Source organism: Phytohabitans rumicis (genome assembly GCF_011764445.1).
GTDB classification, from domain to species: domain Bacteria; phylum Actinomycetota; class Actinomycetes; order Mycobacteriales; family Micromonosporaceae; genus Phytohabitans; species Phytohabitans rumicis.
This window is the reverse complement of record NZ_BLPG01000001.1, coordinates 7,222,786-7,338,128: the sequence shown is the minus strand read 5'-3', so window position 1 is coordinate 7,338,128 and position 115,343 is coordinate 7,222,786. Positions and strand designations below refer to the sequence as shown.

At 67.1% G+C, this 115,343-nt stretch carries 104 protein-coding genes, 1 tRNA gene and 5 pseudogenes (2 of these 110 only partly in view); 44 read left to right on the top strand and 66 right to left on the bottom strand.

Going from position 1 to position 115,343, the window contains the following annotated elements:
• From Prum_RS33510 to Prum_RS33500, 3 genes are all read right to left on the bottom strand, one after another.
• Positions 1-328, bottom strand: partial view of a MerR family transcriptional regulator gene (locus Prum_RS33510; protein WP_173080081.1) — the 5' portion only. Its footprint begins 542 nt before the window's first position; only the first 328 of its 870 coding nucleotides appear in the window; the start codon lies at positions 326-328; its stop codon lies beyond the left edge, outside the window.
• On the bottom strand, positions 325-672 hold the full coding sequence (locus tag Prum_RS33505) for a hypothetical protein (protein ID WP_173080080.1): 348 nt from the start codon (positions 670-672) through the stop codon (positions 325-327). Before Prum_RS33505 ends, Prum_RS33510 begins: the two co-directional genes overlap by 4 nt.
• A gap of 212 nt (positions 673-884) precedes the next feature.
• Entirely contained in the window at positions 885-1,970 is a 1,086-nt protein-coding gene (locus Prum_RS33500) for a threonine aldolase family protein (protein WP_173080079.1), read from the bottom strand.
• A gap of 96 nt (positions 1,971-2,066) precedes the next feature.
• Here Prum_RS33500 and Prum_RS33495 point away from each other — a divergent pair, with 96 nt between their 5' ends.
• Both Prum_RS33495 and Prum_RS49880 read left to right on the top strand, forming a co-directional pair.
• On the top strand, positions 2,067-2,507 hold the full coding sequence (locus Prum_RS33495; RefSeq protein ID WP_173080078.1) for a MarR family winged helix-turn-helix transcriptional regulator: 441 nt from the start codon (positions 2,067-2,069) through the stop codon (positions 2,505-2,507).
• A gap of 273 nt (positions 2,508-2,780) precedes the next feature.
• On the top strand, positions 2,781-2,936 hold the full coding sequence (locus Prum_RS49880; RefSeq protein WP_218577445.1) for an isocitrate/isopropylmalate family dehydrogenase: 156 nt from the start codon (positions 2,781-2,783) through the stop codon (positions 2,934-2,936).
• Here Prum_RS49880 and mgrA read toward each other — a convergent pair.
• From mgrA to Prum_RS33460, 7 genes and pseudogenes are all read right to left on the bottom strand, one after another.
• On the bottom strand, positions 2,933-3,928 hold the full coding sequence (mgrA, locus tag Prum_RS33485; RefSeq protein WP_173080076.1) for an L-glyceraldehyde 3-phosphate reductase: 996 nt from the start codon (positions 3,926-3,928) through the stop codon (positions 2,933-2,935). The genes Prum_RS49880 and mgrA overlap by 4 nt on opposite strands.
• A 5-nt stretch (positions 3,929-3,933) precedes the next feature.
• A complete protein-coding gene (locus tag Prum_RS52285; protein ID WP_246278651.1) occupies positions 3,934-4,884 on the bottom strand; it encodes a beta-galactosidase in 951 nt (316 codons plus the stop codon).
• Positions 4,873-5,876: pseudogene (locus Prum_RS52280) on the bottom strand (beta-galactosidase); the annotation flags it as partial. The pseudogene Prum_RS52280 and the gene Prum_RS52285, both read right to left, overlap by 12 nt.
• A gap of 184 nt (positions 5,877-6,060) precedes the next feature.
• Complete coding sequence (locus tag Prum_RS33475) at positions 6,061-6,993, bottom strand: carbohydrate ABC transporter permease (protein WP_173080075.1); 933 nt, start codon at positions 6,991-6,993, stop codon at positions 6,061-6,063.
• The gene (locus Prum_RS33470; protein ID WP_173080074.1) at positions 6,990-7,922 is read right to left on the bottom strand and encodes a carbohydrate ABC transporter permease; all 933 of its coding nucleotides are present in this window, start codon (positions 7,920-7,922) and stop codon (positions 6,990-6,992) included. Before Prum_RS33470 ends, Prum_RS33475 begins: the two co-directional genes overlap by 4 nt.
• Before the next feature lie 73 nt (positions 7,923-7,995).
• Positions 7,996-9,384 carry an ABC transporter substrate-binding protein gene (locus Prum_RS33465; RefSeq protein WP_173080073.1) on the bottom strand — a complete coding sequence of 463 codons (1,389 nt, stop codon included), beginning with the start codon at positions 9,382-9,384 and terminating at the stop codon, positions 7,996-7,998.
• Positions 9,385-9,564: 180 nt separating this feature from the next.
• Complete coding sequence (locus Prum_RS33460; RefSeq protein ID WP_173080072.1) at positions 9,565-10,695, bottom strand: LacI family DNA-binding transcriptional regulator; 1,131 nt, start codon at positions 10,693-10,695, stop codon at positions 9,565-9,567.
• Between the two features lie 283 nt (positions 10,696-10,978).
• On the opposite strand from Prum_RS33460, the gene Prum_RS33455 reads away from it, so the two are divergent.
• Positions 10,979-11,194 carry a hypothetical protein gene (locus tag Prum_RS33455; protein ID WP_173080071.1) on the top strand — a complete coding sequence of 72 codons (216 nt, stop codon included), beginning with the start codon at positions 10,979-10,981 and terminating at the stop codon, positions 11,192-11,194.
• Positions 11,195-11,422: 228 nt separating this feature from the next.
• Here the strand turns inward: Prum_RS33455 and Prum_RS33445 are convergent, their stop codons facing one another.
• Positions 11,423-11,578: a hypothetical protein gene (locus Prum_RS33445; protein WP_218577444.1), complete on the bottom strand. Its 156-nt coding sequence runs from the start codon at positions 11,576-11,578 to the stop codon at positions 11,423-11,425.
• 188 nt (positions 11,579-11,766) lie between these two features.
• A complete protein-coding gene (locus Prum_RS33440; RefSeq protein WP_173080070.1) occupies positions 11,767-12,504 on the bottom strand; it encodes an SDR family NAD(P)-dependent oxidoreductase in 738 nt (245 codons plus the stop codon).
• Positions 12,505-12,572: 68 nt separating this feature from the next.
• Between Prum_RS33440 and Prum_RS33435 the strand changes: the two genes are divergently transcribed.
• Both Prum_RS33435 and Prum_RS55300 read left to right on the top strand, forming a co-directional pair.
• Positions 12,573-12,956 carry a ferredoxin reductase domain-containing protein gene (locus Prum_RS33435; protein WP_173072775.1) on the top strand — a complete coding sequence of 128 codons (384 nt, stop codon included), beginning with the start codon at positions 12,573-12,575 and terminating at the stop codon, positions 12,954-12,956.
• Positions 12,878-13,054: pseudogene (locus Prum_RS55300) on the top strand (fumarylacetoacetate hydrolase family protein); the annotation flags it as partial. The gene Prum_RS33435 and the pseudogene Prum_RS55300, both read left to right, overlap by 79 nt.
• An 82-nt stretch (positions 13,055-13,136) precedes the next feature.
• On the opposite strand, the gene Prum_RS33425 reads toward Prum_RS55300, so the two are convergent.
• Complete coding sequence (locus Prum_RS33425) at positions 13,137-13,646, bottom strand: winged helix-turn-helix transcriptional regulator (RefSeq protein WP_308785396.1); 510 nt, start codon at positions 13,644-13,646, stop codon at positions 13,137-13,139.
• 25 nt (positions 13,647-13,671) lie between these two features.
• On the opposite strand from Prum_RS33425, the gene Prum_RS33420 reads away from it, so the two are divergent.
• From Prum_RS33420 to Prum_RS33410, 3 genes are all read left to right on the top strand, one after another.
• Positions 13,672-14,310, top strand: a complete 639-nt coding sequence (locus Prum_RS33420; RefSeq protein ID WP_173080069.1) for an FMN-dependent NADH-azoreductase — start codon at positions 13,672-13,674, stop codon at positions 14,308-14,310.
• Between the two features lie 139 nt (positions 14,311-14,449).
• Positions 14,450-15,130, top strand: coding sequence for a DsbA family oxidoreductase (locus tag Prum_RS33415; protein ID WP_173080068.1), 681 nt, complete (start codon positions 14,450-14,452; stop codon positions 15,128-15,130).
• Positions 15,127-15,297: a hypothetical protein gene (locus tag Prum_RS33410; RefSeq protein WP_173080067.1), complete on the top strand. Its 171-nt coding sequence runs from the start codon at positions 15,127-15,129 to the stop codon at positions 15,295-15,297. Before Prum_RS33415 ends, Prum_RS33410 begins: the two co-directional genes overlap by 4 nt.
• A gap of 70 nt (positions 15,298-15,367) precedes the next feature.
• Here Prum_RS33410 and Prum_RS33405 read toward each other — a convergent pair whose 3' ends face one another.
• Both Prum_RS33405 and Prum_RS55295 read right to left on the bottom strand, forming a co-directional pair.
• Positions 15,368-15,853, bottom strand: coding sequence for an MBL fold metallo-hydrolase (locus Prum_RS33405; protein ID WP_173080066.1), 486 nt, complete (start codon positions 15,851-15,853; stop codon positions 15,368-15,370).
• A 148-nt stretch (positions 15,854-16,001) separates the two neighbouring features.
• Positions 16,002-16,148, bottom strand: a pseudogene (locus tag Prum_RS55295) (MBL fold metallo-hydrolase); the annotation flags it as partial.
• A 633-nt stretch (positions 16,149-16,781) separates the two neighbouring features.
• On the opposite strand from Prum_RS55295, the gene Prum_RS33400 reads away from it, so the two are divergent.
• Positions 16,782-19,361 carry a cellulose binding domain-containing protein gene (locus Prum_RS33400; RefSeq protein ID WP_173080065.1) on the top strand — a complete coding sequence of 860 codons (2,580 nt, stop codon included), beginning with the start codon at positions 16,782-16,784 and terminating at the stop codon, positions 19,359-19,361.
• A gap of 269 nt (positions 19,362-19,630) precedes the next feature.
• On the opposite strand, the gene Prum_RS33395 is transcribed toward Prum_RS33400, so the two are convergent.
• Positions 19,631-19,876 carry a substrate-binding domain-containing protein gene (locus tag Prum_RS33395; RefSeq protein WP_173080064.1) on the bottom strand — a complete coding sequence of 82 codons (246 nt, stop codon included), beginning with the start codon at positions 19,874-19,876 and terminating at the stop codon, positions 19,631-19,633.
• Between Prum_RS33395 and Prum_RS33390 the strand changes: the two genes are divergently transcribed.
• Positions 19,858-20,034 carry a hypothetical protein gene (locus tag Prum_RS33390; RefSeq protein ID WP_173072773.1) on the top strand — a complete coding sequence of 59 codons (177 nt, stop codon included), beginning with the start codon at positions 19,858-19,860 and terminating at the stop codon, positions 20,032-20,034. The two genes, Prum_RS33395 and Prum_RS33390, sit on opposite strands and share 19 nt — an antisense overlap.
• Positions 20,035-20,085: 51 nt before the next feature.
• On the opposite strand, the gene Prum_RS33385 is transcribed toward Prum_RS33390, so the two are convergent.
• The 5 genes from Prum_RS33385 to Prum_RS33365 form a co-directional block, all read right to left on the bottom strand.
• The gene (locus Prum_RS33385; protein ID WP_173080063.1) at positions 20,086-20,505 is read right to left on the bottom strand and encodes a nuclear transport factor 2 family protein; all 420 of its coding nucleotides are present in this window, start codon (positions 20,503-20,505) and stop codon (positions 20,086-20,088) included.
• Positions 20,506-20,508: 3 nt separating this feature from the next.
• Positions 20,509-21,315, bottom strand: a complete 807-nt coding sequence (locus Prum_RS33380) for an MBL fold metallo-hydrolase (RefSeq protein WP_173080062.1) — start codon at positions 21,313-21,315, stop codon at positions 20,509-20,511.
• Positions 21,316-21,416: 101 nt separating this feature from the next.
• Positions 21,417-21,899, bottom strand: coding sequence for a MarR family winged helix-turn-helix transcriptional regulator (locus Prum_RS33375; protein WP_173080061.1), 483 nt, complete (start codon positions 21,897-21,899; stop codon positions 21,417-21,419).
• Positions 21,900-22,251: 352 nt separating this feature from the next.
• The gene (locus tag Prum_RS33370) at positions 22,252-24,462 is read right to left on the bottom strand and encodes an RICIN domain-containing protein (RefSeq protein ID WP_218577442.1); all 2,211 of its coding nucleotides are present in this window, start codon (positions 24,460-24,462) and stop codon (positions 22,252-22,254) included.
• Between the two features lie 163 nt (positions 24,463-24,625).
• Complete coding sequence (locus Prum_RS33365) at positions 24,626-24,892, bottom strand: hypothetical protein (RefSeq protein WP_173072771.1); 267 nt, start codon at positions 24,890-24,892, stop codon at positions 24,626-24,628.
• Between Prum_RS33365 and Prum_RS33360 the strand changes: the two genes are divergently transcribed.
• On the top strand, positions 24,885-25,847 hold the full coding sequence (locus tag Prum_RS33360) for a LacI family DNA-binding transcriptional regulator (RefSeq protein ID WP_246278251.1): 963 nt from the start codon (positions 24,885-24,887) through the stop codon (positions 25,845-25,847). The two genes, Prum_RS33365 and Prum_RS33360, sit on opposite strands and share 8 nt — an antisense overlap.
• A 201-nt stretch (positions 25,848-26,048) precedes the next feature.
• On the opposite strand, the gene Prum_RS33355 is transcribed toward Prum_RS33360, so the two are convergent.
• The 3 genes from Prum_RS33355 to Prum_RS33345 are packed head-to-tail and all read right to left on the bottom strand — an operon-like array spanning position 26,049 to position 27,452.
• The gene (locus Prum_RS33355; RefSeq protein WP_178132673.1) at positions 26,049-26,576 is read right to left on the bottom strand and encodes a helix-turn-helix transcriptional regulator; all 528 of its coding nucleotides are present in this window, start codon (positions 26,574-26,576) and stop codon (positions 26,049-26,051) included.
• Positions 26,521-26,667, bottom strand: a complete 147-nt coding sequence (locus tag Prum_RS55290; RefSeq protein WP_371871294.1) for a LacI family DNA-binding transcriptional regulator — start codon at positions 26,665-26,667, stop codon at positions 26,521-26,523. The genes Prum_RS33355 and Prum_RS55290 overlap by 56 nt, the downstream gene beginning before the upstream one ends.
• Complete coding sequence (locus Prum_RS33345) at positions 26,664-27,452, bottom strand: ricin-type beta-trefoil lectin domain protein (protein ID WP_173080058.1); 789 nt, start codon at positions 27,450-27,452, stop codon at positions 26,664-26,666. Before Prum_RS33345 ends, Prum_RS55290 begins: the two co-directional genes overlap by 4 nt.
• A 105-nt stretch (positions 27,453-27,557) precedes the next feature.
• Here Prum_RS33345 and Prum_RS33340 point away from each other — a divergent pair, with 105 nt between their 5' ends.
• Positions 27,558-27,806 (top strand): hypothetical protein, encoded by a 249-nt coding sequence (locus Prum_RS33340; protein WP_173080057.1) that lies wholly within the window; start codon positions 27,558-27,560, stop codon positions 27,804-27,806.
• A 161-nt stretch (positions 27,807-27,967) separates the two neighbouring features.
• Here Prum_RS33340 and Prum_RS33335 read toward each other — a convergent pair whose 3' ends face one another.
• From Prum_RS33335 to Prum_RS52265, 11 genes are all read right to left on the bottom strand, one after another.
• On the bottom strand, positions 27,968-30,070 hold the full coding sequence (locus Prum_RS33335) for a beta-galactosidase (protein WP_173080056.1): 2,103 nt from the start codon (positions 30,068-30,070) through the stop codon (positions 27,968-27,970).
• A gap of 15 nt (positions 30,071-30,085) precedes the next feature.
• Positions 30,086-32,488 (bottom strand): fibronectin type III domain-containing protein, encoded by a 2,403-nt coding sequence (locus tag Prum_RS33330; RefSeq protein WP_173080055.1) that lies wholly within the window; start codon positions 32,486-32,488, stop codon positions 30,086-30,088.
• 16 nt (positions 32,489-32,504) lie between these two features.
• Positions 32,505-33,359: a carbohydrate ABC transporter permease gene (locus tag Prum_RS33325; protein WP_218577441.1), complete on the bottom strand. Its 855-nt coding sequence runs from the start codon at positions 33,357-33,359 to the stop codon at positions 32,505-32,507.
• The gene (locus Prum_RS33320) at positions 33,356-34,231 is read right to left on the bottom strand and encodes a carbohydrate ABC transporter permease (protein WP_246278250.1); all 876 of its coding nucleotides are present in this window, start codon (positions 34,229-34,231) and stop codon (positions 33,356-33,358) included. Before Prum_RS33320 ends, Prum_RS33325 begins: the two co-directional genes overlap by 4 nt.
• Positions 34,228-34,359 (bottom strand): hypothetical protein, encoded by a 132-nt coding sequence (locus tag Prum_RS53985; protein WP_281369068.1) that lies wholly within the window; start codon positions 34,357-34,359, stop codon positions 34,228-34,230. Before Prum_RS53985 ends, Prum_RS33320 begins: the two co-directional genes overlap by 4 nt.
• Positions 34,356-35,549, bottom strand: coding sequence for an ABC transporter substrate-binding protein (locus Prum_RS52275; RefSeq protein ID WP_246278249.1), 1,194 nt, complete (start codon positions 35,547-35,549; stop codon positions 34,356-34,358). The genes Prum_RS53985 and Prum_RS52275 overlap by 4 nt, the downstream gene beginning before the upstream one ends.
• Before the next feature lie 157 nt (positions 35,550-35,706).
• The gene (locus Prum_RS33310; protein ID WP_246278248.1) at positions 35,707-36,735 is read right to left on the bottom strand and encodes a LacI family DNA-binding transcriptional regulator; all 1,029 of its coding nucleotides are present in this window, start codon (positions 36,733-36,735) and stop codon (positions 35,707-35,709) included.
• Between the two features lie 322 nt (positions 36,736-37,057).
• Positions 37,058-37,594 carry a tyrosine-type recombinase/integrase gene (locus Prum_RS52270; protein ID WP_345540591.1) on the bottom strand — a complete coding sequence of 179 codons (537 nt, stop codon included), beginning with the start codon at positions 37,592-37,594 and terminating at the stop codon, positions 37,058-37,060.
• A gap of 489 nt (positions 37,595-38,083) precedes the next feature.
• Positions 38,084-38,578 carry a hypothetical protein gene (locus Prum_RS33300; protein ID WP_173080053.1) on the bottom strand — a complete coding sequence of 165 codons (495 nt, stop codon included), beginning with the start codon at positions 38,576-38,578 and terminating at the stop codon, positions 38,084-38,086.
• Positions 38,579-38,909: 331 nt separating this feature from the next.
• Positions 38,910-39,572 (bottom strand): sigma factor-like helix-turn-helix DNA-binding protein, encoded by a 663-nt coding sequence (locus Prum_RS33295; RefSeq protein ID WP_246278247.1) that lies wholly within the window; start codon positions 39,570-39,572, stop codon positions 38,910-38,912.
• A gap of 65 nt (positions 39,573-39,637) precedes the next feature.
• Complete coding sequence (locus tag Prum_RS52265) at positions 39,638-39,844, bottom strand: sigma factor (RefSeq protein ID WP_246278246.1); 207 nt, start codon at positions 39,842-39,844, stop codon at positions 39,638-39,640.
• Between the two features lie 140 nt (positions 39,845-39,984).
• Here Prum_RS52265 and Prum_RS33290 point away from each other — a divergent pair, with 140 nt between their 5' ends.
• Positions 39,985-41,232: a chymotrypsin family serine protease gene (locus tag Prum_RS33290; protein ID WP_173080052.1), complete on the top strand. Its 1,248-nt coding sequence runs from the start codon at positions 39,985-39,987 to the stop codon at positions 41,230-41,232.
• Between the two features lie 83 nt (positions 41,233-41,315).
• On the opposite strand, the gene Prum_RS33285 is transcribed toward Prum_RS33290, so the two are convergent.
• Positions 41,316-41,468, bottom strand: coding sequence for a hypothetical protein (locus Prum_RS33285; protein WP_173080051.1), 153 nt, complete (start codon positions 41,466-41,468; stop codon positions 41,316-41,318).
• 957 nt (positions 41,469-42,425) lie between these two features.
• On the opposite strand from Prum_RS33285, the gene Prum_RS33280 reads away from it, so the two are divergent.
• The gene (locus Prum_RS33280) at positions 42,426-42,677 is read left to right on the top strand and encodes a hypothetical protein (RefSeq protein WP_173080050.1); all 252 of its coding nucleotides are present in this window, start codon (positions 42,426-42,428) and stop codon (positions 42,675-42,677) included.
• A 344-nt stretch (positions 42,678-43,021) separates the two neighbouring features.
• Here the strand turns inward: Prum_RS33280 and Prum_RS33275 are convergent, their stop codons facing one another.
• The 6 genes and pseudogenes from Prum_RS33275 to Prum_RS33250 form a co-directional block, all read right to left on the bottom strand.
• Complete coding sequence (locus Prum_RS33275; protein ID WP_173084417.1) at positions 43,022-44,116, bottom strand: IS630 family transposase; 1,095 nt, start codon at positions 44,114-44,116, stop codon at positions 43,022-43,024.
• A 52-nt stretch (positions 44,117-44,168) separates the two neighbouring features.
• A complete protein-coding gene (locus Prum_RS33270; RefSeq protein WP_173080049.1) occupies positions 44,169-44,516 on the bottom strand; it encodes a hypothetical protein in 348 nt (115 codons plus the stop codon).
• Positions 44,517-44,826: 310 nt separating this feature from the next.
• A pseudogene (locus Prum_RS33265) lies at positions 44,827-45,528 on the bottom strand (APC family permease); the annotation flags it as partial.
• A gap of 51 nt (positions 45,529-45,579) precedes the next feature.
• On the bottom strand, positions 45,580-45,720 hold the full coding sequence (locus tag Prum_RS33260) for a hypothetical protein (protein WP_173080047.1): 141 nt from the start codon (positions 45,718-45,720) through the stop codon (positions 45,580-45,582).
• 415 nt (positions 45,721-46,135) lie between these two features.
• Positions 46,136-46,348 (bottom strand): hypothetical protein, encoded by a 213-nt coding sequence (locus Prum_RS33255; RefSeq protein ID WP_173080046.1) that lies wholly within the window; start codon positions 46,346-46,348, stop codon positions 46,136-46,138.
• On the bottom strand, positions 46,345-46,593 hold the full coding sequence (locus Prum_RS33250) for a Scr1 family TA system antitoxin-like transcriptional regulator (protein WP_281369067.1): 249 nt from the start codon (positions 46,591-46,593) through the stop codon (positions 46,345-46,347). The genes Prum_RS33255 and Prum_RS33250 overlap by 4 nt, the downstream gene beginning before the upstream one ends.
• On the opposite strand from Prum_RS33250, the gene Prum_RS33245 reads away from it, so the two are divergent.
• The 4 genes from Prum_RS33245 to Prum_RS33230 all read left to right on the top strand — a co-directional run bounded on the left by Prum_RS33245 (position 46,517) and on the right by Prum_RS33230 (position 51,673).
• Positions 46,517-47,494: a recombinase zinc beta ribbon domain-containing protein gene (locus Prum_RS33245; RefSeq protein WP_281369138.1), complete on the top strand. Its 978-nt coding sequence runs from the start codon at positions 46,517-46,519 to the stop codon at positions 47,492-47,494. The two genes, Prum_RS33250 and Prum_RS33245, sit on opposite strands and share 77 nt — an antisense overlap.
• Positions 47,495-47,933: 439 nt before the next feature.
• Positions 47,934-48,461, top strand: a complete 528-nt coding sequence (locus Prum_RS33240) for a hypothetical protein (protein ID WP_308785395.1) — start codon at positions 47,934-47,936, stop codon at positions 48,459-48,461.
• A gap of 444 nt (positions 48,462-48,905) precedes the next feature.
• Positions 48,906-50,288, top strand: a complete 1,383-nt coding sequence (locus Prum_RS33235) for an IS1380 family transposase (protein WP_173080043.1) — start codon at positions 48,906-48,908, stop codon at positions 50,286-50,288.
• Between the two features lie 680 nt (positions 50,289-50,968).
• Positions 50,969-51,673, top strand: coding sequence for a helix-turn-helix domain-containing protein (locus Prum_RS33230; protein WP_345541919.1), 705 nt, complete (start codon positions 50,969-50,971; stop codon positions 51,671-51,673).
• A 68-nt stretch (positions 51,674-51,741) separates the two neighbouring features.
• Here the strand turns inward: Prum_RS33230 and Prum_RS33225 are convergent, their stop codons facing one another.
• From Prum_RS33225 to Prum_RS33215, 3 genes are all read right to left on the bottom strand, one after another.
• Positions 51,742-52,050: a hypothetical protein gene (locus Prum_RS33225; protein ID WP_173080041.1), complete on the bottom strand. Its 309-nt coding sequence runs from the start codon at positions 52,048-52,050 to the stop codon at positions 51,742-51,744.
• A 128-nt stretch (positions 52,051-52,178) separates the two neighbouring features.
• Positions 52,179-52,252: transfer RNA gene (locus Prum_RS33220), tRNA-Lys, on the bottom strand.
• 960 nt (positions 52,253-53,212) lie between these two features.
• A complete protein-coding gene (locus Prum_RS33215; protein ID WP_173080040.1) occupies positions 53,213-53,587 on the bottom strand; it encodes a hypothetical protein in 375 nt (124 codons plus the stop codon).
• 1,679 nt (positions 53,588-55,266) lie between these two features.
• Between Prum_RS33215 and Prum_RS33210 the strand changes: the two genes are divergently transcribed.
• The 6 genes and pseudogenes from Prum_RS33210 (at position 55,267) to Prum_RS33185 (ending at position 59,616) form a co-directional block, all read left to right on the top strand.
• Positions 55,267-55,836, top strand: coding sequence for a hypothetical protein (locus tag Prum_RS33210; RefSeq protein WP_173080039.1), 570 nt, complete (start codon positions 55,267-55,269; stop codon positions 55,834-55,836).
• On the top strand, positions 55,757-56,131 hold the full coding sequence (locus tag Prum_RS33205; RefSeq protein ID WP_173080038.1) for a hypothetical protein: 375 nt from the start codon (positions 55,757-55,759) through the stop codon (positions 56,129-56,131). Before Prum_RS33210 ends, Prum_RS33205 begins: the two co-directional genes overlap by 80 nt.
• Before the next feature lie 1,192 nt (positions 56,132-57,323).
• The gene (locus Prum_RS33200) at positions 57,324-57,953 is read left to right on the top strand and encodes a DUF4365 domain-containing protein (protein WP_218577439.1); all 630 of its coding nucleotides are present in this window, start codon (positions 57,324-57,326) and stop codon (positions 57,951-57,953) included.
• Positions 57,954-58,326: 373 nt separating this feature from the next.
• Positions 58,327-58,926, top strand: a pseudogene (locus Prum_RS33195) (DUF4365 domain-containing protein); the annotation flags it as partial.
• 71 nt (positions 58,927-58,997) lie between these two features.
• Positions 58,998-59,324: a hypothetical protein gene (locus tag Prum_RS33190; protein WP_173080036.1), complete on the top strand. Its 327-nt coding sequence runs from the start codon at positions 58,998-59,000 to the stop codon at positions 59,322-59,324.
• A 58-nt stretch (positions 59,325-59,382) separates the two neighbouring features.
• Positions 59,383-59,616, top strand: a complete 234-nt coding sequence (locus Prum_RS33185) for a hypothetical protein (RefSeq protein WP_173080035.1) — start codon at positions 59,383-59,385, stop codon at positions 59,614-59,616.
• A 416-nt stretch (positions 59,617-60,032) separates the two neighbouring features.
• On the opposite strand, the gene Prum_RS33180 is transcribed toward Prum_RS33185, so the two are convergent.
• Positions 60,033-60,419 (bottom strand): hypothetical protein, encoded by a 387-nt coding sequence (locus Prum_RS33180; protein WP_173080034.1) that lies wholly within the window; start codon positions 60,417-60,419, stop codon positions 60,033-60,035.
• An 89-nt stretch (positions 60,420-60,508) separates the two neighbouring features.
• Entirely contained in the window at positions 60,509-61,531 is a 1,023-nt protein-coding gene (locus tag Prum_RS33175) for a Crp/Fnr family transcriptional regulator (RefSeq protein WP_173080033.1), read from the bottom strand.
• Positions 61,532-62,546: 1,015 nt separating this feature from the next.
• Between Prum_RS33175 and Prum_RS33170 the strand changes: the two genes are divergently transcribed.
• A complete protein-coding gene (locus Prum_RS33170; RefSeq protein ID WP_173080032.1) occupies positions 62,547-64,256 on the top strand; it encodes a DUF262 domain-containing protein in 1,710 nt (569 codons plus the stop codon).
• Entirely contained in the window at positions 64,253-66,493 is a 2,241-nt protein-coding gene (locus Prum_RS33165; protein ID WP_173080031.1) for a DUF262 domain-containing protein, read from the top strand. The genes Prum_RS33170 and Prum_RS33165 overlap by 4 nt, the downstream gene beginning before the upstream one ends.
• Before the next feature lie 525 nt (positions 66,494-67,018).
• Here Prum_RS33165 and fxsT read toward each other — a convergent pair.
• Together fxsT and Prum_RS33155 are read right to left on the bottom strand one after the other, a co-directional pair.
• Positions 67,019-69,784 (bottom strand): FxSxx-COOH system tetratricopeptide repeat protein, encoded by a 2,766-nt coding sequence (gene fxsT / locus Prum_RS33160; RefSeq protein ID WP_173080030.1) that lies wholly within the window; start codon positions 69,782-69,784, stop codon positions 67,019-67,021.
• A gap of 376 nt (positions 69,785-70,160) precedes the next feature.
• Positions 70,161-71,060 (bottom strand): AlbA family DNA-binding domain-containing protein, encoded by a 900-nt coding sequence (locus tag Prum_RS33155; RefSeq protein ID WP_173080029.1) that lies wholly within the window; start codon positions 71,058-71,060, stop codon positions 70,161-70,163.
• 1,102 nt (positions 71,061-72,162) lie between these two features.
• Between Prum_RS33155 and Prum_RS33150 the strand changes: the two genes are divergently transcribed.
• Complete coding sequence (locus Prum_RS33150; protein WP_173080028.1) at positions 72,163-72,471, top strand: hypothetical protein; 309 nt, start codon at positions 72,163-72,165, stop codon at positions 72,469-72,471.
• A gap of 5 nt (positions 72,472-72,476) precedes the next feature.
• Positions 72,477-72,971: a hypothetical protein gene (locus tag Prum_RS33145; RefSeq protein ID WP_173080027.1), complete on the top strand. Its 495-nt coding sequence runs from the start codon at positions 72,477-72,479 to the stop codon at positions 72,969-72,971.
• 7 nt (positions 72,972-72,978) lie between these two features.
• Here the strand turns inward: Prum_RS33145 and Prum_RS33140 are convergent, their stop codons facing one another.
• The 3 genes from Prum_RS33140 to Prum_RS33130 are packed head-to-tail and all read right to left on the bottom strand — an operon-like array spanning position 72,979 to position 75,228.
• The gene (locus Prum_RS33140) at positions 72,979-73,431 is read right to left on the bottom strand and encodes a hypothetical protein (protein WP_173080026.1); all 453 of its coding nucleotides are present in this window, start codon (positions 73,429-73,431) and stop codon (positions 72,979-72,981) included.
• Between the two features lie 15 nt (positions 73,432-73,446).
• Positions 73,447-75,072: a hypothetical protein gene (locus Prum_RS33135; protein ID WP_173080025.1), complete on the bottom strand. Its 1,626-nt coding sequence runs from the start codon at positions 75,070-75,072 to the stop codon at positions 73,447-73,449.
• A gap of 12 nt (positions 75,073-75,084) precedes the next feature.
• Positions 75,085-75,228 carry a hypothetical protein gene (locus Prum_RS33130; protein ID WP_173080024.1) on the bottom strand — a complete coding sequence of 48 codons (144 nt, stop codon included), beginning with the start codon at positions 75,226-75,228 and terminating at the stop codon, positions 75,085-75,087.
• A gap of 1,401 nt (positions 75,229-76,629) precedes the next feature.
• Between Prum_RS33130 and Prum_RS33125 the strand changes: the two genes are divergently transcribed.
• Positions 76,630-77,481 (top strand): hypothetical protein, encoded by an 852-nt coding sequence (locus Prum_RS33125; RefSeq protein ID WP_173080023.1) that lies wholly within the window; start codon positions 76,630-76,632, stop codon positions 77,479-77,481.
• Between the two features lie 975 nt (positions 77,482-78,456).
• Here Prum_RS33125 and Prum_RS33120 read toward each other — a convergent pair.
• On the bottom strand, positions 78,457-79,032 hold the full coding sequence (locus Prum_RS33120; protein ID WP_173080022.1) for a hypothetical protein: 576 nt from the start codon (positions 79,030-79,032) through the stop codon (positions 78,457-78,459).
• 785 nt (positions 79,033-79,817) lie between these two features.
• On the opposite strand from Prum_RS33120, the gene Prum_RS33115 reads away from it, so the two are divergent.
• Positions 79,818-80,998 (top strand): IS3 family transposase gene (locus tag Prum_RS33115; protein WP_371871390.1). Its coding sequence is split into 2 segments (ribosomal slippage): positions 79,818-80,112 and positions 80,112-80,998, totalling 1,182 coding nucleotides; the frame shifts between segments, so codons are not numbered across the junction.
• A 36-nt stretch (positions 80,999-81,034) separates the two neighbouring features.
• On the opposite strand, the gene Prum_RS33110 is transcribed toward Prum_RS33115, so the two are convergent.
• Together Prum_RS33110 and Prum_RS33105 are read right to left on the bottom strand one after the other, a co-directional pair.
• Positions 81,035-82,033, bottom strand: coding sequence for a tyrosine-type recombinase/integrase (locus Prum_RS33110; RefSeq protein ID WP_173080021.1), 999 nt, complete (start codon positions 82,031-82,033; stop codon positions 81,035-81,037).
• Positions 82,023-82,499: a hypothetical protein gene (locus tag Prum_RS33105; RefSeq protein WP_173080020.1), complete on the bottom strand. Its 477-nt coding sequence runs from the start codon at positions 82,497-82,499 to the stop codon at positions 82,023-82,025. The genes Prum_RS33110 and Prum_RS33105 overlap by 11 nt, the downstream gene beginning before the upstream one ends.
• Before the next feature lie 346 nt (positions 82,500-82,845).
• Here Prum_RS33105 and Prum_RS33100 point away from each other — a divergent pair, with 346 nt between their 5' ends.
• The 3 genes from Prum_RS33100 to Prum_RS33090 all read left to right on the top strand — a co-directional run bounded on the left by Prum_RS33100 (position 82,846) and on the right by Prum_RS33090 (position 85,048).
• A complete protein-coding gene (locus Prum_RS33100; protein WP_173080019.1) occupies positions 82,846-83,622 on the top strand; it encodes a hypothetical protein in 777 nt (258 codons plus the stop codon).
• 66 nt (positions 83,623-83,688) lie between these two features.
• Positions 83,689-84,869 (top strand): IS3 family transposase gene (locus Prum_RS33095; protein WP_371871390.1). Its coding sequence is split into 2 segments (ribosomal slippage): positions 83,689-83,983 and positions 83,983-84,869, totalling 1,182 coding nucleotides; the frame shifts between segments, so codons are not numbered across the junction.
• A complete protein-coding gene (locus tag Prum_RS33090; protein ID WP_173080018.1) occupies positions 84,866-85,048 on the top strand; it encodes a hypothetical protein in 183 nt (60 codons plus the stop codon). The genes Prum_RS33095 and Prum_RS33090 overlap by 4 nt, the downstream gene beginning before the upstream one ends.
• Positions 85,049-85,278: 230 nt before the next feature.
• Here Prum_RS33090 and Prum_RS33085 read toward each other — a convergent pair whose 3' ends face one another.
• Both Prum_RS33085 and Prum_RS33080 read right to left on the bottom strand, forming a co-directional pair.
• Positions 85,279-85,605: a hypothetical protein gene (locus Prum_RS33085; RefSeq protein ID WP_173080017.1), complete on the bottom strand. Its 327-nt coding sequence runs from the start codon at positions 85,603-85,605 to the stop codon at positions 85,279-85,281.
• A gap of 450 nt (positions 85,606-86,055) precedes the next feature.
• Positions 86,056-87,024 carry an AbiTii domain-containing protein gene (locus Prum_RS33080; RefSeq protein ID WP_173080016.1) on the bottom strand — a complete coding sequence of 323 codons (969 nt, stop codon included), beginning with the start codon at positions 87,022-87,024 and terminating at the stop codon, positions 86,056-86,058.
• A 354-nt stretch (positions 87,025-87,378) separates the two neighbouring features.
• On the opposite strand from Prum_RS33080, the gene Prum_RS33075 reads away from it, so the two are divergent.
• Entirely contained in the window at positions 87,379-89,331 is a 1,953-nt protein-coding gene (locus Prum_RS33075) for a hypothetical protein (RefSeq protein WP_173080015.1), read from the top strand.
• Positions 89,332-89,912: 581 nt separating this feature from the next.
• Here the strand turns inward: Prum_RS33075 and Prum_RS33070 are convergent.
• The 4 genes from Prum_RS33070 to Prum_RS33055 form a co-directional block, all read right to left on the bottom strand.
• On the bottom strand, positions 89,913-90,617 hold the full coding sequence (locus tag Prum_RS33070; protein ID WP_173080014.1) for a hypothetical protein: 705 nt from the start codon (positions 90,615-90,617) through the stop codon (positions 89,913-89,915).
• 293 nt (positions 90,618-90,910) lie between these two features.
• Positions 90,911-96,358: an ATP-binding protein gene (locus Prum_RS33065; protein WP_173080013.1), complete on the bottom strand. Its 5,448-nt coding sequence runs from the start codon at positions 96,356-96,358 to the stop codon at positions 90,911-90,913.
• A 569-nt stretch (positions 96,359-96,927) separates the two neighbouring features.
• Positions 96,928-97,959 (bottom strand): tyrosine-type recombinase/integrase, encoded by a 1,032-nt coding sequence (locus Prum_RS33060; protein WP_173080012.1) that lies wholly within the window; start codon positions 97,957-97,959, stop codon positions 96,928-96,930.
• Positions 97,952-98,278 (bottom strand): hypothetical protein, encoded by a 327-nt coding sequence (locus Prum_RS33055; protein WP_173080011.1) that lies wholly within the window; start codon positions 98,276-98,278, stop codon positions 97,952-97,954. The genes Prum_RS33060 and Prum_RS33055 overlap by 8 nt, the downstream gene beginning before the upstream one ends.
• 780 nt (positions 98,279-99,058) lie before the next feature.
• On the opposite strand from Prum_RS33055, the gene Prum_RS33050 reads away from it, so the two are divergent.
• Both Prum_RS33050 and Prum_RS33045 read left to right on the top strand, forming a co-directional pair.
• Positions 99,059-100,051: a hypothetical protein gene (locus tag Prum_RS33050; protein WP_173080010.1), complete on the top strand. Its 993-nt coding sequence runs from the start codon at positions 99,059-99,061 to the stop codon at positions 100,049-100,051.
• 315 nt (positions 100,052-100,366) lie between these two features.
• Positions 100,367-100,615 carry a DUF8847 domain-containing protein gene (locus tag Prum_RS33045; protein ID WP_173080009.1) on the top strand — a complete coding sequence of 83 codons (249 nt, stop codon included), beginning with the start codon at positions 100,367-100,369 and terminating at the stop codon, positions 100,613-100,615.
• A 339-nt stretch (positions 100,616-100,954) separates the two neighbouring features.
• Here Prum_RS33045 and Prum_RS33040 read toward each other — a convergent pair whose 3' ends face one another.
• From Prum_RS33040 to Prum_RS33020, 5 genes are all read right to left on the bottom strand, one after another.
• Positions 100,955-102,001 carry a tyrosine-type recombinase/integrase gene (locus tag Prum_RS33040; RefSeq protein WP_173080008.1) on the bottom strand — a complete coding sequence of 349 codons (1,047 nt, stop codon included), beginning with the start codon at positions 101,999-102,001 and terminating at the stop codon, positions 100,955-100,957.
• A gap of 562 nt (positions 102,002-102,563) precedes the next feature.
• A complete protein-coding gene (locus Prum_RS33035; RefSeq protein WP_173080007.1) occupies positions 102,564-103,670 on the bottom strand; it encodes a DNA-methyltransferase in 1,107 nt (368 codons plus the stop codon).
• The gene (locus Prum_RS33030; RefSeq protein WP_218577438.1) at positions 103,667-104,194 is read right to left on the bottom strand and encodes an XF1762 family protein; all 528 of its coding nucleotides are present in this window, start codon (positions 104,192-104,194) and stop codon (positions 103,667-103,669) included. Before Prum_RS33030 ends, Prum_RS33035 begins: the two co-directional genes overlap by 4 nt.
• A 414-nt stretch (positions 104,195-104,608) precedes the next feature.
• Positions 104,609-105,331, bottom strand: a complete 723-nt coding sequence (locus Prum_RS33025) for a hypothetical protein (protein ID WP_173080006.1) — start codon at positions 105,329-105,331, stop codon at positions 104,609-104,611.
• Positions 105,332-105,542: 211 nt separating this feature from the next.
• On the bottom strand, positions 105,543-105,884 hold the full coding sequence (locus tag Prum_RS33020; RefSeq protein ID WP_173080005.1) for a hypothetical protein: 342 nt from the start codon (positions 105,882-105,884) through the stop codon (positions 105,543-105,545).
• Positions 105,885-106,318: 434 nt separating this feature from the next.
• Here Prum_RS33020 and Prum_RS33015 point away from each other — a divergent pair, with 434 nt between their 5' ends.
• The 8 genes from Prum_RS33015 to Prum_RS32980 form a co-directional block, all read left to right on the top strand.
• On the top strand, positions 106,319-106,834 hold the full coding sequence (locus Prum_RS33015) for a hypothetical protein (protein ID WP_173080004.1): 516 nt from the start codon (positions 106,319-106,321) through the stop codon (positions 106,832-106,834).
• A gap of 127 nt (positions 106,835-106,961) precedes the next feature.
• Positions 106,962-107,636 carry a hypothetical protein gene (locus tag Prum_RS33010; RefSeq protein WP_173080003.1) on the top strand — a complete coding sequence of 225 codons (675 nt, stop codon included), beginning with the start codon at positions 106,962-106,964 and terminating at the stop codon, positions 107,634-107,636.
• A gap of 315 nt (positions 107,637-107,951) precedes the next feature.
• Positions 107,952-108,278 carry a hypothetical protein gene (locus Prum_RS33005; protein WP_173080002.1) on the top strand — a complete coding sequence of 109 codons (327 nt, stop codon included), beginning with the start codon at positions 107,952-107,954 and terminating at the stop codon, positions 108,276-108,278.
• A gap of 1 nt (position 108,279) precedes the next feature.
• Positions 108,280-109,845, top strand: coding sequence for a hypothetical protein (locus Prum_RS33000; protein WP_173080001.1), 1,566 nt, complete (start codon positions 108,280-108,282; stop codon positions 109,843-109,845).
• Between the two features lie 15 nt (positions 109,846-109,860).
• Complete coding sequence (locus Prum_RS32995; protein ID WP_173080000.1) at positions 109,861-110,043, top strand: hypothetical protein; 183 nt, start codon at positions 109,861-109,863, stop codon at positions 110,041-110,043.
• Complete coding sequence (locus tag Prum_RS32990; protein WP_173079999.1) at positions 110,036-110,977, top strand: PrgI family protein; 942 nt, start codon at positions 110,036-110,038, stop codon at positions 110,975-110,977. The genes Prum_RS32995 and Prum_RS32990 overlap by 8 nt, the downstream gene beginning before the upstream one ends.
• Positions 110,977-112,776 (top strand): VirB4 family type IV secretion system protein, encoded by a 1,800-nt coding sequence (locus Prum_RS32985; RefSeq protein ID WP_246278244.1) that lies wholly within the window; start codon positions 110,977-110,979, stop codon positions 112,774-112,776. Before Prum_RS32990 ends, Prum_RS32985 begins: the two co-directional genes overlap by 1 nt.
• A gap of 47 nt (positions 112,777-112,823) precedes the next feature.
• On the top strand, positions 112,824-115,343 hold the 5' portion of the coding sequence (locus Prum_RS32980) for a type IV secretion system DNA-binding domain-containing protein (protein WP_246278243.1). Its footprint extends 63 nt past the window's final position; 2,520 of the gene's 2,583 nt are visible here — the first part of the coding sequence; the start codon lies at positions 112,824-112,826; its stop codon lies off the right edge, out of view.

The window sequence follows — 115,343 nt, the reverse complement described above, 5'->3', positions numbered from 1 at the left end:
CCTGCATGGCGTCGCGCAGTTGGGCGGTGATCTGGTCCTGGACGACGGTGGTGCGGCGGGTCACGGCGTGGGCGAGGGTGTCTTGAGCGGCCTGGCAGTCACCGGACCGCCAGCCGGCGGCCAGGTCGGTCAGGTCGGCGGTGGGGATGCCGAGCCGATCCGCGTCGTCAAACAGCCGCACGACGGTGGCCTCATCCGGGTGGTAGCCGTACCGGTCACCGTCCCGGCGCGCGGCCGGCAACAGCCCCGCGTCGTCGAAGTCCCGCATCCGCGCAGCCGGCACACCGGCGCGGTCGGCGAGCTCGGCCAGATACAGCAAGGCGGTCACGACGCGGTGCCCGTCGAGACGGCCGCGGCCCGCTGCGCCAACGAGTCCAACACGTCGGTGTAGACGGCCGGCACGCTGATGTCGAGGGCCAGCGCCTCGCCGTCGGTGGCCGGTTGCGGGGTGATGGTGAAGGCGAAGAAGGAGCAGCACTCGCTCTCTCGCGCGGTCAGGTCCCGCACCTTCTCCGCGAGCCCCGTGGGGCCGGTCAGCGACATCCGCACGTGATCGGCGGCGATCGGTTCCACCCGGCGTACCGCGGTGGCGAACAGCTCGTCGAACTCGGCCAGCCGTAGCGGCTGCTCCGCGGTCGGCAACGTGCACGCGTCGGGCACCTGGACATCCATCGCATACCCCCGAGGGCGGCTCCTGGCGCCGGTTCGGCGCCGTCTGGTTCGACGGTAAACCTGTACCTGGGTACCGGATACAAGTCCGGACCCGATCGGGTTACGCGCACATCCAGAAGACCGGTTGGGAGGGCGGCCACCGGCGTAGCTTCGCGGTTCTGAAGGATCAGCCTGGCGGCGAGAACCCTCTAGTGGGTGTTTCTTGGCTACCGTTAGCTTGCCGCGGCCCGGTGGAGCAGTTCGCGGATGAGGTCGACGACCTGGGTGGGTGTGAACGCCATGGCGTTGTCGCCGACGCTGATCTCGAAGCTGCAGCGGGTGGGGTCGGGTGCCGAGCGAGTCCGGCCGAACATCTGGATGCCTCGGTCGGTGAGCATGGCGGTGGCGGCGTTTTCGACGGCGGCTGGTGCTGCCGGCAGGTGGACGTGGAAGATCGGCGTTTGGGGTGGGTCCGGCCAGGCCAGGGCGGCGCCATCGGTGTTGATCGCTTGAACCAGTGCGATGGTGTGGGCGTGGTAGGCGACCGTCCGTGCCGCGAGGGTGTCGAGCCCTACCAGTGCCGCCAACGCCAGCGGCCAGGCGTCGTGGATGTTTCCGCCGAGCCGGGTGCGCCAGACGGCTGCCTCGCGGATGGTGGTCTCGTCTGCGGCGAGGACGGCGCCGCGGATGCCCTGTAGTCCTTTGTAGAGCGACACGTAGGCGGTGTCGAACAGCGCGGCGATCTCGGCCAGTGGCCGTTGGTAGAACGGTTGTGCCTCCCACAGGCGGGCGCCGTCCAGGTGGGTGGCGGCGCCGGTGGCGCGGACGGCGCTCACCTGGGCGGTCAAGTCGTCCCAGGCGGGTAGTAGGCCACCGATGTCGCGTTGCGGCAGTTCCCAGACCACGGCGCCGAGCGGCTCGCCGATCGCGGCCAGGTCGTCGCCGGTCATCAGCCGGTGCCGGTCGCCGGCGGGGTGGAACCGCAACCCGTGTACGGCGGCGTAGCCCTGTTTCTCCCACGCCTGCAGATGGGACTGGGGGTGGGCGGCGAACGCCGGGCGGCCGCGCCGGTCGGCGTGGATACGCAGCGCGGTCTGCTGGGCCATCGTGCCGGTGGGAAAGAACAGCGCCGCTGGTTTGCCGAGCAGGGTGGCCAGGCTGCGCTCCAACTGCGCCACAGGCCCGTCAGGTCCGTCCGGCGGCGTGTCCGGGTCGACGTAGTCGAGCATCTGACGCAGCACCAGGTGCGGCTGCCGGCGGATCGGCGCGTGTAGGAACAGGGCTTGGCGGACGGGACTGCCGGTCTGGGGCGTCGTCATGATCACAGACTGTCGCTGTTGCAAACTCATGGCAATAGGTCGTGACCGACATCACGATGGTTGTACAGTCGAACCAGTTGGTTGTGCGGTCGAACCATGGCCGACCCGGATGAGACCGCCGATGTCGCGGTAGCGCAAGACGCGCTGATGCGTTTCGTGCGCGGCTTCGGTCTGCACCAGCCGGACCGGACGCCATGTGGGCAGCCACTGCCGGTCTCGGAGGCGCACGCGCTGACCGAGGTCGCCCGGGATGGCCGGCTGCGCCAGGTGGAGCTGGCCCGGCGGCTGCGCCTGGAGAAAAGCACCGTCTCCCGCCTGGTCACCAACCTTGTCGGGCGCGGCTGGATCAGCCGACAGGCGGCGGTCGAGGACGGCCGCGGGGTGCTGCTGGAGTTGACCGAGGCCGGCGCATCCGCTGCCGGCCGGCTGGCCGAGGCCCGCCAGCAGCGGCTGACCGCCCTGCTTGAACGTGTCCCTGAAGATGAGCGCGCCGCGGTGGTGCGGGCGCTGCAGACCTTGGCGGAGGCCACCGAATGATCCACACATATTCCGGTCGCCGACGCGCGGCCGCGCTCGCCGCTGTCCTGGTGTTGGTCGCGGCCGGGTCGCCGCCGACCACCCCGACGTGGAAAGCGAGAGCGTCCTCGTCGACGCCATGGCCGGCGAAGTTCGTGCTCCACCCCGAGGACCTCTCGGTTGTCGTCGCATCCAACTCAACGCCGACATCTCTCCGACCCTGGCAGCGCTCTCGCCGGCAGCCTCGGCATCGCCGCCAGCGCCAACCTCAACCCCGAGCGACGCTTCCCCTCCATGTTCGAACACTTCGGACTCAACGACGAGGCGAAAGCCATTCACCGCGCCATCGAAACCACCACCGCCAACGGCACCCACAGCCGCGACATCGGTGGCACCGCGTCCACCACCGAGGTCACCGCCGCGATCATCAAACACCTCCTCGACAACTAGCCCTCGGTCGCGAACTGGTCGATCTCGGCGAGTTCCTCGGCCGTGAAGTGCAGGTCGCCCAGCGCGACCACGTTGCCCTCCAGCTGCGCCACGCTCGACGCCCCGATCACGACGCTGGTCATCCGCTCGTCGCGCAGCGCCCAGGCCAGCGCCAGCTGCGCCAGCGACTGCCCGCGCCGCTTGGCGATCGCGTTGAGCCCCTCGACCTTCACCCGCTTGCCCAGGGTCAGCGCGTCCTCGTCGAGGAACCGGCTGCTGCGCATGCGCGAGTCGTCCGGCACCCCGTTGAGGTAGCGGTCGGTGAGCAGGCCCTGCGCCAGCGGCGAGAACGCGATGCAGCCCGCGCCGACGTCGGCCAGCGTGTCCAGCAGCTGGTCGCGTTCGGTCCAGCGATTGAACATCGAGTACGACGGCTGGTGGATCAGCAGCGGCGTGCCCAGGTCCCTCAGGATCGCCGCGGCCCGGCGCGTCTGCGCCGACGTGTACGACGAGATGCCGGCGTACAGCGCCTTGCCCGCGCGCACGGCCGCGTCCAGCGCGCCCATCGTCTCCTCGATCGGCGTGTCCGGGTCGAAGCGGTGCGAGTAGAAGACGTCGACGTAGTCCAGGCCCATCCGCCGCAGCGACTGGTCCAGCGACGCGGTCAGGTATTTGCGCGAACCCCAGTCACCGTACGGGCCGGGCCACATGTCGTAGCCGGCCTTCGTCGCGATGACCAGCTCGTCGCGGTACGGCTTCAGGTCCGCGGCCAGTATCCGGCCGAAGTTCTCCTCAGCCGCGCCATACGGCGGGCCGTAGTTGTTGGCCAGGTCGAAGTGGGTCACGCCGAGGTCGAACGCGCGCCGCACGATCTCGCGCTGGCGCTCGGCGGGGCGGTCGTGGCCGAAGTTGTGCCACAGTCCCAGGGAGATCGCGGGCAGCTTCAACCCGCTGCGGCCGCTGCGCCGGTAGACCATGTCGTCGTATCGTTTCGGGCTTGCCACGTACGCCATGTTGATCAGCCTCGCCAGTTTCTGGGTGCCGGTCGGTGCGGCTCTCGGACGACCGCGACGCCTCCAGCAGGGACGGTGACGGAGCCGCAGACCGTCTTGCCAGTGAGGAGTTCGACGCCATCAGCGGTGACCTCGGCGCCGACTCCAGCGTGGTCGATCAGGAACAGATAGTCCGCGTCCGCACCGCAACGCCGGACCACCTCGATCCCGGCCGGCGCCGCACGCTCCGGCTGTACGCCCGCCTCCCGTCGGATGCGGTCGAGCACGGCCGCCAGTGTGGTGGAGTCGGGGTGGGTCGCCAGGTACCAGGCAGCTCCGCTGCCGCGAGTGCGGCGGGTAACGGCTGGGATGCCGGCCACCGGACCGTCGGCGTACGTGGCGACGGCTTCAGCGCCGGCGAGCCGGAGCCGCTCCGACCACAGACCAGCCGTCGCCCCCGCCGGCACGTCGCCGGTGAGGCCGACTCTTTCGCCAGGCAGCAAGGGAAACAACTCGTCGGTGCGCACACCGAGGACGTCCCGGAAGGCGCCCGGGTAACCGCCCAGGCGGATGTGGCAGTTTTCGTCGACGGCGCCGCTGTGGAAGCCGACAACCAGGGTGCCGCCGCGCTCGGCGAAGTTCGTGAGGTTCGCCGCGCCAGCGTCGTCGACCAGGTAAAGGCTGGGGACGAGCACCAGTCGGTAGCGGTCGAGGTTGGGGCTGCCGGGGCTGACGAAGTCAACGGCGACGCCCGCTCGCCACAGCGGCGCGTACCAGTCCCGCACCAGGTCCTGGTAGCGCAGTTCGCCGCTGGGCTGGGAGGGCAGTTCGAGGGCCCAGCGGGCGTCCCAGTCCCAGACGATGGCGACCCGCGCGGCGCTCTCGCTGCCCCGTACCTCCGCGAGTGCCTTCAGGTCCGCGCCGAGGCGGACGACGTCGTCCCAGATGCGGCTGTCGGTGCCCGCGTGGGGAAGCATTGCCGAGTGCCATTGCTCGGCGCCGTTTGTTGCCGCTCGCCATTGAAAGAAGGCGATACCGTCGGCGCCGTGGGCGACGTGGGCCAGCGCGTTGCGGTGCATCTCCCCCGGCCGCTTGGCACGGTTGACGTGTTGCCAGTTGACCGCACCGGTGGAGTGCTCCATGACCAGCCAGGGCCGGCCGCCGCCTAGCGAGCGCACCAGGTCGCCGCTGAGGGCGATGTCGACTTCGGGCTCCGGGTCGTCGGACATCAGGTAGTGGTCGTTGGAGACGACGTCCACTCCGGGAGCCCAGCGCCAATAGTCGAGGGCGTCGAAGTTGCGCACGACCATGAAGTTGGTGGTGGCGGGAATGTCCGGGGCGATGCGGCGCAGCACGTCGCGTTCGGCGGTGTACAGCGAGAGCAGTTCGTCGGAGCAGAAGCGCCGCCAGTCCAAGCGGTGCATGGGATTGGGGTCGGCGCCCGTGGCGCGGGGCGGCAGGATCTCCTCCCACGAGTAGTACCACTGGCTCCAAACGGTGGCCCCCATGCCTGGTTGAGGGTGCGCAGGTCGTCGTCGTAGCGGGTGCGCAGCCAGGTGCGGAAGGCGGCGGCGCTGGTGTCGCAGTAGCAGGCGGCGTTGTGGCAGCCGTATTCGTTGTGCACGTGCCACATGGCGAGGGCAGGGTGGTCGGCGTACCGTTCGCCGAGCGCTCCGGCGATGCGTAGGGCTGCTGACCGGTAGGCGGGGTTGCTGGGGCAGAACGTCTGGCGGCTGCCTGGCCACAGGGTACGTCCGTCCCGGTCGACCGGCAGGGCCTCGGGGTAGGCGCGGAAAAACCAGGCGGGCGGCGCGGCCGTGGGGGTGGCCAGGTCGGCCGCGATGCCGTTGTCGTGCAACAGATCGAGGATCCGGTCCATGCGCGAAAAGTCGTACCGGCCCTCGGCGGGCTCCAGCAGCGCCCACGAGAAGACGCCGACACTGACCATGGTCACCCCGGCCTCGCGCATCAGGCGCATGTCTTCGATCCAGACATCCTCGGGCCACTGCTCGGGGTTGTAGTCGCCGCCGTAGGCGATGCCCGGCACGCGGAGCACGGTGGTCATCGGGCCACTTCCGGCAGGTTCCACTGTGTATCACTTTCTGTAGACGCGGAGCGCGTTTGTGGTGAGGGTTGCGCGTGCCGTCGGCCTGTCACTGTTTGACGCCGCCGGTGGCCAGGCCGCTCTGCCAGTAGCGCTGCAGCAGTAGGAAAGCCACGACGAGCGGGACGATCGAGAGCATGGACCCGGTCACGACGAGCGCGAGCATGTCGCTGTTGGCACCGGATCCGCCGCCGACGGCCTGGGACGCCCAGGAGGCAAGCCCGACCGTGATGGGGTACAGGCGCGGGTCGTTGAGCATGATGAGGGGCAGGAAGTAGTTGTTCCAGGTCGCGACGAGCGTGAAGAGCACGACGGTGACCAGCCCCGGTGCCAGCAGCCGCATGGCGATCCGGAAGAAGATCTGGAGCTCCCCGGCCCCGTCGATGCGGGCTGCCTCGATGACGCTGTCCGGGACGGCGTCCTGCGCGTAGATGCGCATGAGGTACAGGCCGAAGGGGCTGACGAGCGAGGGCAGGATGATGGCCCAGGGGGTGTTGACCAGTTCCACCTTCGCGAAGAGCAGGTACGTCGGGATCGCCAGGGCGGTGGTCGGCACCATGACGGCGCCGAGCACCAGGTTGAAGGCGGCACGGTCGCCGCGGAACCGGAACTTGGCGAACCCGTAACCGGCGGCGGCGGCCAGCAGCGCGGCACCCAGCGAACTGGCGACGGCGTAGATGAGGGTGTTCACCAGCCAGCGTACGAAGACGCCGTCGTCGTGGGTCAGGGTCGCCCAGATGTTCGTCAGCAGCTGCGGGCTGTCCGATAGCCACAGTCCGAACGTCGTGAACAGGTCCTGGGTGCTCTTGGTCGAGGCGACCAGCAGCCAGAACAGCGGCAGCAGGAAGTAGGCCAGAGCGGCCAGCATGGCGATGGTCAGCGGGATGCTGCGCCGGTTCACCGCCGACCGGCGCCGGCCCGCGGGCCGCGGTGCCCGGTCGGCCGTCGCGGTGCCGCGGCTCGTCATGGTGGCGGTGGTCATGAGGACCTCCTGCGGTTCGCGGTCAGCAGCAGGGCGTAGGACACGATCACGATGACTATCCCTAGGAGGAAGGAGACCGCGGCCGCGTAGTTGACCTGCTGGCTGGTGAAGGCGAGGGAGTAGGCGTAGAGGTTCGCGGTGTAGGCGCTGTCGATCACGTCCGGGGCGATGCGCTGCAGCAGGTTCGGCTCGTTGAACAGTTGGAAGCTGCCGATCACCGAGAACACCATGGTGAGCAGGAGCGCCGGCCGAAGCGCGGGAAGCTTGACGGACCAGGCGATCCGCCAGGCGCCGGCCCCGTCCATCGCGGCCGCCTCGTAGAGATCGTGCGGAATGGCCCGCAGGGCGACATACAGGATGATCATGTTGTAGCCGACCCACTCCCACGTGACGATGTTCGCCAGGCTGCCGAGCATCCACCCGTCGGTAAGGAACCGCGGCATTGCCAGGCCGAACGCCTTGCTCAGCTGAGCGAACGGGCCGTAGTCCGGCCCGTAGAGGTAGCCCCACATGAGCGCGGCGACCACGCTCGGGACGGCGTACGGGACGAAGATGCCCAGCCGCACGACGCGCGCGAGCCGCAGCAGGCCGCTGTCGAGCGCGAGCGCGAAGAGCAGTGCCAGCAGCAGCATCACGGGCACTTGGATCACCAGGAACGTCGCGACCCGCAGTACACCTCGGATCAGCAGTGGGTCCGACACGGCGGTGACGTAGTTGTCCAGGCCGACGAACGTCGTCCCGCCGATGAGCCGATGCTGGAACAGGCTGAGGTAGGCGGCGTAGGCGAGCGGAGCGAGGAAGAGCAGGACGAAGAGCACGAGAAACGGGGCGACGAACAGCGGCCCTGCCGCGCGGTGTCGCACCGGTCGGCGACGTGTCGACCGTGCTCGCTGCGAGACCTCGTACGGGGCTGCGGTGGTGGCGGTCATGCCAGGCCCTTCTGCGGTAGGGGTGTACCGGCGCGGGCCCCGCGCCCTCGCGGAGCGCGGGACCCGCCGGTCGTCACTGGCCCTTGACGGTGAAGCCCTGGCTCTTGGCGTACGTGGTGAGCCGCGTCTGCCACTCGTCGAGCGCGACGACGGTGTCCGCCTTGCCGGCGAGGGACTTGCCGACCGTCTCGGTCCAGTCCGTCACCGCCCGGTCGAGGAACGGCGGCCACTGGAACGAGGGGCTGATCGTGGTGCCGATGCCGGCGAACACCGTGTTGACCTGCTGGCCGCCGTAGAAGGCAGGAGCCTGGCTGGCGAAGCCGGGGTCCGCGAGCAGCGCCTTCGTCGCCGGGAAGAAGAACTGCAGGGTGGTGAACAGCTTCGAGCTCTCGGGGTCGGTGTTGAGGAACTGCGCGAACTGCGCCGCGGCGATCGGGTTCTTCGTCGTCTTGGTGACCGCGCTCGTGGAGCCGCCCCAGTTGCCCGAGCTCGTCGTGGACGCGTCCCACTGCGGCAGCGGAGCGGCCCGCCACTTGCCCGCGGTCGACTTGGCCGCACCGGCAAGGAAGCTCGGCCCCCAGGCCGCGGTGAGCCAGGTGGCGTACTTGCCCCTGTTGAGCGCGGAGAACCACGGGTCGGTGAAGTCGGGTTCGACGCCGATGACGCCCTCCTTCGCGAGTCCGCCCCAGTAGGCGGCGAGCTTCTTGGAGGTCGCGTCGTTGACGTTGATGGAGATGTCGCTCTTGTTGACGGTCGCGTACGGCTTGGCGCCGGCCTGCCAGAGCAGGCCGTGCCATGCCGCGGCCTCGTTCGAGGCGAGGTTGGTCAGGTAGATGTCCGGGGCCGCGGTGTGCAGCTTGCGCGCCGCGGCGGCGAACTCGTCCCAGGTCTTCGGCACCTCGATGCCGTACCGGTCGAAGATGTCCTGCCGGTACAGCATCCCCATCGGGCCGGTGTCCTGCGGGATCGCCCACACCTCGCCGTTGCTGCCGCTGACCTGCGCCCACGTCGACTCGACGAACATGTCCTTCAGCGCCGACGCGCCGTAGGGCCGCAGGTCCAGCAGGCTGTCGGTGATCGTGAATGTCGGGATGGCCTGGAACTCGATCTGCACCACGTCCGGAGCGCCGGTGCCGGCCTGCAGCGCCGTACGCAGCTTCGTGTAGTGCTGCACGCCCTGGCCGGCGTTGACGACGTTGACCTTGATGGCGGGGTACTTCTTCTGGAAGAGCGCGACCTCCTGGTCGATGTCCGGGACCCAGGTCCAGAACGTCAGCTCGGTGGGGGTGGACATCGCCTTGTCGATGTCTGCCTGGCTGACCGGCGCGGCGGCCGGCGACGTGTCGCCGGTGTCGCCGCTGTCGCCGCACGCGGCCAGCGCTGCGGTCAGCGACACCGCTCCCGCCGTGGTGAGAAGCGTTCGGCGGCTCACCGGGAACGGGTTGGCGAAGGATTCGGGCATGGTGGACTCCTGTCACATCGGTGGGGGTGATCGACACACCGGGCGACGCGTGTACGCCAGGTGTGGAGGAAGCGAATGCGTTGGGGGTGGGGACACAAGGCGAAGCAGAGGTCAGTGCGGCAACGCGCTTGGGGATCGCGCGCCTAACCGCGGCCGATCTCAGGTGGCGATCGGCGCTGATCAGCGTTGGGCGGGCAGCCCTCCGTCCGAGATCGAGGGACCGTGAAGGCCACCACGCGGAGAGGGGTCGCACGACGCCCACGTCCCCGGGGTCGTCCGGGACGGCGGGGGCGCTGTCGAGGCACGGACTACGAGCTCGACCGGTGGGTCAGGTGCCGGTGGAAGATCTACTTCCGGTTTCTCGATGGCATGCACAAGGAGCTTGAGTCCCTCCTTCGCCGCGGCGTCGAACGGCTGACGCACCGTGGTCAAAGGAGGAGTTACATAGGCGGCGACCGGCATGTCGTCGAAACCGACGACGCTGACATCGTCCGGCACGTGCCGGCCGGCTTCGGTGAGCGCGCGGATCAGCCCGATGGCCATGTCGTCGCCCGCGGCGAACACGGCGGTCACGTCGCTGTCGTAAGCCAGCCCGCGGCCTGCCGCATACCCGGAGGCGGCCGACCAGTCCCCCTCAATGGCAGCAGGCGCGCTCCGGCCGCGAGCTGCCAACACCGCCCGCCATCCCTGAAGACGATCTCTGGCGGCATACCACCGCCGCGGACCGGCGAGGTGATGGACCGTGGCATGTCCCAGATCCAGGAGATGCTCAGTGGCCGCACGCGCCAACAGGTCAGAGCCGACCCCTGCGGTCAACGTCCGGCGGCCGGCGAAAGCCGGCGGCGCACCGAGGAAGAGGACCGGCACGTCGACGCGGACAGAGACTTCTCCGTCATCGACCGGCTCGGAGATCACGATGCCGTCCACGCCCTGCCCTAGCAGCGACTCCACGGCGCCGGCGACACCCGCCGGGTCGCCTTCCACAGTGCTGACCACACGCAGCGCATAACCCGTATCCCGGACGGCTCGCTCAACGCCCACGAGCAGCGAGGCAGGACCATACCCGGCCGTCCCGAGCGTCACCACACCGATGGAACGAGTCCGTCCGGAGGCGAGCGCACGGGCCGCGTTGTTCAGCCGGTAACCAAGCTGCTCAGCCGCGTCGAGCACGCGCCGGCGCACCTCGGCTGACACGTACGGCTCGCCGTTGAAGACCCTAGACACCGTTTTTCGGGAGACCCCCGCCACGCGGGCCACATCCGCACTGCGTGGCGCTGGGTGACTTTCGTCCCCTCCCACCAGTTGCACCATGGATATCTCCTTAGAGACCGCCGAATCCCGAGGTCAGCCTATGTGACCGCGCGGTCATGACCGCGCGGTCATGGTTGCGCGACCAGAAGCCGCCTGTCAAGAGGCCGTACTACATCGGCTCGTAACACATCGGTGACGCTGCATCATCGTCACGACCACTCCCCCGCAGCGTGAGAAGCCCTGGTGTCCGGTCCCGGGCGGAAGCTCAGTCACGGCCGCGCCAAGGTCCTTTCCCGCCAGGTGACGACTGGCTCGCACGGAGAGCAGCCCTACCGTCTTCTCCGTGGTGACCCGCGACGGGAGTTCGGACCACGCGGTGCGCTGGGCCGTGGACGTCTTCGACGAGGTGAGTCTCATGTCCACCCGCCTGACCCACGTGTTCGACGGCGGCTCGCAGCCGAGGGAGAAGCTCACGCCCAAGCTCCCCGGGTGGAGGACTTCTCCGCCGGGACGGTGCGGCTCATCGGCGTGGCCGAGTTGCTCGGTGGCCTCGCGTTGATCCTGTCTGAGGCCACCAAAGGACGGCCCGGCACGCGGCGTCAACCGCTACGGGTTCTACGGCACCGACAAGATCGGCATGGCTGTGACCCGCGCCGACATCGCCGCCTTCACCGCTGCCCAGCTCACCGACGACCGGTTCCACAACGCCGCGCCGGCCATCAGCAACTGACGATTAGAGCATCTATGGCAGTCGCAGCCGCCATACCGGCGTCTACTACAAGGACGCTCAGGCGGTTGCCGATCTCGTTTCCCCGCCGGACTCCGACGCTGTGGCGGGGACATCCTGGCCGGCCGCGTCGGGCCGGTTGGCAACCCAGCTCAGCAGCATCGCGAGGGCCTCGGTCGTCGGTGAGCCGAGCCGCGGCAGGTATGCCTGGGGCATGACTCCTCGCTTCGCTCGATGTTCGGAATATTGAGGAGCAGCCGCCCGATGGTACGGGGTTGGCTGCTCCTCAGCGGCGGTCCTGGCGCCGCTGCCGCGGGCGGGGCCGTGAGCGGCGACGGCGTCGACGAATCGAGTCGGTGGCGTCTGAGCTGCGTAGGCGGCTCACGCCCCGATGTATGGATGCGTCACGGGGCGGCGTAGGAGTGTTCGGCGCCGTCGCGCTTGGTGTAGATGTCCCAGTAGCGCTGGGCGATGGTGTCGGCCTGGGTTTCCGGGCCGCCTGTTCCGATCCAGACGAACAGCGGCACGTGTGCGGCGTATACGCCGGTGCCGGCGGTTGCCTGGTGCAGTTTCAGCACCCAGGCGCGCAGGGCGGCGGTGGCGACGGCGACGGTGGCGAACTCGGGTGGCGCGGCGAGAGGGTCCATCGAGGACCCGCCGGTGGTGTACAGCAGCGTGCCCGAGTCGCGTTTGAGCATGTCGGGAAGTACCTGTTGCGCCGCGGTGATGCCGCCGTAGAGGTAGTAGTCCAGCTGGGGTTGGAGGTTGTCGACGGTGGCTTCCAGCGGGCCGGCCATGGTGATGCCAGGCACCGGGTCGTGCGGGGCAGGCGAGTACTCCAGCACGTCCACGCTACCGAAGCGGTCGTTGATGCGGGTGAACGCGGCGGCCAGGGATTGCCGGTCCATGACGTCGGCGGCGAACCCGGCGGCGTCGATGCCTGCCTCGTTCAGTTCGGTGGCGAGGCGGTCGAGTCTGTCCTGGGTCCGCGACACGAGTGCGACGGAGAAGCCGTTGCGGCCGAACACTTTGCCGATGGACAGGCCCCGCGTCGCTGCCCGTAAGCGGGTCGGGTGCGGTGCATGGCAGAGCCGGCCCGGCCGAACCGCGCAGCTCGAAACAGCTCCCGCAACGCGCGGCACCGACCCAGTGGCGGGCCTGGTCAACGCTGACGTGCTCGGGTCGGGCACGTCCAACCCGTAGGGGTTCGATGGCGTTCCTGGACGAGCTGCGCGACTTCTGCGCGAAGGTGCAGGTCGCGCCGGAGGACGATGGCGGTCTGCTGGACGTCGCCGCGATCCTGGGCGATCCCGAGCCCGACACGCTGGTGTACTGCTGCGGGCCTGCCGGTCTGCTCGACGCGGTGGAGTGGCGGTGCGCCTCCTGGCCGTCGGGGGCACTGCGGGTCGAGCGGTTCAGCGCCGGGGACCAGACCGTCGACCCTGCTCGGGATCGACCTTTCGAAGTCGAGTTGCGGCCGCTCGGGAGTGGTCCTCGATGTGGCGGTCGGTCGTCATTGGCCGTACCGCCCGGCACGTCAGCGTCGAGAACGCTCTGGACCACGTCTTCGGTTACACCTGCGGGCTCGACATGACGGTGCGCTCGACCGAGGACCGCTCGACCCGCAAGTCGTTCGAGACCTTCACCCCGCTCGGCCCATGGGTGGTCACCGCGGACGAGATCCCGGACCCAGCGGCGCTGAACCTGCAGACGCGGGTCAACGACACCGTGCGCCAGAACGAGTCCACCGGCGAGAGGAGGGCACTCGGGATGGTCAGCCTGTCGGTGCCGGTTTCGTTGGACCGTGACCGTGACCGAAGCGAGTGCGGTTTTCGCGGATCTGGTCATGGTGGGCCGAGGCCCAGTCGATCACGGAACCGACGATGTCGAGCAGGCTGATGCCCAGAGGCGTGAGGGCGTACTCGACGCGTGGCGGCACCTCGGCGTACGCGGTTCGGGTGACCAGGCCGTCGTGCACCAGCTGTCGCAGTGTGAGGGTGAGCATGCGTTGGGAGATGCCTGGCACGGTCTGTTGCAGATCGGAGTAGCGCCGCACCCCGCGTTGCAGCGTGGCGATCACGAGCAGGGTCCACTTGTCGCCGACGCGGTCGAGGATCTCGCGGATGAAGCCGGAGTGCTCTGCCGGGATTCGAGCGCACGGCCCCACCGGCATCGCGGTCGCGGGTACAGCAGCGGCGTCCATGGCGCACATGCCCTTTCGGTACGGACACGAATGTGCCTTTTTGTAGAGGTCTCCATGCTGTCGCATGATGGCGTTACGCACAAGAGATAAGTTTTGGAGCCACCTCATGTCTTACCTACTGCACATCGATTCCTCTTCCCTCGGCGCCGACTCGGTGTCCCGGCAGGTCGCCCAGACTTTCCGGGATTCGTGGCGGGGGCCGGTCGTCCACCGGGACCTCGCCGTCGTTCCGGTGCCGCACCTGAGTGCCGCCGGCATCGCGGCGCGACGTTCGGACGAGGCCGGACGCAACCCGGAGCAGGCCGCGGCCGCGGAGATGCAGCAAGAACTGGTCGGGGAGTTCCTCGGCGCAAGCGCCTTCCTGTTCACGGTGCCGATGTACAACTACTCGATGCCCTCGGTGTTCAAGGCATGGCTGGACCAGGTCATGGTCGTGGGGGCCACGATGGGCCTTCCCGACGGCCCGCCGGCTGCCGGACGTCCGGCCTTGGTGATCTCCGCCCGTGGCGGCGGCTACGGCCCGGGCACTCCCAACCACGGCATGGACCATGTGGTCCCCACCTTGGAAACCGTCCTGGGGCATCGGCAGACGTTAGGACTCGACGTGAGCGTCCTGACTCCCGAACTCACCCTCGCCCCCGTCGTCCCCTACATGTCCCAATTCATGCCCCTGCACGAGGCCTCCCTGGCGGACTCCCACGAGCAGGCCCGCAAGCTCGCGGAAGCCTTCCAGGCCGGCCGGTAGCGGCCAAAAGGTCCCCTCCGCCACGCCATCCGGTGCGGCGGAGGGCCTTTACCGATCGGCTCGCGGCACTCGCCCCCCGGCCGAGTACGTGAACCACACCAAATCAGGAGAGACTCCCCGGAACAGGAATGAGATTTTCATGACCACTTCCACCTCGCCTGGATCCTCGACACGGGACACCGGCCGCGCTCTGGTCATCGAGGTGTGGACCGATTTGGGGTGCCCTTGGTGCTACCTCGGCAAGCACCGGCTCGAGCAGGCCATCACTACCGCTGCGGTCGGACAGGTACGGGTTGTCCTGCGTTCCTTCCAACTGGACCCGGACATGGCCGCAACACCGGTGCCGGTCCCAGAAGTATTCGTCGCCAAACACGGAGGTACGACCGAGCACGCCCGCCAGATGGAGTCGCAGATGGCCGAACTGGCCAAGGCTGAGGGCCTGCCGTACAGCCTGGACCGCCCTGCCGCGAACACCTTCGACGTCCACCGGGTTCTGCATCTCGCTCGCACTCATGGCGTCGCCACACCGATGTTCTCGACTTTGCAGCGCGGCTACTTCGCCGGCCTGGTCAACCCCTTTGACCAGGACGTGCTGATCCAGGTTGCCGCCGACGCCGGAGTTCCGGCCCAGGAGACCCGCGCGGTGCTGTCCGGGGACGCCTACGCACAGGCCGTCCGCGCCGAACGGGCCACAGGCGCGGCGCTCGGCATCACCGGCGTGCCGTTCGCCGTCTTCAACGGCACCCACGCCGTTGCCGGCGCTACCAGCGTCCGAGGTTACGCCGCCGCCATCGCGCAGACGCTCGGCGTGTCCGCATGACTGCGCACACCACACATCACACCAAGTCTGCCGACGACGACATCCTCATCGCGACCAGCGAGGGGAACTCCGAGGACCCGCCGTCCGCCCTCACGCTCATCAGTATTCCGGAGGGCGCGTTCTGCGACGCCCAGGGCCATTGCAGCGAACAAAGGGAGGGAACGTGACGGCGGTCAGCAACGAACAACCCGGACGCGCCGGCTGCGCGTAGCGACAAGGATCCCCTGCTGGTCGCCCTCACCGTCCAACGCCGGAGGCGGACAGCCCTAAGCCACGCCCATCCCAGCCACCGCCCTCACCACCGTGCATCTGGCCGGCATTGACCTGCGTGCGACCACGAGCGTCGTGGCCAACGCAGTGGTGGCTGCGCCCCCTCGGCGGCACCTCGCCAGCCAGCGCCCAGGTCCTGGAGATCGGCTGCAGAGGGCTCAGTTCGGCGGCGTGTCCTTGCTTCGCGGCGGCGAGGACGAATCTGGTATAGCGGCGCAGCGGGTCGAGTACCCGCGCGTCACACGGCTCGCCGTGCCCGGGCACCAACACCTGGGCGCCGAACGCCTCGATGCGTTCGAGCGCCTGCAGGTAGCCGGTGACTGAGCCGCTGACCAGCATCGGGGTGCCGCCGTTGAACACCAGGTCTCCGGTGAACAAAACACCACGGTCGGGCAGCCACACCACGACGTCGCTGTCGGTGTGGGCGGAAACGCCGATGTGCTCCAGCCGCACCGGGCGGTCCTCCAGCCACAACGTGAGCTGGTGGGTGAAAGGTGAGCGTTGGCGGCGTGATCGTCAGGGCGCCCCAGTCGGGGGTCGGCTGCCAGATCGGCGGCGTATTGGCCAGCACGGTGTCGGCGAGCATGCCGGCACGGCAGCGCTCGTGACCGACGATCGTCGTGTCGCGGAACAGGGCGTTGCCGTACGTGTGGTCGCCGTGGAAGTGGGTGTTGACCAGCGTGCGCACCGGCAGGCCCACGGTCTCGTCGATGCTCTGACGCAGGGCTCGCGCGTCTACACAGCGCATCTACTTGAGACGGGCCCTGGGTTCGGGAGCAGGTCCTCGGCGCAAAGCGCGCGCAGCCTCATCACGGTCTGGCTGAAAGTCGCCGGAGCGTTTTCGTAGAGCAGGTGGAGTTTCCGGACGGAGGTGCCGAATCGGCTGGCGATGGCGGCGGGGACGTGTTGACGTAGAGCAGGTGACGAGTCAGGAGATACTCGATGCTGTCGCGTACCGCCTCGTCGCTTGCGCCACTGTTGATGTATTCGTCGGTCGACACTCTGCGCGTGAGCGCGCCGACGAGCGACGCCCTCGCGGCCGGCTGACCCAGCCACCATCGCCACCCAACGACACCACGGCCGCGCCGCTGGCCCAGCCAACGCCAGGATCATCCGCGACACCGCCGCCCCGGGCCCGCCTCTCTGTGGCCGCCGATAGCCCGGGGCAGGCGCTCCACCTAGGAACCCTGGAGAACGCCGATATTCGACGGGTTCTTTTTGGAAACTTTCCAGGCAAATAGGATGATGTGTCGCACCACGCCCATTGACCGACGCCAATCAAGGCGATATCGTCGGAAAGCTTTCGCTCAGATCTCGAAACTTTCTTGGTGATGGATCCGCGCTGACCGGTGCTACCCCTCGGCGCCCGAAGGAGCAACCCATGAAATCGATGCCTCGAGCCTGGCGGGCGTTGCTGTCGATGAGCGTGATCTCCGCGGTCGGCGCGGCCACCGCGGTCGCGGTGATTCCCGCCGCGTATGCGGCGGAGGGGTGCCGCGTGGACTACAGGGTGACGTCACAGTGGCCCGGCGGCTTCGGGGCTGACGTGTCCGTGACCAACCTGGGCGACCCCGTGAACGGGTGGCGGCTGGTCTGGACCTTCGGCGCGGGGCAAACAATCGGCCAGGTCTGGAACGCGACCGCCACGACGTCCGGCGCGACCGTGACCGTCAGCAACCAGTCGTACAACGCCGTCATCGCCACCGGCGCCTCCGCCGGCTTCGGGTTCAACGGCACGTGGGAGCAGTCCAACCCCGTGCCGGCTTCCTTCAGCCTGAACGGAACCGCCTGCACCGGCGCCGTCACCACCCCGACCGGTTCGCCGACGGCTCGGCCCACGACCACGACCAGCCCAACGCCGTCCACGACCGCCACCCCGACGCCCACCGCCACCACGACGCCCCCGCCGGGGAACGGCTCGGTCGGGGTGACCGTGAACGCCACCGCGGGGCTCGGACCGATCCCGTCGAACGGCGTCGGGTTGAACACCGCCGTCTACGACCCCAACATGAACCACCCGGACATGCCCGGGCTCTTGCGAGCGGCGGGGTTCAAGGCGTTGCGCTACCCAGGCGGCTCGTACTCCGACATCTACAACTGGCAGACCCACGTCGCGGACGGCGGATACGTGGCCGGAGGCACCACCTTCAGCGAGTTCATGGCCACCGCACGGGCGACAGGAGCCGACCCGATCATCACGGTCAACTACGGCACCGGGACGCCGGAGCTGGCCGCTGGCTGGGTCAGGCACGCGAACGTGACCAACAACTACGGCATCAAGTACTGGGAGATCGGCAACGAGACCGTTGGCAACGGCACCTACGGGGCGAACTGGGAAGCCGACAGCCGCTGCACGGCCGCCTCCGGCGCTCCGATCCCGAAGGGCACCTACCCGAACCAGACGTACAACTGCGGCCCGAGCGTCTACGCCGCCAACGCCCTGCAGTTCATCGCCGCGATGAAAGCCGTCGACCCCAGCATCCGCGTGTGCATCCAGATGACCACGCCCGGACACTGGCCGGACGGCGTCACCAACGCGCAGAACCCACGGCCGTGGAACGAGACCGTGCTCAGCGCGATCGGCGCGAAGACGGACTGCGTCATCATCCACTGGTACCCGGCCGGCTTCCCGCCCAACCCGGACATCGCCGCGATGCTCAACTACCCCAACCAGATCGCGGGCATGGTCTCCGCCGCCAAGGCCCAGATCCATCAGTACACGGGATTGAACCCGGCGAACGTGCCGATCATGGTCACCGAGACCAACTCCAACGTCGCCGTGGACGTGCAGCCCAACGCCCTGTTCGCCGCCGACATGTACATGACCTGGTTCGAGAACGGCGTCACGAACGTCGACTGGTGGAACCAGCACAACGGTCCAGGCACCCCGAGCATCATCAACGGCGCACAGGACTACGGCGACGGCGGCATCTTCTCCAGCGGCACCAACGGCAGCGGTGTCACCGAGCCCCCGCTGAACACCCCGTTCGCGCCGTACTACGGCATCGCGATGCTCTCCAAACTCGGCTCGCCGGGCGACAAGATGGTCACCGCCCAGTCCGACAACCCCCTGCTCAAGGTCCACGCCGTGCGACGCACCGACGGTGGGCTCAACGTACTGATCGTCAACGAGGACCCGTCGAACGCGCGCACGGTGAACCTGACCTATAGCGGCTTCTCCCCATCGGGCGCGCCGACCGTCCACACCTTCGCCAACAACGCCAGCGCCATCACCTCCACGACCCAGGGTTCGGCCTCCTCGATCACGGTCGGCCGCTACAGCCTGACCGTGCTGCAGATACCGGGCAGCGGCGGAGCCGTCGCGACAGTTCCCGGACCACCCGGGCCGCCGACCGTGTCGAACCTGTCCTCCAACACATCGGGCAACACCACCGGGAAGGCGACGCTCCGCTGGCCGGCAGGGACGGCGGGCACCTACCCGGTCGCGAACTACAAGGTCTACCGGCTCACCACCACCGGCAGCACGTTGATCGCCAACCCAACCGGTACTCAACTGGACCTCAGCGGCCTGACGATCGGCGAGAGCTACCGCTACGAGGTGCGTTCCGTGGACAGCCACGGCTACGAGTCGTTGCCGACATCACCGATCACCGTGACGGTCCCACCACCGGTCGACGCCTCCTGCGCCGCGCACTACGAAGTCAGCAACAGTTGGCAGGGCGGCTTCATCGCCGCCATCACAATGACCAACCGTGCGGCGACCCCGATCGACAACTGGAGACTCACCTTCACCTGGCCGGCCGCGGGGCAGTCCGTGACGAACGGCTGGGACGCCACCTGGACCCAGACCGGCCAGCAGGTCACTGTGACCCGAGGCGCCAGCGGCTCGATCCCGGGCAACGGCGGCACGACCAGCGTCGGATTCCAAGGCGGCAACACCGGCCAGAATCCCACCCCGACAGTCTTCTACCTCAACGGCGTACCGTGCTCGAACATCTGACGAGTCGGCTGAATAGGTAGAACACCGCTGTGGTGCCCGGAAATGATCCAGGCATCGCAGCGTCCGGTCCAGCGGCAGCAGCTGATCCAGGCGATCGCCGCGCTTATTGACCCTCCACTGACGACAACTGACCGTGATGGCCGCGGCCGAGCTGGCACTTCTCCCTTGGCCGCAGCGGGAGCGCACCACAGGCGGGACTCGGTTTGGCGACCACGCTCGCCGTCCGGCGGAGTGCCGCCCCGCCCGCCGATCGCTAACCATGGCCGATGTCACGCGCCGAGGATGCGGCGTAGCCAATTGCGCCGTGCGGCCTTGGAGTCCTGGGACAGCGCGGCCTGCGGCGTGAAGACGTCGAAGCCGTCGACGCCGATGACCGCCATGTCGTGGGGCGCCTGCCGGCCGAGGTGCCGTAGGCCCGCCAGGACGGCCATGGCCACGTCGTCGTTGAAGGCGCAGATGCCGGTCACTGGGGTCGGCGGCGAGGGAGCCTGGGACGTTGGACGCGCCGCTCTCACGACGTCGCGAACTCATCCGCCTCTACATTGTGCTGTTCGCGGAGTCCCTGCACCCGCTCCACCCCGCTCGCGACTTCTTCGCCGACCGGCTCGAACGGGCGGTGGCCACCCTCGATGCAGTGGCGGACCTGGGCCGCTGGCACGCTCGGCCAGGCTGACGCCGTGACTCCGTAGGAGCAAGCAGGAGAAGCCGCCGGGCGTGCAGGCGCCTACGAGAGATGCTCTCCCATGGCTTCGCGGACCTTGGCGGTGTCGACGAACTGTTCGAAGCGCACGATCTGGCCGCCGCGGACGACGAAGTGGTGAGCGACGCGGACGTCGATGGCCTTGCCGGTGGCCTTGTTGGTGGCGGTGTATCTGGCCAGGACGGCGACGTTTTCGCCGTCGACGATGTAGGTGTCGTCGTGGGCGGTCCAGTCGTCCCAGTCGGCGGCGAGCTTCGCCATGACGTTGGTGGTGACGCCGTCCGGTGTGCGGTAGGTGCCGGCGAGGGGGAAGCCGGCCATCTCGGTCCACTCCACGTCGGGGGCGAGGGTGGCACGCAGGGCTGCCAGGTCGCTGGTCGCGGAGGCGAGGTACTGGCGGCGTACCACGTCGGCGGAGGCGGTGGAGATGGCGAAGTCGGTCATCGCTCAGCCCCAGGCCATCTCGCCCTTGGCGACCTTGGCGCCGATCTGCGCGGCGATCCGCATGCCGTGCTCGGGGTACCGCGCGACGAGCGCTGCGGTGAGCGCGGCGCCGTCGGCGGTCTTACCGAGTTCTTCCTCGAAGGCCGTCAGGTACTCGCGGGTGGCGGTGATGGCGGTGGCGTCGGCGGGTGTGTCGGGCAGCCGGTGGCCGGGCACGACGAGCAGCGGGTCGAGGGCGGCCATCTGGTCGAGCAGGGCGATCCAGGCGGCGCGCTGCTCGGGCTTGGCGGTGTCGGCGACCCACACGTGCTCGCGCTGGAACAGCGCGACGCCGCCGAGGATGGCGCGGTGCTCGGCCTGCCACAGGTAGTGCCGGTCGGGCAGCGCTGCTGGGCCGCCGCGCAGCTCGAACCGGTGGCCTTCGAGGGTGAGATCGCCGGTGAGCGGGGTGAGGTCGACCAGGCGGGTGGGCAGGTTGGCGCCGAGCGCGGCCCAGGCCTTGAGCTTGCCCTCGTATGAGTGGTTGATGTGCTCGATGGTCTGCGGGGTGGCGACGACCGTGGCGTCGGGGAAGGCGTCGGCCACGACCTCCGCGCCAAAGTAGAAGTCGGGGTCGCCGTGGCTGACGAACAGGGTGGTCAACTGCTTGCCGGAGTCGAGGATCTGGGCGACGAGCCGGTGGCCGTCGGCGCGGGTGAAGCCGGCGTCGACCAGCAGCGCGTCGCTGGCGCCGGTGACCAGGGTGGCAGTCTTGTTCTTGCTGCCGACCGGGAAGTCCAGGTCGACGATGGTGAAGTCGAGCGTGCTCATGGGTCCTCCTCGCGATTTGTCGAAACCATCTGACGGAACAGTATCTGACTGGTCAGATATTTCCGTGCCGTCGCTGGACCAAGTGACCTGGATCGCAGACCTCAGCGGAGGCGCGGCAGCATGTCTCGCGCCGCGTGGCTGAGAATCCGCAGATCCTCCATGAATCGCTTTCTATCACCAGTGGGCAGTGGTTCGAGGAAGTACCGCTGGATGTTCTCTAGGTGCACGCGGGAGACGTGCACGACCGTCTGCTCGCCCAGAGCGGTGAGCCGCACGAGCCGGCCCCGCCGGTCGCCGGGTGCCTCGGTGCGTTCCACCAGCCCGGCGGCCTCCATCCGGTCGATCAGCCGCGTCACGCCGCCGGTGGTGAGCACCTGCTCCTGGCTGATCGCCCGCATCGACAGCCCGGGATCGCCGGCCCGCCCCAGAATCAACAGCACCTCGTACATCAGGTGGCTGATGCCGCACTCCTGTTCGATCGCCCGCCCCAGGACGTACTCCAGCCGGTTGGCCGCCCCCTGCAACCGGCCGAAAGCCAGGATCAGCTCGTGCTCCCCAGCATCCCTCGCCGTCGAGATCTCCACGCCTCGATGATGCACGACGCGTTCGCACCGCCGCGCCGGGCAGAGTCCGTCGCGGCACGAACGGGGTCAGCCGGTCAGGAGTACGAAGCAACCTGAGTTCTGCGGTGTACCCCTTCGCAGCGCCACACACCCGGCGCGGGTCTGCCGCCACGCGGCCCCTGGCCGGTGCGGCAGCGACGAGTGCGGCGCGATCGGCGCGGGTGGAGCGGCGCTGCCACCACGTCCGGCGAGTGCCTCGTCGGCCAGCACTTGGCGAAAGACGGCGGTGCATCGACGTCGGCCGCTCCGGCGGCTGACGGAGACTGGGCCGGCGGTTTCCCACCGGCCCAGTCGGCCACGTAAGCGCCTGTTGTCAGCTGATGTTCCACCGTTGGTGGTTGCCGCCGTTGCAGGCCCACAACTGGAGGAGGGTGCCGTTGGCCGTACCTGCGCTCACGGCGTCGAGGCACAGTCCTGATTGGACGCCGCGCAGCGTGCCATCGACCGTGGGGGTCCATTTCTGGTTGTTGCCGCCGTTGCAGGTGTAGGTCTGCACGATCGCGCCATTGGCCGTGCCGTTGTTGCGTACGTCCAGGCAGAGCCCGGACTCGATGCCCTGAACCGAGCCGTCGCTGTTCAGCGTCCACCGCTGGTTGTTGCCCGAGGTGCAGTCCCACAGGGCGACCCGCGTCGATGGCGCGGTCGAGTGGTTGGGGACATCGATACACCGGCCGGAGCCCAACCCGACGATCGCGTGCGTGCCGGAGACCCCGGACACCTGCGTGAACTGCCACTCCTGGGAGCCGTCCGTCGTCGAGTTCTGCAGGGTCAGGGAGGCGCCGGCCGACGCACCGGTGAGGTACAGGCCGCTGCTCGCCGCCGATTGCAGGCGGTAGTAGCCGCCGGTCGTCGGCACGAGGCTCCAGTGCCCCTGCGTGGTGTTGTCGACCCACTGGCCGATGCGCTGCCCCGCCGTCGCGGTGCCGGTCCAAATGCCCGCCATGCGGCCGCCGGACCTGTTCAGCAGCGTCATCGCACCGTTGGACTTGTACTGGGTACGCCAGGCCTGCGTCTCGGCGTTGGATGCCGAGCCGGACGCCTCCAGCCGCACGTCCGGGGAGTCGGCGTTGCCGATGTTCGCGTCGTTGATGTGGTTTCCGGTGCCGATCACCTGCCCGGTCAACCGGTTGACGATCCGGTAGTACGGTCCGGCCGCCCGACCGAAGTCGATGTCCGCCCAGATGATGTTCGACGTGCCGACGTTGCCGGCGACGATGACGCGCCCGGTCCGGGAGACCCATGTCAGGTTGCGGCTGTAGCCTCCGGGCAGCGTCGTCTGGAATTCGGTCCAGGCGCCCGTGCTGCTGCCCGAGTTGATCCAGACATTGCCGCTACCGGAGGCGTTGTACAGGATCCGGCCGTCCGGGGTGCGCGTGAGCACCGGGCTGCCACCGCGAGCCAGGGCGCGCGAGCCCGGCGCGAGCGGTAGCGCGGTGATCCCGGTGCCGGCTGCGCCGCCGACCGAGTAGAAGTTGAGCGGGTTGTCGGAGATCTTGTAGCGGACGTTGTCGCCGCCGCCCCAGTACTCGTAGGTCAGCAGCCACCTGCCGTCCGAGGTCGGCACGACGGTCGTCATGCCGGGGCGGCCGCCGCCGATCTGCGTCTGACCCGATGATGAGGTGAAGGTGGTGCCGGCGACATCGAGGACGGGCGTGCCCCAGGTGGAGGAGGCCAGGCCGTTCCACGTGCGGTGCGCGAGGATCTGCGCACCCGAGTCGGCGCGGGTGTCGTTGTCGGGCGCGAGCGTCGGCACACCGGTCGTCGCGTTGTAGCCGATGTAGTCATTCTCGTCCGAGTAGTACACGACGAGTTGGTTGTTGTAGACCATCAGGTACGGCTCCCACACAGGGTCGATCTGACGGTACGTGTTCGCGTTCGCGACGTTGACGCCGATCGCGCCGGCGCTGCCACCCTGCCAGCCGCCGGTCGTGATGATGTTCAGGACGTTCCACGTCGCACCCGAGTCGGTGCTGGAGAACAACGCCAGGGCCATGTCGCGGCGGTCACCGTCGTTGGTCGGTACCCAGTTCGGGTCCGCGGCCTTGTGCTCGAGGTAGTAGTAGTCGTCGCCCGTGACGATGCTCGCCATCAGCAGCGTGCCGGCCGGCAGGTCGCCCACCGCCTGGGGCAGCACGTACGGGAAAGGGTTGCCCCAGTTGCTGGTGTACCTGGCGAAAGCCGGGTTCGACGACAGGTACGCGGGTGCCCGCAGGTCCGCCAGCTTCTGCCACGTGGTCCCGCTGTCGTCGCTCTTGTAGATCGGCAGCGTCTCGCCGTCCGCGCTCCCGGACGGCGGCACCGTCGCCTGCTCCCACGACGCGATGAGACGGCCGCTCGGCAACTCGGCGATCTTCGGATAGATCGCGCAGTTCCCCCGGCCCTTCAGGCACGGCTGGCTCGCGGGCAACTGGTAAATGGTTCCTTGGGTTGGGCTGTACGCCTGCACTGGATTCGCCGGCAATGCCGACAGTCCGGTCACGAGCACGGCGGTCACCGCGATCGAGATCAGTCTCTTCGCTGTCACGGGGGTCCTTTCGATGGGCTGGGTGGTGCGCTGCGCGCGTTGTGGTGGTGTGAAGGTCGCGCCCGCCCTGCCCTGCCGGCCCCCCAAGCCGTCCGGCGCAGACGGTTCTGCCAGTCCTGTGCTGCGAACCGGCCCGTATGACCACGCGGTCATGTTTGCGCGGTCATACGAATTCGTCAAGAGCCGGAAACAAAACCGAATTGTTTGCCTCGGCCTCGCCATCGTGGGCGCTTCGTTCGGGCTCTTGACCCCCGCCGCGCGATCCGGTAGACATGATCGCGCGGTCATACAGCTGACTGGCGAACGCCACGCGAGCGGGAGACACGATGACGCGGCCAGCAGGACCGAGCGCGCCTTCCACCGTGCCGCGAAGCGCCGACGTCGCCCGCCTGGCAGGGGTCTCCCGGAAGACCGTGTCCCGGGTGTTCAACGATGAACCGTACGTGGCCCCCGCAGTGCGCCAGCGAGTTCTGGACGCCGCGAAGACACTCGGCTACCGGCGCAACAACGCCGCCCGTGCGCTCGCCTCGGGGCGGACCCACACCATCGGTGTGGTGACCCTCGGGACCGCCGGATACGGGCCCGCCTCGCTGCTGGTGAGCATCGAACGGGCCGTTCGAGACGCAGGCTACGCCCTACGCTTGGTCAGCACGCTGGACGCCGACCCAGCCGGCATAGCCGGCGGCGTGCAATCCCTGCTCGAACAGGGCGTAGACGGGATCGTCATCTCCGAACCGATCGACGAGGGAGCAGCCTCCGTCGGCGTCGACGTGCCGGTCCTCTTCCTCGGCGCGCCGCCGGCATTCACTGCCGCCCAAACGCTGACCGCAGGCACCGGCGCCGTCCTTCTCGCGCGGGCCGCAACCGACCACCTGCTCGACCTGGGACACACGACCGTCCATCACATCGCCGGTCCCCAGCGATGGTATGCCGCCCGAGAGCGCCTCGCGGGGTGGCGGCAGGCACTGGAAGAACGCGGCCGCGGTACACCGCCCGTCAGCTACGGCGACTGGTCCGCCGCGTCCGGATACGCGGCAGGCCGCGAGCTTGCTCGTGACAGCGGCGTGACGGCAGTCTTCGCCGCTGGCGACGAGATGGCAATCGGTCTGATCCGGGCGCTGCTAGAAGCCGGACGGCGGGTGCCCGAAGACGTCAGCGTCATCGGCTTCGACGACATGCCCGTGGCCGCGTACGTGACCCCACCCCTGACCACGGTGCGCCAACCGTTCGAGGCCGCCGCGCGGGAGGGACTCAAGCTCCTCGTCCGGGCCATCGAGGAGCCAGACGTGGACATTCCACCGGCGGCCGACCCACCCGTCGACGTCGTTGCCCGCGCCTCCACCGCCCCGCCCCCCGCGCGACCCCAATATCTGGACAGCACCTGACGTCCGCTCGCGCGGTGACGTTGCGGTTCTTCGGCCGGACGCTTCAACGTGAACGTGTGGCATCCGTCCGCAGCCGTACGAACGGCACCACCCAGCTTGCTATCCACGTACGACCAGCCGTTCGGTGCGTACGCCTGATCGTCCTGGATCCGCAGATCACCCAGCACGATGCCACGCGCTTCGAAATAGTCGCCAGAGCAGTCACATCGGCCACGCGGTACTTGACCTCGACCAGCTGGCTGGGCCGGCCACGTGCCAGACGGTCGGGTGGCCGAGGCCGAGCAGGTGCTCTGTCGCAACGCGCGCGCCGAGCGCCTGGTCGGCTCCGACGACCGTGACGCCTGCCTCGGGCGTCGCGCCGACGACGACCAGCGGTACCTCCGTGGCGAGGTCAACGACGTCGTTGACGGCATCGTGCACCGGAGCCAGGACGATGACGCCCTCGACGCCCTGCCCGGCGAGCCGCTCGACAGCGGCGTGCAGTTCGCTCGGGGACGGTCCTTGGCAGGTTGCCACCCGTACGGAGTAGTCCAGCGGGCGGGCGGCCCGCTCGACGCCGGCGAGGATGGACATCGGTCCGAACAGCCGGCGGCTGAGCGTGACGACGTCGATGACCCGGGACCGTCCGGTGACCAGTGTCCGGGCCGCCAGGTTGGGGCGGTAGGCCAGGGCGTCAATCGCGGCGAGGAACCCGAGTCCGGGTCTCGGGCCGTACGCCGTGGTGTCCATTGAGGACCCGGGAGACGGTCTGGTGCGATACGTCGGCGAGGGCGGCTACGTCGATCATCGACGGGCCAGACCGCCGTTCCCGGGCACTCATGGATGGGTCAGGACACCTGGACGAGTTGCCACTGCTGGTCGAGGGCGCCGGTGTCGCTCCACTGGACGACTCGGGCACCGTCCGTTGTCGGCCCACTGCACCGGCTGCGCACCGTCCTGAAGGTTGGCCTGGTACACATCCATTGCCTTGCCGCTGCGCCGGTAGATGAGTTTGTAGTACGCGCCGGCGGAGTTGCCGAGCTCGACGTCGCCGTAGTAGACGCTGTTGCGGGCGTCGACCCAGAAGCCTTCGACCGACAGGATCAGCACCCGCCCGGTGCCCCGGACGTACTGGAGCATCCGGCTGTAGCCGCGCGGCATGGTCGTGCGCACCGGCGTCCAGGCGCCGGCGCCGTTACCGGTGTTGATCCGGATGTCGCCGGAGCCGTAGGAGTTGTAGGCGAGCCGGCCGTTGGGCAGCGTGAAGACGAACGGGCTGCCGCCGTAGTCGATCGTCGTCCCACCGCTGGCGGCGTTCCACGACTCCGGGGTCGCCGAGATCTTGTAGTTGTTGGGTGTGTTGGACTGACCGACCATCTCGAACACCATGAGGTACTGGCCGTTGGCCATCCTGGTGACGACCGGCATACCCGGGCGCAGGGCGCGGTCGGCCATCGCGACGTCCTCGACCACGGGCCCCCAGTTGACCCCGTTGGTCGAGGTCTGGTGCACGATTTTCTGGTCGTGGTTGGCCTTGTCGCGCTCGTCGGAGTAGTACACGATGAGCCGGTTGTTCGCGACCAGCAGGTACGGCTCCCAGATCGGGGTCGGGTTGGCGCTGCCCACTCGCCGCCGCCGACCGCGACCTCGCTGACCCAGGTCCAGGTGAAACCGTCGTCGTTGCTGCGGTAGAGCTGGATCGACGTCCCGGACCGGTCCGGCGGCGAGGCGATGCCGGCCAGCAGGATGGTGCCGGCCGGCATGCTGCCGATCGCCTGCGGCAGCACGTACAGGTACGGGTTGGTCCAGTTGCTGCCCCAGCGCCGGGCCGAGGTGTCCGCGACCGCGGCGATCTTCGTCCACGACTGCCCGTTGTTGATGCTGCTGAAGATGGGGAGTGTCTGTCCGGCGGCGGGCTGGTTGTTGTCTTCGAAGCTGGCGAGGATCCGCCCGGTGTTGGTCTGCGTCGACTTGGCGTAGGTGGTGCAGTAGGGGCGGTTGCAGGTGCCCGACGGCGCGAACAGCACCGAGGGCCCGAACGCGCGGGCGGGAGCGGACAAGGCAAGCCCTCCCAGCGTGACGATCACGACGAGCAACGCCGCCACGACCTTCTCACGGCTTTCTCCTTTCGCGGGGTGGGATCACTCGACCAGCACCCGCACGTCCCAGGCGCCGAGGTTCAGCGCCGTGCCACGGGGCGTGGTGGTGCCGTCGAGGACGTCAGTCAGGTGTGCCGGGGCCTGGACGTGGGTGGGCTCCCAGCTCCAGTTGTGTACAACGTGGACGCGCCGCCCGTCCGGTGCCGTACCGCTCGTCGCGGTGACCGAGCGCGGAAGGTCGCGCCACCCGCTGACCGTCGCCGGCGTAAGCCACGTGGCCAACGCCTGGGCGAGGCCGCGGTTGGGGACGGTGCCGACGTAGGTGACGCGGCCTTCGCCGTGGCGGCGGGTGGTGACGGCGGGCCAGCGCCCGAAGTGTGGATGCTCGTACTGGACGAGCACCTCGGCGTCGACGACGGTGAGGCCGTCGACCCACTGTGTCGCCGCCGCGCCCTCTGGCAGGTTGAGAGATCCGCCCACCGGGATCTCCTTCACGTTGCTGAACTCCTCGTACCAGACGCCGGCGGCCTCGACGAGGCGCGCGGGCGCCGGCTCGTGCCGTGCCCGGGCCTCGTGGTCCGCGTAGGCGGTGCGGGGGCCGAGGACGAGGTGTCCGCCCGCGTGGGCGTAGGCCGCGAGCCAGTTGATCGTCGCGTCGTCGGCGATGTAGAGCGCGGGGGCGACGAGGACCGGGTGACGCCGCGCGGCCTCATCCGGCGCTGTCTCGGGCAACTGTCGCGCGTGGACGATCCGCACCTGGCGGCCGGCGTCGAACGCGCCGCGGTAGAAGGGGTCGAAGATCCGGTGGTATGCGGCCGGATCCGGCTCTCCGTCCGGTGTGGACAGCGGCGGGTACTTCTGCATGAGCCACTTGCTCGGTGTCGAGTACACCATCGCGATGTCGGCGTCCGGGACGAGGCCGGCGACCAGCGCGCCGGCCTTGTCGAACTCGGCGCCCAGGCGTGCCAGCTCCGCGTAGGTGCGACCCGGCTGGCCGCTGTGCGGCAGGACGCCGCCCCAGTAGGTCTCCGCGCCGAAGCGCAGCGTCTGCCACTGCCAGTACTCGATCATGCGGGCGCCGCGGGCGACGTGCGCCCACGCCGCCTGGCGCCATTGCCCGTCGTAGCCGGACCGGTTGTCCCACGGGAAGCCGATGGACTGTGCGTTGGTCTCGGTGACCAGAAACGGCTCCTGGCGCGAGGAGTACATCCAGTCGGCGGTCTGGTACATCGACCAGACCCCGGTGGTCTTCCAGACCTGCTCGTGGTGGTCCGGCGTGGGGTCGGGCAGCGCCAGCCCGTCCTGCATGTCGTAGTAGGGGTTGCCGGAGGCGATGTCGAGCGGGGCTGCCAGTTCGTCGTCCGCCACGCCGCGGCGGGTGTAGGAGATGCAGGTGGTGACGAACTGGTCGCGGCCGGCGTACTCCCGGACGATGCCGGTCTGCCAGCCGATGAACTCGGTGACCTGGCGGGCCTGGAACTCCCGCCACGCCACGTCGTACTGCGGTTGGGCGTTGCCGTCCGGTGTCCACAGGTCGGCCCAGGTGGACAGTCGGTGCGACCAGTAGACCAGGCCCCACTCGCGGTTGAGGGTCTCGACGTCGCCGTACTTGTCGCGCAGGTGGTCCACGAACCGTTGGAAGACGCCGCGGTTGTGAAACAGGTGCAGGCCGGGTTCGTTGTCGACCTGCCAGCCGATGACGGCAGGGTGATCGGCGTACCGGGCGACGATCTTGCGGATGACCCGCTCGGCGTGGTGCCGGAAGGCGGGATGGGTGAAGTCGACCTCCTGGCGGCCGCCCCAACCGATGCGCTGCCCGGTAGCGTGCTCGCCGGTGATCTCCGGGTACTGGCGGGCCAACCACGGCGGTACGGCGTAGGTGGGTGTGCCGACGATGACGGAGATCCCGCGTTCGTGTGCGCCGTCGAGGACCGGCTGTAGCCAGTCGAGGTCGAACCGCCCGTTCTCCGGCTCCCATGTGGACCAGACCGACTCGCCGACCCGGATGACGGTGAAATTGGCCTCCACCATCAGGTCGAGGTCGGTCTTGAGTCGTTCGTCAGCCCTCAGGTCGGGGTCGTAGGCGGGCGTGTACTCGTGGTAGTACGCGGCGCCGAACAGGACTCGGGCGGGCAGTACCGCCATGAAGGAACCTCCGTGTTAGGGCTTGATGACTTTGATCGGGGCGGATGGAGCCGACAGTCGGGAGTTGCCGACCGCGTTGGTGGCGACGACCTTCGCCGTGTACCGGCCCGGCGCCACATTGGCGAACGTGGTTTGCGTGGCGGTGACGGTCTGGGTCAGCACCTCGCCGGACGCGTGTTTGAGGAAGACCTCGTAGCCGGTGATGGGCGATCCGCCGTCGGCGGGTGCCTGCCAGGTGACGGTGACGTCGGTGCCGAAGACGGCGATGGCCGGCGCTTCGGGAGCGGACGGCACGGTGGACGGCCGGACGGTGACCGTGTCCCACACCAGCGGCGTGTGGTCGAAGACCACCGCGAGCTTGAATCTGGTGCCGACCGCGATCGTGTCCGGAAGCGTGACGCTGCCCTGCTGCGCGCCGTCGAAGGAGACCGCGCCCAGATCCGTCACCACTCCGGTGCTCGCGAACGCGTAGGCGTGGCCGGTCGTGTTCGCGTGCGTGGCGTTGCCGGCGGGGTCCGCCGCCGTGGCGTCCAGCGGCAGGGTCGCCTTCTCCCCTACCGGGTTCGCCGCGACCAGGCTCGCGGACTCGGTGGCCGGCGTGAGCGCCTTCCGCACCGGAGCCTGCTGCACGAGCCGCCACTCCTGTGAGCCGTCGTCGGTCGCGTTCTGCAAGGTGAGTGCGGCGCCCGCTGACGCACCGGTCAGGTACACGTTGGTGTTCCTCGCGGCCTGGAGCTTGACGTAGCCGTCGCCGGTCGCGACGAGGTTCCACAGGCCGGCTGGGGTGTCGTCGACCCACTGGCCGATCCGCTGCCCGACCGTGGCGTTGCCGGTCCAGATGGCGGCCGCGCGCCCGCCGGCCTTGTTCAGCAACGTTCGGGCGCCATCGGGCTTGGTCACCAGGTGCCAGTACTGGGTGTCCTTGTTGGACACCGAGCCGGCGTCCTCCAGCCGGACGTCGGGGTCGTCGCCATTGCCGATGTTCGCGTCGTTGCTGTTGCCTCCGGTGCCGATCACCTGGCCGGTCTTGCGGTTGACGAGCTGGTAGTAGGCGCCGTCCGAGCGGCCGAGGTCGACCTCGGCGTACGCGATGGTGGAGATGCCCTGGTTGCGCAGGATCACCACGCGCCCGGTGCCCTCGACGTACTGGAGGTTGCGGCTGTAGCCGGGGCCTAGCGTCGTCTGGTACTCCGTCCAGACGCCATCGCTGCGCCCGCTCTCGTTGACCCACACGTTGCCACTGCCGGCGGCGTTGTAGACCAGCCGCCCGTCGGGCAGCCGGATGAGGACCGGGCTGCCGCCGGTCGCGAGGGTGCGGGAGCCGGCGTCGACCGGCAAAGCGGTGATGGCGGTGCCGGCGGGGTCACTGTCGGCGTGGAACGCCAGCGGGTCGTCGGCGAGCTTGTACCGGACGTTGGCGCCGCCGCCCCAGTACTCGTAGGTGATGAGCCACTTGCCGTCCGTCGTCGGGACGACATTGGTCATACCCGGCCGTCCACCCCCGATCTCCGTCTTGCCGCCGCCCATGTCCTGGGTCAGCCCGGCGACGTCGATGACCGCGTCGCTCCACGCTGGACCGCTGCCGTCCCACGTCTTGTGTACGAGGATCTGGCCGTGCGAGTCGGTGGCGGTGTCGTTGGCCGGATCCAGGGCGGCGACGCCGGTCACCGGGTCGAAGCCCAAGTAGCCGCTCTCGTCGGAGTAGTAGCAGACAAGTTTGCCCTCGTGGACCATCAGGTACGGCTCCCACAGGGGATCGACCTGCCGGTAGGTGTTGGCGTTGGCGACGTTGCGGCCGATCGCGCCCGCGCTGCCGCCCTGCCATCCGGTGGCCGCGATGGCGTTGACGACGTTCCAGGTCACGCCGTCGTCGGTGCTGGAGAACAGGGCGATCGCCAGGTCCTTGCGGTCTCCGTCGTTGGACGGCGCCCAGTTTGGATCGGCGGCCTTCTGCTCCTGGTAGAAGTGGTCCTCACCCGACACGACGCTCGCCAGCAGCAGCGTGCCCGCCTTCAGGCTTCCGACGTCCTGCGGAAGGGCGTACAGGTACGGGTTCGTCCAGTTGCTGACGTACGTGGCGTACCGCGGGTCGCCGGACAGGTACGCCGGCGCCTTGACCTCCGACAGCGGCTGCCAGGTCGTGCCGTAGTCGTCGCTCTTATAGATGGGCAGGGTCTCTCCGTCGGCGCCGCCGGTGGCGGGCACGACGGTGGCTTTCTCGAACGAGGCGACCAGGCGCCCGCTGGGCAGCTGCGCCGACTTCGGGTACACCGCGCAGTTGCCCCGGCCCTTCAGGCACGGCTCGGCACCGAGCTGGTACATGATGCCGCCCGTCGGGTTGTACGCCTGGGCGGTGGTTTCAGGAAGTATCAGCGTCGCGGATGCCACGACGATGAGTCCAAGCAGATGTCTTCTCACGAGTGAACCTCCGTTGTCACTGCTTGACGCCGCCGGTGGCGAGGCCGCTCTGCCAGTAGCGCTGCAGCAGCAGGAAAGCCACGACGAGCGGGATGACCGACAGCAGGGATCCGGTGACGACGTACGCGAGCATGTCGCTGTTCGCGCCGGAGCCGCCGCCGACGGCCTGGGCTGCCCAGGACGCGAGCCCCACCGTGACGGGGTAGAGGCTGGGGTCGCTGAGCATGATCAGCGGCAGGAAGTAGTTGTTCCAGGTAGCGACGAGGGTGAACAACACGACGGTCACGAACCCCGGGGCGAGCAGCCGCATGGCGATCCGGGCGAAGATCTGGAACTCGCCGGCCCCGTCGATGCGGGCGGCCTCGAGGACGCTGTCCGGCACCGCGTCCTGCGCGTAGACGCGCATCAGGTACAGGCCGAACGGGCTGACCAGCGATGGCAGGATGATCGCCCACGGCGTGTTGACCAGACCCACCTTTGCGAACAGCAGGTAGGTCGGGATCGCCAGCGCGGTGGTCGGCACCATGATGGCGCCCAGCACCAGGTTGAACGCGACCCGGTCGCCCCGGAAGCGGAACTTGGCGAACCCGTACCCGCCAGCGGCGGCCAGCAATGCGGCCCCTAACGCGCTACTCACGGCGTAGATGCCGGTGTTCACCAGCCAGCGCACGAAGACCCCGTCGTCGTGGGTCAGGGTCGCCCGGATGTTGGCCCACAGTTGCGGGCTGTCCGAGAACCACAGGCCGAACGTGGTGAACAGGTCCTGGGTGCCTTTCGTCGAGGCCACGAGCAGCCAGAACAGCGGCAGCAGGAAGTACGCGAGTGCCGCCAGCATCGCGATCGTCAACGGTGTGCTGCGCCGGCCCGTCATACGTTCCTCCCCCGGTTGGCGGTGAGCAGGACGGCGTAGGAGACGATCACGATGACCAATCCGAGCAGGAACGACACCGCGGCGGCGTAGTTGATTTGCTGGCTGGTGAAGGCGAGCGAGTACGCGTACAGGTTCGCCGTGTACCCGCTGTCGATGACGTTCGGTGCGATGTCCTTGAGCAGTCTCGGCTCGTTGAACAGTTGGAAGCTGCCGATGACCGAGAACACCAGGGTCAGCAGGAGCGCCGGCCGCAGCGCGGGCAGCTTGATGGACCAGGCGATCCGCCACGCGCCCGCCCCGTCCACCGCGGCCGCCTCGTACAGGCCCGGCGGGATCGCCCGCAGCGCGGCGTACAGGATGATCATGTTGTAGCCGACGAACTCCCAGGTGACGATGTTCGCCAGGCTGCCGAGCATCCAGCCGTCGGACAGGAAGCGCGGAGCCGGCAGGTCCAGCGTGCGGGCCAGTTGGGCGAACGGGCCGTAGTCCGGGCCGTAGAGATAGCCCCACATGAGCGCGGCGACCACGCTCGGCACGGCGTACGGGACGAAGATGCCCAGCCGCACCACGCGGGACAGCCGCAACAGTCCACTGTCGAGTGCGAGCGCGAACAGCAGTGCCAGCGCCAGCATCACCGGCACCTGGATCACGAAGAACGTCGCGACCCGGGCGATCCCGCGGATCAGTTGCGGGTCCTGGATAGCGGTGACGTAGTTGTCCAACCCCACGAACGACGTCCCGCCGACGAGCCGGTCCTGGAACAGGCTCAGGTAGGCGGCATACGCCAGCGGTCCGATGAAGAGCAGGACGAACACCAGCAGGAACGGCGCGACGAACAACGGTCCGGCCGCACGGCGTTGCGCGATCCTCACGACGCTTGGACCGTGAAGCCTTGGCTCTTGGCGAAGGTCGTCAACCGCGTCTGCCACTGGTCCAGCGCGACGACGGTGTCGGACTTGTCGGCAAGCGACTTGCCGACCGTCTCGGTCCAGTCCGTCACCGCCCGGTCCAGGAACGGCGGCCACTGGAAAGACAGGTTGATCGTCGAGTTGATGTCCGCGAAGACCTGGTTGACCTTCTGACCGCCGTAGAAGGCGGGCGCGTCGCCCACGTAGCTGGGGTCGGCCTGCAACGCCTTGGTCGCCGGGAAGAAGAACTGCTTGGTGGCGAACAGCTTCGCGCTTTCCGGGTCGCTGTTGATGAACTTGGCGAACTCGGCGGCCACAATCGCGTTCTTCGTCGTCTTGATGACCGCGCTCGTCGAGCCGCCCCAGTTGCCGGAGGTCGGCTTCGCCGCGTCCCACTGCGGCAGCGGCGCCGCCCGCCATTTGCCCGACGTCGACTTGGCGGAGCCGGCGAGGAAGACGGGCCCCAGGCGGCGGTGAGCCAGGTCGCGTACTTGCCCCGGTTGAGCGCGTTGAACCAGGCGTCGGTGAAGTTCGGCTCGGTGCCGATGACGCCCTCCTTCGCGAGCCCGCCCCAGTACCGCGCGAGGTTCTTGGCGGCCTCGTCGTTCACCTTCAGCGAGATGTCGCTCGCGCCGGACACCGCGTATGGCGCGGCGCCCGCCTGCCAGAGCAGGCCGTGCCAGGCCGCGGCCTCGTTCGCCGACAGGCAGGTCAGGTACACGTTCGGGTCGGCCGTGTGCAGCTTGCGGGCCGCGGCGGCGAACTCGTCCCAGGTCTTCGGTACCGCGATGCCATGCTTGTCGAAGATGTCCTGCCGGTACAGCATGCCCATCGGGCCGGTGTCCTGCGGGATCGCCCAGACCTCGCCGTTCCGGCCGGTGACCTGACCCCAGGTCCAGTCGACGAACTGGTCCTTGAGGGCCTCCGCGCCGTACGGCCGCAGGTCGAGCAGGTCACCCGTGATGGTGAAGGTCGGGATGTACTGGAACTCCATCTGCACCACGTCCGGCGCGCCGGTCCCGGCTTTGAGCGCGGTGCGCAGCTTCGTGTACTGCTCGGTGCCCCGGCCGGCGTTGACGATTTTCACCTTGATGGACGGGTACTTCTTCAGGAACAGGTCCACTTCCTGCTGGATGTCCGGCACCCAGGTCCAGAACGTCAGCTCGGTCGGCGTCGACATCGCCTTGTCGATGTCGGCCTGACTGACCGGCCCCGTGGGCGCCGTGTCGTTGTTGTCGTCGCCGCCGCCCCCGCAGGCGGCCAGCGCCGCGCTGAGCGGCACGGCTCCCGCCGTCGCGAGCAACGTCCTGCGGCTAACCAAGGGAAAGGATCTGGGCATGGTGAGACTCCCGTCATGTGGGCAGGGGTTATCAACGCGCTGCGGACAACGCGCACAGGAGACAGTGCTATGTGGACAGAAGGCGGCTGGACGGCGTTGACTAGCGACCGGTGGGTGGTGCGGTGGATGTGCGGACGATCAGCTCCACCGGTGGGTCGACCGCGGGTGGCGGGTCGGCGTCCGGTTTCTCGATGGCCTGCACCAGAAGCTTGAGTCCTTCTTGGGCCACGGCATCGAACGGCTGGCGCACGGTGGTCAGCGGAGGTGTCACGTACGCGGCGAGCGGGATGTCGTCGAAACCGACGACGCTGACGTCTTCGGGCACCCGGCGGCCGGCTTCCAGCAGGGCGCGGATCAGACCGACGGCCATGTCGTCGTTGGCGGCGAATACCGCGGTCACGTCGCGGTCCGCCGCCAGTTTCCGGCCGGCCTCGTACCCGGAAACGGCGGACCAGTCGCCTTCGACGACCGGCGGTTCGGCCCGGCCGTGCGCCCGCAACGCGGATCGCCAGCCGTCCAGGCGATCCCGGGCGGCGTACCACCGCTGCGGTCCAGCCAGGTGATGGACGGTCGCGTGGCCCAGCGCCAGCAGGTGTTCGGTGGCCGCCCGAGCCAACGCGTCGGCGGCGACCCCGACGGTCAGCACCTGGGGCGCGGCGAACGCTGGCGGCGCGCCGAGCACGAGCACCGGCACGTCGACGCGGACCGCGGCCGCTCCCTCGTCTATCGGTTCGGAGATGACGATGCCGTCCACGCCCTGCTCGATCAGTGATTCGACCGCACCGGTCACGCCGGCCGGGTCGCCCTCCACCGTGTTGACCACGCGCAGTGCGTAACCGGCGTCGCGGACGGCCCGTTCGACACCCATGAGCAGCGAGGCCGGGCCGTACAGGGCCGTGCCGAGGGTCACCACGCCGATGGAACGCGTCCGGCCGGAGGCGAGCGCCCGTGCCGCGTGATTCATCCGGTAGCCGAGCTCCTCCGCCGCGGCGAGGACCCGCCGGCGCACGTCGGCGGAGACGTACGGCTCGTCGTTGAAGACCCTGGACACGGTCTTCTGCGAGACGCCGGCCACGCGTGCGACATCGGCGCTGCGCGGCATGGCAGCGTTTCTGCCCCGTCCCACCATCCGCGTCATGGTATCTCCCGATGCCCTGGCCACTGCTGCCTGCTCGCCATCTGACTGCGCTGTCATGTTTGCGCAGTCAGACACGGCCCGTCAAGAGCCCGAAACAATTCCGCAACCCGCGCCACCCCGCCCGCCCGATACCCGCTGGGCACCGCCGCGATACCCGGCTCGCTCCCCGGACGCCGCGCAGGTGCCGAGGCACGGCGAGCAGCGCCCGCCGTAGCTCCTCTCGCGGCTCGTCCTGGACCCACTGAAAGGCCCAGCAGCCGCGTTGCTGCGCTCGGCCTGACGTCCCGTGCCGTCCAGCGCTATGCGGTTGCTGTCAGGTGCGGATCCCGAGGTCTTCCAGGCTGGTCGCGAGTGGATGCGGTTGGCCGGTCAGCGCGGCCAGGGCGGTGGCGACGGCTTGCAGGTCGGCCTTGATGTACGTGGTGGTGGCCGGGCCGGTCTTGTCGGTGTGCCCGGCGTAGGCGCGGGCAATGCCGTAGCCGAAGTTGCGCTCCACCCAGGTCAGCGTGGTGTGCCGCAGCCAGTGGGTGGAAATGCCCTGCGCGGCCACCCACGGCAGCCGATCCCCGATCCGCTTCCACAGATGGTCGTAGCGCCGCGAGGTCAGCGGCCGGCCGTCGCGGTAACGCAGCAACTGATCCGCGGGCGCGACCGCGCCGCGGTGGCCGGCGTGGTCGACCAGATGGGCGGCCAGGTCGAGGCTGATCGGCTGCCAGCGCAGCGTCTCGCCCTTCTCCCGTATCCGCACCAGTCCCTGATCGGGGTCGAGGTCCATGCGGCGCAGCGCGAGCGCGCCGGCACACCGGCAGGCCGTCTCGGTGTGCAGGCGCAGCAACAGCGCATCGAGAATCGCGTCGTTACCACTGGTCCGGGCCGCCTCGTTGATCTCGGCCAGTTCCCGGATGTCAACGCACGGCGAGTGTTGGGCAGCCGGCGCGGCTTGCCGATCTGATGCGCCGGGCTCGCCGAGGCGGCAATCAGCCCGTCGGCGATCGCCCGAAGAAAGAAGGCCCGCGCGGCCGCGATCACATGCTCGCCGGCGTGCCGGCCGCCGCGACCGTTGCGCCGTGCCACCGCCCTGGCGACCGCTTCGCGCTGCAGCGCCTCAACGTCAGTCGCGGAGACCGCGTCCAGCCGTCGATCCCCCCACAGCGCCGCCATCCGCGCCCAGTAGTTGCGGTAAGTGCGCCCGGCGCCAGGCCCAGCCGCGGCGACCACCTGCGGCAGGTACTCCGCCACGGTGGGCATCTCGACACCGACACTCTCGGCGGCCTGCAGGTCGGCGACGGTCACACCCAGTTGTGCCAGCAACCTTCGCGCCTGCGCGACCCGCTCCGGTTCAGCCATCGTCCTGGTTCTCCGGTTGGCGACAATAGTGCGCGGCCAGCAGGCGAGCGATCAACGGCGGCGGGTGCACGATCAACAGGTCGCGGGTGGGCACCGCGACCAGCACGACCTGTGCCTCCATGGTGAGCCCGGCCAGCATCCGCGTCGAGACCGGCAGGGTCAGTTCGCCGCGGCTGCCCACCGCCTGCCGGCCCGCCGCGCTAGAGGCGATCACCACGGCGTCGACGCCGACGCGCAAGTCGACGCGTTCCCCCGGCGCCCACGCCAGTGCCGCCAGCAACGAGCGCGAGCAGAACCGCCCAGACGCATCCAGGCGCGCCACGTCCAGCAGCAACGGCTCAGACCGGGCGTCGGCCGGCAGGCTCAGCCTCGGCAGCGCTGGCACCGTCAACGGAATCGGGGGCGCGGAACGGCGCATCGCCGGAGGAACCAACGCCCCGATCAGCCGCTCCGGACGAGGAGCGGCCGGCTTGCCTGACCAGCCCATGCCGCTCATCGTCGGCCGAGCCGGGGATGGGACTTCGGGGAAACAGCAAGATCAGACCGTCCGACGGGCCACAGCCCCTCGGCTCGGATCAGCAGGCATGCTGCGCCGGTGTCCGATAGTCCCCGCCAACCGGCCGAACGTCCGCTTACCGCGGGATTCCACCGAAATTGCGCTCCAGGGCGGTGGTCGTCACCACAAAGGGCCTTCTCTTGCTGGACTGCGTTGCGAGCGCTAACCCAGCACGATAAGGCCCTTCCTCATCACGACCCAACCGACACGCTTACTAAAGGGCTAACTTGACGCATGACACCCGTCGGTACGGCGACGCGCGTCAACCCGTCGTCCAAGGCCGGAGCTTCTCGGGGTTCCGTATTCCCCAGATGTGCTTGATCCGGTCGCCTGCGATGTCGAACGCAATAACCGTCATGGTGATGCCAGCTTGCTGTTCCACCAAACCGGGCCGACCGTTGACCGTGCGCTCCAGGAGCGTCAGGTTGGGTGCCGCGTGGGCGATATCGACGAAGAAGCGCGCGACTTGCTCGGCGCCTTCGATTGGGTGGAGCAGGGCGCTGACGATACCGCCGCCGTCGCCGATCGCTGCGGCGTCGGGGTCGAGGAGGCCGACGAGGGCGTCGATGTCCTTGGCCTCCCACGCCTGCTTGAATTCCCTGACGATGCCGGCTTGCTGGGCTGTCGGAGTCGCGGGAGCCTGCGACGCGCGAATGCGACGGCGGGCTGAGGAGGCCAGCTGGCGAGACGCCGCCGGTGTACGGCCGACGATCTCGGCCACCTCGGCGAAAGAGTAGCGGAAGACATCGTGAAGGATGAACGCGACGCGTTCGGCCGGGGTCATCGATTCGAGCACGACGAGCAAGGCCATGTTGATCGACTCGTCGAGGGTGACTCGGTCGGCCGGGTCGACGATGGCGCCGTCCGAGCGCCCGCTTGTCCACTCCGTGCGATCGGGCAGCGGCTCGGGGATCCATTCGCCCACGTAGGTCTCCCGCCGGGCCCGTGCCGAGCCGAGCAGGTCCAGGCAGATGCGGCTGGCGACCGTCGTCAGCCAGCCGCCGGGGAGTCGATGGCTTCCTGCTGCTCTTGGGGCATGGCGTACCAGCGGGCGTAGGTCTCTTGTGCGACGTCCTCGGCATCGGCCAGGGAGCCGAGGAGCCGGTACGCGAGATTGATCAGCCGACGCCGCTCGCTCATGATCGCGCTCCGGCCCGCATCGGGCCGGCCGCCTCTTGGCTCCGATTTGGTGCTCACGTGTCGACGACTCCCTCGGTCGCATTTGCCCTCACCAGTTTGACGAGACAGCGCACCGAATTGTGAGGTCGGCGCGTCGCCTCACATTCCAAAGGGTCGTGTCGTCGTACTGCTGAGACGAAACACCAGCGAGTTTGGCCATGAGGAGGCTGCCCATGAGGCATCGGTGGACGAGTCGGATCCGAACCGGCGGCGTGGTCGCGGTGGGCGTGGTGCTCGCCGTGTCCGCGACGCCTGCGCGAGCCGACCTACGCGAGGGTCCCACCCCCACGCCCAACGCGTGGATCACAAGTGCGGAGGGCGTCGCAGAGAGCCTGTGGAGGAGTTCGGCCGGAGACGCCGACTTCGCGACGATCAAGATCGACCCCGAGACTCGGAAAGTCGTCGTCTACCGGAAAGGCGGCGCGGCCCTATCCCGGTACCAGTCGGTACCGAAGCCGGCGGACGTCGCCGTGGAATACCGAACGGCTCCGCTGTCGGGCACCGAGACCAACCAGCTCATCCACAGCATCAAGGCGCAAACGACCACCCTCGCCAAGCAGGGCATCGAAGTCAATGCGATTTGGAGCTCCGGCAGCGGCCCCGTCACCATCCAGGTCCAGCACATGAACTCCAACGCGCGCAACCTGGCCACACGGTTCGGCACGTACGGGCCTGGCACCGTCACCGTCGAGGAAGGCATCGTCAAGGCAACACGGGCGGACCGGGACTTCGACGCGAGGCCGTTCGTAGCGGGGGCACACACGATCAGTTCAGCCGGCGTAGGCGAATGCACCAGCGGCTTTACGGGTCGCAGCGCTGGCACCGGCGCGGGCTACATGATCGTCGCATGGCACTGTGTCCGGTTGGCCGACCCCCGCATCTGGACCACGAACAAGAATGGAGTTTCGGGCGGAAGCTACGTAGGCAGGGCGACCGTGCTCGACATGAACCATGACATCGCCTATGTACGGACCGCCGACTCCGTCCTTCCGGCAATCTGGGACGGCCCGATCGGTTCTCCATTCTTGAAAAACGTTACGGCTATGCAGAAGCCAAATACCAGCATGACGAGGATCTGCACCTCAGGCGCCTTCAGCGGGGCCCGATGCTACGGGACGATCTATGCCGAGGGGTGGTACTACATCGGCGGCTACTGGTCGTACCTCTGGGTCGCCACCAGCAATAACGGTACGTCGATAGCCGCCCGAGGGGACAGCGGCGGTCCGGTCTTCATTCCGAACGGCAACAACGTCACGGCTGTCGGCATGATCAGTGCCGTAGAGATCGACCCCAATCTCCCGTGTACCGGCGATGCTACCCAGTGTGGCCAGCTATTTTACTTCACGGACGTCTATACCGAGGCGTGGCTCAACCACGACATCAACATGACCCAGTCATGGCCCTGATGCGGTAGCGGATGGCGACCTTGGTATTTGAGCGTCAGAACAGCCTCTGGGCGGGCAGCCCGATACCAAGATCGCCCCCGCGGTCAGGCGCCGAGCACGTCGGCCAGGTCGAAGTTGACCGGCTCGTCGAGCTGCTCGTAGGTGCACGACTCCGGGAGGGCGCAGGCCGGGGAACAGCCATTGGACGCAGGTGACGCCGGTGCGGCCGAAGATCGAGCGTAGGTCGGTGCGGTCACGCTGTTGGATCGCGAGGTCAGCCAGGCGCGGCGGCAGCAGAAGCGCGTGCTGAGCGACGCGTAGGTGCGTGGTGGTGTCGATGTGTTCGATCGCCTCAGCGCTGAGCTGGACCTGTCTGCTGGCGCTGATGCCGAAACAGCAGCAGAAGGCTGCCGGCCAGCACCTCGAGCGGCAGCGCGGTGTCGTTGAGGCAGCGGCGTAGCTGCTGCCATTGGACCTGTTCGGGGTAGCGGGCCTCCGGCGCGTGCCGACCGGCAGCGACGGCACCTCGACGTCGCCGGTCAGACGCCGGCTGCGGGCCCAGGCCAAAAACGGCCGCAACGAGTAGTGGTAGGTGGTGCCGTCATCGAGCCACTGGTCGACGTGAGCCTGGGTCAGCTCGGCCAGCGCGAGGTCGATGGTCTCCAGCCAGGCCAGGAAATGCAGCGCGATAAGGACACGGGATCGCATTCCGTTCACGGATCCCTGCGTGATCGGTCGTGTTTGGGCGCGGCGGCGAGCGCGGCGCAGTAGCACCCATTTGGCGAACGGGCGAACGAGCCGGCGGTGGCGGTTCCCGGAGGCGCCGCACCGCTGGCAGGCGTGGTCGTTGCCGACGCCGGCGCAGGCACCGCAGATCGGTTGGCCGGTGTGGTTCTCGGCGACGAGGACCCGGTTCCGCTCGCATCCGGCGCAGTGCCCGGGGTTGGCCCGCGCGGTGTCGTAGCAGTTTCGGCAGACCGGTCCGATGGGCCAGATCGCGTGGGCGGGCCGCTCCGCTGCGCACCGGGTGCAGGTCTGAATGCGTCGGGGCATGCACCTCAGACAGATCGGTGCCCCGTCGAGGTGTTTCGGACAGGCCCGCGTCCGCCCGCACCGCGAGCACGTCATGACCGGCCCTCGGTAGCACGCGTTGCACATCGCTGCCTGACCGGGGCCGCCGCGTCGACCAGCGCGGCTTCGCCGAGATCCACGACGTGCCCGGTGACCAACAAGACCAGCTTCGAAAGACCATCCGCGCGCTAATCCATCAGCGCACGGGCCACCCAGTCCAGACACACTCGATCAACGGAACCGTCTACGTCGAATGCCCAGCGATCTACGAGCGGCGCGCCGAGCAAGGCATGCGTGAGGCCGCCGACGCTATCGGCGCGGTCCTCAAAGGCGAGCCACCGCCTCTGCTGGACCAGGACTGGGCGATCTCCTGGACCGCCTGGGATGTCACCTAACCAGTGACCGTCGGTGGCGAGGGCCTTCCAGGTGGGCGTCGTGCCCGCCGGTGCGGGGCCAGTATCGCCTCGGTGTGACGTCGAGGCCCAGCGTGATCGGCTCGGCAGGTCAGCAATTCGGATTGGAGGAACGGGTTACAGTCACGGTGTCAGCCAGGCTGTGCGTACGAGTAGATGAAGTTCCTCGCTGATCGCGTCAGCCGCCGCGTGGAGGTTACCTTTTGCGCCCATCGCTGAAGAGCCAACCCGGGGAATGCTCGCCGGCAGCCCAACCGGGAATGCGGTGGTAGTTTGCGCCGCTTTTCAATTTCCGCCGGTACTAGTGTCCCGTGATTCTGATGGGTTTACTTGGCGTTGTTGTCGACGAGTTGTTTGATGCTGGTCTGTACAAGTTGGACCTTGGCGAGGATCTCGTCGGCGGTCGCGGTCCATTGGAACGGGCGGGGATCGGTGTTCCAGGCGGTGATGTAGTCCCGGATGGACCGGATCAGGACCTGCACGGAGGAGAAGGTGCCGCGCCGGATGGCCTGCCGGGTGACGATGCCGAACCAGGTCTCGATCTGGTTCATCCAGCTGGAGCCTTTCGGGGTGAAGTGGAAGCGCACGTGCGGGTTCGCTTCGAGCCAGGCCAGGACGTCGGGGGTGGTGTGGGTGGACAGGTTGTCCAACACCACATGCACCTCGCGGCCGCGGTGCGGGGCAACGGCCTTGCGCAGGAAGGCCAGGAACGCCGCCCCGTTCCGGGACGGCCGGCATTCGCCGACGACCTCGCCCGTGGCGACGTTGAAGGCGGCGAACAGGTTCGTGGTCCCGTGTCGGACGTAGTCGTGGGTGCGTTTCTCGGTGGCGTCGAACTCGATCGGTAGCAGCGGCTGAGTGCGGTCCAACGCCTGGATCTGCGTCTTCTCGTCCAGGCTGAGAACCACCGCGCCACCCGGCGGATCCAGATACAAGCCGACGATGTCGTAGACCTTGGCCGCGAACGCCGGATCCTTACTGAGCTTGAACGTGCCGGACCGGTGCGGTTTGAGGCCGTGCTCGCGCCACAGCTTGGCCACCCAGTGATGCGAGACCGGCACCTGCTCGGTACGGGTGACGTAGGCGGCCATCTCCCGACTGGACCAGTGCGACAGACCAGTCTGCGAAGGCGGGCTCATCCGGGTCAACGCCAGGACCCGAGCCCTAATCCGGGCCGGCACCTGCTCCCGCGGCCCGCCAGGTTGCTGGCTGAGCAGGCCGGCAGCGCCGTCCGCGGCGTACCGGCCCAGCCACAGATCCACCGTCGGCCGCGACACCCCCGCCAGCGCCGCGATGTCCTTCTTGCGACGGCCTTCGGCGTGCCACAACACGATCCGCGCCCGCGTCCCGACCGCAGCCGACACCTCACCACTGTTGAGCAGCGACCCAAGCTCAGCCCGCTCGTCCGACGTCAACTCCACCAGGACAGCGAACCACAACCACATCACGTAAAGACAACAGAATCACGAGACACTAGGAGATGCCGGGGAGCTGTGGGGCCTGGGAATTGAAGAGGGACTGCGGTGGTCGTTTGTCCCAAGGGCTGGTCCTGGCGGTCGTAGCTGGACCTTTGGCTTGGTCGATGCTTTCGAAGCGATCGTGATGGAAGTCGAGCCGCTCGTTGCGCTCTGCAAGCGAAACGCGAAGCCAGGTGACCTGGCTGGCCGTCCACCAACTGCCGTCGGTCTTGGCGAACGTGCTGATCGTTGGGGACATGGGCGTTACCAGGCCCTGTTGCCACCGCGCCATCATCGTCTCGTGTGTCATCTCCATCAACGCAGTTACGTCAAGCTGCGCAGAATGGTCATCGTCTACCGGCATCGGCGCTTCCTTACGAACATGGCAGTCTCTTCGAACCGTGCTCCCCGCAGTGACGAACGGCAAACTGGCCCCGGTAGCCGGGCAGGGCACTCCATCGAGATCCTCCCGTGCATGATTCAAACCTACGCCACCGTCCACACCCCAGCCACAAACGACGGGCCAGCGGTGACCCAGGACGGTAGGGATCTTGGTAGGGAACCATCCGGGATCACCCCGTCCGGCCCTGGGACGCACCGGGACCCGGCTGACATAAACCAGCAGCCCAGTGGCACTGTCCGGAACCGGCCGGGCTCACCGGGGATGACCGGCTACTTGCTTCGGAGAACACGGCGGTCATCTCGAACCCGGCGAACCCGGCGATCCCACCAACCAGCAACGCGACCGCCCCGGCCGAGAGCAGCAGGCCCGGCGCGAGCGCGTCCAAGCTGATCTGCCCGTCGGCGGGATGCCCGAGTAGGACGATGTCGAACACGACCGTGACCGCGATCTCCGCCAGCAGCAGCCCACCGAGTAGATAGCCGTTGACGTCGAACCGGCATACCCCCAACCCGGCCACCAGCAGCCAGCCGGCCAGGGCACACACCCACCACGCCACCGTCCACCCGAACGTCGCCTCCACGATGATGGCGGCGACCTTCCCGAACGCGCCGTAGATGCTGATCTGCATCGCGTTGTAGGCCAGCACGGCGACCTTCGCGGCCCCGACGCCGGGCACCCGACCCAAACCGTGCGCGACGTAGCTGTAAAACGCCCCCGCGTTCACGACCCGGCGGGACATCGCGATGTAGCCGACCGCGAACAATGCCAGGACGGCGGCGACGGCGAGGTAGGCGATCGGGATGCCGATGAACTCGGTCACCGCGAAACCGGTCGTCGCCGACCCGGCCACCACGATCAACGGGGCGGCGGCGGCCATCACACAGAACACCACCGCCCCCACCCCGAGCCGGTTCCGGGCCAAGGTCGTGGACACGTTGCTGACCTGCCGTGACGGCGGGCCTATAGCAGTCATCAAAGGGCTCCACATGCAGAAAGGAGGAGGGGGTTGTTGGCCGGTTTGGGTTTAGGTGCGGTGGCTGACCAGGGTGTTGCCGACCGTGGCTCGGGTGTGCGCCAGCAGTGACATGACAGGTGGCGGGAGCGTGTCGAGAAGGTGCCGCAGATAGCCGCGTGTCCAGTCACGGTTGTCCGCGTCCCGGATCAACCACTCATCCAGGCCGGTCGCCTGCGGAGCTGCCCTTCATCGAGGCGTCTGCGCGGTCGCGTCGTCGTAGAAGCCGGCGAAGTCACGTCGCAGCTCCCATCGGAGTTGCCTTCATCGAGGCATCTCGTCCGCCAGAGCCACCTGCGCCAGCAGGCCCTGTCGCAGCCCCAATCGGAGCTGCCCTTCATCGAGGCCATGCACAACGTCTCGGCCGGCACCTATGGCGCCCCCCAAGGATCACTGCCGAGCTACCCGACAACGGCAGCGAGCCGGTCAACCACAAACGCGTGGGCTCCATCCGTCGCCCAGGCTGCCAACCCTTCGAGATCATTGAGGACGGCGGGACCTGCCGCGTCCAACAGGGCTGGCTCCCACCAACCTGGAGCGTGGCAGACCCCGGTAGATCCGTCGGCGGCTATGGTGTCGACGCGGTGGGAGCGGCGTACGGCTGCCCCGCACCTTGGGCCAGCCCGGTGAAGTACGCCTGATAGACGTGCAACAGGCTCTCGGCCAACTCCTCGCATTGGGACGACTCGACCAGGATGTTGTTCCTGTCCGCATACGCAGCGATCCGCTGCGCCGCCACCGTCACCGCCGCCTTCGCGGCGTCGGAGTTCACCGGCATCATGCCGCCACCCCCTGCCCGGCCAGCTCATCGGTCGGCTGGGCGGAGCGGGAGCCGGCGAGCTTGGCGGCGGCCTGACCGATCATCTCTGCGGATCGGGCCGGGTCCAGAGCGACTTCGGTGAGCTTGTCGAACGCCGCCGCATACCGGTCGGCGGCATCTGCTTCCAGGATCAGCCGGCCCCCGAGGTGCTCCACCACCGCGACCGGCGGGTACGGCCGGGCCATTCGGCAAAGAAGGATCGCCACGCAGCACGGACGCGACCGCAAGACCCGCCAACGCGTACGCGTACGGCGTGCCTACACGCTGCGCGGCCTCCTCCTGTGCGGTCTGTGCGGCCGGAAGATGCAAGGCCAGTACAGCCACGACGCCGCCTACTACCGCTGCCGCTACCCCGCCGAGTACGCGTTGGCCAACCACGTCCAACATCCCCGCAACGTGTACCTGCGCGAACAAGACCTCCTACCGCTACTCGACGAATGGCTCGCGCAAGCCTTCGCACCACAACGCGTCGCCGACACCGTCCGCGAACTCCACACAGCGCAACCCCGGCAAGCCGTACAGGTCAAGCCCGTCGAGGACGACACAGCGGCGGTCATCGCGGCCTGCGACGAGAAACTCGCCCGCTACCGCGCCATCGCAGAGGCCAGCGGCGACCCCGCGACCATCGCCGGATGGATCGCCGAGGTCAACGCCGAGCGCGCCGCGGCCCTCGCCCGCAGACCGGCACCCAAAGTCGAAACGACCAAGATCACCCGACTCAGCGAAACAGACATCGAACGGCTAACACGGACGTTCGACCGGGTCCGCGACATGATCAGGCGGGCAGAAGCCGAAACCAAGGGCGAGGTCTACCGGCAGCTCCGGCTCACACTCACCTACCACCCCGGAAACAACGAAATCCGAGTCGAGGCAAGCCCTGACCCGGATTCCTGTGGGGTTTTGGTACGTGTCCGAGGGGGAGTTGAACCCCCACGCGTAGCATTTGTGCACCAAACGGGTGCACATGCCACCACGATAGCCGCCGCAGACCGCGGCAGCAACTCCCCGAAAGCGTGGCGACGCAGGGCCTTTGGGCAAGGTCCAGAGCCTCCACCACCACGGCCGCTCCACAAGCGACGATCACCTCGGACGACATTGACCAACTGATGCCGAACGGCCCGGGTGGAGCAGATGACCAGTCCCAACCCCGACCACATGATCGAATACTGCGATGACGTGCTGCCCCACATGCTGACCACCGCCTGCGGAGTCGACCGCGACCTCGCCTCCCGCATCGGCCAGGACATCCTGCCCGGGCCGAAGCGCTGGCCACCCATGCCCCCGCACGACCAGGACGTGCTGATCACCCCGTTCGTCGAGGAGGTGTTCGACCACAAACCACTCGACACCCCATTGGACCTCAAGACAAAGGTCACCCTGGTAGTCCGCAACAGCCTGCTCGAACAGGCCCACCACACCGGCCAACTCACCTCAGGGATCACCACGGCCACCGAGTACGCCGCCGGCCCGCTATCGCACTTCCTCGCCGCGCGCCGCCGCAACCCCGTCGACTACCAAGGCACCCGCCTTCAGGATCACCGTCGCCGTGGTCGCCGCCGCCGTCGTACCCCTCGCCCTGATCGCGACGCCGGTGCAGGCAACACCGCCGAACATCCCCTCGTACGCCACCGCCCTCGGCCGGCTCAACACACTCACCGTGGCCGCAGAATCCCACCAGTCCACCTACGACCGCGACCTGTTCCCCCACTGGGGCACCATCACCGGCTCCTGCAACACCCGCGAACAGGTCCTCAAACGCGACGGCACCAGCGTCAACGTCGACAGCGCCTGCTACCCCACCTCCGGCTCCTGGCGCAGCCCCTACGACGGCGCCACCTGGACCAACCCCGCCGACGTCGACATCGACCACATGGTGCCCCTGTCCGAAGCCTGGGCCTCCGGAGCATGGGCCTGGACCACCGCACGACGACAGACGCCTGGATCCAAGTCAAGTGGTACTACAACCTCACCATCGACAGCGCCGAAAAGTCCGCGCTCACCACCATGCTCGGCACCTGCTAACCCGGCACCACCGGGCCTTCGACCTAGGCCCCGGCGGATGGCCGGGGCCTAGCATCCGCGATGGATGAACACGAGAACCGCGTCAGCAACAGCTCCGTCCCTCGAGATGATCTGCAAACACGGCGGCGCTCCGGACGCTTCTCGGCTGGAGTGCTGTCACGAGCCGCAGCTGGTCAACGAGAAGACCGCGAGCGAACCGCGCGGTAGATCACCCACGCGGGCCTCGAGGCCGGGCGGCCGCACATCACACCGGGCCGCCCGGCGGCGATCAGAACAGCGATGGAGACCGGATAAGGGCGTTGACTGTCAGAAGGTAGCTACCTCGATTCAGTCGTTGGCCATCTACGAGGCCGGTGATCCGCTAACCCTGGTGATTCACGGTGATCGTGAAGATGGGCCGTATGTCGGTGTGTAGATAAGCGAAAGTGCCTCTCCTGCAAGGGAAACTGACGGTGTCGAATCGATCAGGTTCTCTGGCGGAAGGGGCACCTCGCAGGTGCAGTTTACGGCGTGGTCGAGGGATCTGCGGGTTACCGCGGACGGTACGGGTGTGGTGTCGCACGTGGGTGCGGTGCTGCTGCGGATGTTGGCCGATCGGGCCGGCCTGACGCAGGCGGTCTCGGCAGGGTTGGCGCGGCGGAACTGTTGGCCGGGCCACGATCGGGGTCGGGTGCTGGTCGACCTGGCGGTGATGATCGCCGACGGTGGTGAGGCGATCTGCGACATCGACGTGCTGCGCCACCAGGGCGAGGTGTTCGGCCCGGTCGCGTCGGCGGCGACCTGCTGGCGGGCCCTGGACGAGATCGGCGACATGCAGTTGCGGCGGATCGGCAAGGCCCGCGCGCAGGTCCGCGCCCGCGTCTGGGCGCTGCTCGGGCAGCTACCGGCCGCGCGGGCGGCGGGCCGGGACATCGGCGACGGGGTGGTCGTGCTCGACGTCGACTCCACGATCGTGTTGGCGCACAGCGACAAGGACGGCGCCGCACCGACCTACAAGCATTCCTATGGGTTTCATCCGATCCTGGTCACCTGCGACAACACCGGCGAACTGCTCGCCATCAAGCTGCGGCCCGGCAACGCCGGCGCCAACACCGCGACGGATCATCTGGCGGTCCTCGAACAGGCGGTCGCGCAGATCCCGGCCGCCCACCGCAGGCATCTGCTGGTGCGCGGCGACTCGGCCGCCGCGACCCATGCGGTGCTGGACTGGCTGGTCGAGCAAGGTAAACGCCGCGGGCGGCGGGTGGAGTACTCGATCGGCTGGGCGATCGGCGAGCCGGAACGCACTGCCATCGCCGGCATCCCCACCTCAGCATGGTCGCCGGCGATCAACGCCGACGGTGGCATCCGCGAAGGCGCGCAGGTCGCCGAACTGACCGGCCTGCTCCAGCTCGACAGCTGGCCGGACGGGATGCGGGTGATCGTGCGCCGCGAACGCCCGCACCCCGGCGCCCAACTGTCGCTGTTCGAGGAACAAGATGGCTGGCGCTACACCGCATTCGTCACCGGCACGAAGATCGGTGCGCTGCAGTGGCTGGAGGCCCGCCACCGCGCCCACGCCCGCGTGGAGGACCGGATACGCACCAGTAAGGACACCGGCCTTGGTCGGCTACCGTCCCGCGAGTTCGCGATCAACCAAGCCTGGTGCACCACCGTCGCGATCGCCGTCGACCTCATCCGCTGGCTCCAGCTCCTCGGCCTGACCGGCGACCTCGCCCTGGCTGAGCCGAAACGGCTGCGCTACCGCGTGCTGCACACCGCCGCCCGCCTCGTGCACGGGCAACGCCGCCGCCGGCTACGCATCCCAGCGACCTGGCCCTGGGCCACCCAGATCACCGCCGCGTTCGACCGGATCGCGGCCATCCCCGCACCCGGCTGACCTCATTTCGGCCGCTGTCCCGCCAACCGGAGGAACCCCAGGAGACCACGCCCGCCGACGCGACAGCCGGCCCTTCGACCTGCCCACCAACCAACCCCATCGACAAACAGTGATGGAATCAGACGGGCAGACCCGAACCATCAGACCGATGAATGATCGAGGCTAACAGTGATACGCGCTTCCGTAGCTGCTGAGGAACTGGTCGGACACCCATCCGGTGACACCTGTGGTGTTGTTCCGCAGGTAGGTCCAGGTCGTGTGTCCGCCGACGTTGTCGCCGACGGTCCAGCAGCGGTACGTGACAGAGTGGCTGCTGTACCCCAGACCATGCGAGACGCAGTTGGTGCCGGGGCCTGATCGGATATTGACCCCCTCGTACAGGAAAGCGCCGGACTGCGGGACGTTGGTGGAGGGAGTCACGTTGCATACTGCCGCCGAGGCCGGCGGAGCGGCTGCGACGGGTGCCGCCGCGGCTCCCATTATCACTGCGACCACCAAGCCGCCACGACGAAGCACTCGATCCATCGACATCCTCCTTAGCTCGGCTTGAAACGTTGTTCAAGCCACTTCACTTGCGCCGCATCCAGAATCACCGGCCCCGTCGATCAAATACAGATGGCAAGTGTCAGTTGACAAGGCATTGCCATGCCCGGTCACAGTGGGATAATCGTCCAACCACTATGGACAACCATCAGCGGACCGGACCTGAACAACTCGAAGCGTTCACACACGCGCTTCGCAGACTCCGCGCGACCGCCGGAAATCCGAGTTACCGAAGGCTGGCGTCGATGACCCACTATTCACGGACCACGATGGCGCAGGCCGTCAGCGGCCGCGCCTTCCCGACGCTTGACGTCACCTTGGCGTTGGTGCGCGCCTGTGGCGGCGACGCCACCGAATGGGAGCGACGCTGGAGGCAGACCCGATCCGCGCTCGGTCGGGACGACGAGGCGATACGTGTCGCATCCCCGTGGCCGCCAGAACCTGTTGTCGACGGGGCTGATCCAGAGTCCGCCGGGTGCTCAGCGACGGCACATACCGCACACGCGCGAAAGATCGCGTTGGCCGCTCGCCGGCTGATCATCGGGCAGGTCGAGTTGAGGTACTCGGCGCCGCACCGAGCAGTGTGGGCCCGCTTCGCCGGCTACTCTGGGTTGGACCATATCGCCACGTATAACCATGACGTCGAAGTCATCGTTCGAGTAACGAGACAGTCCGACGCCGCCGAACAGGTCTATCACGTCGCGTACGCGTTCGATTATCACTGGTCGAGCTTGTTGATCTGCTCAGGGCAGATCTTTACCGCTAGCGTCGACGTCCTCTTCGACGACGGCTTGGCGGCAACTGGAAGTACGACACCGGTTCGCCTGCCCTTGAGTATCTGATCGGTCGGAGGGCGTTGAGCCAGTGGCCGAGCGTTTCGGCGGCGTGCCGATGCCTCCTCATGGCTCGGTCAGGCCTTCTCGAAGGTGATGCCCCGCCGGCCGACCGACACCTGCTTCTCCACCACGGCGCCTTCCGCGGTGATGTACCAGCAGAAGAACGGCGTCGCGCCGAAGGGGAACACCGCCAGGTCGGGCATCGCGGCGTCGCACATCGCGGTGCCCAGCCGGGCATTGCTGTTGACAGCTTCGCTGTTCCACAGCCGGCCCACATTCGTTCGGGACACCACGCCAACCGAGGCAATTGCAGACCAGGTCATGTACTGGTCGGCGATCGACGCGGTCACGTCCATCGGCACCGCGAGGTCGTCGAACTTCACCGTGCACTTCGCCTTCACGTTGCTCGTCCGTTGGCTCCGGAGCACACGACGAGCACACGTCCAACCACTGTGGACATGAAGGAAGCTCTGATCTGAGCCAGATACCCAGGTCAGAGCCTTGATTGATTGTGCGCCGCCAGGGACTCGAACCCCGAACCCGCGGATTAAGAGTCCGCTGTGGACAGCCCTGCTATTCAGCGCACTGTATTGGGCCCACGATGACCAGGCGCCGACCGGCTTACGAAGTCGAGGCTAGGTGGTGCGTGCCCCATCGCTGAACGCCGAAATCTTTCACCGTGACATCTTTCATCCTCGCTCGTTAAGAGCAGAGACAGGGGACGGCGGCCCCACTGCGATGGAGCCGCCGTCGTGTAACCCCTGTTGTCCGGAACAAACCGCTGAGTTGGATCGGAGAGTGGGGCTACACCGTGCAAACGAACCGCCATGAGGTCGGCAAGCCACGGTTGTTCCGCGGCTGGAGTAGGTGGGGCTTGCGCTGGGTCTGGGCGTCTGCGGCCTTGATCGCAGCCGTCGCCCAACTGGTGGCCGCCTGCCGGTAGGCCGGAGAAATGCGGGGCAGGTTGTTCCAGTCCGCTGCCCAGCTTGGCAACCCGCGGTTGCGGGGATGCCGTGCGTCGCGGTCGCGCCGGACGGCGGCAGGTTTAGCACCGTCCGGGCGATCACGACTGTCAACGTTCTCAGGTCGGCTCGTCCCCGTTCCGCACATTCGGCGGCACAGCGCGGGGCACGCACATTGGTCGAGCATCGCTGTGATTGGGCGGCGCGGTCGGCTTGGCGGGAGATCGAATAGAACCCGCGCCGCCCGCGTCCACCGCGCCGCCGGCACCCCGGGCCACGACCCGGACCACACGCAGATGACGGCGACTTGGCGGCCCCGCCCGAGGGCCCGCTTATGGTGCAGCCGATGCCGCTGCGACTGACGCGGGGCGACACAAGATCCGGTCGGGAGCGGCCCGCAAACGAACTGGTCAACCATTTCTGCCCAGACCTACTTCGCCAACTCGTCGTCACGCTGCGGCCCGATCGCCCACATCCACTCCATGGCCGGTGCTCATTTTCAGCCGCGACCAAGGCCCCGAGGCTCCCTGAGCAATCGACGTGAGCGCCGCTGAACAACTTCGGCACGCAAATGACTTAGCACCTACGAGTTGCACTCGAATTGCTTTGGCGGGCCGCCCTTCTTTACGACAACCACTGCCGCTACGTCCTGTTTACGTATCAGGGAGTCGCAAGGCGAATCCGAGCCACCCCGAGGTACAACGGTAAGAATACAAATGACACACAGAAGGTTTACTGCGACAATCGACAATTGCACCCACGAGTAGGGACCCACTCGCAGTTCCTTCTCTTGACCCTCGACATTCTTTCTCTTGTGCACAATGCCGAGCAGCAAAAGCGGTGCCATGCTGAACCCCAAGATAACCACGACAATAACGAGCGGGTCGACGTCCTGCAAAACGAGGGCAATGCCCAGGGCGGTCAAGAAGAAGGCTCCGACGACCTGTGCGTTGTCCACCGCCCATCCTGCCCCGCCACTAGAAGATCCGGCGAAACAATTCCTAGCAGATTCTTGTTTTCTACGTCGGTGTAGTACGAACGATAAGATAGTCGCCAAGTGAGAGTGTCGACGAGCGGACTCGCAAGCACAAGTAGGGCCGCCGCAAGGAACGGCATGATATCCCACCACACCGCGAGTTCTGATACCTTCTCAAACATTTTGTCCACCGGCCGGAAGCGCCGTCATAGCCGGCAATATGTATCGAGTACCGCAGGAGTAGCCGACTTGACCTCCCTGAGAGAATTGCCACTCCACCGACCCACCGGAGCGAGCTCCATCCGGGCGAGGTAATAGTTCTTCCTCATGGACGAAGGAAAATCACGGCCCGCTGACAGGCCCCACGAGAGCGACAGGCTAGACCCTTGCATCACCCTAAGCTTTCGCAAATCGCCTATCTTCTTGAGTTGCGGCCTGGTCTCCGCTACTGCCTCCCAACTGTCAGAGTTGTACCTCCCGTCAGGGGCCTCAAAGCCAAGGGGATTTCGCACCTCCCTTGGATCCGGACCTTGTAACGCCCTCCACCTCCGCCTGCATTCGCAGCTATATGGACTACGTGTCGATATGGGCCCCCCGCGGCAGTAATAGTGCCAGGATGATCATTTCCAACTAGCCCCTCGATATCGACCCAGAACCAAATTGGCAGATAGGGAACTTTTGAAGGACCTGCGCCACAGCAGTATTCTCCACTCATAGCGCCTCCTCCGAGACCTGGCGCGTCGCATAAAGGATGTGGTCGACCGCGACGCACACTGCGGGGGTAGCGGTCTTCTCAATAAACGTTCGAAGCCACTCTACGGGCGGCGATGGACCTAAGTATGAGAACATTGCAGAATGAGGCTCGCCCGCCAGGCGGCCCCGGAAACGGGCCGCAAATGCGAGGTTTTGAAAGCGCCGAAGCCATTAAACGGAACCTCCCAGATTAGCGTATCCTTCTCGTTCTCGACACGCAGTAACCGGATGAGGTGGGACACCGATTCCAACTCCCTAGGGAGAGGGTCCGCTGGCCTCGGAAACAGCAAACCATCAACCGACACGACCAGCATTTGAGCGTCGGGTTCCGCAATGTGTTGGAGGATCCGGTATGCAGATATAGGCGTCGCACGAGACGACCATGACACAAGACAAAAGTCCGCATATCGCTCGACAATTGCTTCGTCGGCTGCCCCGCAGGTGATGAACCGCGCTGGCCGGCCGTCGACGTCGTATGCTGTTACAGCCGGTTCCACCCAATTCCTCAGGAGGTTGACAACCTCTTGTGGCGAGGATTCTCGAACTGTCCCACTCTTCAAGACGATCCGCGCGTCGACAAGGTTGGCGACTTTACTGACGGCTCCCATGTACGCGTTAGTCAAAGGGCGTCGAGCGACGGCGCCTTTCTTGCCGTCGATCCCAAGCTGACGTAGCGTCCCCGCGACCGATTTCGACCCTTTGCTCCCCCGCGCGAAGACGACCTCAACGGCGACTCCCCGAAGAGCCACTTCAGCAGCTTTTGTCTTTAGATCTCGGTCGCGTCGACGTCGGCGACGGCGGTCACCAGGCGAGACCGTCTCGCGAATGTTACCAATGTCGTGACTCATGCTCGCCTCCGCTTAGTCAGAGCGGCCAATCTTGATCAAGACCATACCAAGCTATCTCGATTGGCACCCACATTTCACCGAGAGCGCGCCACGCATCAAGAGATAAACAACGCGGCGACCATCCGGGCGTACGCCGGCACGGCGGCCGAAGTCGTCGCCGACCTGCTGCGCCTGGGGCGTAATGGCGACGCTGTCCCTGCCCGGCAGCTCGCGTACACCGTGCTGGACCGTGCCGAAGAACTGCTGGTCCAGTTCTGCGCTGGCGCCGCCGCCAGGCACAGCGGCATCCTGCGCTCCGGCTTCGAGCACGCGGTGGGCGCGGCCGCGCAGGCGCTGTCATCGGCCCTGGCCCGGCAGACGCCCGAACGGCTTGCTACCGCCGACGCGGCCATCGCCGCGCTCGCCGGGCACACGCTGGCCGGCACCCAGCCGCATCGGGTGGAGCAGACCCGCATGGCCCTGCGCCCGGTGCGCTTTCTCGCCCGGGCGGACGAGCCGCCCGTGACCGTGGCCGACGGCATCGAACGGCAGATCGACCAATGGGGCCTGGGTGGACCGCCCGCTCGCCCACGTATGGGCCGGCGAGGACGTCCACGCCGGGCTGAAGGACACCTTTCGCGCGGTCCATAACCGGGTTCGAGACCGTCGCCGCGAGCTTGACCGCGCCTTCGCAGAGCGGCTCGCGGCGTGGACGTCGGCCGGCACCCCGCCCGGCGACCTGCGCACCGTGGAAACTCTGCTCACCCGCGTCGTCGCCCCGCTCGTCCGGCAGAGCATCTTCAACGTCGACAACTACCCGGTGGCGTCGGTGATCGACGAGGGCCGCACCGTGCGACTGGATCTGACGCTGCTGCAACAGCAGTTCGGGATACGGAAGGACGGCTCAATGACGGCGCCGGCGAACGCCTCTGCCTCCCCGAAGTGAGCGACGAAGCCCTGGCCGGGCTGAAGTTCAACGCCCCACTGCCCAATCGGCTCGCCGAGGCCACCCTGGCCGCAGGACTAGCAGACCTACCAAACGCCGCCACCGCGCTCAGAGAGTGCACCCGATTCGTGCATACATGAGTTGCGGTCCGCTCCTGGCCAGGTACCGTGCGCCCGGTGGTACATCGCGTCGGTGACCATCGGCCGGGCGGTCGCTGGAGGCGAACGGCCGACCTTGCGAAGTGCGGTAGCCTCTCCTCCGGGCTGATCGAGGCCGTTCGGCAGGCGCTCAGACACAGGAACCCCGTCGTCGCAGTCGCAGCTGCCGAGTTCCTCGGAGAGCGCGACGAACTGCAAGCCTCTACGGTGATGTTCGCCAAGCTCAACGAGAGAGCCCTCCCGCACCAGGTACGTGGCCTGGCGTGCCTCCCAACATATCCATGGGCACTCGACCACAGCGATCCCGGCGCCTCCGACAACGCCACCGATTCCGGAACGCAAGGTTCATCATGCGAATGAACCCGCTGCCGTAGAGGCTCGCCACGCTTGGCAACGGAGAACCATGACGATGCGGGCCACCGCGCTCCGCCAGATCGGTGTGCTGTCCCGCTCGCATCGGCAGTCGTGCGATCCTGCGACTAACGTTAGCGGACGGTAACGAAGCCATGATCATCTCATCGGTCGACGCCTTGGGACGCAGCGATGCCTGAAACGCGACCGTTCCCGAGGGTCCGAAGCTCCGGCTCGGTGCGAGCGGCGCGTCCTTCTCCCCACCGCGCCCCACGCTCCTAGCAACGCGCTGGCTACTATGGTCGCCGGCACTTGACGGAGCACTCCCTCCAAGATCGTACGTAGCATCAACTCGATGCCGTCCATCTCGACCTCCCCGGCCGGTCCGCGATCACCTCCTTCCACGTTGATCCCGCAAATCCGCTCGCGGACGGGAGCGGACAGCAGCAGACGAGCCCGGATGATGGCAGACAAAGTCGGACAGCAGAAGGAGGAGCGAGCCGTTGGCCAGGATGAAGCGTCCAGGCCCAATGACTCCGGCCGTCGCGCAGTTCAGCACCGCACTGCATGACCTTCACGAGAGTGCGGGGCTTCCTTCGCTGAGCGACTTGAAACGAGCCCTCGGTAAGGGCGTAGCCAGTCGGAGCCGCATACATGAGGCGTTTACTGAGCCGCGCCTCCCGGTGTGGGGCCTGATCGAGCTTCTAGTGGAAGAGTTGGCGAGCCGGGTGCCAGGTGGCCCCGAGACGAACGACGAGGTCAGACGCTTCCACGTTCTCTGGCTGGCGGCGAGTAGAGAACATCCGCCGGCTTCCACCACACCCAAGGATGCGGCGCCGACATTTTCGTCGCGGCAATCGCATACGGCGCCACGTCCAGAGATAATTGGCCGCATTGGGACATTGATTGTCTATCGCGCGATCAGTGAGATGGGCTGGCACTTCCAGGAACAGGTCTTCGACTACGGAGTCGACGCGCACATCGAAATCGTCAACTCCGATCATGAGCCTACCGGTCAACTGATCGCCGTCATAATTAAGACCGGCCTACCCTATTTCAGGAACCGGCGGGGTCAAGGTTGGGTGCTCCGTTCTCCCCGGCCCGATCAGCTCAAATACCTACTGGGCTACGCTTTGCCCGTAGTAACAGTCCTTGTGAACCCCGATAGCAATAAGGCATATTGGGTGCACATCTCACCGTCAAATACCACCTCAAGAAGTGATGGCTGGGAGGTGACCTTGCCAGAGAATCAATTGCTTGGCCCGGATGCGGCCGAGGCGCTTCGAAATATTGCGACCAACAGGGAACGATGATGAATGCTGCGACAGCGGCGACCGGTCCCAAGATCCTGTGGATGATCTTGGAGTTCATCACATCATCAACAGACTGCTTTGGCGCCTGCTGTCGCGAGTCGCGAACCGCCGCTACGGCCGCGGCGAGGCGATGACCACCTTCGGATGCGGCTCCAGCTGCCGTCTTTCTGTCGTACCCCCGGCGTAGCGTGACCTGTGCCCTCGGAGCGGACCGGTCGGCGCCGGCCCGCCCGAGTTCGGCTGAGGCAGCACGAGCAGAGGGACGGAGACGCCCGGGTGAAGAAGGTCGACGCGAGCGCGCACATCGGCGACAGCGGGATCGCCCTGATCCACCGGCTCGTCAACGCGATAGGCCTCGTCTTGGCACGAGCGGAAGATCGACGCGGGCATCGACGGGGAGATCGAGCTGCGAGACCCCACCACCGGTGAGGTTGCCAATCGGGTCTTGTTCGCCCAGAGCAAGGCGAGAGACCGCCCAGTCCCCGGCGAGAACGAGCGGACCTTTCACTTCCTGCGCACAGACGCGGACGTCGATTACTGGATGAGCGCGTCATTACCGGTCTTGCTGATCTGCTCACACCCCAAGACCGGGGAGGCGTGGTGGACGCACGTCCAGGGCTGGTTCGCCGACCCGGCCCATCGGGCGTCCGGCCGCATCGACTTCGACAAGAGCACGCAGAAGTTCGACGCCGCTGCCGGGCATCGCCTGCTCAACCTCGCGGACCCCCACGGTCAAGCGCATACCCCCGCCGCAGAACACCGCAGTGAGACCCTGACCAGCAACCTTCTGCACGTGGCAATCCCGCCGACGATCTACCACGCCGCCATCGACATCCAGGACCCCCGCGAACTCCTGCGGCGTCAACGCGAACTCGACACGAACCTGCCGGTGCGCGAGGACTTCATCATTCGCAGCAACCGTGTCTACACCTGGCATCCGCCCCGAGCAGTCCGCCCTCGGCACTCTCGTTAGGGGCAAGACGGACCAGATGGCTGCGCGTATGTGGAACGATCCGGGCCGACCTGGTGAGGCAGCGTTGGCTGGTGCAACTCCTCAACAATGCGTTCCGATCCGATGTCGCGGCCGATTGCGAGTGGCACGGCGGGCGGAAGATCATCTACTGGCGCCCGACGGCAGACCTGTCCGCCCAGAGCATTCGAAGCGTCAGCGGGCGAACCTGGCAGGTCTTCACGCCGAAGTACAAGAAGACTGCGCCCGACAAGATCAGCTATTGCCTCCACGCCGCCCTGGAATGGCAGTTCCTGGACATCGACGGCGAGTGGTTCTGCGCCCTCGTTCCGACCTACCACTACACCCACGACGGCTACTGCGACTCGCTGTACCTGTCTGAGACTCCACACGACATCTGAGTACCTCGCCGGTATCAAACGTCTGGATCGCAACCCCGCTGTCTACCACCAGACCCGGATGTGGGCGCACTACCTCCAGGGCGGCGATGACACCCTGGACTTCAGGAACACGATCCTTACCTACGGCCATCTGATGACGTTCGAGGGCGACCGGTCCATTGATGACAAAGCCTGGCTCGCCGACCCGCGGAAGGCTACCGAGCACGACGAGATCGCGTCGGACGACCTTGACGACGTCGACGGTCCGAATGAGACCGAGGGTGAACTCACGTTGTTCGAGGTGGCCCGGTGAAACTCTCGATCCTCGATGAGCCGGCCCTGGAGTTTAGCGGCGGGGCCCGAGTTAGCCTCTGAGTACATGATCGTCCTTCGCCAGGAACTGGCGCTGCCGTAACGCCTGTCAGCCGACGACGGGACCGATCAGTTTCTCTGTAGGCCATCCTATCTGGACAGCACTCTCCGCGCCGCTCCTCGTACGGGTTACGCGCGGGACGAGCGCGGTTGGCTCGCCGATGCTGGGCTGGCAGCGCAGGTTCGAATCCCGCCTCCACTCCACACCTGCGCGCCTGCCCCGCGTCTGTCCGCTGACCAGGGAGTTCTTCGACACCCCGAAGCACTCCCAGCCGCGCCTGACCGACCGGTGAATCTCCCGGGCCGGGCTTTCGCGCGAGCACGTACTCTCCGTGGAGATTTGCGTTCCACGCCTCGTCAGTTGGAGACGCGCAACGGTCCTTCGACGCCCTCCTGTGCCACGCTGCGGAGCACATCATCCCAGTTGGTGGAGTTGAGCCAGGTCTTTTCAAGAAGGTGGGCAGTCCAACTGACCAACTGGCGCATGTTTGTCAATGCCCCAAGTTCTATCGGATAGATGTCATGTTCCCGAGCGACGCCACAGGCGTCGTGCAGTGCGTACCACTTTGCGCGGTCAGGCAACGATGCCAACTCGCGAATTTCGCTTCCGTGCGGATTGGCCTTCTCATGCGCGGTCCAGGCGTCCTCAACCCGCCTTACGTCGTCCATATCGACGTAGAGAAGCCCTCTGAAATCGTCGATCGAGGCTTTGCAGATGTCGCAGATCGCGACGATGTCACACACGTTGACCCCTTCTCCAGCCGTGTCGAATGTGGAAACCCTACAGGCAACGCCAGTCAGTACTCAGTTCTCGTTGCGTATTGCTGATCTTCTTAGGTTAGGTCGGCGATGCGCCTAAGCGCAGCATCATCGCTCACCGTAATCCGACGGTACGCGGTTCTGATCGCGCCCGCGTCACGGAGCTTACGGAAGGCCCTTTGAAGCGAGGCTTCGCCCAGACCAACCATCGAGGCAAGCTCGGGTTGGCTAAGCGGAATAACAATTTCGATACCATCTTTGGTTGGACGCCCAAACGATTGCGCGATGTCCGCTAACAGCCGGGCGAGGCGTACGTCTGCTGCATGTGTGACAAATTCTGCCCGCCTGCGGTCGGCCCAGCGCAGGCGGTCGCCGACGGTCTCGACAAGGGCGACGGCCGCGTCTGGATGGATCCCAAGGAAGTGCTGAAAGTCGGTGCCGGAAACCGTATTGACGACAACCTTCGTGCACGCCATTACCGAGACATCACTTAGATGGCCGCCCTCCGCCAGATGGCCGACAACATCGCCTGGAGCACGAACCGCCAGAAGAACTTCGATTCGCGCAGCGACGTCGACGGCTACTACCTTCACAAATCCACTGAGGATTACATCGATGTGTGTCGACCGCGTGCCCGGTCGGACAAGCTGATCGCCAGGAGTAAAAATACGGCGCGCGCCCCGGGCAAGTAGGTCGTGACTGGTTGTCGTCGCGAGTCGGCCGATGAAGCTCGCCTGGGGGATTTCGAGGTCTGCTTCCCGCCTTAGGTCGACAACCGGGCTTGACCCAGGGCGGGCTACCGGCGGTTCAAGCTCAACGTCCAGCTCGCGCGACGCCTCCGCGACAGGCGGATTGCCGATCCTCGACGCCTGCAGTTGATGGTTCAAGATATCGACGACGCTTTCGACTGCCCGGTCCATCAACCGTCGAGCCGTCCGATCAGTACGTTGCAGCCGCTTCGCTAGCCAGCCGACACGGTCGCGGAGAAGTCCGTCTGGAGCGGGGTCGAGGCCGAAGGCCGCCTTTGCCGCCACGCTTTCAATCGCAGCGAGCGAATTACACGCCGGAAGCAGAACACCGTGCAGCTTCGTTCGCATCGAAGACGCCGTGTCATCCCGATGAATTCCAGCGATGCTCGAAAGGCTCGGGCCAATGGCCCCTGGAAGAGCTTCGGACCGAACAGCCCGCCCTTTTCGAAGATGGTTCAGGTCAGTCCGCAGCTGGCTAGTTGGCGATGTCGTGACGCGCTCCTTCGTCGTGCGAGTCCGGTCCGTACCTTCCAGGCAGCCTCAGGCGCGCCCGAAGGCCGCCCTGCGATGCACCATATGCCCGCAGTATCTCCGGGCGTTCGCTCGGTTTGGTGCCACGCGTAACTACAACCAGTCCGGCGAGCCAGACCAGCGAACTCGTTGCGGCAAGCGCAAGAAGTCCGATCCAAACTGGGGTCAAGCTACCCACGAGCTCGGCGGTCTCGCTCGCCACGGCCGTGCTGGATGCACCGCGCCATGATCACGGCTGGGGTTAGCGCGCACAGTGCCCCCCTGGCTCGGAGATCAGATTGGACTATCAACTAGAGCATATGATGGGTTCTCGTGTCCTGGAACGATCCCACGGATGGTATTCGATGTCAACTCCGCCGTAGTTGACATCGAAGTGGACGTGCCCGGCCCTACCAGGTCCAATCCCGTCCGCGCGGGGAGATGACGGTGAGGTCGGGCGACTCGGCCGGCTTGGTCCAGGACCAGGTCTGCGAGGACCTGAGCTTGGGCAGGGTGCCCCGGATGATGGCGCTCGTGGGTGTCCGCGCTCGGGCGCGACGATCGCGCAGATCGCCGACGATCTCGGAGTCAACCGGGAGACGCTGCGCAGCTGGGTCCGCGCTGATGATCGCGGCCAGCACCACCAACCCGGACGACCCGATCGCGACATCGCAACGAACTCCGTCGGCGGGTCCATGCCCTGGTCATCGACTCCATCCGGCGAGTCGCCGCGTCATCACCTGGTCCACCTACCAGCGTCGACACCAAGACCAAGCAGAACCATCCACTACGCCTGGCAAGCCATCGCCGAGCCCCGAAACAGATCTTCTGCTGGGGTACTAGATTCATTGCCATGCCTGAGCCGACCTTCGATGAGGCAACACTCCAGCGACGCTTCGTCGGCGACCTCGATGGCCACTTCTTCGTCCCCGGATACCAGCGCGGCTATCGGTGGGGCGAGCACGAGGTCGGTCGACTGCTCGACGACATTCAGCAGAGCGGCAACGAGCCGTATTATCTTCAGCCCATCGTGGTGAAGCGGCTGGCCGACGGCAGGTGGGAGCTCGTCGACGGGCAACAGCGCCTGACGACGCTCTTTCTCATCCTCCAGTACATCCGGCTCAACGCCCTTCCGACCGCGCATCCACGTTATTCACTGGAATATGAGACAAGGCCCGACAGCCAAGCCTATTTGTCGGAACTGAACCCCGACGACCACACTCGCAACATTGACTTCTTCCACATCTACAAAGCTTATGCGTGTATTCGTGAGTGGTTCAACCGTCAAGGCAACGAGCTTCAGGCAGCGATCGACTTCTACACCGCCATGTCCAAGTCCGTCCAGGTTATCTGGTACGAGGCGCCCACGCAGACGGACTCGAAGGAGCTTTTCCGGCGACTCAATGTCGGACGTATTCCGCTGACCGACGCCGAGCTGGTTAAGGCACTTCTCCTCGCGAGGGTACGGGACACCCCCGGACAGACCGACCAAGCGCACGAAGTGGCGGCCCAGTGGGATGTAATCGAACGGGACCTGCGCGCACCCGAGGTCTGGGCGTTCGTCACCAAGAAGGCCCACGGAGAGGCGACCCACATCCGCCTGATCCTCGACACGCTCGCAGACGCCGTTTCGAAGCCGCCGGTCCGGGGATCGCGACCCCTCTTCCATACCTTTGAGACCTTGCGCCCGCGCATCGAGGAGTCAGCGCGCTCGGTGTGGAACGACATCCAAGACATGCACTCCCTGCTCCTCGGCTGGTACGAGGACCGAGATCTCTACCATCGGATCGGTTTTCTAGTGGCGATGGGTGAGCTTTTCGAGAACGTTGTGAACCTCGCCCGAGGCCGGGCAAGGTCCGAACTCGAGGCCATCCTCACGGCAAGGATTCGCGCACGACTCCTTCGGACAGCCGACCAGATCAGAGAGCTGACCTACCCCTCCGAGAAATGCACCGAGGTTCTTCTCCTGATGAACGTGGAGTCCATCCGCCGGCGCACCGGCTCCTCCGAACGGTACTCATTTCAGGCCCACGCATCAGGAGCATGGTCGCTGGAACACATTCACGCTCGGAACGCAGACCCCCTCCGCCGGGCCGAGCAATGGACCGAATGGCTTCGGCTGCATCGCGAGGCGTTGTCCGCCGTCCCGACGGACAGCGAGGCTGAGCGCGACATGCTGATCGCGGACATTGACGGCGTACTGGCGACCAGCCCGCTACCCGAGAACAAGTTCCGTGAGCTGGAGGAACGCGTTGTCCGTATCCTCTCGGCCGGTGGCGAGACAGAGGACGAGATGCACTCGATCTCGAACCTCGCCCTGCTGGCAAGCGGCGACAACAGCGCCCTGAACAACTCCGTTTTCGAGGTGAAACGGCAGGAGATCATCCGACGGGACAAGGTCGGTGCCTACATCCCCGCGTGCACTCGCGACGCGTTTCTGAAGTACTACACCGACGCGCACGCCCAGCAGACCCACTTCTGGGGTACCAAAGATCGTGAAGGCTACCTCACCGAGATGCTCCGCCTGCTCGACCCGTATCTCACCGCTTCGAGCGCCGCATGAGCGGCATCGTCACGAGCTACGTCGGTCTCTTCCGTCCTCGCAGTGACGAGGTCGCCACCATCGAACGTATCGAGATCCCATTGATCCAACGGGACTACGCCCAAGGGCGGGTGGACGAGGCGGTCGCCGACATACGATCAGATTTCCTGGATGTCCTGCTCGGGGCGGCCGTCGGGGAAAACCGAGTGGGATTGGACTTCGTCTACGGCGACGTCCAGGGCGGAACACTGCGGCCGTTGGACGGTCAGCAGCGGCTCACGACGCTGTTCCTGCTCCACTGGTACCTCGCATTTCGAACGGGTCGGCTCGAGGCCGGGCTGGACTGGACCCGCTTCTCGTACGCGACCAGGGCCAGCGCGAGGCTCTTCTGTGAACGGCTCGCCGAGAACCCGCCGCCGTGCGCGGTGGGGACACCGGCCGCCTGGATCAAGGATCAGTTCTGGTACCTGCACGTGTGGCGGCACGATCCGACGATTCAGTCCATGCTCGTCATGATCGACGCCATCGACAGCCGCTTCCGGGGCCTCGACATGGAAGCGGCGTGGTTGCGGCTAACCGACGAGGCTGACCCCGCGATCTCGTTTCACCTGCTCCCGATCGAGGAGATGGGGGCGGGCGACGAGCTCTACATCAAGATGAACTCGCGTGGTAAACCGCTCACGCCGTTCGAGAACTTCAAGGCGAGGTTCGAGAAAGCCCTGGAAGGCTCGCCACGTGCGGCGGAGTTCGCCGAGTGTGTCGACGGTACCTGGTCCGATGTCTTCTGGGCCTACCGCGGCACGGACGACATCGTCGACGACGAACTCATCCGCTACTTCACCTTCGTCACACAGATCGCCGAGTGGCAGAACGGAACGATTTCCCGGGAACGGCTGGAGACACGAGCGGAGGAAGTCTTCGGCCCCGGCAGGCCGAACGGACCGCAGAACCTCGACTTCCTTTTCGACGCGTTCAACGCGTGGCGGGACATGGACGTCGCCACCTTCTTCGCCGATCTCCTCACGACCAGCGCCTCGCAGAGCGGGGAGAAGGTCCTGCTGTTCGGCTCCAAATCGATCGATCACTTCCGAGCTTGTTGCGAGAGCTACGCCTTCGGCGGGAGCCGCATGTTCGGCTGGGCGGAGACGCTCACGCTCTACGCCGTTCTCATCCACCGCATCCACCAGACCGACGACTTTCCCCGCCGACTCCGCGTGCTGCGCAACCTGCTCGAAGCTTCGGGCAACGAGCTTCGCCTGGAGAACATGCCCGCGCTCGTCCGGGAGGTCACGACCCTCGTGCGGGGCGCCTCACCGGAGGAGGCGTTGGCAGGTCTGTCAACGTTCAACGAAGCTCAGATCGAGGATGAAAAAGCGAAGGCCGCGTTTCTGACGGCGCATCCCGAGCTGACCGGCGTCGTGTTCGCCCTTGAAGATCACCGGCTTCTACGCGGATCCCTCGTCGCCATCGATCTCAACGCCGATCGACTTGCCGCACGTGCAGCGTCCTTCACGAAGGTCATGGCGGATCGGAGTCTCTGGCCGGCCTTGACAGGTGCCCTACTGGCGAATGGCGACTACTCCCGGCACCCGAATCCCCGTTCCTTCAGATTCGGATCCCCTGAGGATGATCTCTGGTGGCGCGGTCTGCTCACTGGCACGAGACGCTCGAACCTGAGCCGCACGTCGAAGGTTCTTGCCGAACTGCTCGACGCCATCTCCGAGGCGGACGGAGACCTGCGCGACGTGCTGCGGGAGATCCGCCAACAGTGGATCGACGACCAGGACGCCTTCGACTGGCAGTATTACCTCGTGAAGTACGACGCCATGCGCTCGGGCAAGTCCGGGATCTACTTCACCGTTGGCGGGGCGATGGGCTTCCAGCTGTGCATGCTGAACAAGACTCAGTTGAACAGCTGGTATCGCGACCCATTCCTGCTAGCTGTTCAGAGAGCAACCGATAAGAAGGAAGCTGTCGAGGATCCGTGGTTCATGGGATACGAAACCGCCGCGCGATGGATGGACCTACGTTCCAGTAACACGAGGGTCAGATGCGTCAAACAGGGCTTCCAGCTCATGCCGCCGCCCGGCGTGGCAGATCGAGAAGCCTTCGACGCCGTTTGCGAGGCTTTAGGAATCGGGAAGGACCACTTACTTCGGATCCCGCAAGTACAACGCGAGGGCCGGCCGTTCGACACCGAGGACCGCGTTGAGCGCGGTGCCAAGCTACTCACGGAACTCATCGCTGCCGGGCTGTGACGCTGGTCGGCCACGAAGTCCCGGCCCCGGCGTCGAGGAAGGCTTCATGGCTGAACAGGCACGCGCAGCTAAATGCGCCGACAACGGTGCCGCTCGGAGGCTGGTCGCCTCGGATAGGCGGCCAGCGCTACGGTTCTGAGGAACCCAGACGCGTGTAGCGTGCGGGCGGCCGACGTGCCCGGAGCAACCGGAAAGATCGACTCGCCCGCCCACAACAGGTCACCCTCGCGGCGGCAACGCCCACACCCCTTCTACCAGCGCAAACGTCACCCCGGGACCGGTCGCGCCGCGTTCCCATGTTGTACGGGACCCGCCTCCACTCCACGCCTGCGCGCCTGCCCCGCGTCTCTGCGCCGACCAGGGGTTTTCTCACCGGCGCAAAGCACTCCGATGACCCTGGAGAGCCCGTTGACGGGATTCGCACCTGCGCGCGCCCCAGCGCCGCGGACTAATGCTCCGGATCAACGACAAGCTTCGCCACGGGATCTCGCTAGCCTGGCCGGCGCCGATGATTGACGAGGGACCTTACCCGTCCGTGACGCTGGGTGTCCGGCGGGTCATCGCGTCTCGCGTTTGAGCCAGGAACGCGCCGGTGGCCAACGTATGCGGATGTTCCGCGCCGAGGACCTCGGCCCGTCTGGTGAGCGCGACTTGCAGCCATCCGGCGGCTTGGTCGAGGTGTCCAGCGAGGGCGAGCCACTCGCCAAAGTTGTGCATGCTGGTCAGGGTTTCCGGGGCCAGCCGGCCGTGAATACGCGTGCTGTCGTCGATGAGGTCCACCCAGGCGTTCGCCGCCTCGTCTGGGTCCATGTCGGCGGAGTTGTAGAGCAGGTGGTTGTTACGAACAGTCAATGTCTCAGGGTGGTTGGGGCCCATGACTCGCACGCAGTCGGCGAGCAGCGCGTCGAAGTCGTCGGCCGCGTGCCGAACGTCGCCAGACTTTCCCAGCGCGTTTGCGAGGTTTCCGCGGGTCGCCAGTGTGTCCGGATGGTCGGGGCCGAGCCGCTGCGTGCGTGCATCGAGAAGGCGCCGCAGGATTACGATGGCTGCCCTTGGGTCGCCGAACTCGATGAGCCAGCGAGCGTGCGCTCCTTGGGCGGCGAGGGTCTCCCGGTGGTCAGGGCCGAGTGCGTCGAGCCGGTCGACGGCCACTTGGGCGAACATCGCGAGGGCGGCCTCGCTCACCCCGGCCTCGCCGTACATTCCGGCGAGTAGGGAACGCGCATCAAAGGTGTGCCTGTTGTGCGCTCCGAGTAGCCGTTCGCAGTCCGCCAGTACCTGCTCCATCTCGTGAATGCCGTCGGCCAAGGCGCCCGCCTGGGCACGGCACACAGCGAGATTGGCGCGAGCAACGATAGTGCCGACGTCATCGGGTCCCTTGTCGCGTGCGAAGTCCTTGACTAGTTCTTCATGGATGGAAATAGCTCTAGTGGGGTCGCCGGCGTTCGCTCGCCAACGAGCGGCATGGCCCCGGAGTTCCAGAACATCCGGGTGGTCGGGTCCGAGTTGCTGCGCCGACATGGCGAGCAGGTTGTCGAAGTACTCGGCGGCGCCCCGCGGATCACCGGCCTCGCCTTGGCGAGTGCCGGCGAGGATCAATACTTTATGCCCGCCTGCAATGAGTTCGCCCTGGTCATGACGGCGCAGGGCGTCGACGTTGGCCCGCATCGTCAGGGTGAGTTCTCCCGAATGGCCTCCTCGGAGCCAGTACCCAAGTAACGCGTCAGCGGCCGCCCAAATGACCGATGAGCGCCGTTCGCCGTCGAGTCCTTCGCGTGTGACTCTCTGGACGAGGGCATGCACTCGGACGATATCGTCGTCCTGACGCAGCAAGCTGAGTCTGTATAGCGTTCGCAGCCCGTCACGGATCGTGTCGATATCGACTGCGCCGATGTCACCGGTCGAGCCGGCTGCCGACCAAATCGCGTACGATAGCCAGTTCCGGGCGGCGCCGTCGGCCACGAGACCGGCCGAGATGCTTTCAGGTTCCAGAACACTGAGCAACTCCATGAGCGGCCGAGCCATCCCGACAGGCGCGAGCCGGTTCGCGGCGTCGATCGAGAGTGACCACGTCGTTGCAACGGTGTCGCGGTGCTCGTCCGGCAGGGCTTCTGGTTCGGGCAGTAGCTCGCTCAGGCGCCTGCGTCGGTCCGCAAACCGGCGCCGGTACTCGCTACACCGTAGCTGCCGGTCCAGCATGAACGCCGCCGCCTGGGCGAGCGCGAGAGGCAAGCCCTGAAGGTCAGTCGCGACACCGTCGATGTCGTCGCCAAGTGGGTGCTGTTCCCGAAGTGCCGACCGCAGGTAGCGGGCGGCCTGTTCGACACTGAAGACATCGACGTCGACGGTACGGCGCCGATGTCCGGCAAGGGCCGCGTCTCGGCGTCTCGTCGTGACGACGACTCTTCCGGAAGATCCCTGCGGCCAGAGTCCGCGTAGGTCAGCAGGTGTTTGTACGTCGTCGAGAACGACCAGCCAGATGTCCTCTGTGGTCGCGAGCCAAGCGAGAAGCCGGTCGGCCGCCTGCTGGACGCTGTCCTGCGGACCAAGTACTACCCGAGCCGCTTCGGCATAGGTCGCCAAAACCAAGTCCCGAGACGATGCCGTTGCCCAGACGACCACTGTGGCGTCCGTCTGGTGGCCGCGGATGAAGTCAGCTGCGAGTTGTGTCTTGCCGACGCCGCCGAGACCGCTTAAGACAACCGTCTCACCAAGCGGAAAATCCTCAAAAATCTCCCGGCGCTCCTGGAACGACGTCGCTGGTGCAGGAACGACGCCCACACGTTGCGGGGCTGTGAGCGGGCGGTCGCCCATCTGTCGGCCTAACGCTTCGACCGCCCGATCCAGCGCCCGAGTCTCGACCGAGCCCGGAGCGAACGTACGCAGCAGGTCGTCGTGTGCGCTCAGGTGGGTCTCGATAGTAGTGCGGCCCATCCATGTGATGGGCACGGGCGACAGGCCTTGCAGGTGCGACTCGAACCATTCCAGTTCGGTGGGCGTCGGGTCGAGTGGCACGACCAGCGTCCACGCCACCATCCTGGGCTGAGTGCGAACAGCCCTTAGCAGCGACTTCTGGATCTGTTGTCGCTGACCGGGCTTGAGCCGTTCGGCGAAACGCTTGATCTCATAGATGTGCAGTCCGCCAACGGCCGGCACCCGTACATCCACGCCACCGTCGCCGCCACTGCCGTCGACACGCTGTGCCTCAGGCATCAACCGCGTCAGCAACGCGGCCATGAGTTGTTCTACCTGGTCAGCGCTGTAATCCGACCACGGAACGGGAATCGGCATGCCCGCGACATTCCTTCCGGTCGTATGCACAGCGGCACCGAGCTGATCAGCGAGGCATCCGGCGTGCCCCGCAGCCGCCGCCGGGGTAACGGGGGACAACTCACCCATATATTACGGGCGTCGGTTGTCCCAGTGCGTGGCTACGTCCGCGAGAACGGGCACCAGTTGCTAGTGCTTTCGGCGCCACCCCAGCAGGCGCTCGTGGGAACGGGCGCCACTAGTGGATCACCGCAGGTTGCCACCAGCTATGTCAGCCACCGCATCGAATCACTTTGCGTAAACCTGATCACGGCCGCTGCCCTGAACGTGAGTGCGCGAATCTGCCGATGACAGCGCATTCGATCATGCCAGTGGCGGCGATGAAGTGGTCCGCCGATTACCCATTCCTGCGGAATAGGGCGTATCCCGCCGCGAGAAAGGAATGAATTGACGCCGGGCTCAGGTGTAGTGTTTCGTCATTTCTGCGCCGAGGAATGCTAATAATTGATCCGTCAATCTTTCCGTCCATGAAGGCGCCAGCAACCATGAATGGCTTTAGTTCCGCTGCTTGCTCTGGAATTATGCAGTAGACTAGGTAAGCTCCAGCCGACCCTGCCTGGGCGGTCTTGACTTGTAAATCATCAATCGGCGGAAAGATGAGCCTGTCGATCGTACGACGTGCTAGACGTGCGAGACGCGTCGCGTCGGGCACAGGGTGCAGAGCGACGACAAAGTCTCCCTCGCGCCTCGACTTAGTCTCAAGTCCTACGACAAGTAGGCCACGGGCACCACTGTTGGCGAAAGCGGCGACATCTCTTGCAAAATCGAACATGCTGCGTTCGTCTGTTAGGCGAAGCTGCCTCTTGCACTCGAAAAACTCGGATTCCTGGATGCCTACCAAGACCGCAGCTAGACCCGACTCCAGTACGGTGACTAGGAGGTCGACGCTCATGGAGTTGTCAACGAACGCCGCACTAATGCCGTGCGCCTGAAGGGCAAATTCTTGGACGTCGCCTATCGTGCGACCTCGTGTAGGGAGTCGAAAGTATCCAGACCAAAGATATGGGTTCGACAGTTGGCCCTCTAAAGCCACTAGCTCAACGCCGCGTTCACTACTCCATGATGAGAGGATTCTCTGTAGCTCGGGAAACGGCTCAAACGGATCTCGCCCATCGATGGGAATCTCGACTTCAACCAGCAGTTCGTCGCTGTCGGTCAGCACTATAGAACCAGGTTCGGGAATTACAATGTCCTCGTCGAATTCTGAAGGGTCATGAGCGGTCCACGTCAACTTCATCCGAACCTGATCGGCCAACCAGTCCGGTCCGCTTCCCGTACCTTCCGTGGTATGCAATCTAAGAGTTACGTTTTCGGTACGCCTTCGCTCATTGACGGAAAGACAACCGTAGAAGTGACTTGCGGCCATCAAGGCATGTCTAAGCGAGGACAAGCTTGCTCGATGGACGAATTCGTAGGGGCCGTAGAAATATTCGCCAGCGCCGCTAAGGCGAACATCATTTGACCCAGCGAACCTAAGTGCGTCTCGATCACGAACAAATTTAACACCTGCTAGGTATTTGGATGCTTCCGCGCTTCGCTCAAACGTCATCGGGACACCTTAGTCGCGCCGGGGCGTGATCCTTGACATGCTCTCGTACCGCGATCCGGGCGATGCACCGGCTCGGAGGGACTCGCGCCGGCGCGACTGCTGACGGATTTCGGTGTCTGCGGGGAGTCGCGGCGACGGCGCCTGACAGCGTCAACCGTCGTCCGGCACGGCGGGCCGCCGCTGATTCGGGCAGAAGGGCGCGTGCTGCCTTCTGCCGTCGAACGTCCGGCTCATGCACTCGACTCTGCAGACACCTCAGGACAGCGCGGCCCTCCCCTTGCCGCCAATCAGCAACAAGCGGAAGGGCCCCGCGCCGCCAACACTGGTTATACTCCCCGCGCCGGCAGACGCCACTTACCATCCAGCACCACAAACGTCGGATCGCCGCTGGTCGCGCCGCGTTCCCATGTTGTACGGTGACCCGCCTCCACTCCGCACCTGCGCGCCTGCCCCCGCGTCTGTGCGCTGACTAGGGACTTCTTCGCCAGCGCGAAGCACTCAACCGACCCCTGGGCGGCTGGTCGAAGGGGATTTGCACCTGCGCTGTACTCAGCCCTTGGAGCGACACCCGGTCAACGAGCACCATCTTCGCCACCCGCCTATCGAAGCCGCACTTCGACGCGTACTTACCCTGAGTTACTGCGGTCATGGTTGGCCGCCTTCGCGAGGCGCCCGCTCATGCCGACGAGCGTGCACCAGATCTGGCCGCTGCCAAGCCTCCGTGGCCAGCTGTCGCCCGCGGATGGAACCGTCGGGTCCGCACAGCAAACTTCGATGCGTCAGCAGCGTCGTGGCTCTGCGTGACTTCCTGGAGTACTACCACCACCTAAGTTGCTGGGACGCATTAGAGTTCTTCGCTATCGATGGTGTTGGTCAGTCCCTCATGCGCCGGCTCGCGACGGTCATCGCCGTAGGCGCGGCGGTTTGTTCGTGTGCCGCGGTGGCGCTCATCGTGTGGCATGACGCGCTGGCCAGGCTCGTCGGCGCCGAGGCCTACAAGACGCTCCTGCAGTTCTTCCTTGTGGTCGTGCTCGGCGGGGGATATCCCTGCTCTATCAGGCGTTTAATCGAGAGTCGGACCGGCGGGTTGAGCGGCTGAAGCAGATGGAGTTGCGCGCGGCCGGGATCCAGGAGACCCGGCAGCGTTACCTCCGTGAACTGGTCGACCAGTACAACCGCGCCAAGCGGGCTCGGCGGCTGCTGCGGGCCACTGCCCTGAACCATGAACTCGTCTTCGCTGACCGCCGCGTGCGCGTCATGCGTTATGACGAGCTGATGCAATCCGTTCTGGATGCGCAGCTGAGCCTGGAAACCATGGTGCGCACCATGCGTGCCGAGGACGGCGTCTTCGCGGCCGAGCCGGAGCTGGTCGACTCCGTGAGCGCCGCCGAGGGTTACCTCCGGGCCTTAGTCACCGAGTACGAAGAAGTCATGCCACAGGCCACACAGGATGAGATCGTACTGCGAATGCTGCCGGAGCTGGCCGCTTTCCTCGGCCCCTACAGTGAGGCAGACCGGTTCCGCGCGGAGTTCGTGCAGCCGATGAACGCCGTGCTGGCGGCCGTCGAACGGGCCATCGCAGGACCGTCTCTCGCGTAAGCGGGCGTCAACTCGCGTAGCGGGAGGAGCTGTCGTTCCCACGCTCGATCTGCACGCTGATTACGTGGCTGCGCGTGCTGTCGCGCAGCGCTGAAGGATTGTGGCGGGCGACTTCGTCGCCGAAGTAGCCCGCGGCTACCGCAGCCGTCCCGCCCACCAACCGGGCAAGTTCGTTGCGACCCTCCGAGTACTTGTGGGCAACAGCCCGATCTGCCCGCATGACGTAGTCCTTGAACGTCTCCGTTGCGCGACGTACGTCCGCGAGTTTCGCGTCCATGCCGCTGATCAACGCTGGTTTTGCGTGGCCGGACAGGGCCTTAGCCTCCTGTCTGAGTCGGCGGACAATCCCGAGCACTTCGCCGACCTTCCGCTCGAGTTCCGGGGGAACCTCGGTCCACTCCTGAATCCTCTCGAGTTCATGCTGAGCCTTCGTGGCGAAGGTAGCGAGCGGGCCGGCCATCTCGGTGGATCGCGATCAGGAGAGCTGGTCGAGGATCCAGGATCGGAGCATCTCGGCGCGCTCGCTCGCCGCTCGTGTCTCGGCGGGTGTCGCACCGGGACGCACCACCGCGTCAAGCGTCGTCGTGAGTAAGTCGAGGTACTCCGTAACCTCGCTGTTGTCGGCGCCTCCCTCCGGTGCTGATACGAGCAGCATGCGGAGGCTGTTGGTGCGGGCTGCCATCGTCGCCCAGTCCGGCGCGGCAAACTGGACGCTGCGCAACTCGGCGACCAGCCGGGTCCAGTACTCGGCTTCCACCGTGGCTGGCCCAGTGTCTCTTGCTGGCGGCTGCGGCGGTTGGCGGGCCGGACGCCGCTCATCCAAGCTGATGATCTTGTTTCGCGAGTCGTCGGCAATGTGCTGCGGGTCATCGGCGAACAGGTGGTTCGACAGCATGAGAGGGTCGACCGCACGCGGGAAGTCTGGGATGGCGTCGGCCAGCCGAGTGGCGACGGCCGCGGCGAGCCAGAAGAACCATCTCCGGGAGTCCTCCGAGAGAAGTTGCTTCCTGCCGGTGAGGATCAAAGCGATCACGACCAGGCACAGGTGGCGCTGGCGCTCCCAGCCCGCAGTGTTGCTGTGTCGCCGGGCCCATTCGGCGCCGGCCTGGTGCACGCCGATGAACATCGCTCGTAAATGTCCAGGCAGTCCCTCGACCTCCATGACCTCGTCCGGATCCAGGCACCACGCCTTCAGCGCCTCCTGCCCGCGTGGCGTCAGGTCAGGCAGCACCTTGGCCATAGCTGTCAGCGTGAGATAGGTCGGATCCCAGCTCAGCCACCCTTCCGCGGTGTAGCGGGAGAGATCGACGAGGCAGAAGGGGGAGCCTTTGGCGCCGACCAGCAGATTTCCGGGATGAAGGTCGCCGTGGGTCTTGCCGCGCAAGACGAGGGCCTCCAGGCGCTCGCCCCAGGAGTCCTTGCCGATCAGTACGAACGGGTTGACCTGTGGGTACGCTCCTGCATTCAGCCAAGGCACAGGGTCGTGGAGCAGGCCCTGGTGGCGGCCGGCCCACGCAGCGACCGTTCCGGCGGACGTGAGGCGGTTGCCGAGCTGCGCGGCGAGCGCGGTCCCAACCTTCTCCAGGTTCGGATCGGATTCGGTGTTCCATTCGGTCAGCAGCGAGTTCGTGATGTGCTGGCAAACCTCCCGCGGAGCGTGCCAGCTCGGCAGGGCGTCGTCGAGCTGGGACATGGTGTCGAGGCCGCCGCCGGCTACGCCTTGAAGGATGATCGATCCGCCACCCGGCACAACAATCCTTTGTCCGATCAGCGCAGCAAGATGCTTCTGCGCAAACACGGGTGAGTCCTGGAGGGCCCTATGGTGAGCGGCATATTCCTTGCCGCCATCACCCTTTTCGATGATCTTCATGACCACAACGATCGGGTGGTCGCGATACCTGCCGAGGAGGGCACCGAGCAATTGCGCCGTGGTGTAGCCCTTGCCGGACCAGCCTGTCGGTAGGAGGGTCGCGGTATGGTCGGTCAACCAACGTCGCAGCGCTTCTCGCGCCCTCTTCGACCTGATCAGAGCCAGCACCCGCTCAGTCGGATCCACCTGGTCCATGGCGCCTCCGGCATCGACGCTGTTGGTTATCTCCAACCTAGTGCCTCGTCACGCGGCTTTGGTCAGGTGATCGAGGTGGCGGATCTTGGAGTTCAGGCGTAGGTGGTTGGACGTGGCGTGGTGGTTTCGCCAGCATATGTAGTCGCCGACGGCGGTGGACTGCTCGTGGTCGGTGCGCCCGCACGCCACCACCCGTCAAACCCGGGCGGGGAAGTTGCCCGAAAACGTGGACACATCCGGAGGTTGGGGACGCGACCCTATCCGCCTATCGGTCACTGGAAGTCGACCGACCTCAAACGGCGTGGCCGGACCGGCCGCATGAAAGCGCGATCCGGCCACGCCAAAGAGGATCTACCAAGTCACATGGTTAGATTCCATGCCATTCGCCCGCACCCAGTGGTCGGGATGGTCACCTGAGTAGCAGTAGCTGGCGGTGGAGGCGCTGCCGTCGCCGTTGGTTCGCAGGGAGAACGTGTAAAACCCTCCGGGGTCTACGGAGTCATGGCAGGTGATCGACACGTTGGTGTTCGGGCCCGAAGTTGTTCAATGTGATGGCGTACCGGTATCCGCTCGGCGCGGCTGGGCCACGGGCGAGGGACACCGAGAGGGCCGGTGGTGGTGGCGGTGGAGGCGACGGTGGAGCTGCACCGCCCCAGGGGACGTGGTTGGTCGAAGCCTCAGCCGCCGGTTCATGCGAAGGGCGATCCCTGGCCCGCGCGACCGAGCTTGAGCCGGAGGCCGCCGCCGCCGTGGTCGACGCGGGCTACCTGCCCGACGACGACCAGGAGAGGCTCCCGTTGCTGTTTCTCACCGAGTCGAGCGGTACGACCGCGAAGACCCGGACGGCACGAGGCTACGCGCCGTCCTCGCGGCGATGCGTTACCGCTACGAGCACAAGCATTTCCGGACCATTGCGGAGCGATCGGGACGCCCAGATCCCTGTGGTGTGTTGACGGCTTCGGGACGTCCAATCCCAGCTTCCCAGGATTCGCCGGCATTCTGCTACATCCTGGCTGACCTCACGCCGACGCTAGTGAGTAAGTGTGAGTACGCAAATCTCCGGCGGACTCATGACGGCCTCGGATACTTCGGATTTAATGAGCCAGCGAAGGCGTACATAGAAGTCATGTCTTTCGACAGGCTTATAAACGCCGCCACGGAGCGCAACCGGGCATTCTTTGACAAACTGGGACTGCCGTCGAGTTAGTCCTCCAGAAGGAGTCTTTGAAGATCGCTCTAGGGACTAAAGCCCTCGACATCAATCGTATGCCCTCTTCTCGGCAAAGTCGTGATCCAGTGGTTACGTGCCGGAGGCCATGTACGCGGCGAGGATGTAGTTGGGGTGGCGGTCGAGGTTCTTGCGGGCCCGGTCGTGGCGCATGGTGGGTGCGTGCGTAGGCGTGGCGGGCGGCGATCTGTACGTCGCGGAACCATCTCGTGGTCAGTTGGCAACGGGGGAAGACAATGGCCTGGCCGGCCGATGTCCTTTCGTTTCGGTAAGGATGCTGTGTTCGGCGGCACTACATTGATCGACCATCGGAGCGGACGCGCGGTGCGGCGGCTGTCGCCCGGATCAGACCTACACTGCCGGCCGTGACGAACCAACTACCGATGGAAGATCAAAGCGCGACCAATTCGGTGCGTGCACGGACCTGGTTGTCGGAAGTCATGGGGATCTTTTGTGGCCCCATTGGGGTTGTGTTTGTTCTTGTTCAGTTCGACGGCTGGGAAGCTAAGACGATCGGATGCGTATTTGCAGTGTCGGTCGCGGCGATGGCTTATTTTGCTATCCGCGATCATCGGCGGCATCCCATCGGCATGGGAACGCGGGTAAGTATGGGGGCGGTTGTGGTTGTGGCGATCATTCTGATGACCATATTTACTGATTCAACAAACTCATTGCCTCAATCTGGTGCGAAGCCGGCCGCGACCCGACCACCCGACGAAGCATCAAAGCGAGGGACGTCTAACCGTGCAACACCGGGGCCACGGCTGGACTCACCCGCCGCCTTCGACGCATCCGAACCAGTCGAGGCTATTGCCCGCAACTATAGAGCCATCTACACAGGCGAGCGGCTCCGGCTACCTGTAGACGATTGCTTCAACTGGATTCATATCGACCTGGACGTGCCGACCGTGAGGCATGGAAACGGGAGCGACGGCGACGATCTGCAATATGGTAGCTGTCCAGGCGGAGATGCGCCGACGTTGGTCGCAGAGGGCGAGAAGCTTGGAGTTAACTCGAAAGAGTCAACGGCTGATCCGAGAAGGTGCCTCGATGATCTGGAGGCTGGCCTGGGATGGGAAACATTGCGCAATCCCCGGCAAGGTGACCGTTTCTGTGTAATAACGAATCGTGACCGCGTGGTCTTCATAATCGTCGACGACGTCGACGCGACCGGAGCGCTCACAGTGAATGCCTCCGCCTGGGAGGCAATGCGATAATGGGCGACGATTCTGATCCAACGCTCCAAATGCCCATCCCGGATCTCTGCCGTGGTTCTCGGTTGGAGGGGCCGACGACTTGGCATCGGCCCGCTTCAGAGGCGGCGCGGCCGTGTTTGCGGTGGACGACCGCGCCGCCAACATGATCATATCGCTGGCAGCGGCGGCGTTGTAGCGCCTACAGCACCTGTGGCACCGCCACGGCCTGACCCGCTGCCAAGTCCTGGGCCAACCCCGCCCACCAACGACGCACAAGCCGCGACCATCATCGCCCCGGCCCACCCCGACCAACACCGATGAGCCGCAGGCCCGCGCGTGGCAGCCACATTGGTCGTGGGCCGGCTGCGCCGCACAACTGAGAGCCTGCCGCGTGTCCCGTCAACGACAGCACGCTGACGAGCCTCCTCGATGTCGCCGGCAACGCCTACGATCACCGTTGTCACCGACGAGGGAGGCCCGCATGGGCAAGCGCAAGCAACCCGTGTCCTTCCACGCCGAGGTGACGCAACACTTCCAGTTCCTCGTCGAGGAGTTCCACTTCGACGGACCCGACTGCAGCGAGGTGCTGCTACCAGCCTGCCGTTCACCAACCGGCGTTGCCCGAATCCAAGTCCGTGATTATGCCGAGAACCATCGTGCAGGGCCAATCCTCCCCACATTCGGGCTTGCGGCATTTGCCATCCTCGCTGCGGTCATGCTCGCTGAGGAAACCATGCATGTGGCGCCACCACGTGGCTCGCTCTCCGCTGCCGCGCCGGTCGCTGCCAAGCGAAGCCGTGCGGCTGAGCGCACTACGGTAGCGCTCGTATGCCTGGTCGTTCGTTGTCGTCACGCCGTGGACGCTACGGCACAGGTACGACATGTTGCCGGCCGAGCGCGGGATGGGCTTGGGTCGCTGGCATGGGGCAGCTTAACTCGCCTGCACAGCCAGCCGTGGGCGGACGCATCTTGGCCTCTGTGCTTATGTCCGAGGGGTCATCTGGCGTTTGGGGCGAACTTGCGCCTGATGTCTCCCAGGGGCTTACGCTGCGGCTGCTGATCGCGACACCTGCGTCGCCTGAGGGTGGCGCACATCTCGTCACTTCGTTTCGGAGCCGCTCCCGCTGATCGCGATGCGCGACGCCGACGGCGGTGTCGTTCGGGATGGCGGCTGTCCGTGCGGTGCCAGATCATCAGGCTGTCATAGCGACCAGGCCATCTTGGGATGTCCATTGCCATGTCTTGTTCCCAGCCGCTCGCCAGACGATCGTAGAGCGGATCGGCACCGACCGAGACCCGACCGTCTGTGATCAACACGAGCGTCGCAGGTGGATATACATCGAGTACGGTGGACATGAAACCGCTAGGCCGTTCCGGCCAGGATACGAACAAGGTCCTGCCGGAATGGCCGGCGAGCGAATGCTCGTCACCAACCTCGACCTTTGTCCAGGCAGGTGCGTCAGCGATCCAGCTGTTGGTTGAGGGCTCTTCGATGTCGTACGCGACGAGATCTACTCCCAGGTCGCGCAGCAGCCGCGCCCAGTAGCCAGCACCAGCGCCCAATTCAATCAAGGGACCCAACTCTCGTAGAGCAATCAGGGCCTCGGGAGTAGGTACCGAGTAGGAGTAGAGACGAGCCAAATCGACGGCGTACGGGAGTCCGGTCGGGGCTTCGGTGTCGGTGACCGCCCGCCACCACGCAAGGCATGCCGGTTCGTCTTTCCACCAGGCAAGACTCCGGTCCCGTGGGTCAGGCAAACATAGGTGGCTCATCGGGTGATGATCTCCTGCCTTGAAAACCGACCTGCATGGTGTCACGCGTAGCGAGTGCGCTGCGGGAGGATGGAGGGTCGAACGGCAAACGGCCGCGCCGGAACCGCGAAGACTCGGAACCTGGGGACCTCGTGGACCGACATGCCCAGCGCAGCCTACGCGTGGTCATGTTGAAGGACCGGCCCGGCGAGCGACAAGGACCGTGCGGTCAGGCGCGCGTAGGGAGCAGGTTGTCCGTGTACGCCTCGAAGGCAGCTGAGGCGGGTGGTGGCCCGCCTTGGCCGCTAGCGCTTTGCCTCGTGGCGGCCGGGTACTCGCAGCGCCACGAGCCGTGCGGGTGCTAGTGGGAATCGTCTGGGACGCGTGTGCGACAAACTTCAGGTGCCGCCGAACTGGTCGTTCGCGCGCAAATCCGTCAGCGTCGTCCTCTGTTGCAGGGCAACGTTCGCTACGGCAAAGAGCTGGAGAAGCGTAGACAAGTCAGCTCAGAGGTGGGCTGTGGGCTGGGACAGCGAGTGAGCTTCCCCGGTTCTCCGGACACCTGAGGTGAGGTGGACGGCGGCTTCCAGGAAGGATGTCGTCTCATGCCTGCCCCACACCCTGCAGAGTTCCGCCAGCGAGCCGTGCAGTTGGCCCGGACCGGCGACAAACCGGTCGCGATGTTGGCGAAGGATTTGGGTATCAGCGAGTCGTGTCTGCGTAACTGGATGGCCCAGGCCGACGTCGACGACGCCGGCGGCGGCGGTGCGGGTCGGTTGAGCAGTGCGGAGAAGAAGGAGTTGGCCGAGCTGCGCCGCCGTAACCGGCAGCTTGAGGTGGAGAATGAGATTCTCAAGCGGGCGGCTGCTTACTTCGCCCGGGAGAATGTGCTCCCAAAGTAGCGTTCGGGTTGGTCCGAGAACTCGCCGATGACGGCATCGACGTCGCGGTGGCCTGCCGAGTGCTGGGTGTGTCCCGCTCCGGATTTTACGAATGGAAGGATCGGCCGGTATCGGCGCGGGAGCAGGAGAACGAGATGCTGCTGCGGTACATCGAGAAAATCCACGCTGATCCGCGGAAGAAAACGTACGGGTCGCCCCGGGTACACGCTGAGTTGACCCTCGGCGTGGGCCTGCACGTGAATGAGAAACGGGTGGCCCGGCTGATGCGGTCGGCGGGCATCCAGGGCCTGTACTACCGGCGCCGGTCCTGGTGCACCGTCCGTGACCCGCAGGCCACGCCGTCGGCGGACCTGGTCAACCGACAGTTCGATGTGGACGCGCCGAACCGGTTGTGGCTGACCGACATCACCGAACACCCTACCGAGGAGGGCAAGCTGTACTGCGCCGCGGTCATGGACGCCTACAGTCGGCGGATCATCGGCTACTCCATGGCCGATCATCTTCGTACCGAGCTGGTCCTGGACGCGTTGTCGATGGCGATCGTCCGCCGCCCACCAGCCCGGCAGGAAACGATTCTGCATTCCGATCACGGCACCCAATACACATCATGGGACTTCGGTCAGCGTCTGCGGAAAACCGGTCTGCTCGGCTCGATGGGTACCGTCGGCGACTGCTACGACAACGCCATGATGGAATCCTTCTGGGGAACTCTACAACTAGAGGTACTCGACCGCAAGAAATGGAAGACCCGCGACGAGCTTGCCAACGCTATCTTCGAATGGATAGAATGCTGGTACAACCCGGTAAGACGCCATTCCAGCCTCGGAATGCGCAGTCCCATCGAGTTCGAGAAACTCCACACCCCGTCTGATCACGACCGTTGACCCCACACCTCGGGTGTCCGGCCTACGGGGGGAAGCTCAGAGGGGATGTGGTTGCCCGGTCATTGCCGCCAGGGCGGTGGCGACTGCTTGTAGGTCGGCCTTGATGTAGGTGGTGGTTGCTGGGCCTTTTCGGTCGGTGTGGCCGGCGTAGGCGCGGGCGACGCCGTAGCCGAAGTGCCGCTCGACCCAGGTCAGGGTGGTGTGACGTAGCCAGTGGGTGGAGACGCCTTGGGCGGCGACCCACGGTATTTGCTGGCCGAGGCGGTGCCAGAGGTGGTCGTAGCGGCGGCTGGTCAACGCACTCCCGTTGCGGAACCGCAGCAAGCCGTCGGTGGGCAATACGGCGCCGCGACAGGCCGCGTGGTCGGCCAGGCTGGTGGCCAGGTCGAGGGTGATGGGCTGCCAACGTTGGGTGCCGCCCTTCTCCCGCAGCCGCACCAGCCCGCGATCCACGTCCAGGTCCACCAGGCGCAGGCCGAGCGCCCCGCCGCGGCGGCAGGCGGTCTCGGTGTGCAGCCGTAGCAGCAGTGCGTCGAGGATGACGTCGTTGCCGGTGCACCGGGCGGCGAGGTTGATCTCCTCCAATTCGCTCGGGGTCAGTGCCCGCCGCGTGCTCGGTAGCCGGCGTGGCTTGACCACCCGATGCGCCGGGCTCGCGCCTGGGTCGATCAGGCCGTCGGCGATGGCCCGGGTGTAGACCGCCCGGGCGGCGGCTATCACGTGCTCGCCGGCGTGCCGGCCACCACGGCTCGTCCGCCGGGAGCAGGCGCCGGCGATGATCTCGTGTTGTAGGGCCTCGATGTCGCTGGCCGCGACCGCATCGAGGGGTCGGTCGCCCCACGCCTGCGCCATCCGCGTCCAGTAGGAGCCGTAGGTGCGTCGCGCGCCCGGGCCGGCGGCCGCCATCACGCGGGGCAGGTACTCGGCCATGGTCGGCGTCCGTGGTCGCTCGGCTTGCTGCAGGTCGGCGACGGTGACGCCGAGCCGGGCCAGCAGCGCCCGCGCGGTAACGATGCGGTCCGGGTCAGCCGGCATGCCGGCCTCCCGCGCGGCGGGCGTGGAGCTCGCCTAACACTTGTGCGACCGCGTTCGCGGGATGGACCGTGACGAGGTCCGTCGACGGGTAGCCGGCCAGGACGACCTGTGATCCGTCGGCGATGCCGCACAACCGCCTCATCGCGGCCGGCACCACCAGCTCGCCCCGGCCGGTCACGACATGCCCGCTGGTCACCGCCGACGCGATCGTCAGGACGCCGTCAACGACGTCGATGTGCACCCGGTGACCCGGACGCCAGCCCAACGCCGTCAGCAACGGGCGGACCGACAGCCGTCCGGACCGGTCCAGCCGGGCCATGTCCAACACCGGCAGCTCTGGCCCGGTCGATGGCCGTCGCACCGGCAGCTCCGGCATCGACACCGGATCTGGACACGGCAGCGGACCAGCAGCCGGCACCAGCACGCCGATCAGCTGCTCGGATCTGGCCGGATTCGGGCGTCTCACGGCGGTCATCGTGGCCGCCAGACCCGGATCTGCCCAAAGTGAGTCCCGTTCGGGGGATCACCCGAACGCGTCAGGGCGCATGCGCACAGATGCGAACCGGTGGTGGAAATCCACCACAACTGGTGTCCGAGGGGGGATTGAACCCCCACGCGTAGCATTTGTGCACCAAACGGGTGCACATACCACCACGATAGCCGCCGCAGACCGCGGCAGCAACTCCCCGAAAGCGTGGCGACGCAGGGCCTTTGGGCAAGGTCCAGCGCCTCCACCACCACGGCCGCTCCACAAGCGACGATCACCTCGGACGACATTGACCAACTGATGCCGAACGGCCCGGGTGGAGCAGATGACCAGTCCCAACCCCGACCACATGATCGAATACTGCGATGACGTGCTGCCCCACATGCTGACCACCGCCTGCGGAGTCGACCGCGACCTCGCCTCCCGCAGCGGCCAGGACATCCTGCCCGGGCCGAAGCGCTGGCCACCCATGCCCCCGCACGACCAGGACGTGCTGATCACCCCGTTCGTCAAGGAGGTGTTCGACCACAAACCACTCGACACCCCATTGGACCTCAAGACAAAGGTCACCCTGGTAGTCCGCAACAGCCTGCTCGAACAGGCCCACCACAACGGCCAACTCACCTCAGGGATCACCACGGCCACCGAGTACGCCGCCGGCCCACTATCGCACTTCCTCGCCGCGCGCCGCCGCAACCCCGTCGACTACCAAGGCCCCAACCCGTTCACCGGTCTGCCCGCCCGCTACCCCCGCGCCTGGGCATGCCTGCACGCGCTGACCGAAGCCTTCACCGACGGCGGCCGGCGGCCGCTCCGCCTACCCACTGCCCCAATCCCCGGCCTTCCCACCGGCGACGAGATCGCCACCGCACCACCAGCCAACCGCGATGACACCACGATGGTGTTCGGCGCGATCGACCCGCGCTTCGACCAGCACCTGATGGACCTACTCGGCAAGGCGACCGGCGGCAACTTCGTCGCCTGCACGTCAGCGCTGAGCCGACACTCCCGCAACAGTCAGAAACTGCACCACATCCTGGAGTTCCTCCTCGCCCACCACGCCACCATCCTGACCACCAACTACCTGATCCGACCCACCTGAGCTTCCCCCGGTTCTCCGGACACCTGAGGTGAGGTGGACGGCGGCTTCCAGGAAGGATGTCGTCTCATGCCTGCCCCACACCCTGCAGAGTTCCGCCAGCGAGCCGTGCAGTTGGCCCGGACCGGCGACAAACCGGTCGCGATGTTGGCGAAGGATTTGGGTATCAGCGAGTCGTGTCTGCGTAACTGGATGGCCCAGGCCGACGTCGACGACGCCGGCGGCGGCGGTGCGGGTCGGTTGAGCAGTGCGGAGAAGAAGGAGTTGGCCGAGCTGCGCCGCCGTAACCGGCAGCTTGAGGTGGAGAATGAGATTCTCAAGCGGGCGGCTGCTTACTTCGCCCGGGAGAATGTGCTCCCAAAGTAGCGTTCGGGTTGGTCCGAGAACTCGCCGATGACGGCATCGACGTCGCGGTGGCCTGCCGAGTGCTGGGTGTGTCCCGCTCCGGATTTTACGAATGGAAGGATCGGCCGGTATCGGCGCGGGAGCAGGAGAACGAGATGCTGCTGCGGTACATCGAGAAAATCCACGCTGATCCGCGGAAGAAAACGTACGGGTCGCCCCGGGTACACGCTGAGTTGACCCTCGGCGTGGGCCTGCACGTGAATGAGAAACGGGTGGCCCGGCTGATGCGGTCGGCGGGCATCCAGGGCCTGTACTACCGGCGCCGGTCCTGGTGCACCGTCCGTGACCCGCAGGCCACGCCGTCGGCGGACCTGGTCAACCGACAGTTCGATGTGGACGCGCCGAACCGGTTGTGGCTGACCGACATCACCGAACACCCTACCGAGGAGGGCAAGCTGTACTGCGCCGCGGTCATGGACGCCTACAGTCGGCGGATCATCGGCTACTCCATGGCCGATCATCTTCGTACCGAGCTGGTCCTGGACGCGTTGTCGATGGCGATCGTCCGCCGCCCACCAGCCCGGCAGGAAACGATTCTGCATTCCGATCACGGCACCCAATACACATCATGGGACTTCGGTCAGCGTCTGCGGAAAACCGGTCTGCTCGGCTCGATGGGTACCGTCGGCGACTGCTACGACAACGCCATGATGGAATCCTTCTGGGGAACTCTACAACTAGAGGTACTCGACCGCAAGAAATGGAAGACCCGCGACGAGCTTGCCAACGCTATCTTCGAATGGATAGAATGCTGGTACAACCCGGTAAGACGCCATTCCAGCCTCGGAATGCGCAGTCCCATCGAGTTCGAGAAACTCCACACCCCGTCTGATCACGACCGTTGACCCCACACCTCGGGTGTCCGGCCTACGGGGGAAGCTCAACCGACGTCTGGGCACGCCGCGGCACCCTCGCCAAACCCAACAGCAGCAACCCCACCGCCGGGATCGCCCAAACCCGCAGCCTGACCGGCGCCCACCGCAAACTCGCCCAGACCGTCACCGCCCACCACCCCACCGCATGACAGGTCGCCGACGTCAAGGACAGGGCGAGACCACGGAACAGGATCCGTGCCGCCACCGGAATGGCCGTCGAGTTCGTCCGGCCTGCGCGCCGCCAACCCGGTCGGCGACGCCCTCGCCGTCGTCTTGCCCAATCGACTTCGCCGGGAGACGAGCTCGCGTTCGGGCGACGTGAGCCACTGCGACCGGCGGTGGTGACCAGCTTCGTAACCCCGGGCACTGCCGAGTGCGGTTAGCGTCCGTTGGTGACGCGTACGACGAGTGCGGTGCCGTCACGGCCGAGGGAGAGCACTGCGCCACTTGGGCGTGGTGTTCTGGACCATTTGCGATAGGTGCCCGGCGCAGCCCGCAGGTACGGTCCGATCTGGCCGTTGGCGAGCAGACTGTACAGGCGTCGTTCGACGCCGCGAAAGACTTCGAGGACCTTGCCGTCTGGTAGCGGGGTTCGGTACCGGGTGCCCTCCAGGTGGAGGCCGTCGGGTAGGCGCAGGGTGGTTGCGGTGCTGGTGGCCCACGGCGGATCGAGGTCGAACAGCGCCTGTTGGTCGATAGTGGGCATGTCGCCGCGCTGGCGGGGTGTGCGTAGCCGCGGGCGGCGGCGCCGTTGCCGGCGAACAGCAGCGTGGTGGCGGCCGCCGCGCGGGTGAGGATCTGAACGAACCAGCTGCGCCGATCAGGCGGGATGTCGAAGACGTAGGGACCGGCGGACGCTGGCTCCTCCTGAACGTCGGCGGTGTCGGTGGCCGTGGGAGCTGGAGCGGGCCCGACCACAGGTCGCCGTCACCGTCCGGGTCGAGCAGATAGGAGGTGATCCGGCTGAGGGCCAGATGCGTCGGCGGCGTCGACCGGGCCACCGGGACGTCCAGTTCTCGTCATGCGGGTAGCCGCGCAGCAACTCGTCCATGTCCTGCTGGATGCCTTTGCATTCCAGCACGACGACCTTGAAGCCAGTCTGGCGTCCCCGGCTGCGGCGCCTGATGATCAGGTTCAGGCCGGGTACGACGGCGCCTTACTTCCAGGGTGTCCACTCGGTCCAGGTGAAGACGGCGACCGCGGCGGCGACGACGGTGCTGAAGGCGACGATGACGCCACGCTTGCGTAGCCTCGCCCACCAGCTACGCCCGTCCGCCGGCTGTGGACCGCTCGCATGCTGTCCGGTGACGGTGGCGTGATCGCCGTGCGTGGTCTGGGCGCCACCCATGCTGGAATGCGCGCCGCTAGCGCTTTGGCTACCTACGGCGGTGCCCAGCGCGCCGGACGCGGTTACCGGTCCGGCGGTGCCGTTCGAGATGTTGGTGCCGTTGGCTGTGTGCTGCGACGTTACGGTGATCGTGTTTTGGCCGCCGGTGACCACGAACTGGACCGCGCGGTCGGCGGCTGCTTTGTCCGGGACATCCTGGCCTTGTGGTGTCAGCGCATCGAGTTCGGCGACGAGTTCGGCTAAGGCGGTGCGGACCTGGACGAGCAGGCCCTTGAGCGCCGAGTCGGAGACGGGCCAGTAAACCAACTGAACCCGGGTGTTGTCCGCCACGCTGTACTTATTCAGCAGGTCCGTGATGATGTCACCCCACCAGGGGATGAGCGTGTGCTCGGCCTTGCCCGTACCTGCCAGCGCCTCCAGTTGCCCGATGTTCCCGTGAAGTACGGCGATGTCCAGGTCGGTGCCCTCTTCACGTAAAAACTCGCGAACCCTCGGCGGCAGGACGGAGTCGCTGATTCGTCGATGCATCGGGTTGTATCCGGCGCGGTTCGTCATCACCGCCATCAGGCCGATGGACAGGCGACGGTACACCGGCACGGTCTTCGGGTCGTAGCCGTTGAGCTCTTGCCGGGCCCAGTCGACCATTTTCTGCGATCCGGCCTGCCCACCTAGCAGGACACACTTCTGCAGCAGCGACGACACCGGCAGGGTGTCGTCGAGCACCCCCGCCTCGATCTGCGCACGAAGGCCCTGACGCCTGGCGACCATGGCGAGCATTCTCCCACGCCCGTGCGACAGTGCCTCCCCTCGCCGTACCGGAACGCAGGCATTCTCCCTTGCTTCGCGAGCGGCGTAGACCCGCTGTCCGGTGCGGCCGGGTCGACCTCCGGCAAGTCAACCAACGAACCCGACCTCTGACCCGTTGTTGTGGAAAGGTGCAGGCGTTGGCCGAGGTGCGCGGCCGTCGAGCTGCCGAGGCAACGCGAAAGGCCAGGCGGAGCAGAGGCCCGACCCACCTAGCATGTACCGCGCCGCCGGCAAACGCCCCGATGCGGGAGGACGGCAAAGGGAACCTGCCGGGTGAGATGCTCGGGTGGCAAGCAGGGCAGCAGTTGGAGGAGGAACGGAACGATGCAGTTGGAGGTACAGCCGGCGTCGTTCGAGCTGGAGACCCGGCCCGACGTGGTCGGGTACACCTCGCTTCTTGTCGCTCGCGAGGAACACCGCCTGCTGTCCCTGATGGATGCCGACGATCCGGACGACCCGGCTCGTAGGCGGTATGAGGCTCAGGTGGGGCTCTACCTGAGCCAGTTGGAATCGGCGGTCTACGACCGGACCGACAAGCTGCTTGGACTGCGCAAGATCGCGCCGTTACAGGTGTCGGTGCGCAACCTCGGCGAGCTCCTGGTCCAGGGCGCGCGGGTGACGATTCAGCTCTACGCTTACGGCCAGCGACAGCTCCTTCGAGCGGATCTTGATGAGGCCCTGCTGACCGAGATCCCGATCCCGCCGGCGCCTGCTGGAAAGGCGCGGGTCGAGACTGCCGATGAGCAACGCGCGGCGTTACGCGCGCGAGAACGGCGGGCGCGGCGGCGAATCGAACTTTCAGAGCAGATCAGGCTGTCGCCGCACTCGTTCCACCACGGACTGCGTAATGTCGTTGAGCCGGACACCGCCATTACGTCCACGGAGGGCGGCCACTGCATCGAGCTGGTCTATCCGGAGTTCGATCTCCGTCCTGGGCAAGTCCTGCAACTGCCGGATGTCGCGCTCGATCTCCTCGAGCCAGTGGACGCGACATGCGAGGCCACCTGGACAGTGACTGCCCGCAACCGTGGCGGCGTCCTCACCGGCCGGTTTGAGTTGTTCACTGTCGCCGACCCGTACGCGCTTGCTCGCACATGGCCGGCGGAGGGTCTTGCGCCCCACAGCGTCGCCGCAGGTCACGCACGAATTGCCGACGTGTGCGCCGTCGGCGGTAGACGGCCGGCGTGCGCGATACTCGATGACGTGAATCCCTTGCTCCTTGCCGCGGCCGGCGAGCTGCCGTCGACCAAGCTTCGACGGCGCCTCCGCGACGCGGTTGAGGAGATCGCTGCACTCGATGATGACACCTTCGACGACGATCCCCAGGCTGTCATCGAGCGGCTGGTCGCGAGGTACCGCGTACCCGTCACGGCCTACTGCAGCGATCCCATGGTGGTGGAGCCGCCTCGCGAGTACCGAAAGCAGGCACGCGATGTTCCCCATCCCACTCGGATGGTTACCAGGACCATGCGGGACTACATGGTCGCCGTCAACTTCGACGGCGACGCCGGCATCGTTCGAGCGTCGCTCGCTACCTGTCACCACGAACCGCGCTGGCAGGTGCAAGGCAGCCAAATTCGAGCTGTGTTCACGGTCGACGCCACCGTGCCGGCGCCGGAACTCGAGCGCTGGATCCGCGAGCGGGCCGCCGACGCCACCACGCACCTGGCGAACACGCAGGCGGACCTCGACCGCTATCACAAGGAGCTGAACGGCCTAATGGAGGACATGGTCCCCAAGATGGCGGCCGTCCGCCTCGCCGGCCAACGGCAGCGCGAGGACCTGAACCTCCGATTCCTCGATCCGCCCGAGGAGGAGCAGAGCCCGGAGTCTCGGACCGAGCCCGAGCGGACCGCCGACCGCCCCTCCACCGATGTCGACCTGGACCTGCTACAGCCGCCGATACCGACCGGCGAAAACGCGGTCCAGTTCGTGGTCACCGGCGGCCAAAACACGATCACCGTAACGTCGCAGCACACAGCCAACGGCACCAACATCTCGAACGGCACCGCCGGACCGGTAACCGCGTCCGGCGCGCTGGGCACCGCCGTAGGTAGCCAAAGCGCTAGCGGCGCGCATTCCAGCATGGGTGGCGCCCAGACCACGCACGGCGATCACGCCACCGTCACCGGACAGCATGCGAGCGGTCCACAGCCGGCGGACGGGCGTAGCTGGTGGGCGAGGCTACGCAAGCGTGGCGTCATCGTCGCCTTCAGCACCGTCGTCGCCGCCGCGGTCGCCGTCTTCACCTGGACCGAGTGGACACCCTGGAAGTAAGGCGCCGTCGTACCCGGCCTGAACCTGATCTGGATTGCCTCCAGCGATTCTTGTCCCTGACATTTGTAGTGCTGCGGTGATCTCCTACGGCCTCCTAGATCGCGCTCGCTCTCCTGGAGTAGTGGCGAGCACAGCTATGGCCGATTGGTGCCTCTCTTCCGACGGGCGGTCGTACTCGCTGCCGCCGGCGGATCGTGTCACCTGGTGAGTCCGCCGGATGGGGGCACGCTTCGAGAGGGTGGTCAGCCCGGCATTTGTTAGGACGACGGCGCTTCCTTGGCCGGCTGTTTCGTGGAGTCCGTGCCTGATGCTGGTCGACGATCGACGCCAGAGCAGGGTCGCTGCCGTAATCGTCCCATGGGCGTCCTGCCAGCAAAGGGGTTGCCTAGGGTGCGGTTGCCATTGATGAGCATCGGCGAGGTCAGGGCTAAGACATAGCCAGGTGGCCGCGTTGGTATGCAGGGCAAGCGAGGTGGTCCAGACCAGCAAGGGCTTGCCCGCCCAACTTGTCCAATGTTTGGGTCCGGACCTGTTAGCGGACGGGCGCACGCCGTCGGCGAGCAGCCAGTCCCTGGTCTGAATCATGCGAATTGTCGGTGCCGGGTTAGGGGCAGAACGATGCCCGAGGACCGCGCCGGGGGTGATTCTTGTACATGGTCGAAGGTGGTGGACAGGAGATACCGCTCTGCGAAGGCACCCCTGTCACCAACGACGAACTCGTGGTCAGCCCCGATAACGGCGGCGATCGGACCGATGCCGATGGTTGCGAGTTGATCTAGCAGGCCCGATGTCAGTGTGAGGCGGTTTGTCGGGTCATTGTCCGTGGCCGTTGTATCGATGCCGGCTAAACCCGCCTCGTATTGCGCGAGTCTTTCGTTGGTTTCGCTGAGCCATTGCTCCGCTGGGATCCAGTCGCGCAGGATGGGGACGGGGATCCAGGACGGCGTGGCGGTGAAGGGCTGAGCAACCAGGTCGATATCGACTAGTTCGAGGGCGGCGGCAAGGCCCGGCGCGTCCGGCTGGATCTGTCGTGCGGCGACCAGTTCGCTGACGATCCGGCCGAAGGCCGCCCTGACAGCTTGCGCCCAGGCGGGAACGAGCATTCCGTTGATCGATGTGCCTTTGGCGGCCCGTTGAAGGGCACGGTCGTCTGGAATGTGCCGTTGGGCATGGTCTGTCAGCCAGGAGAGCCTGTGCAGCAGCGTTTCAGGGTCGAGATCCGCGTGAAGGGCTATTTCCTGGATCTTCTCGGCGTATGGGCCCATGTCGAGGTCAGGCTCGCGCATATGGGGCGATCGCGGCAGTGTCAGCCGGTAGGCGGCGGGCAGGGGCAGTGTTGGGGTCTCGGTGAGGTCGATGGGAGATGCGCGCCGCAGGCTATCGGCGACGAGCCAGGATCGGCTTCCCGGGCACGGGATACATGAGACCAGTGGTTCCCGGCGGCCCGATGTTACTGCGGCCGAGGCTATAGCGCGGGCGGCCATCTCGCGTACGGCGTCGCCTCCGATTCCCACACTTTCAGTTGGCTCGTCGGCTTCGGACGTGGTCGATGGTGGTGCGCCGTCGCTGCATCCTGCGGTTAGCGGGGCACGAGTGCAGGCTCATGGTCTTGGCTGGCCAGCAGCCCTGCCGCTAGAGTCGCAGCCTGGTTGGCGAACGAATCTCTTTGCGTCAGTGCCCAGGCCAAGGCGGCGCATGCGGCCTCTCGAACGACCCAGGCTGGGTGGTCCAAATCGATGACAAGCATCTCCACGAGCGCCTGTCCAGCTTGGATGGAAAGCGGTACGTCGCCCTGGTCGCAGTGCGGGAGCGGAGGATCGGTGTCCTGCTTCGCCATGGTTACCGCGTCAGCCTGGTTTGCCCACCAGGCGGCGTGAATTGGTCCGTCGAGGAGCGGCCGTTGGCTTTCAACGACGCCTGTGCGCATCACGTTCAGGTATTGGCGGACCTGGTTCCAGACGGCGTCGGCCGGCAGGTCGGGGGCGATGACGGGCAGGATGTCGTCGAGCTGCAACATCAGGTTGCCGGGCCAGTAGTCGGCAGATGTCAGTAGTTGAGCCAGGTCGCGCATGGCTTCCTTGCGAGCGCTCAAGCCCTCGTAGGACGCCAAGGCTTGCCATGCCCTCCGGCGGGTTCCGTGCCGGTGGTGGGCGTCCCACCACTCGGGTTCCGTCTTGCCGAGAGCGACTCGCGCGATGGCCGCCGCATCATCGCGATCCTCGATACTCTCCAACTGCTCTGCGATGGCGACGAGGATTTGTGCCTCATCGTGGGCACGGTCGAACGCGAGGACAAGTTCGTCGAGTTGCTGCCGGTTGGCGCGAGCGATGAGAGGCTGAAGTATGGGTAGCCAGGAGAAGGTGTCGGTTTCGGCCTGCCGTGACCGCCATGACAGTGCGGTTTCTAGGTCTGAGATCGCCTCGTGGACGGCCTCAGGGGTGCTTGTCGATCCGTCAGCGTGTTTGAAGAGGCCGTACTCGCTGGTTCCCCAGTTCCGGGATGAGTTTCGGCTCGTGGGTCGTTGGTAGGCATCCTCGTCGGCTTCGTCTCGTTGGCTTGTGGGAGTGGCTGGAAGGTGGAGGGCACGGCGCCAGTCCCGGCGTGTGTTGGCGAGCACATGGACGTCAACCGCGCGTGTGAGTTGTTCTGTGAGGGTCGTGGCGACCGGGGTCGGGAGTCGTGTCATGAGGTCGCGTATCGGCTGGAGCACACTGGTTGGAGCGGACGGGCATAGTGGTGCCAGGACCGCGGCGATAACGGAGCACAGCAGGGTGGCGGCGTGGTGAGCCTCGATGTCGTCAGGGTTACGAACGACGGCGTTGAGGATGTTGGCGGCGATCCCGGCAGCCAACGCCTCGTGGGCTGCGGTGAGCGATAGGGATCCTTCCCGTAGTTGCCATGCAGCTAGCCGCACGGCGTGGCGTGGGGCAGCGCGAGCCACTGCTTGTAGCAAGAGTTCAGCGGCGGCTTCGGCACTGCCGTCGGTGGCATCGGTCAGGGCGGCGATCAGCGGGGCGACATCGACGGCTTCGGCGAGCAGAGCCTCGGGTCGGTTCTGGGTGGCGCGCACGAGCCACTGGACCCAAACTTCGAGCTGAACATCCTTTCGCCAGTGCGGGCTGAACGACTCGGGCATGACACGTGCTAGTAGCGCTCGGCCGGTATCGGTTTCCCCTGCCTGCAGGTGCGCTGCTGCCTGTGTCACGAGGAGGTCCACGCGTTCGTAGGCGCCCGACGTCTGCTGAAGCTCGGCGTCGGCGTCCGCGATCGCGTCGTCCAGCCATGCAATCCGTACGCCACGTCGCAGGATATGCAGTCCGAGGCGCTGCGGTCGTCGAGAGTTGAGGGCGCCCTCAGCTGCTGCGCCGGCCGGTCTGCTGCGCGGCGACGAGCCTCCATCGGGCTCTGCGATCTTCTCTCCGACGTAGCGGAGCAGTTCTGCCGAGCCACGGGTCGCCACGTCGATGACCATCTGCATCAAGGTCATATTTGCGGCGCGTGCACTGGCCAGGGAGAGACGGTCGGGGACGCTTGGCATAGTGGCGAGCGCGCGGCTAGCGAGGCCACGTAGCGTTGCGATGGGTAGATCGCCGAGGATGACGGCTGCCTGTAGAACAGCGAGGTTCGTCACCGCCTTGTTGAGCTGCGCGGCGTGGCTGATGGCCGCCCTGTCGTGGTGCGCGGCCGCTCCGGGATCGATCTTTGCACCTGCTGGCTGATTGGCTGGCGGCTGCCGTAGCGTCGGCGCGGCTGCAATCAGTAGGTCCTCGGTGGTTGTCTGCCCGACGGATCGAGCTGTGAGTCCGGCGACGATGAGGTGGCTAGTGCGGACGCGCAGTGCGGCGCCGAGGACGGCTGATTGGTGCTCTGTGCTCGATAGGTCTCCGCTGGTGATCGAGGCAGGCGTGTCGAGCCGCTCCAGCTGATTGGTGCCGAATGTGAACGCGGCAGCGGCCACGGAGGTCTTGCGCTGCATGTCAGTCGCGTCCGTTGGGGTGGGTGCTGGTCTGCTGTCGGGTGTGGTTCTGGCCAACGGGCGCGTTGCCTTGGCGGCAATCTGCAACGCGATCCAGGCGGCCTCGCCGGCGTTCTTCTGGCCCATCGCGGCGAGCGCGCGCTGTTCGGCATCGTTTCCACCGGTGGACGGTGTGGCTAGGTTCTGAAGGGTTTGGAGTGCCTCCTCCCATTGACCGGCCTTCGCCCGGACCCTCGCCGTTTGGATGCTCGTATCCGCTACGGCGTCGTAGGCTGATTCGATCAGCTCGTCTCCCCACGTCCGCTCGTCTGCGTCCTGAGCGGGGATAGCTGCCAGCAATGTGGATGCACCGGCGTGGAGCTTCGCCGTCAGATCTTCGGCGTCCACCAACCTTCCGGTCCGGAGCAGCTCGGAGACGGCGCAGCGCGCGAAGTAGGCGGCGTGCCCGCCCAGAGCGAACGCAGCATGATGCCTGTAGCTTTCTGTTGTCGCGGTGAAGCGCGACAGGGCGCGCTCAGACATCCGTCGCAGGATGGTGTGGAGCACCGATAGAGGACGGAAGCGAACGGTACCCTGCGCCCAAGCCGACAACATCTCCCATCGTTCGGTGCCACCGACTGACCCGAGTTCATGGATGTCCGCGGCGTCGAACAACAGGCGTCCGGCGGGATGCGCGAGATCATCGAGCTTGACGGCGGCGGTCAGGGCATGCCGGATCGGGATGCGCAGCGTCGCGCTAGGAAGGGCGTACGCGAGGGCCGCGTTCAGATCGCCGGCGTCGATCCACGTACCAGTCAGGTCGACCGACTCCAGTACCTGCTCGCGTGACTGAAGTTCGGCCTGGATGAGCATGAGCCCAACGAGCGCTGCAGCGTCGCTCTCCTCGGCTGCGAGGCGCATGGCGGTCCGAATGTCCTCGGTAAGGACGGCAGGTGAGGTGCCGGCAAGGAATCTGGCGCGGAGTCGGTCGGGTGTCGCCAAAGCAAGCGCACGCTGTTGCTGGCCAGCTTGTGCGCAGTGGAAGAACTCCTCGCCGTTCTCCCGCGATCCTTCCTCAGCCGCTGCGCACTCATCCGCCAGGAGCGCGTGGTGCTGCGCGTCGGCGTCGGGGTCCGGTTCACCGAGCAGATCGACGCTGGTCGCCTCCAGTACGAATTGCCTGAACGAGTCGTGGAAGAACATCCACGAGTGGCGGTCAAGGACGCGGAACAGGTGCTTGAGCCGAACGAGGCTACGCAGCGCCGAGGAGTCCGCCCACATCTGCACCCACCGCATGTTGATCGGCGACCGGAGTCGGGCAAGGTCTCCCAGAAGTGTTTGGAGAGCGTCGCTGTCTGGCAGGTCGGCCAGGTAGGCGGCGTAGTCGTCAGCGACACTGCCGGAGTAGCGGACGCAGCGGTCCAAGGCACAGTCAACGGCACTGGCGGGAATCCGGACACAGTCGGCCACGGACGCCTCGGCACCGAGGGCATGCTCCTCAATGAGGTCGACAAGTGAGTTGGTGACGTAGGCCAAGGCGAGTGGGTGTCCGCCTACAAGTTGCACCACACGGGCGATCTGCCTGTTGGTCAACGCCAACTCCGGGACCGCCTCCGCGAGCCGATGGCATGCGCCCTCTACTGCGGCCGACGTCAGTCGGTGAGCTGCCAGGTCGACAGTACGGTGGGTGTTGTCTTTGGTGGCCCCGCCGAGATGATTTTGGATCTTGGCGTTCAGCGGTGAGAGTGTCTGAGAGCCCATCACGATCACGACACCGTCCGGGACAGCTTCCGGCGTCGGGAGTTCGTCGAGCAAGGGCTGGCTCACGCGCGCGCGGGCGACATGATCGAGACCGTCCACGATCAGCAGGGTGCGGCGGCCGGTCTCCGCGAACTCCGCGCTGGCGGCACTCAGCAGGTCCCGGAATCGGAGCCGTAACTCGTTCAGGTCACGCTCCGGTAGGCTCTTCCGAACCTTGAGTTGTGACGCTTCCATCTGCACGACGACGTCGTGAAGGAAATCGGTCGCCGAGACGCGGCCGGCGGCAGCCGCATCACCAGGCAGGAAGGCCAGGTAGGTCACCACACGGTCGGCGAGTCCTGGCGTGGCATGGGCCAGCAGAGTCGACTTGCCGCTCCCTGGCGGCCCCAGAACACACAGATACCCGCTTGGCGCCAACTCAAGCGCTGTGGCCAGCGCCTGCTCAGCCTCAACCAAAGGGGTGTATCGGTCGAGGTCGATCGGGAAGCGATGCAGGTGCCGCGGGCGGCCGCGAGAGCCGAACCCTGCCAGTGCTGCCACATCCTCAGGCGTCAGCACGACGGCCTGACCTGGCTCGCCGTCCTGCACCCGGCGGTGCAGCACCGCCGCGAGATGACCAATGTCCTCGGAACGCTGCTCAGGCGGCAGTCGGTCCGGGTGCGCTGGCATCGCGGAGGCGGTTTCGGTGTCGATGCGAAGCGCAGCTAGGAAAGGCTCGACCTCGCTTTCCTGCATTCCGATCTGTTCGCGGATCCACTCCAGGATCGGGTTCCACGCCGGATCAACGTCTTGGAGCCGCCCACCCGAAGCTAGCGGCTGCAGGACGGATTCAACGAAAGCGGCCGTATGTTGGCGGGATGGAGCTGGGAACACGGCTCCCCTGACCGCCTTCACCGCTGCCGTTAGCGGCCGATCACGGCGGGAGAGCGCGCCGGGCGTCACAAGGTGGACAGCCACCTCGTTGCCGCCGTGGCGGGCACTCAGTTTCCGCCAGCCGTCGAGAAGCTCCGCCAGCAGCGATGGTTTCGGCTCACCCTTCCTTGTCTTTCCGGCGGCCAGCAGTCCCGCCAATGTCAGGTTTCCTGCCGCAGACTTGTACTGGTAGCCATGGACCTCTGGCCCGGCGCTGGCGGTGACTGGCGCCAAGACGAGGACGCAGTCATCGACCGCTCCCACTTCGGGATCGACAAGCCTAAGGGTGAAATGGCGACGCTCTCGGTACAGGTCATAGGCGGTGGCGGCGACATGGTCGTACTGGTACCCGTAGCCACGGACGGCATCCTGCTCACCGCTCGCCTTCGCGCGCCCCAAGCGCCCTCCTCTCACAAACCGTGCCCGGAACCAGCAGGACCTCAGTATGCGCTGGGCGACCGACATGACCACGGACCGGCACACCTGGGCGTACTGGCCGGGACCTCGTAACCGACGACGAATACGGTCGGAGGTAAGCCCTACCATCGCCTGGCGCCGATGGCCGCCAGGCTGGCTACGCGTGTGGGCCACGACGATCTTCCACTGTCCGTAGATAGATAGACCTCACCACAGCGTTCGTGCTCGGCTCAGGCGACACACAATGTCGCATCGGCGCCTACGCTCACGCAGGCCGGGGCGGTACCTACGAATGTTGGATCGCCGCTGGTTAGCCGCGTTCCCAGGTTGTACGGGCCCTCGGGGATTGGAACGACACGGTGGCATACGCCATGCGTGTTACTGGGCCGGCGCGCGCCAGGATGTAGGGGTGCGTCCCCGATCGCGGCAGGCGGTCGGTCGGCTCGCCGAAGCCGGGTAGGCAGCCCTGGTCCCCAGTCCTCTACCGTCACTCAGGCACGGCGTGCGCCACGACGTTGGGGGCGGTGCGGTCCACCGCTGTGCGGTTGCGGTCAGGTGCGGATCCCGAGGTCTTCGAGGCTGGTCGCGAGTGGATGTGGTTGGCCGGTCAGCGCGGCCAGGGCGGTGGCGACGGCTTGTAGGTCGGCTTTGATGTATGTGGTGGTGGCTGGGCCGGTCTTGTCGGTGTGTCCGGCGTAGGCGCGGGCGATGCCGTAGCCGAAGTTGCGCTCCACCCAGGTCAGTGTGGTGTGCCGCAGCCAGTGGGTGGAGATGCCTTGAGCGGCGACCCAGGGCAGCCGATCGCCGATCCGTTCCCACAGGTGGTCGTAGCGCCGCGAGGTCAGCGGACGGCCGTCGCGGTAGCGCAGCAACTGATCCGCGGGCGCTACGGCGCCGCGGTGGTGGGCGTGGTCGACCAAGTGGGCGGCCAGGTCGAGGCTGATCGGCTGCCAGCGCAGCGTCTCGCCCTTCTCGCGTATCCGCACGAGTCCGTGATCGGGGTCGAGGTCCATTCGGCGAAGGGCGAGCGCGCCGCCGCGTCGGCAGGCGGTCTCGGTGTGCAGGCGCAGCAGCAGCGCGTCGAGTATGGCGTCGTTACCGCTGGTCCGGGCCGCGTCGTTGATCTCGACTAGTTCCCGGGGTGTCAACGCGCGGCGGGTGTTGGGTAGCCGGCGCGGTTTGCCGATCTGATGCGCCGGGCTCGCCGAGGCGACGATCAGCCCGTCGGCGATCGCCCGCAGGAAGAACGCCCGCGCGGCCGCGATCACGTGCTCGCCGGCGTGCCGGCCACCGCGACCGTTGCGCCGCGCCACTGCCCTGGCGACCGCTTCGCGCTGCAGCGCCTCGATGTCGGTTGCGGAGATCGCGTCCAGCCGTCGATCACCCCACAGCGCCGCCATCCGCATCCAGTAGTTGCCGTAGGTGCGCCCGGCAGATCCGGCCGCGGCGATCACCTGCGGCAGGTACTCCGCGACCGTGGGCATCTCGACCCCGACACTCTCGGCGGCCTGCAGGTCGGCGACGGTCACGCCCAACTCTGCGAGCAACCTTCGCGCCTGCGCGACCCGCTCCGGTTCAGCCATCGTCGTGGCGCTCCGGCTGGCGACCGTAGTGCCCGGCCAACAGACGAGCGACCAGCACCGGAGGGTGCACGATCAACAGATCCTGTGCAGGCACCGCGACCAGCACGACCCGTGCCTGCATGTCGAGTCCGGCCAGTATCCGCGCGGAGACCGGCAGGGTCAGTTCGCCGCGGCTGCCCACCGCCTGCCGGCCCGCCGCGCAGGAGGCGATCACCACCGCGTCGACGCCGACGCGCAGATCGACGCGATGCCCCGGCGCCCACGCCAGCACTCGCAACAGGAAGCGCGAGCAGAACCGCCCAGAGGCGTCCAGGCGCACCGCGTCGAGTAGAAAAGGCCCAGACCAGGCGTCGGCCGGCAACCGGAGTCTGGGCAGAGCTGGCACCTCAACCGGCACCGGTGGAACGCCGTGTGGGCGGAGGAATCAACGCCCCGATCAGCCGCTCAGGGCGAGCGCCGGCCGACTGCGCGGACGAGCCCATGCCACTCATCGTCGACTGGGCCAGGGACGCGAACTCGGGAAAAGGGCAAGATCAGACCGTTCGACGGACCCGGGCCCCTCGATCAGCATCTGCAGCAGGTGCGCTTGGTCGGTGTCCGATAGTCCCCGCCAACCGGCCGAACGTCCGCTTACCGCGGGATTCCACCGAAACCGGTGTCCGAGGGGCCCCACGCGTAGCATTTGTGCACCAAACGGGTGCACATGCCACGACACTAACAGGCCCGCGACGCACACGGATACGGGTCGGGTGATCAGGTCTGTGGTCCTCGAATGTGTCAGGGTTGGCGTCAGGCTCCGGCGCAGCCGGCCGCTGTGCCTGCCGTGAAGGGACGGCCGCAGGCTGTCCACGCACTCGGCAAGTCCTCGCGTGTGGTGCGCGGTCCTGGTTGGTGGAGGAGAACCCCAACGCATCACGCTGAGGGCTGTCCAGGGCCACGTCGCAGGTCCGGTAGGGATCGATGGCGGGGGTGCTTCGGGACCGAAACACGTGCGGATGATCCATTGACCCGCCGCCGCTGACGGTGCTGGTGAACATGCAACTATGTGCTGAAGACGTACGCCGCGTGGATCAGGTACGACGCTGAGTGAGGTGCAGCAATGCCGAAGAAGCGCACCGAGCGACAACGCCAGGAGGCCGAACGGCAGGCCCGAGGCCACCAGCGCCGGCTGGTGGCCCGCGAGGCCGCGGACCGGGAGGCGCATGCCCAGTTGGTTGTGCAGCGCTCCGGCGACCCTCGGTATGCCCAGCGGATCCGCCAGCCCGACGGACAGACGGTGCTGACCTGGGGCGAGGCAGACGCGCCGCGGATGCGGGAGGCTCTCGCCGCACAATTGGCCGCGTTCCAAGAGAAGTTTGGTCGCGAGCCCGGGCCTACCGATCCGCTGTTCTTTGACCCGGACGCCGATGAGCCCATGCCGATGGGCCAGCGGCAGTGGGATGAGGGATTGGCAAGGGTGGCGGAGGCCGCAGAGGCTGCTGGTGTCGACGCCGCCTACATCCATGCGTGGCGCGAGGTTGGCTACATGGTCACCGACGTCAATCAGCACCTGTTCTCTGCGGCCGAGGTCAAGACGTACCTGGATGCGGTTGCCCGCTACCAGGACGGGGACCTCGGCGAGGACGTCGAGTTGTCTGCACAGTGGGGAGACGCGGCGGCGCGGACGCCCGACATGTTGCGGGCGCTGGTAGCCGAGACGATCGCCACGGGTGGGGCGGAAGCCGCGTGGGGGCTCGCGGATGTCCTCGATGAGGCCGACAACGCCGAGGTGGCAGGGCTCGCGGCCACTACGGCGGTGAGCGTGATGTTGGCGTGGCTTGCTGCGGCACGTGAGCGAGTCCCCGCGACTGCCGCCGCAGCGGCGGTGACATGGGTCGGTGATCACCTCGGTTCGGACGAGGCGGATCAGGCGCTGGTGCTCGCCAGCGTGCTTGGTCACCCATCGGCGCCGCCGCTGACCGTGGAGCAGGCGTTTGACCGGCTCGGCGATGCAACACTGCCCGCCCTGGTCTGGCTGACGGCAGGCCTGGTCGCCGCGGCCGCCGGCGGCAATCCGGCTTGGCTCACGCAGTTCGACCCGGACCTGGACTGACGGTCGAGAATCCGACGCCCGCCGAGCGCCACGACGGAACTTGCCCGTGTGTGAACCATCCATTCCGAGGTCCGGTCAGCGGCATCGTTGTTGACCATGCGGCGTGCCGGTGCGTGGAGTTGCGTATACGTCGGCGCCTCACCGAAGCATGCGACAAGCAACTGGGAGCCGGCCGTATAGACGAGACGGGCGGCAGTACGGTGCCGAACTCGGCTGCGCCGAGGATGGCATCGTGGCGGGTCGTGTTGTCCTGGATGGTTCCGGGCGGCGTGCACGTCACGCCGGGCGACCAGCCGCTTCGGGAAGCGTGGCGGCGTGAGCGATGATGAGTCGGTGCGTGCTGTCGAGGTCTGGCTGCTGGGTGGCCCGGTCGACGGCCGCATCCAACTGGTCGAATTGGATACGACAGGTAGCCTGCCCGTCACCGTGGTCCTGCCGCAAACGGGCTCCTACCTCGGCACCGTTGACGGACCGGCGCACCGGGTCGACCACGTCTACAGGCGTACGGACGACATTGATGGGCTACCGGTCTACCAATACGAGTCGGGCCGGCAGTCTGCGTAGAGCTCGGCTCTCCCGGGCCCCGCATGGCCCAATCTGCGGAAGCGACGTGGCGCGTGGCCGAGGAGGAGGTTCGAGGATTCGGAGCGACCCGAGCGGCCCCGGGGTGTGCTTCCAGAGCCCGAGCGGGCGCAGGGCCAGACGGTTGGCCTGGCCCTGCGCGATGCTCAGGTTTGCGGTTGCTGAGCGTCTCCACAGTCTATTGGCTCCACCTCGCCAAGGTCGTTGCTGAGGCTGATCAGAGCCGCATACGTCGCTGAGCGGGCTCCTCGATGCGATCCCCACGGCAGGGCGTTGCGGGCGGCAGCAGCGAGTCTGGCGAGCTGTGCGGTGTGCGGGCTCTCAGCACGGCGGGACGCCAGACGCGAGCGGATGCGGCTCATTTGTAAGGGCGGCGACCGCGTTGGCCACCTCGTATAGATCGGCGCGGACGTAGGTCGACGTCGTACCAGCGTCGGTTCTTCCGTCGTGCCCGGCGAACGCTCGCGCGATCGCGTAGCCGAAGTGCCGTTCTACCCAGGTGAGGGTCGTGTGCCGCAGCCAGTGTGTACTGATCTGTTGGATGGCGACCCATGGCAGGGCCTGCCCAAGCCTGCGCCACAGGTAGTCGTACCGGCGTCGGGTGAGTGGTCTGCCGTTGCGGTACCGGAGGAGCGGACCGTTTGGATCGCCGGTCCCGCGCTCGTCGTAGTGCAGCAGCAGGGCGCGCATCAGCGTTGGTGAGACTGGCTGCCAGCGCACGGTCTCCCCCTTTTCTCGGAGCTGGATGAGGCATTGTTCCGCATCCAGGTCGCACCGGCGCAGCGCGAGCGCCCCTCCTCTTCGGCAGGCCGTCTCGGTGTGTAGTCGAAGCAGAAGAGCGTCCAGGTTCGGGTCGTTGCCGGTGGTGGCTGCCACTTCGTTAATCCTCGCGAGATGGCCATCTGGTAGGGCGCGGCGGGTGCTGGCCAGGCGGCGGGGTTTGGCGACCTTCGCCGCTGGGTTGGCATTTTCGGCGATAAGGCCGTCGATGACGGCGTACCGGTAGAGGCACCGCAGCGCCCCGACGAGGTGCTCGGCGGCGGTCCGGCCGCCACGGGCATTGCGCCGGGGAACGATCTGGCCGCGGATTTGCTCGCTCAACTGCTTCACCTCCAGCGGCGTGACCTCGTCGAGGTGCCGGTCTCCCCAGACGTTCCGGATGCGCCGCCAGTAGGTGTCGTATACGCGGCGCGTTCCATCGGTCACGGCTTGCGAGACCCGATTGATGTATTCGTCGAACGTCGGCATGCGCGTCGCAGCAGTGGTCTCGCTGAGCAGGTGCTGCGGTGTGACGCCGAGCCGGGCGAGCAGCGCGCGGATGGCCGCGATGTCGGCTGCGGACGGCGAGGGCTCAGGGCCGAGGGTCATGGCGACGCCTCACCCAGCAGGCCCAGGTGATAGGCCTGCATCATTTCGTCGAGGACCGGCATCGTGAGCACGATGAGCAGTCCGCGACCCCGGTAGGCTGCCATGAGCAGACGATCACCAGCGTCGATTCGTGATGTACGGCGTATGTCGGGACAAAGTCTTAGGTGGCCTTGCGACGTGACCGACTCCGGTCCGGCTGCCTGCGGAAAGACGATCACGGTCCCCGAGGTGGCGGACACGCGTATCGGCATTCCTGCCGGCCAGCGTAGGACCCGAAGCGGCGACCGGTCGGCCAGCCGCCCCCGCGAGTCGATCGTCGTGACGACGTAGTGCGCTTGGCTGCTGCTCTTGGAAGAGTCCAAGCGGGCTATCGGCAGTCCACGGATCGGCGCCGGGATCGGCTCGGAAGTTGCCGGTGAGTCGGCGGCGAGCCTGGCCAGGTGGGTCTCGGGACTTGCGTGTGGCGGGTTCGTTTGGGCGTACGTCTCCCCCGTGGCGAGTCGGTCCGCGTCAACACGCGTCGTGTGCGAGACCGACCCGAGATCCGGTTGTGTGGGCCTGCTCATCGGGGCTCCGGCGCAGACTGTTGGTGCGGTGATAGCCGTTCGATGGCGATGTCGTGGTAGTCGGCCTTGATGTCAATGCCCCAGTACTGCCGCCCCTGCCGGAGCGCGGCCACGCCAGTGGTGGCGGCGCCGCTGAACGGGTCTAGCACCAAGCCTTCGGGTGGGCAGCCGGCGGCGACGGCCCGGTCCGGCAGGTCCAGCGGGTAAACAGCGAAATGGGCGCCGCGGTAGGGTCGGGTCGGGATGCTCCATACCGAGCCGGGGTTGCGCCCGCCCGGGTGGGCGGTGGTGTGTTGCGTGCCAGTTGCCAGGAGATTCCGGCGCGAGCCGGGGCTGCGGTGCACGCCTGGGTCGGTGGTGTACTTCGGGTGGGCGCCGTGGGCGGTGGCGCCCCGTCGGCGGGCGGTGGCGCCGATCCCGCCGGTGTGGCCCTTGTTGCGGCCGCCGATGATCCGGGTGCCGTCCAGGGCGTCGGGACGGGCCAGCGGGACCCGGATGGCGTCCAGGTTGAAGTAGTAGAAGCGGCTTTTGGCCAGCAGGAACACGTACTCGTGGGAACAGGATGGCCGGTCGCGTACGGATTCGGGGGTGGCGTTGGGTTTGTGCCATACGATGGCCTGCCGTAGGTACCACAGCCGGGTGTCCTGCAGCGCGAACGCGACTCGCCATGGGATTCCGATCAAGTTTTTGGCGGGTAGCAGGTCTTGGGTGCGGGGCCGGATCAGGCCGGGGCGGGTAGTGGCGGCGCCGCGGTAGCCGTTGTAGGTGCCGCTGCGGGGCGCGCCGCCGGAGTTGAGGCTGTAGGAGTCGCCGAGGACCAGCCACACGGTGCCGTGGTCGCGTAGGACGCGGTGGACTTCGGTGAAGACCCGGACCATTGTGTCCACATAGGTCTGTGGGGTGGGTTCGAGGCCGTACTGGCCGGGCACGTCGTAGTTGCGTAGCCCGTAGTAGGGCGGTGAGGTGACGACGGTGTCGACGGACGCGGTGGGCAGCGCGGTCAGGACGCGGTGGGCGTCGCCGAGGTAGAGGGTGACGGGGCCGTCGCGGTGGTAGAGGAAACGGTCGGCGGGTTCGGGCGCGGCCAGCGCGGTGCGGGTCATGATCGCCTCCGCCTGGCATCAGCGGCCGTCTGGTCGCCATTGCGGCTGTCGGTGAGGCGGGCTTGCCAGTCGGGGGTGGTGACCTGCCAGCGGGTGCGGGCGACCTGGTCGGCACCATGGCTGGTGCGGGGGCGGGCAGGTCGGTCCCAGCCGCTGCTGGCGGGGATGTCGGCGACGGCCCGCCATCCGGCGGCGCGCAGGCTGGTGCCGGGCTCGTCGTGGCGGGTGTAGGTGATCATCCGCTGGTAGCCCATGCTCCGGGCGACCCGCCAGGCCGCGGCCAGCAGCGTGGAGCAGGTGTCGCGGGAGCCGTCGGTGGCCAGTCGGGTGACTTCGGCGGTGAGGCCGTCGTCGTGGTGGCGGGCGATCGGCCGGCCGACCATCGCGACGCCCACCAGCTCTCCCGTCGGGGCGGCCAGGCCGATGGAGTATTTGTGGCCTTGTGGTGGTCCGAGGTGCCGGTGATGGGTGCGGATGAACGCGCATGCCTGCCGGTAGTTGATCGGGCGGATCCTGGGCCGCAACCCGCGACGGACACGGTCAGTGACGCGACGGGCGCCATGGCGGGTCATCGCGGGGCCCCGTCCACGTGGCCGGCGGCCACCCGGATACCGCAGCGCACGACACCGGTCTTGGTCGCCCGCCGCTCGCGGACTGCTCGCCACGGACCGGAGGCGGTGTCGCTTTGGCAGGCCGGCCGGGTCGCGACATTCTGGCCGTCCGGTCGCGACCGGTCTGGCCTCCTGGCGAGTGCGCCGCGACACGCCGGATCGACACAGCGGCGCACCCGGGGTGACGACAGCCGGCCGGCGCCGGTATTCGCGGCGGGATGTTCGTCGTCTGGCCGGCGACGTGGTCTGTGCCCGGGCTGAGGTGGTCGAAGGGTCTGTGGGGACAGGCCCTGGCTGGCATGCAGTTTCAGTGTGGGGGTCAGGAGGTTATGCATCGGTGCCTACTGGTACGACGAAGACCAGTAGGTCTTGGTAGTGGCCGCCGGTCTGGGCGGCGTCGTGGTGGAGGGCGGCGACCTCGTCGGGGGTGGTGTGGTAGGTGAACTGGTCGGTGGCGAGCGGCACCGTGACGGCGACGATGTGATGCAGTCGGCGCAGCTGCGCACGACGGGCGGCGGCGAGCAGGGTGCGGGCGTCATCGGTGTAGCGCCGGTCTGGTGTTGTTGTGGCGCGGCTTACGAGCAGGCACCCGTCGGGGGCCAGGAGCCCGCGACAGGTGGTGAGCACGTCCACCAGATTTCGGCTCAGCTCGTCCTGCTGGTGGGGCCAGCGCAGGGCGACCAGCCCGGCCGGCCGCCGGACATGCGCCGGGCCGGTCAGCCGGGTCGGCGAGGTGACCGGTACGTAGCTGCGACCCATTGCCTGAGTCGCCGAGCGCAGTGTCGGGTCGTCGTTGAGGTCGACGACCACAGCGCCGGGCGTGGTGTAGGTGCGCACCAGCAGTCGCGCCAGCCGGGCGGCGGGGTCGCTGCCAGCCTCGTGGCCGGTCGCGAATCGCCAGACGATGATCGTGACCGGGCCATCGCTGTCGCTGATGGTGAAGGCGTCGGCGGCGACGAGGCCGTCGGTGGGCCGGCCGACTGCGGCAGCCAGCTCGGCGAGGAGTTCGGGGTCGGTAGGTGCGTCGGGGACGTTCGGAGGTCCAGTCATACGCGGGTGTCGCTCCCGCGCCGGCCGGCCGTGTTCACATCCTTACAAGGCCCAACAGAGGCGTCCGTTGGCGCTGTGGGACAGGATCCGCCACCCAACAGCACCCAACGCCCCTGCCGAACGCCACCAACACCAAGTCGGCCGACAGCCTTCACTGCGGGCGCGTTGCCGGACGCCGACCGTGGACCGTTGTCGAGATCTGCGGGCTGTGCTACTCGGTCGCCGAACGGTCGTCCACAACGCGGATGGTGGTCAGGGTCAGCCACTGGTGCTGCTGCATCAGCTGCAGGTAGCGGCCCTCGTCCCCGCCGGCCTGCCGCCACAGTTCTTCCGGCGTGGGCCTTGGCAGCCGCGGCGTTGCGTCATCCGCCGGGAACCGAGCGTTCAACGCGTGGTCGACGTGGTCAGCGTCGAGCAGAAACGGTGCGGCCGCCTCGACCACCGCTCGCCCCAGTCGGCTCACGTCGAGGCCTACGCCGGCGGCGAACTCCTGGTTGATAAGGGCTGCGGCGTGGTCGGCAGCTGCCGAGCGTAGGTCGTCTGCGAGGCTCATACCGCAAGCCTTCACGCCGCTACCGCGTGGTGGAAGCCGCCCAACGCTGTGGTGTGGCCGGCCCTGTTGTGCCCGGTTGGGCGCAGGCACTGGTGGGACGCGGCGCTCCCGAGCATCATGTTGGCCGGTATCGAGTTTCATCGAACAAACACCTGCCGCGCGGTGGCGATGACCTGCGCCATCACGGGAGAACCTGTCTCCGACAAGGTTTCTGGGCGCTCCGCACTGCCGTTGCCGTCGCGGCCTCGTCGGCACCGCTGCTGAGCTGGGCCAACAGCCTGTCATCGCGGCGTCCTCGGCTCTACGCCCAGGTGGGCTTGTTGGCGACTGTTGGCCGGTTCGCGTTGGGTTGATGTGGCTTTCTTGGGACTACGGCGCACCCGGGCGGTGTCGCGCCTATCCCTGTTTCCTGTTCTTTTGTTGGGAGCGAAGCCATGTCCTCATTGCGAATCTCCACCTGGTGGATGTCGGCGTTGGAACACGCCGAATCGGCCTTCGACGTTCTGGCCAGCCCACCGTCGCCGTTCGTGGTGGACGGCACGGCAGCTGGCTTTCCGGACCGCACGCTGTGTCTGGACGAGCTCCAGACGATCGTGCGTGCTGCGCGGACACCGCACCGGGTGCGGGTAGCGGTGTGGCGGGTGCTGGTGCTGCGGGCCCGCTACGACGGCCCGGACTGGACGGTGGCATGTGTCGGCTTGGCCATGCCCGGCCTTCGCCGGCGTGCTCAACTACTCGCCGACCAACGAGCCGGCGACGCCGAAGCATGGCACGACGCGGTGCTGACCGGCTTCCTCACCGCCGTCCGGTTGGTCGAACACGACGACCGGCCGGGCGGCCGACTCTGGGACCCGTATCACGTACTGGAGCGGTCGGCCATGATGGCCGCCAACAGTGTCTACCGCCGTCCTGGTCGCCGGCTGGCGCGGGTTCGTCTGGCGGGGCGGTGAGCGGGGTGGCTTCGTCCTGGCCCTCGTCATCGCTGGCCGCCGCTGACCGGGCGTTCGCGTTGTTGACCTGCCCACCGGCCCCCTGGCCTTCGATGGTCGGGGCTTCGCCGGGCTACCGAACCAAATCGTGGCTCTGGACGAGCTCAAAAAGCTGCTGCTCGGCCGGAGCATGTCCCGGCCGGAGCAGGACGCGGTCTGGCGCGAGCTGGTCATCCGGGCCCGCCGGGACGGACCGGCCTGGGTGATCGCCTGCGTCGGCCTGGCCATGCCTGGCCTGCGCCGCGCGGTACGCCGCGTGGGCACTGACTGGGCTTCGCCCACGGTCGACCTGCACGCCGAAGTCTTGGAAGGCTTCCTGACCCAGTTGAAGAAGGTCGACCTGGACGACGACCGGATCGCCGGGAAGTTGGTCGATGCCGGCACGCGCAGGGCGCGTAAAGCCCGCGACGCCGATGCCGACGCGTCCGCGATCCACGTGAACCGGCCGTGGTCGCGGGCGCCGCTGAACCCGTGGGACCACCCGGACTGGATCCTGGCCCGAGCGCTCGCCGCGGGCGTCATCGACAGCGAAGAGCACCACCTGATTGGCCGAACCAGGCTGGAAGGTCACACCGTGGCCAAGGTCGCCACGGAGTTGGGCATCAGTGCCGCCGTCGCCGGTGACTGGCGGCGCAAGGCACAGCTGAAGCTGGCCGATGCGATCCGCGCCGGCGATCTTGACCACGTCCGCCTGGACGCCACCCTGGTACGCCGCCGCAGGCGCCTGCGCGAACTGCTAGGCGTCGTGCCCGTCGCCGCATAACTGGCTTTGTTGGGTGCCGTTGGCTACCCAACAGAGCGTGGCCTGCTAGATCGGCCACCCAACACGAGCCCTTGGTGGGCAAGGAGTCACCACGACCGGACGCGGTCACCGGTGTCTCCCCGCGCTACCAAGGGCTCAACCGTGTGTGGTGAGCGGGCTGGCCGACCCGGTTCGTGTTCACACCTGGCCCGCATTCGGCAGACAAGGAGCACCGCTCCCACCCGCTTGCCGCACGCCTTGGTGACCCCTTGGTGGCGCCTCCCCTACCGCTTCGTGCACGCCCCCACCTGTGGGTGGGGCGGGAGGTGCCCCGTCATGAACCGCATCATCCGTACCGCAGCCCGCGCCGCATCCGCTATCACCACCGCCGTCGTGCTGGCCGCGCCCGAACCGGGCGAGGACCCGACCGCCGATCTCGAGGTCGTTATCGACGACGCGACCAAATGGATCGCGGGGATCGCGTTCGCGATCGCGACCCTGTTCGCCACCGCTGGCCTGGCCCTCTACATGATGGCCGGCGGCGACACCGCCCAGATCGAGCGCGCCAAGGTCGCTTTCAAGGCCGCCGGTCTCGGTTACGCCGGCGTGATCTTGGCGCCGATCTTCCTCGGGATTCTCGGCCAGATCCTCGGCGAGATCTGACATGGGCTGGATCCCGTGGGGCATCGCCGTCGACGTGCTGCTTGACCAGGTCGTCAAGTGGCTCGCCGGTGTCGCCGCTGACGTGATCAACACGGTCTGGGGCTGGCTGGCCGCGACCGTGCTGGTCGTACCGAACGTGACCGCCCTGCCCCAGGTCCAGGCCATCCACGACCGGTCCCTGGCGGTGGTCAACGTCTGCTTCATCCTGGCGATCATCGCCGTCGCCGTGGTCGTGATGGCCCGCGGCACCGTCCAGATGCGCTACGGCTTCACCGACCTGGCCCCACGCCTGGTGATCGGGTTCGTCGCCGCCAACTTCGCCATGCCGATCTGCGACGCGTTGATCACCTTCGGGAACGCGGTCACCCGGGCGATCACCGGGCAGGACATCGCCTCCGACGAATCCCTCTCCCAGATGCGGCGCATCGTCGAAGGGTCACTGGCCAACCCGGCGATCGGCCTGTTCACCACCATCGTCTCGCTGACCATCGCTGGCCTGGCCATGTGGATCATCCTCGGCTGGATCCTCCGGCTCGGGCTGGCCATCGTCCTGGTCGGCGTCGCACCGCTCGCCTTGGCCTGCCACGCCACCCCGTGGACCGACCCGGTTGCTCAACTGTGGTGGCGGGCCTTCCTCGGCGTCCTCGGCACGGTCGGTGGTCAGGCGATCGCCTTGCACACCGCCGCGGTCATCTACTTCTCCCCGGACGCGCAGGTCGACCAGCTCGGGCTGCCCAATGACCCGACCGAGGTTTTCAACCTCTTCGTCATCGCCTGCATCCTGTACGCGGTCGCGAAGATCCCCAGCCTGATCCGCCAGTACGTCACCCACAGCCGCGGTGGCAGCAACGTGCTCGGGATGATCCTGCGGGTTGCGGTCGTGCAGCAGGTGACCCGGGCCGTGACCGGCGGACTGTGGGGCGGCGGACGAGCCGGCGCCGCAGCGGCCGCCGGCGGCAAGACCATCCGATTTCCGCGCGGCGGAACCGGCCGGCTGCCCCGCACCACTCATACGCGGATCCGACCCACCCGGCTCCGGCCCCGCTCGGCGCGCACGTCGGCGGCCAACACCAGTCACGTTTCGGCCGGCGCCGCAACTGCCGGCTCGGCCGAGGGCGGTACCGCGGCCGCGCGAGCGATACCGGTCGTGCCGGCGCACGTCACTCCGGCCACCGCGATGCCGCGCAAGCCGTCCCGGTGGTCGCGCCCCTGGGCGTACACCGGCTCGGCCACCGGCTGGCCGGCCGAGCCGATCCACGGCCCGCAGCCGTCCACCGCACTGGCCTACCAACGCGCCGTCCCGGCCACCCTGACCGCCTCCACCCACGGGTCGCCGCTGATCGTCTCGGGCGAACCCATCCGGGCCACCGCGCCGACGCCGGCTGGCGTCGTGCCCCCGCAGCGCCGGGCAGCCACCGGCACCGGCTGGCCGGCCCTACCCGACCGACCAGTCCGCACCCGGCCGCGGGACCGACCTCAGCTGTGGCCGGACACCCAACCGAAATGGCCCAGGCCCGCCGGCTGGCGCGCCCCACCACCAGCCGCCACACCACCCCGAAGCCGCTGAAAGGACCACCCGGCGATGCCCAGAACCCACCAGCCCACGCCCGACAGGAACAGCGCCGACACCGGCAACGAGGCCACGCGGGTGCCTGCCGGCACTGGCTGGCCCACCGACCCACCCACCGCACCGCCACCTGGCCGGGCAACCGGCACCGGCTGGCCCACCAACCCACCCGAGGAGAAGGAGCACCCCGATGTCTGAGTCCGAGATCCGCGCGAAGATCCACGCCGACATCGAAGCCCCCGACAAGATCCTCTACGGGCTGACCGCCCGGCAGGTCACCATCCTGGCCGCCGCCGCCCTAACCGCATACCTGATCTGGCGGGCCGGCGCCGGCCGGCTGCCCACGCCGATCCTGGCCGCCGCCCTCATCCCGCTGACCGCCGCCGCGGCGGTGCTCGCCCTGGGCCGCCGCGACGGGCTCAGCTTCGACCGGTGGCTGCTGGCCGCCCTGCGCGCCACCCGCGCCCCGCGCCGGCTGGTGCCCGCCGCCACCGGGATCACCGCCCCACCGCACTGGGCACCCGCCGGCACAAACACTGCCGCGACCGATCCGGCGCCAGCGGTACTGCGGCTGCCCGCACACGCCATCACCGAGGCCGGCGCGATCGACCTAGGCGGCAACACCCACGCCGCGCTGGTCGCCGTGTCCACCGTGAACATCGGACTGCGCACCGGTGGGGAGCAGGCAGCCATGCTCGGCGGGTTCGCCCGCTGGCTGCACGGCCTGTCCGGGCCGACCCAGATCGTGGTCTCCACCCGCCGCGTCGACCTGGCCGCCCACGCCGACCGGATCCTGGACGCCGCGCAGGCCCTGCCCAACCCGGCCCTCGCGGACACGGCCTGCGACTACGCCGGCTTCCTACTCGACCTGGCCGAGCAACGCGACCCGCTGTGGCGCACCGTCACCATCGCCCACACCGCGACCGGCCGCCACGCCGATCGCGACGCCATGCGGCAGGCCGAACACACCGCGGGCGCCTTGTCGGCGCTCGGCGCCGCCACCCGGGTCCTGGGCGGCGGCACCGTCACCGGCGTCCTGGCCGCCGCGGTGGACCCCTACGCCGGTGTCGACCCGCGGCCGGGCCGGGCGCGGCCGGACCAGCCGGTCACCACCAACGGGTGGAGGCCGTGATGCGGATTCCATGGTTGGCCCGGCCACGTCCTGCCCCGCCGACCACCCAGGGCGCTGACACCGCCGCGGCGACCGCGGTCCTCGGCCCGGCCGCGGTGCAGGTCGCCGCACGGCACCTGCGGGTCGGGGACGGCTACGCCGCCGTCCTGATCGTCACCCAGTACCCGGCCGAAGTGTCCGCCGCCTGGCTGGAGCCGCTGCTGGCCTGGCCAGGCCGCCTCGACCTGACCCTGCACATCGAACCGCTCCCGGCGGCGGTGGCCGCCGGCCGGCTGCGGGCGCAGCGGGCCCGGCTGGAAACCGTCCGCCGCGCCGACGCCGACCACGGCCGGCTGCACGACCCGAACACCGAAGCATCCGCCGACGACGCGGCCGACCTGGCCGACCGGGTCGCCCGCGGCGACGCCCGCCTGTTCCGGGTCGGGATCTACCTGGTCGTGCACGCCCCCACCCTGGACGAGCTCGGCGAGTCGGTGGCCGAGGTTCGGGCCATCGCCGCCTCCGTCATGTTGGACACCGTCCCGGCCACCTGGCGGCAGCTGCAGGGCTGGACCTCCGGGCTGCCGCTCGGGGTGGACAGCCTCGGCATGCGCCGCGTCTTCGACTCCGACTCGCTGGCCTGCGCCTTCCCACTCGCCTCAGCTGACCTGCCGGCCCCGCTACCCGGCGACCCACCCCGCCACGGCGGCGTGCTGTATGGGCTGAACACCTCCACCGGCGGGGTCGTGTGGTGGGACCGCTGGAACGCCGACAACCACAACAGCATCGTGCTGGCCCGAAGCGGCGCCGGCAAAAGCTACTTCATCAAGCTGGAAATCCTTCGCTCCCTGATCGACGAGGTGCTGATCCAGGTGATCGACCCGGAAGACGAGTACATCCGCCTCGCCGCCACCGTCGGCGGCACGGTCATCCAGCTCGGCGCCCCCGGGGTGCGGATCAACCCCCTCGATATCCCGCCCGGCGACCGGCATCCGGCCGCGTTCGACCGGCGGGTCCAGTTCGTCGTCACCCTGGTCGCGGTCATGCTCGACGGCAACCTGCCCAGCCCGGACCGCGCCGCCCTCCACGCCGCCATCCTGGCCGCGTACGAGCAGGCCGGCATCGACCTCGACCCGGCCACCTGGTCCAGGCCCGCGCCGCTGCTGCACGACGTGCTCGCCGCGCTCGAAGCGGCCGGCACCACGCCGGCACTGTCGCTAGCGGCGCAGCTGCGGCCGTGGACGTTGGGCAGTCTCAAAGACCTCTTCGACGGCCCGTCCACCACCATGCCCGACGGGCGGCTGGTCGTGTGGTCCACCCGGCAGCTGTCCGAGGAACAGCGAGCGCCGGCGATGCTGCTCGCCTTGGACGCGATCTGGCGGCAGATCGACACCCCCGCCCCGCAGGCGGTCGCCGACGACCTGCGCCAATTGGTCATCGTCGACGAAGCCTGGAAACTGCTGCAAGACGACGCCGGCGCGGCGTTCCTGCGCACCCTGGCCAAGTCCGCCCGCAAACGCCGCGCCGGCCTGTCCGTCATCACCCAGGACGCCGCCGACGTGCTCAACAGCAAACTCGGCCAGGCGGTGGTCGCCAACTCGGCCACCCAGATCCTGCTGCGCCAGGACGCCTCCGCGATCACCGACATCGCCACCGCGTTCGGGCTGACCACCGGCGAGGCTCGGCTGCTGCTGTCCGCCCGCCGCGGCGAAGGCCTGCTGTTGTCCGGCGGCCACCGGGTCGGGTTCCAGGCGGTCAGCTCCCCCGTCGAGCATGCCGCGTGTACCGGCGACCGCGACGTTGACGGCGGCCAGCCATGACGCCGCTGTTGGTGTGGACGGATCAGGCCTGGCTTAGGCCGACACCGATGCCGTCGCCGACGGGCCGTACCCAGCGGCAAGACCGCCACGATTTGTCCCACCCGGGGCTCGACGCAATCGGGCAGGTGGCCTGGTGGCTGCGGGACCGGCCCTGGCTGCTGCTGCTCGCCGCCGCCGCACTCTTCGCCACGGTCGTGGTGCACGGGCGGGTGCAGATGTGGCGGCACCAACGCCTCGCCCGGCACGCGCACCAGGTCACCATCACCCCACCGCCGGAGGTTCAGCCGGAAGGCGCGGCGGTGTGGTGGGCGACCCTGGCCGAGATCCTGCGCCCGGTCTGGTGGCGCCGGCTCATCTTCGGCACCCCGTACGTGGCCATGGAGTACCGGTGGGCCGGCCGACAGTTGTCGATCGTCCTGTGGGTGCCTGGCACCGTCCCGACCAGCCCGATCGTGGCCGCCGCGGTCGGGGCCTGGCCCGGCGCGTCCTGCACGGTTGACACCGCGGCATCACCGCCCGTGCCGACCCCACCGGCCCGCACCGTCGCGCCGAAGCCTGGCACACCCGCCGAGCCAGCCGGCCGCAGCCGTCCGACGGTCCGGGGCATGCGCACCGCCGCTGGTCGGCTGTTCACCTGCCGTGACAAGGCGAAAGCCCTGACCGCGGTCGCCGCGGGTGGCGCGCTGGTCCCGGCCCTGCCCGGCTGGCAGCCGCTCCGCACCGACCACGACACCGACCCGCTGCGGCCGCTGCTGACCGCCGCCGGCGGGCTCGGCGACCACGAACACGCCTGCGTGCAGGTCCTAACCCGGCCCGCCACACCGCATCAGGTCCGCCGGCTGCGCCGCACAGTCGGCGCCCTCCGCGCCGGCCGCCCGCCGACCGGTCTGCTCAACCCGGGCCGGTGGCTGGGTGCGCTGCTCGACCCGGTGCTGCCCGCGCCAGCCAACCGCACACCAGGCCCGGCTGGCGGCCGGGTGGTCAACGTTGACCACCCGGAACGGGACCGGGACATCCGGGCCGCGGTGGACAGGCTCGTCGACGGCCCGATCTGGCAGACGTGCATCCGCTACGCCGTCGTGCACACCAACCCCCGACGGGTGCCCGCCGCCAACCTCCACGCTCGGGTCAAGACGGTCGCGCACGGCATCGCCGGTTCCTACGGCGTTTACAGCGGCGCCCGGCAACGACTGCGCCGCCTGCCCATGCCCCACCCCGCCCAGGTGCTTGCCGCCCGGCCGCTGCGCGGCGGGTTCCTGCTGTCCACCGACGAACTCGCCGTCCTGGCCGGGCTGCCGCTCGACCTCGCGGTGCCGGGGCTGCTTCGCGCGCGGGCCAAGCCGATGCCGGCACCGATCGAGGTCCCGGCCGGCGGCCGCAACGTCAAGATCCTCGGCCGGGCCGAGGTCGGCGGCCACGCGGTCGGCCTGGCGGTCGCGGACGCCCGGCATCACCTGCACGTGATCGGCTCCACCGGCACCGGCAAATCCACCCTGCTGGTGCGGATGATCGTGGCCGACATTCTGGCCGGCCGGGCCGTGGTGGTCATCGACCCCAAAGGCGACCTCGTTACCGACGTCCTCGACCGCATCCCCGCGTCCATGGCGGACCGGGTCATCCTGATCGACCCCGACCAGCGCGTCGGGGACCGGCTCAACCCGCTATTGGGTGACGACCCCGACTTGGCCGTGGACAACATCGTCTCCATCTTCTCCAAGATCTTCCAGAGGTTCTGGGGTCCGCGGATGGATGACATCTTCCGCATGGCCGGCCTCACGTTGATGCGGCACGCGAACCCTGTCCTGACCAACATTTCCCCGCTGCTGCTGCAAAAACAGTTCCGCTCCCAACTCACCGTCGACCTCGACGACCCCGAGGGCTTGCGCGGGTTCTGGGACTCATTCGAAACCACCCCACACGCCCAACGCGCCCAGATGATCGCCCCGGTGCTCTCTCGGCTGCGGCTGATCCTGACCCGCCCGTTCCCGAAGTACACCCTCGGCGCCGCCACCTCCACCTTCGACATGGCCAAGGCGCTGAACACCGGCGGCATCGTGTTGGCCCGCCTGCCCAAGGGTCAGCTGGGTGAGGACACCGCCCGGGTGATGGGCTCGTTCGTGCTGTCCACCGCCTGGCAGGCCGCCACCGCCCGCGCCCGCCAACCCGAAGACCAGCGCCGGGACGCCACCGTCTTCGTCGACGAGGCACACAATTTTCTCAATTTGCCCGGCTCGGTCGACGACATGCTCGCCGAAGCCCGCGGCTACCGCCTTTCCCTCGTCCTCGCTCACCAGAACCTGGCCCAACTGCCGAACGAGACCCAACGCGCTTTGTCGGCCAACGCCCGCAACAAGGTCTTCTTCGACGTCGCGCCCGAGGACGCGGTCGATCTGGCCAAACACACGCTGCCGGAACTCGACGCCCACGACCTGTCCCACATGGACGTTTACCGCGCCGCCGCCCGGCTGGTCGCCGCCGGCCGCCCCACTCCGGCGTTCACGCTGCGCACGCTGCCGCCGACCGAGCCGGTCGGCGAAGCCATCGCGATCCGGCAGGCCTGCACGGCC

What these genes read in the sequence shown, in the direction of transcription:
- Prum_RS33505 (WP_173080080.1), bottom strand. Translation starts at nt 672, where the DNA reads ATGGATGTCCAGGTGCCCGACGCGTGCACGTTGCCGACCGCGGAGCAG.
- Prum_RS33500 (WP_173080079.1), bottom strand. Translation starts at nt 1,970, where the DNA reads ATGACGACGCCCCAGACCGGCAGTCCCGTCCGCCAAGCCCTGTTCCTA.
- Prum_RS33495 (WP_173080078.1), top strand. Translation starts at nt 2,067, where the DNA reads ATGGCCGACCCGGATGAGACCGCCGATGTCGCGGTAGCGCAAGACGCG.
- Prum_RS49880 (WP_218577445.1), top strand. Translation starts at nt 2,781, where the DNA reads ATGTTCGAACACTTCGGACTCAACGACGAGGCGAAAGCCATTCACCGC.
- mgrA (WP_173080076.1), bottom strand. Translation starts at nt 3,928, where the DNA reads ATGGCGTACGTGGCAAGCCCGAAACGATACGACGACATGGTCTACCGG.
- Prum_RS52285 (WP_246278651.1), bottom strand. Translation starts at nt 4,884, where the DNA reads ATGCTTCCCCACGCGGGCACCGACAGCCGCATCTGGGACGACGTCGTC.
- Prum_RS33475 (WP_173080075.1), bottom strand. Translation starts at nt 6,993, where the DNA reads ATGACCACCGCCACCATGACGAGCCGCGGCACCGCGACGGCCGACCGG.
- Prum_RS33470 (WP_173080074.1), bottom strand. Translation starts at nt 7,922, where the DNA reads ATGACCGCCACCACCGCAGCCCCGTACGAGGTCTCGCAGCGAGCACGG.
- Prum_RS33465 (WP_173080073.1), bottom strand. Translation starts at nt 9,384, where the DNA reads ATGCCCGAATCCTTCGCCAACCCGTTCCCGGTGAGCCGCCGAACGCTT.
- Prum_RS33460 (WP_173080072.1), bottom strand. Translation starts at nt 10,695, where the DNA reads ATGGTGCAACTGGTGGGAGGGGACGAAAGTCACCCAGCGCCACGCAGT.
- Prum_RS33445 (WP_218577444.1), bottom strand. Translation starts at nt 11,578, where the DNA reads ATGCCCCAGGCATACCTGCCGCGGCTCGGCTCACCGACGACCGAGGCC.
- Prum_RS33435 (WP_173072775.1), top strand. Translation starts at nt 12,573, where the DNA reads ATGGCGTTCCTGGACGAGCTGCGCGACTTCTGCGCGAAGGTGCAGGTC.
- Prum_RS33420 (WP_173080069.1), top strand. Translation starts at nt 13,672, where the DNA reads ATGTCTTACCTACTGCACATCGATTCCTCTTCCCTCGGCGCCGACTCG.
- Prum_RS33415 (WP_173080068.1), top strand. Translation starts at nt 14,450, where the DNA reads ATGACCACTTCCACCTCGCCTGGATCCTCGACACGGGACACCGGCCGC.
- Prum_RS33410 (WP_173080067.1), top strand. Translation starts at nt 15,127, where the DNA reads ATGACTGCGCACACCACACATCACACCAAGTCTGCCGACGACGACATC.
- Prum_RS33400 (WP_173080065.1), top strand. Translation starts at nt 16,782, where the DNA reads ATGAAATCGATGCCTCGAGCCTGGCGGGCGTTGCTGTCGATGAGCGTG.
- Prum_RS33385 (WP_173080063.1), bottom strand. Translation starts at nt 20,505, where the DNA reads ATGACCGACTTCGCCATCTCCACCGCCTCCGCCGACGTGGTACGCCGC.
- Prum_RS33380 (WP_173080062.1), bottom strand. Translation starts at nt 21,315, where the DNA reads ATGAGCACGCTCGACTTCACCATCGTCGACCTGGACTTCCCGGTCGGC.
- Prum_RS33355 (WP_178132673.1), bottom strand. Translation starts at nt 26,576, where the DNA reads ATGGACACCACGGCGTACGGCCCGAGACCCGGACTCGGGTTCCTCGCC.
- Prum_RS55290 (WP_371871294.1), bottom strand. Translation starts at nt 26,667, where the DNA reads ATGAGTGCCCGGGAACGGCGGTCTGGCCCGTCGATGATCGACGTAGCC.
- Prum_RS33340 (WP_173080057.1), top strand. Translation starts at nt 27,558, where the DNA reads ATGCCGGCCAGCAGGATGGTGCCGGCCGGCATGCTGCCGATCGCCTGC.
- Prum_RS33335 (WP_173080056.1), bottom strand. Translation starts at nt 30,070, where the DNA reads ATGGCGGTACTGCCCGCCCGAGTCCTGTTCGGCGCCGCGTACTACCAC.
- Prum_RS33325 (WP_218577441.1), bottom strand. Translation starts at nt 33,359, where the DNA reads ATGACGGGCCGGCGCAGCACACCGTTGACGATCGCGATGCTGGCGGCA.
- Prum_RS33310 (WP_246278248.1), bottom strand. Translation starts at nt 36,735, where the DNA reads ATGGTGGGACGGGGCAGAAACGCTGCCATGCCGCGCAGCGCCGATGTC.
- Prum_RS33300 (WP_173080053.1), bottom strand. Translation starts at nt 38,578, where the DNA reads ATGGGCTGGTCAGGCAAGCCGGCCGCTCCTCGTCCGGAGCGGCTGATC.
- Prum_RS33290 (WP_173080052.1), top strand. Translation starts at nt 39,985, where the DNA reads ATGAGGAGGCTGCCCATGAGGCATCGGTGGACGAGTCGGATCCGAACC.
- Prum_RS33270 (WP_173080049.1), bottom strand. Translation starts at nt 44,516, where the DNA reads ATGCCGGTAGACGATGACCATTCTGCGCAGCTTGACGTAACTGCGTTG.
- Prum_RS33255 (WP_173080046.1), bottom strand. Translation starts at nt 46,348, where the DNA reads ATGATGCCGGTGAACTCCGACGCCGCGAAGGCGGCGGTGACGGTGGCG.
- Prum_RS33230 (WP_345541919.1), top strand. Translation starts at nt 50,969, where the DNA reads ATGGACAACCATCAGCGGACCGGACCTGAACAACTCGAAGCGTTCACA.
- Prum_RS33185 (WP_173080035.1), top strand. Translation starts at nt 59,383, where the DNA reads ATGTGGGCGCACTACCTCCAGGGCGGCGATGACACCCTGGACTTCAGG.
- Prum_RS33175 (WP_173080033.1), bottom strand. Translation starts at nt 61,531, where the DNA reads ATGCGAACGAAGCTGCACGGTGTTCTGCTTCCGGCGTGTAATTCGCTC.
- Prum_RS33170 (WP_173080032.1), top strand. Translation starts at nt 62,547, where the DNA reads ATGCCTGAGCCGACCTTCGATGAGGCAACACTCCAGCGACGCTTCGTC.
- Prum_RS33165 (WP_173080031.1), top strand. Translation starts at nt 64,253, where the DNA reads ATGAGCGGCATCGTCACGAGCTACGTCGGTCTCTTCCGTCCTCGCAGT.
- fxsT (WP_173080030.1), bottom strand. Translation starts at nt 69,784, where the DNA reads ATGCCGATTCCCGTTCCGTGGTCGGATTACAGCGCTGACCAGGTAGAA.
- Prum_RS33155 (WP_173080029.1), bottom strand. Translation starts at nt 71,060, where the DNA reads ATGAAGTTGACGTGGACCGCTCATGACCCTTCAGAATTCGACGAGGAC.
- Prum_RS33145 (WP_173080027.1), top strand. Translation starts at nt 72,477, where the DNA reads ATGGAGTTGCGCGCGGCCGGGATCCAGGAGACCCGGCAGCGTTACCTC.
- Prum_RS33140 (WP_173080026.1), bottom strand. Translation starts at nt 73,431, where the DNA reads ATGGCCGGCCCGCTCGCTACCTTCGCCACGAAGGCTCAGCATGAACTC.
- Prum_RS33110 (WP_173080021.1), bottom strand. Translation starts at nt 82,033, where the DNA reads ATGCCGGCTGACCCGGACCGCATCGTTACCGCGCGGGCGCTGCTGGCC.
- Prum_RS33100 (WP_173080019.1), top strand. Translation starts at nt 82,846, where the DNA reads ATGACCAGTCCCAACCCCGACCACATGATCGAATACTGCGATGACGTG.
- Prum_RS33085 (WP_173080017.1), bottom strand. Translation starts at nt 85,605, where the DNA reads ATGCCCACTATCGACCAACAGGCGCTGTTCGACCTCGATCCGCCGTGG.
- Prum_RS33080 (WP_173080016.1), bottom strand. Translation starts at nt 87,024, where the DNA reads ATGCTCGCCATGGTCGCCAGGCGTCAGGGCCTTCGTGCGCAGATCGAG.
- Prum_RS33075 (WP_173080015.1), top strand. Translation starts at nt 87,379, where the DNA reads ATGCAGTTGGAGGTACAGCCGGCGTCGTTCGAGCTGGAGACCCGGCCC.
- Prum_RS33070 (WP_173080014.1), bottom strand. Translation starts at nt 90,617, where the DNA reads ATGCGCGAGCCTGACCTCGACATGGGCCCATACGCCGAGAAGATCCAG.
- Prum_RS33060 (WP_173080012.1), bottom strand. Translation starts at nt 97,959, where the DNA reads ATGGCTGAACCGGAGCGGGTCGCGCAGGCGCGAAGGTTGCTCGCAGAG.
- Prum_RS33050 (WP_173080010.1), top strand. Translation starts at nt 99,059, where the DNA reads ATGCCGAAGAAGCGCACCGAGCGACAACGCCAGGAGGCCGAACGGCAG.
- Prum_RS33040 (WP_173080008.1), bottom strand. Translation starts at nt 102,001, where the DNA reads ATGACCCTCGGCCCTGAGCCCTCGCCGTCCGCAGCCGACATCGCGGCC.
- Prum_RS33035 (WP_173080007.1), bottom strand. Translation starts at nt 103,670, where the DNA reads ATGACCCGCACCGCGCTGGCCGCGCCCGAACCCGCCGACCGTTTCCTC.
- Prum_RS33025 (WP_173080006.1), bottom strand. Translation starts at nt 105,331, where the DNA reads ATGACTGGACCTCCGAACGTCCCCGACGCACCTACCGACCCCGAACTC.
- Prum_RS33020 (WP_173080005.1), bottom strand. Translation starts at nt 105,884, where the DNA reads ATGAGCCTCGCAGACGACCTACGCTCGGCAGCTGCCGACCACGCCGCA.
- Prum_RS33015 (WP_173080004.1), top strand. Translation starts at nt 106,319, where the DNA reads ATGTCCTCATTGCGAATCTCCACCTGGTGGATGTCGGCGTTGGAACAC.
- Prum_RS33005 (WP_173080002.1), top strand. Translation starts at nt 107,952, where the DNA reads ATGAACCGCATCATCCGTACCGCAGCCCGCGCCGCATCCGCTATCACC.
- Prum_RS33000 (WP_173080001.1), top strand. Translation starts at nt 108,280, where the DNA reads ATGGGCTGGATCCCGTGGGGCATCGCCGTCGACGTGCTGCTTGACCAG.
- Prum_RS32995 (WP_173080000.1), top strand. Translation starts at nt 109,861, where the DNA reads ATGCCCAGAACCCACCAGCCCACGCCCGACAGGAACAGCGCCGACACC.
- Prum_RS32990 (WP_173079999.1), top strand. Translation starts at nt 110,036, where the DNA reads ATGTCTGAGTCCGAGATCCGCGCGAAGATCCACGCCGACATCGAAGCC.
- Prum_RS32985 (WP_246278244.1), top strand. Translation starts at nt 110,977, where the DNA reads ATGCGGATTCCATGGTTGGCCCGGCCACGTCCTGCCCCGCCGACCACC.